At 38.5% G+C, this 110,154-nt stretch carries 81 protein-coding genes; 41 read left to right on the top strand and 40 right to left on the bottom strand.

Annotated elements, in window-relative coordinates; translation table 11 throughout:
* The first annotated feature begins 238 nt into the window (after positions 1-238).
* From QNI15_RS30565 to QNI15_RS30550, 4 genes are all read left to right on the top strand, one after another.
* Positions 239-1,480 (top strand): PQQ-dependent sugar dehydrogenase, encoded by a 1,242-nt coding sequence (locus tag QNI15_RS30565; RefSeq protein WP_314035503.1) that lies wholly within the window; start codon positions 239-241, stop codon positions 1,478-1,480.
* A gap of 332 nt (positions 1,481-1,812) precedes the next feature.
* The gene (locus tag QNI15_RS30560) at positions 1,813-4,293 is read left to right on the top strand and encodes a T9SS type A sorting domain-containing protein (protein ID WP_314035501.1); all 2,481 of its coding nucleotides are present in this window, start codon (positions 1,813-1,815) and stop codon (positions 4,291-4,293) included.
* 308 nt (positions 4,294-4,601) lie between these two features.
* Positions 4,602-5,171 carry a DUF4878 domain-containing protein gene (locus QNI15_RS30555; RefSeq protein ID WP_314002252.1) on the top strand — a complete coding sequence of 190 codons (570 nt, stop codon included), beginning with the start codon at positions 4,602-4,604 and terminating at the stop codon, positions 5,169-5,171.
* Between the two features lie 78 nt (positions 5,172-5,249).
* Positions 5,250-5,537, top strand: a complete 288-nt coding sequence (locus QNI15_RS30550; RefSeq protein WP_313988844.1) for a hypothetical protein — start codon at positions 5,250-5,252, stop codon at positions 5,535-5,537.
* 49 nt (positions 5,538-5,586) lie between these two features.
* On the opposite strand, the gene QNI15_RS30545 is transcribed toward QNI15_RS30550, so the two are convergent.
* Together QNI15_RS30545 and QNI15_RS30540 are read right to left on the bottom strand one after the other, a co-directional pair.
* Positions 5,587-6,837 (bottom strand): bifunctional 3,4-dihydroxy-2-butanone-4-phosphate synthase/GTP cyclohydrolase II, encoded by a 1,251-nt coding sequence (locus tag QNI15_RS30545; RefSeq protein WP_314035499.1) that lies wholly within the window; start codon positions 6,835-6,837, stop codon positions 5,587-5,589.
* A 370-nt stretch (positions 6,838-7,207) separates the two neighbouring features.
* Positions 7,208-8,524 carry an anthranilate synthase component I family protein gene (locus tag QNI15_RS30540; protein WP_314035497.1) on the bottom strand — a complete coding sequence of 439 codons (1,317 nt, stop codon included), beginning with the start codon at positions 8,522-8,524 and terminating at the stop codon, positions 7,208-7,210.
* A gap of 276 nt (positions 8,525-8,800) precedes the next feature.
* Here QNI15_RS30540 and hisB point away from each other — a divergent pair, with 276 nt between their 5' ends.
* The 3 genes from hisB to QNI15_RS30525 all read left to right on the top strand — a co-directional run bounded on the left by hisB (position 8,801) and on the right by QNI15_RS30525 (position 11,551).
* Positions 8,801-9,910: a bifunctional histidinol-phosphatase/imidazoleglycerol-phosphate dehydratase HisB gene (gene hisB, locus QNI15_RS30535; protein ID WP_314035495.1), complete on the top strand. Its 1,110-nt coding sequence runs from the start codon at positions 8,801-8,803 to the stop codon at positions 9,908-9,910.
* A 114-nt stretch (positions 9,911-10,024) separates the two neighbouring features.
* On the top strand, positions 10,025-10,618 hold the full coding sequence (locus QNI15_RS30530; protein WP_314035493.1) for a riboflavin synthase: 594 nt from the start codon (positions 10,025-10,027) through the stop codon (positions 10,616-10,618).
* A gap of 246 nt (positions 10,619-10,864) precedes the next feature.
* Positions 10,865-11,551, top strand: a complete 687-nt coding sequence (locus tag QNI15_RS30525; RefSeq protein WP_314002239.1) for a LytR/AlgR family response regulator transcription factor — start codon at positions 10,865-10,867, stop codon at positions 11,549-11,551.
* 34 nt (positions 11,552-11,585) lie between these two features.
* On the opposite strand, the gene QNI15_RS30520 is transcribed toward QNI15_RS30525, so the two are convergent.
* Both QNI15_RS30520 and hemF read right to left on the bottom strand, forming a co-directional pair.
* The gene (locus QNI15_RS30520; RefSeq protein ID WP_314035491.1) at positions 11,586-12,197 is read right to left on the bottom strand and encodes a phosphatase PAP2 family protein; all 612 of its coding nucleotides are present in this window, start codon (positions 12,195-12,197) and stop codon (positions 11,586-11,588) included.
* Positions 12,198-12,237: 40 nt separating this feature from the next.
* A complete protein-coding gene (gene hemF / locus QNI15_RS30515; protein ID WP_314035489.1) occupies positions 12,238-13,134 on the bottom strand; it encodes an oxygen-dependent coproporphyrinogen oxidase in 897 nt (298 codons plus the stop codon).
* Between the two features lie 231 nt (positions 13,135-13,365).
* Between hemF and QNI15_RS30510 the strand changes: the two genes are divergently transcribed.
* Positions 13,366-13,605, top strand: coding sequence for a hypothetical protein (locus QNI15_RS30510; protein ID WP_314002233.1), 240 nt, complete (start codon positions 13,366-13,368; stop codon positions 13,603-13,605).
* Between the two features lie 14 nt (positions 13,606-13,619).
* On the opposite strand, the gene QNI15_RS30505 is transcribed toward QNI15_RS30510, so the two are convergent.
* The 15 genes from QNI15_RS30505 to QNI15_RS30435 all read right to left on the bottom strand — a co-directional run bounded on the left by QNI15_RS30505 (position 13,620) and on the right by QNI15_RS30435 (position 36,052).
* On the bottom strand, positions 13,620-14,453 hold the full coding sequence (locus QNI15_RS30505) for a hypothetical protein (protein WP_314035488.1): 834 nt from the start codon (positions 14,451-14,453) through the stop codon (positions 13,620-13,622).
* 52 nt (positions 14,454-14,505) lie between these two features.
* The gene (locus QNI15_RS30500) at positions 14,506-16,626 is read right to left on the bottom strand and encodes a 7TM diverse intracellular signaling domain-containing protein (RefSeq protein WP_314035486.1); all 2,121 of its coding nucleotides are present in this window, start codon (positions 16,624-16,626) and stop codon (positions 14,506-14,508) included.
* Between the two features lie 148 nt (positions 16,627-16,774).
* Positions 16,775-17,764, bottom strand: a complete 990-nt coding sequence (locus QNI15_RS30495) for a hypothetical protein (protein ID WP_314035484.1) — start codon at positions 17,762-17,764, stop codon at positions 16,775-16,777.
* 172 nt (positions 17,765-17,936) lie between these two features.
* A complete protein-coding gene (locus QNI15_RS30490) occupies positions 17,937-19,100 on the bottom strand; it encodes an HU domain-containing protein (protein WP_314035482.1) in 1,164 nt (387 codons plus the stop codon).
* Between the two features lie 7 nt (positions 19,101-19,107).
* Positions 19,108-20,775 carry a hypothetical protein gene (locus QNI15_RS30485; RefSeq protein ID WP_314035480.1) on the bottom strand — a complete coding sequence of 556 codons (1,668 nt, stop codon included), beginning with the start codon at positions 20,773-20,775 and terminating at the stop codon, positions 19,108-19,110.
* A 97-nt stretch (positions 20,776-20,872) separates the two neighbouring features.
* On the bottom strand, positions 20,873-23,872 hold the full coding sequence (locus QNI15_RS30480; protein WP_314035478.1) for a tetratricopeptide repeat protein: 3,000 nt from the start codon (positions 23,870-23,872) through the stop codon (positions 20,873-20,875).
* A 255-nt stretch (positions 23,873-24,127) separates the two neighbouring features.
* Positions 24,128-25,249: a tetratricopeptide repeat protein gene (locus tag QNI15_RS30475; RefSeq protein WP_314002219.1), complete on the bottom strand. Its 1,122-nt coding sequence runs from the start codon at positions 25,247-25,249 to the stop codon at positions 24,128-24,130.
* A gap of 270 nt (positions 25,250-25,519) precedes the next feature.
* Entirely contained in the window at positions 25,520-28,111 is a 2,592-nt protein-coding gene (gene gyrA / locus QNI15_RS30470) for a DNA gyrase subunit A (RefSeq protein WP_314002217.1), read from the bottom strand.
* Positions 28,112-28,350: 239 nt separating this feature from the next.
* Positions 28,351-28,995, bottom strand: coding sequence for a hypothetical protein (locus QNI15_RS30465; protein ID WP_314002215.1), 645 nt, complete (start codon positions 28,993-28,995; stop codon positions 28,351-28,353).
* A gap of 622 nt (positions 28,996-29,617) precedes the next feature.
* On the bottom strand, positions 29,618-30,379 hold the full coding sequence (locus tag QNI15_RS30460; protein ID WP_314002212.1) for a hypothetical protein: 762 nt from the start codon (positions 30,377-30,379) through the stop codon (positions 29,618-29,620).
* Positions 30,376-31,476, bottom strand: a complete 1,101-nt coding sequence (locus QNI15_RS30455; RefSeq protein WP_314002210.1) for a serine hydrolase domain-containing protein — start codon at positions 31,474-31,476, stop codon at positions 30,376-30,378. The genes QNI15_RS30460 and QNI15_RS30455 overlap by 4 nt, the downstream gene beginning before the upstream one ends.
* Before the next feature lie 10 nt (positions 31,477-31,486).
* A complete protein-coding gene (locus QNI15_RS30450; RefSeq protein WP_314035476.1) occupies positions 31,487-32,467 on the bottom strand; it encodes a hypothetical protein in 981 nt (326 codons plus the stop codon).
* A complete protein-coding gene (locus QNI15_RS30445; RefSeq protein ID WP_314002206.1) occupies positions 32,439-33,002 on the bottom strand; it encodes an RNA polymerase sigma factor in 564 nt (187 codons plus the stop codon). The genes QNI15_RS30450 and QNI15_RS30445 overlap by 29 nt, the downstream gene beginning before the upstream one ends.
* 425 nt (positions 33,003-33,427) lie before the next feature.
* On the bottom strand, positions 33,428-34,933 hold the full coding sequence (gene malQ, locus QNI15_RS30440) for a 4-alpha-glucanotransferase (protein WP_313988805.1): 1,506 nt from the start codon (positions 34,931-34,933) through the stop codon (positions 33,428-33,430).
* Between the two features lie 267 nt (positions 34,934-35,200).
* Positions 35,201-36,052, bottom strand: coding sequence for a YitT family protein (locus QNI15_RS30435; RefSeq protein ID WP_314002203.1), 852 nt, complete (start codon positions 36,050-36,052; stop codon positions 35,201-35,203).
* A gap of 353 nt (positions 36,053-36,405) precedes the next feature.
* Here QNI15_RS30435 and QNI15_RS30430 point away from each other — a divergent pair, with 353 nt between their 5' ends.
* Entirely contained in the window at positions 36,406-37,029 is a 624-nt protein-coding gene (locus tag QNI15_RS30430; protein WP_314002201.1) for a murein L,D-transpeptidase catalytic domain family protein, read from the top strand.
* A 126-nt stretch (positions 37,030-37,155) separates the two neighbouring features.
* Here QNI15_RS30430 and QNI15_RS30425 read toward each other — a convergent pair whose 3' ends face one another.
* Both QNI15_RS30425 and QNI15_RS30420 read right to left on the bottom strand, forming a co-directional pair.
* On the bottom strand, positions 37,156-39,135 hold the full coding sequence (locus tag QNI15_RS30425) for a tetratricopeptide repeat-containing sensor histidine kinase (RefSeq protein WP_314035474.1): 1,980 nt from the start codon (positions 39,133-39,135) through the stop codon (positions 37,156-37,158).
* A 1,163-nt stretch (positions 39,136-40,298) separates the two neighbouring features.
* Positions 40,299-40,829 carry a DUF3124 domain-containing protein gene (locus tag QNI15_RS30420; RefSeq protein WP_314002197.1) on the bottom strand — a complete coding sequence of 177 codons (531 nt, stop codon included), beginning with the start codon at positions 40,827-40,829 and terminating at the stop codon, positions 40,299-40,301.
* A gap of 150 nt (positions 40,830-40,979) precedes the next feature.
* Between QNI15_RS30420 and QNI15_RS30415 the strand changes: the two genes are divergently transcribed.
* The 24 genes from QNI15_RS30415 (at position 40,980) to QNI15_RS30300 (ending at position 66,505) form a co-directional block, all read left to right on the top strand.
* The gene (locus QNI15_RS30415) at positions 40,980-42,746 is read left to right on the top strand and encodes a glycoside hydrolase family 9 protein (protein ID WP_314035472.1); all 1,767 of its coding nucleotides are present in this window, start codon (positions 40,980-40,982) and stop codon (positions 42,744-42,746) included.
* 89 nt (positions 42,747-42,835) lie between these two features.
* Positions 42,836-44,557, top strand: coding sequence for a C45 family peptidase (locus QNI15_RS30410; RefSeq protein WP_314035470.1), 1,722 nt, complete (start codon positions 42,836-42,838; stop codon positions 44,555-44,557).
* Entirely contained in the window at positions 44,554-44,937 is a 384-nt protein-coding gene (gene acpS, locus QNI15_RS30405; RefSeq protein ID WP_314035468.1) for a holo-ACP synthase, read from the top strand. The genes QNI15_RS30410 and acpS overlap by 4 nt, the downstream gene beginning before the upstream one ends.
* Positions 44,938-45,011: 74 nt before the next feature.
* On the top strand, positions 45,012-46,226 hold the full coding sequence (locus tag QNI15_RS30400) for a phenylacetate--CoA ligase family protein (RefSeq protein WP_314035467.1): 1,215 nt from the start codon (positions 45,012-45,014) through the stop codon (positions 46,224-46,226).
* Positions 46,227-46,318: 92 nt separating this feature from the next.
* A complete protein-coding gene (locus QNI15_RS30395; protein WP_314035465.1) occupies positions 46,319-47,848 on the top strand; it encodes an HAL/PAL/TAL family ammonia-lyase in 1,530 nt (509 codons plus the stop codon).
* A gap of 120 nt (positions 47,849-47,968) precedes the next feature.
* Positions 47,969-48,697 (top strand): 3-oxoacyl-ACP reductase FabG, encoded by a 729-nt coding sequence (fabG, locus tag QNI15_RS30390; protein WP_314002185.1) that lies wholly within the window; start codon positions 47,969-47,971, stop codon positions 48,695-48,697.
* 12 nt (positions 48,698-48,709) lie between these two features.
* Positions 48,710-49,933: a beta-ketoacyl-[acyl-carrier-protein] synthase family protein gene (locus QNI15_RS30385; RefSeq protein WP_314035463.1), complete on the top strand. Its 1,224-nt coding sequence runs from the start codon at positions 48,710-48,712 to the stop codon at positions 49,931-49,933.
* Between the two features lie 22 nt (positions 49,934-49,955).
* A complete protein-coding gene (locus QNI15_RS30380; protein ID WP_313988774.1) occupies positions 49,956-50,216 on the top strand; it encodes an acyl carrier protein in 261 nt (86 codons plus the stop codon).
* Complete coding sequence (locus QNI15_RS30375) at positions 50,216-51,112, top strand: LpxL/LpxP family acyltransferase (protein ID WP_314035462.1); 897 nt, start codon at positions 50,216-50,218, stop codon at positions 51,110-51,112. The genes QNI15_RS30380 and QNI15_RS30375 overlap by 1 nt, the downstream gene beginning before the upstream one ends.
* Entirely contained in the window at positions 51,109-52,209 is a 1,101-nt protein-coding gene (locus QNI15_RS30370; RefSeq protein ID WP_314035460.1) for a class I SAM-dependent methyltransferase, read from the top strand. Before QNI15_RS30375 ends, QNI15_RS30370 begins: the two co-directional genes overlap by 4 nt.
* Positions 52,194-52,625, top strand: a complete 432-nt coding sequence (locus tag QNI15_RS30365) for a 3-hydroxyacyl-ACP dehydratase (protein WP_314035458.1) — start codon at positions 52,194-52,196, stop codon at positions 52,623-52,625. The genes QNI15_RS30370 and QNI15_RS30365 overlap by 16 nt, the downstream gene beginning before the upstream one ends.
* 6 nt (positions 52,626-52,631) lie before the next feature.
* Positions 52,632-53,045: an acyl-CoA thioesterase gene (locus tag QNI15_RS30360; RefSeq protein WP_314035456.1), complete on the top strand. Its 414-nt coding sequence runs from the start codon at positions 52,632-52,634 to the stop codon at positions 53,043-53,045.
* Between the two features lie 43 nt (positions 53,046-53,088).
* Positions 53,089-54,207, top strand: coding sequence for a beta-ketoacyl synthase N-terminal-like domain-containing protein (locus QNI15_RS30355; protein ID WP_314035454.1), 1,119 nt, complete (start codon positions 53,089-53,091; stop codon positions 54,205-54,207).
* A gap of 31 nt (positions 54,208-54,238) precedes the next feature.
* A complete protein-coding gene (locus QNI15_RS30350) occupies positions 54,239-54,847 on the top strand; it encodes a hypothetical protein (RefSeq protein ID WP_314035452.1) in 609 nt (202 codons plus the stop codon).
* Positions 54,844-55,107: a phosphopantetheine-binding protein gene (locus QNI15_RS30345; RefSeq protein ID WP_314035450.1), complete on the top strand. Its 264-nt coding sequence runs from the start codon at positions 54,844-54,846 to the stop codon at positions 55,105-55,107. The genes QNI15_RS30350 and QNI15_RS30345 overlap by 4 nt, the downstream gene beginning before the upstream one ends.
* 3 nt (positions 55,108-55,110) lie before the next feature.
* Positions 55,111-56,319, top strand: a complete 1,209-nt coding sequence (locus tag QNI15_RS30340; RefSeq protein WP_314035448.1) for a beta-ketoacyl-[acyl-carrier-protein] synthase family protein — start codon at positions 55,111-55,113, stop codon at positions 56,317-56,319.
* A gap of 52 nt (positions 56,320-56,371) precedes the next feature.
* Positions 56,372-57,382 (top strand): beta-ketoacyl synthase chain length factor, encoded by a 1,011-nt coding sequence (locus QNI15_RS30335; protein WP_314035446.1) that lies wholly within the window; start codon positions 56,372-56,374, stop codon positions 57,380-57,382.
* Between the two features lie 145 nt (positions 57,383-57,527).
* Positions 57,528-58,286: a polysaccharide deacetylase family protein gene (locus tag QNI15_RS30330; protein ID WP_314035445.1), complete on the top strand. Its 759-nt coding sequence runs from the start codon at positions 57,528-57,530 to the stop codon at positions 58,284-58,286.
* Positions 58,283-58,921 (top strand): LolA family protein, encoded by a 639-nt coding sequence (locus tag QNI15_RS30325; protein ID WP_314035443.1) that lies wholly within the window; start codon positions 58,283-58,285, stop codon positions 58,919-58,921. Before QNI15_RS30330 ends, QNI15_RS30325 begins: the two co-directional genes overlap by 4 nt.
* Complete coding sequence (locus QNI15_RS30320; protein WP_314035441.1) at positions 58,899-59,534, top strand: hypothetical protein; 636 nt, start codon at positions 58,899-58,901, stop codon at positions 59,532-59,534. The genes QNI15_RS30325 and QNI15_RS30320 overlap by 23 nt, the downstream gene beginning before the upstream one ends.
* A gap of 6 nt (positions 59,535-59,540) precedes the next feature.
* Complete coding sequence (locus QNI15_RS30315; protein ID WP_314035439.1) at positions 59,541-59,906, top strand: hydroxymyristoyl-ACP dehydratase; 366 nt, start codon at positions 59,541-59,543, stop codon at positions 59,904-59,906.
* Positions 59,906-61,093 carry a DUF2062 domain-containing protein gene (locus QNI15_RS30310; RefSeq protein ID WP_314002152.1) on the top strand — a complete coding sequence of 396 codons (1,188 nt, stop codon included), beginning with the start codon at positions 59,906-59,908 and terminating at the stop codon, positions 61,091-61,093. The genes QNI15_RS30315 and QNI15_RS30310 overlap by 1 nt, the downstream gene beginning before the upstream one ends.
* Before the next feature lie 13 nt (positions 61,094-61,106).
* On the top strand, positions 61,107-64,967 hold the full coding sequence (locus QNI15_RS30305) for an MMPL family transporter (protein WP_314002150.1): 3,861 nt from the start codon (positions 61,107-61,109) through the stop codon (positions 64,965-64,967).
* On the top strand, positions 64,964-66,505 hold the full coding sequence (locus tag QNI15_RS30300; RefSeq protein WP_314002148.1) for a phytoene desaturase family protein: 1,542 nt from the start codon (positions 64,964-64,966) through the stop codon (positions 66,503-66,505). The genes QNI15_RS30305 and QNI15_RS30300 overlap by 4 nt, the downstream gene beginning before the upstream one ends.
* 23 nt (positions 66,506-66,528) lie before the next feature.
* Here the strand turns inward: QNI15_RS30300 and QNI15_RS30295 are convergent, their stop codons facing one another.
* From QNI15_RS30295 to QNI15_RS30285, 3 genes are read right to left on the bottom strand one after another with little or no spacing between them, the layout of a single operon-like run.
* The gene (locus QNI15_RS30295; protein WP_314002146.1) at positions 66,529-67,371 is read right to left on the bottom strand and encodes a hypothetical protein; all 843 of its coding nucleotides are present in this window, start codon (positions 67,369-67,371) and stop codon (positions 66,529-66,531) included.
* Positions 67,372-67,373: 2 nt separating this feature from the next.
* Complete coding sequence (locus QNI15_RS30290) at positions 67,374-70,346, bottom strand: tetratricopeptide repeat protein (RefSeq protein ID WP_314002144.1); 2,973 nt, start codon at positions 70,344-70,346, stop codon at positions 67,374-67,376.
* 46 nt (positions 70,347-70,392) lie between these two features.
* Positions 70,393-71,598 (bottom strand): hypothetical protein, encoded by a 1,206-nt coding sequence (locus tag QNI15_RS30285; protein ID WP_314002142.1) that lies wholly within the window; start codon positions 71,596-71,598, stop codon positions 70,393-70,395.
* A 537-nt stretch (positions 71,599-72,135) separates the two neighbouring features.
* On the opposite strand from QNI15_RS30285, the gene QNI15_RS30280 reads away from it, so the two are divergent.
* Complete coding sequence (locus QNI15_RS30280) at positions 72,136-73,269, top strand: hypothetical protein (RefSeq protein WP_314002140.1); 1,134 nt, start codon at positions 72,136-72,138, stop codon at positions 73,267-73,269.
* 801 nt (positions 73,270-74,070) lie between these two features.
* Complete coding sequence (locus QNI15_RS30275) at positions 74,071-76,230, top strand: PAS domain-containing protein (protein WP_314035437.1); 2,160 nt, start codon at positions 74,071-74,073, stop codon at positions 76,228-76,230.
* 45 nt (positions 76,231-76,275) lie between these two features.
* Here the strand turns inward: QNI15_RS30275 and QNI15_RS30270 are convergent, their stop codons facing one another.
* The 3 genes from QNI15_RS30270 to QNI15_RS30260 all read right to left on the bottom strand — a co-directional run bounded on the left by QNI15_RS30270 (position 76,276) and on the right by QNI15_RS30260 (position 77,674).
* The gene (locus tag QNI15_RS30270; RefSeq protein ID WP_313988727.1) at positions 76,276-76,506 is read right to left on the bottom strand and encodes a hypothetical protein; all 231 of its coding nucleotides are present in this window, start codon (positions 76,504-76,506) and stop codon (positions 76,276-76,278) included.
* A gap of 169 nt (positions 76,507-76,675) precedes the next feature.
* Positions 76,676-77,254: a type 1 glutamine amidotransferase family protein gene (locus QNI15_RS30265; RefSeq protein ID WP_314002136.1), complete on the bottom strand. Its 579-nt coding sequence runs from the start codon at positions 77,252-77,254 to the stop codon at positions 76,676-76,678.
* Positions 77,255-77,422: 168 nt separating this feature from the next.
* The gene (locus QNI15_RS30260; RefSeq protein ID WP_313988723.1) at positions 77,423-77,674 is read right to left on the bottom strand and encodes a hypothetical protein; all 252 of its coding nucleotides are present in this window, start codon (positions 77,672-77,674) and stop codon (positions 77,423-77,425) included.
* A 521-nt stretch (positions 77,675-78,195) separates the two neighbouring features.
* Here QNI15_RS30260 and QNI15_RS30255 point away from each other — a divergent pair.
* Entirely contained in the window at positions 78,196-79,440 is a 1,245-nt protein-coding gene (locus tag QNI15_RS30255; protein WP_314002132.1) for a hypothetical protein, read from the top strand.
* Between the two features lie 68 nt (positions 79,441-79,508).
* On the opposite strand, the gene QNI15_RS30250 is transcribed toward QNI15_RS30255, so the two are convergent.
* From QNI15_RS30250 to QNI15_RS30195, 12 genes are all read right to left on the bottom strand, one after another.
* Entirely contained in the window at positions 79,509-80,186 is a 678-nt protein-coding gene (locus QNI15_RS30250; RefSeq protein ID WP_314002129.1) for a hypothetical protein, read from the bottom strand.
* Between the two features lie 364 nt (positions 80,187-80,550).
* Entirely contained in the window at positions 80,551-82,257 is a 1,707-nt protein-coding gene (locus QNI15_RS30245; protein WP_314035435.1) for a PrsW family intramembrane metalloprotease, read from the bottom strand.
* A gap of 135 nt (positions 82,258-82,392) precedes the next feature.
* On the bottom strand, positions 82,393-82,983 hold the full coding sequence (locus QNI15_RS30240) for a hypothetical protein (RefSeq protein ID WP_314002123.1): 591 nt from the start codon (positions 82,981-82,983) through the stop codon (positions 82,393-82,395).
* Between the two features lie 190 nt (positions 82,984-83,173).
* Positions 83,174-83,545 carry an iron chaperone gene (locus tag QNI15_RS30235; RefSeq protein WP_314002121.1) on the bottom strand — a complete coding sequence of 124 codons (372 nt, stop codon included), beginning with the start codon at positions 83,543-83,545 and terminating at the stop codon, positions 83,174-83,176.
* A 139-nt stretch (positions 83,546-83,684) separates the two neighbouring features.
* Positions 83,685-84,941, bottom strand: coding sequence for an NAD(P)/FAD-dependent oxidoreductase (locus tag QNI15_RS30230; RefSeq protein WP_314035434.1), 1,257 nt, complete (start codon positions 84,939-84,941; stop codon positions 83,685-83,687).
* 42 nt (positions 84,942-84,983) lie between these two features.
* Positions 84,984-85,988 carry a 4-hydroxyproline epimerase gene (locus QNI15_RS30225; RefSeq protein WP_314002117.1) on the bottom strand — a complete coding sequence of 335 codons (1,005 nt, stop codon included), beginning with the start codon at positions 85,986-85,988 and terminating at the stop codon, positions 84,984-84,986.
* A gap of 52 nt (positions 85,989-86,040) precedes the next feature.
* Entirely contained in the window at positions 86,041-87,675 is a 1,635-nt protein-coding gene (locus QNI15_RS30220; protein WP_314035432.1) for a M1 family metallopeptidase, read from the bottom strand.
* Positions 87,676-88,194: 519 nt separating this feature from the next.
* Positions 88,195-89,124 carry a dihydrodipicolinate synthase family protein gene (locus tag QNI15_RS30215; RefSeq protein ID WP_314002113.1) on the bottom strand — a complete coding sequence of 310 codons (930 nt, stop codon included), beginning with the start codon at positions 89,122-89,124 and terminating at the stop codon, positions 88,195-88,197.
* A 79-nt stretch (positions 89,125-89,203) separates the two neighbouring features.
* Positions 89,204-90,922, bottom strand: coding sequence for a DUF885 family protein (locus QNI15_RS30210; RefSeq protein ID WP_314002111.1), 1,719 nt, complete (start codon positions 90,920-90,922; stop codon positions 89,204-89,206).
* Positions 90,923-91,236: 314 nt separating this feature from the next.
* A complete protein-coding gene (locus tag QNI15_RS30205) occupies positions 91,237-92,547 on the bottom strand; it encodes a sensor histidine kinase (RefSeq protein ID WP_314002109.1) in 1,311 nt (436 codons plus the stop codon).
* Between the two features lie 6 nt (positions 92,548-92,553).
* Positions 92,554-98,673 (bottom strand): HAMP domain-containing protein, encoded by a 6,120-nt coding sequence (locus QNI15_RS30200; protein WP_314035430.1) that lies wholly within the window; start codon positions 98,671-98,673, stop codon positions 92,554-92,556.
* A gap of 1,032 nt (positions 98,674-99,705) precedes the next feature.
* A complete protein-coding gene (locus tag QNI15_RS30195; protein WP_314035429.1) occupies positions 99,706-103,473 on the bottom strand; it encodes a DUF7619 domain-containing protein in 3,768 nt (1,255 codons plus the stop codon).
* Positions 103,474-103,938: 465 nt separating this feature from the next.
* On the opposite strand from QNI15_RS30195, the gene QNI15_RS30190 reads away from it, so the two are divergent.
* On the top strand, positions 103,939-104,115 hold the full coding sequence (locus QNI15_RS30190; protein ID WP_314035427.1) for a hypothetical protein: 177 nt from the start codon (positions 103,939-103,941) through the stop codon (positions 104,113-104,115).
* 5 nt (positions 104,116-104,120) lie between these two features.
* Positions 104,121-104,570 (top strand): hypothetical protein, encoded by a 450-nt coding sequence (locus QNI15_RS30185; protein WP_314035425.1) that lies wholly within the window; start codon positions 104,121-104,123, stop codon positions 104,568-104,570.
* 497 nt (positions 104,571-105,067) lie between these two features.
* Here QNI15_RS30185 and QNI15_RS30180 read toward each other — a convergent pair whose 3' ends face one another.
* Entirely contained in the window at positions 105,068-106,111 is a 1,044-nt protein-coding gene (locus tag QNI15_RS30180; protein WP_314035423.1) for an acyltransferase family protein, read from the bottom strand.
* A gap of 38 nt (positions 106,112-106,149) precedes the next feature.
* On the opposite strand from QNI15_RS30180, the gene QNI15_RS30175 reads away from it, so the two are divergent.
* The 3 genes from QNI15_RS30175 (at position 106,150) to QNI15_RS39095 (ending at position 109,882) form a co-directional block, all read left to right on the top strand.
* Positions 106,150-107,271, top strand: a complete 1,122-nt coding sequence (locus tag QNI15_RS30175; RefSeq protein WP_314035422.1) for a family 43 glycosylhydrolase — start codon at positions 106,150-106,152, stop codon at positions 107,269-107,271.
* Between the two features lie 162 nt (positions 107,272-107,433).
* Positions 107,434-108,459: a hypothetical protein gene (locus tag QNI15_RS30170; RefSeq protein WP_314035420.1), complete on the top strand. Its 1,026-nt coding sequence runs from the start codon at positions 107,434-107,436 to the stop codon at positions 108,457-108,459.
* Positions 108,460-109,552: 1,093 nt separating this feature from the next.
* A complete protein-coding gene (locus QNI15_RS39095; protein WP_449359700.1) occupies positions 109,553-109,882 on the top strand; it encodes a hypothetical protein in 330 nt (109 codons plus the stop codon).
* Positions 109,883-110,154 lie beyond the last annotated feature (272 nt).

Below are 110,154 nucleotides of genomic sequence, written 5' to 3'. Positions count from 1 at the left end.
GCAACTGTGGTAAAATCCATTTTTCGATCATATCTTTGCTGAGAATCCCCATTGTTTTGTGTTTTTTAAGTTCGCACCTCAAAATTCACCCTACTTTGGGGATTTTCCTATTTGTTTAAACAGCTTCGATATATCATAAATCAATAAAAACGTTATCAACAAAAAAACGTATGCATTAGTCATACTATAGATAAAGATCTATTTTTGAAAAACAATCTTTCAACCTAAAACAAGTACAATGCTTAAACCCATTATACTGGCAAGCACATTACTTGCCCTAGCCTCGTGTGGACACAACACAGCAGAAAGCGTGAAAACACCACAAGAAGATAACACGAAAACAGATAGTGTAGTTGCTCCGGTGGAAACCAAAGCTCCCAACACAGACTATAAACCAGCCTTTACAGGTCAAACCCGTATAGCGGGTCGAGTAACCAAAACTCCTTATGAAGGAAATGTTTTGAGTAGTGACCTTAAGAACCCTTGGGGAATAACTAGTCTTCCGGATGGAAGATTACTGATCACAGAAAAAGCTGGAACGATGCGTATCGCAACCAATGCAGGAGTAGTGAGTCAGCCTATTATCGGACTTCCCAAGGTTAATCCTGATGGACAAGGCGGATTGCTTGGAGTTAGAGTCGATCCGGACTTTGCGCAGAACCGAATGGTTTATTGGGTTTTTTCAGAACCTCTTCCGGAAGGCAACCTGACCGCTGTAGCTAAAGGCAAGCTATCTACGGATGAAACAAAAATAGAAGGTGCGACGGTTATTTATCGTGCTACACCTGCCTATAATGGAACCTTGCACTATGGTGGCAGAATCCTGTTTGACAAAGACAATAACATAGTAATCAGTACAGGTGAACGTTCAGATCTGCAAACCCGGCCTCAGGCACAACAACTTAATTCAGGATTGGGTAAGATTATCCGGATCACTAAAGAAGGAAAACCTGTAGCTGGTAATCCATTTGCGAATACAGCAGGAGCCCGTCCGGAACTTTATTCCTACGGACACCGCAATGTACAGGGCTTGGCCTTTCATCCGGAAACTGGTGACCTTTGGGAAACAGAATTTGGTCCTAGAGGCGGGGACGAAGTTAATCGGGTTGAAGCAGGCAAAAACTATGGTTGGCCTACTATTACCTATGGGATCGAATACAGTGGATCTAAAATAGGCGATGCTATTCAACAAAAAGAAGGTCTGGAACAACCTGTTTATTACTGGGACCCTGTAGTTTCGCCAAGTGGTATCACTTTCTATAGTGGCACAGCTATTCCTGAATGGAAAAATAACCTTTTCATTGGTGCGCTTAGTGGCATGCACATCGTCAGACTGGTAATTGAAAACAATAAGGTAGTAGGTGAAGAAAGACTACTGGCAGATCAGAATCAGCGTTTCCGCGATATCACGGAAGGAAAAGATGGCGCACTCTATGCGGTTACAGATCAGGGAAGACTGTATCAGATTGCAAAGAAATAACAGGTAAAAAACCAACAGTATCCTCTGGATACTTAAAGCATGATAGAGAAGTAACAAAATCCTTGTTGCTTTCTTTATCATGCTTTTGTTTTTTAACACATGTACAAATCATTATAAATAATAGCTTAACATGTAATTTTTCGTTGAAAAAATCACATATTAGTAAACACTTATATTTCTACATTTGTACTCTTATTTCTCATAGAAGTTATTTAGAATATTAGTAAAAGCGATAAAGCCACCTCTTATGTCCTCTTCACCTAGTTAAAAGTATACGTAACAACTTTTATATCAGAATTTTCTATCAACACTCTATTTAATTACAATTATTGATGAAACATCTTTTACATCCTTTTCTATTCTTAATTATATGTTCTCTTCTTAACGTTTCTGGTTTTGCTCAGACTTATAGTTCTGATAGTACATTTCAAAATCCACTTGTAAAGAACTATTCTTCTGGAATTTATTCTATCGTAGTTCAGGAAGATCAGAAGATTCTGATATGTGGATACATAGATTATATAAACAACCACCCATCTAAAAAGATTGTACGTTTACTTCCCAATGGTAGTATAGACAACACATTTCAGTTATCTATAGATGTTGTAGACAGCTATGTACTTGGAGTTAGAACAGATGGTAAGATTCTGGTTGGCGAAAAATACTATAATCCGGAAAGCCAGGAAATATTTAAGATATCCTTGTTAAATCCTGATGGAAGTTTAAATGCTATCTATGATACCAATATACGATGCGATAACTTTAACCCAAATAATTTCATTGTTCGGAAAGATCAAAGTATGATTCTGGGAGCCAACACCTACAATAAGACAGAGGGTGATGGGAGAGTTTATCGATTACGTGCAGATGGGAGTATTGATCCCTCATTCACTATGACAGGTGTAAAAATCTACTCTATCTCGGCACTTGCTGAACAACCTGATGGAAAAATAGTTATTGTCGGATATATCAAAGATCCTACAGAGTCAAATGATTCAAAAACCAGAATTATTCGTCTTAATACAGATGGTAGCTGGGACAGTAGTTTTGTACCAGATCTTTTTGTAAGAAATCAGCAATTATTTGCTGTGGTAGTTCAGAATGATGGGAAAATTGTTTTAGGAGGTAATGGATATCAATCTCCAGATCTTACTGGTGTTTCTCGCCTTAATTCAGATGGATCTCTCGATCGTACATTTAAGGCCGGAAATACAGACACTACCTATTATGATGGTTTTGCTGTTGCAATACAACATGATGGAAAAATTGTAGCAAAAACATGGCATCAGTCTTCTACTGGTAATGGACAAATACTCAGATTTATGCCTGACGGCAGTCTGGACCCTACTTTTCATGTAGGAATAGGCGCAGAATATCTTACAACTGTACTAGCCCTACAAAAAGATGGCAAAGTACTCTCTGATGCATTTTTCAATACGTATGGAGAAGCTGCATATAACTCTCTTATTCGTCTCAATGAAAATGGAACTCTGGATAATAGTTTTAATCTAAAACTAGAGGAACTTGGTAATATAACCGCATTAACCAAACAATCTGATGGAAAGCTTTTGTTAGGTGGATATTTTCATGTAGTCAACACAGATAATCAATCTTATTTAACTCGTCTTAATCCAAATGGTCACGTAGATCTCAGCTTTAAAGCCGGAATAGGCCTGGATGAGAAGGGCAATCCAGCCAGCGGATTTATCAGTAAAATTACTGTCCAGAATGATAACAAGATATGGGTTGGCGGACGTTTTTCTACGTTTAATGGACAAAAGACAGGATCTCTTATCAGATTAAATCCAAATGGCACAACTGATCTTACATTTGAAAGTCCTACACAATTCACGTATGATGTGTATGATATTGTCATTCAACCAGATAAAAAGATTCTGGTAGGGGCAGTTCTATTTTATCCGAAAGACTCATCTTCCTATCTGATCCGTTTAAATAGTGATGGATCACGAGATTCCAGTTTTGATACAGGCACTGATTTACCAGAAGGAGTCTATAAAATTAAACTACAGAATGATGGAAAGATTATTGTATTACAGAACATAACTCAGTTTCTAGACATTGGGTCTGGTTCAGCGGCCAGACGAGTCATACGTCTTAATCCCAATGGATCTTTGGATACTACCTTTACACCCTATGAAACACAGGATTATATTGGCACAATGGAGTTACTACCAAATGAACAACTTCTGATTAACGGTTCTCTCACAGTCCCAGGAAAAACAGAAAAATTTAAATTATTACGGTTGAACAAAAATGGAAGTATTGATACAACCTTTAATTTGCCTTTAAAAGATAAAGACTATGTAGGTTATATGGCCGTTCAGCCGGATGGTAAAACAATATTAGCAGGTTCATTTTCAGCATTCAACCAATCTCTTATTCGTTTACAGATTGATGGATCGATAGACAGTAGCTTTGTTGCAAATACCATAGGGCATTTTGAATCAACAGGTTTGGTATTATCCTCTGGTGACGATTTATTTCTTGTCTATGATTATGCCCGAGTGATGAAACTCATCCCTCAAAAACCATTAGGCACCGAAATACTGGACAATAGTCTGGTCAAACTTTATCCAAATCCGGCTCTCGGTCATTTTGCAGTAGAAGTTCCTACAGGATGGAATATTGATAAAGTATTTTTGTACAACTCTACAGGAAAAATTGTGCCAGTTACAACAGAAAATGTAGTAGGTGGCTACCAAATCCATACAGGAAACCTACCCTCAGGATTATATATCCTAAAGGCATTTACAGCCAAAGGTACATTCTCAAAACGGGTAATTCTACATTAATAATTTGTAGTGGTCTGGTTGAATAACAACTATCAAACCAGACCACTGATATGTTTTAGTAGATAGTGTACCAATTGTAATTTGATGTATTCTACTCATAACTACATAAAATATAACTCGTAAAAATACTTCCTTTCAAGGCTCTCTTTTTATTCGCTAAACTGTTTGTCAGCTATATACACTAGAAGTATTTGACTTCACACAGTAAACTCCTGATCAATCCTACATCTGTAATTACAGCAATAGACTTCAATAAAAACACGACAGGTAAGACTCTATCTTCGCATCATATAAATTTTTGTAAACCTATGCTTCAAAAACAGATTTTTACCTTGGCAGTGTTGTGCCTGGCGGTATGGGGAATGACCTCCTGCCGAACCAGTAAAGAAGAACAAGCAGTGAAAACCATTGATGACTTTTTCGGATCTATTGAGGATAATGATTTTGAAAAAGCGAAAGAAATTTCTACAGAAGATAGTAAACCCATACTGGTTCAGGTAGAAAAAGAGGCGAAAGATTATCGCAAAGATGTGAAGCCTGAAAAGGTAGAAGTAGAAGTACTGGATAAGAAAATAGTAGATGATAAGGAAGCATTAGTGACTGTAAATATCAAAGTAGGTCCCAAAGTCAAAAAAGAAAAAATAAAGCTGGTACTGGTTAACGAAAAATGGCTTATTGTCGTAAAGAAGCCTCAGGTACAGGTAGTACGGTATGTTGTGTTTTACGATCAGTATGATGTGATTGTACTGCCTAAAATTCGCATCATCAAACCAACTCTTGTTATTGAGGAAGAAGATGATGATCATCATCATCACCACCACAAGCATAAACATCACCCACGTGGTCATGCATATGGACATGACAAACATCATCATTAAATCAACCTAACTAATGGGTAGATAGTAGAAAAAAAGTATATTCGTCTGATCAAACAAGATCTACTTATACAAGATGCTATGATATATCAGGAATTTATATCTTCTCTTTCTACTTCAGAACCGCCATCAGAATTAAATGATGCCCTGAAAGCACTTTGGTATGATGGAAAAGAAGATTGGGAAACAGCCCATAACATGGCTCAGGTCAACAATAGTCCTACTAACTGTTGGATACATGCCTACCTGCATCGGAAAGAAGGTGATTCCTGGAATGCCCAGTATTGGTATACGCGTGCCGGAAAAAAAATGCCTCAGGTATCGTTGAAAGAAGAATGGGAACAGATTGTAAAAGCTCTACTTTCATAAAATCAAAAGCCGAATGAAATTTCATTCGGCTTTTGATTTTATTGATGACTTATAATGAAAGTCCATTTTGCAGGATCTCGTGTCCCATTTTATCCCGTTTCGTTTCCAGGTATCTTTCATTGTGTGGGTTTGGTTCAATCTCAATAGGGACTCTTTCTACGATTTCCAACCCATATCCAATCAGAGCAGCCCGTTTTTTAGGGTTGTTGGAGATCAGACGGATTTTTGTGATCCCCAGATCACGCAAAATCTGAGCACCCACACCATAATCGCGTTCATCCATCTTGAAGCCTAGTTCCAGATTGGCTTGTACTGTATCCCGACCTGACTCCTGAAGTTTATAAGCCTTTAGCTTATTCAGTAATCCAATTCCTCTCCCCTCCTGATTCATATACAATACCACTCCTTTTCCTTCTTTTTCCACCATAGCCATAGCTCTGTGTAACTGACCACCACAATCACATCGGCATGACCCAAAAATATCTCCTGTCACACAAGATGAATGCACACGCACCAGTACTGGTTCATCTTTTTCCCAATGTCCTTTTACCAATGCCATATGCAGATCACCCGTATTTTCCTGACGATAGGCAATCAGATCGAAATGACCATAATCAGTAGGCATATCTACTCCAATCTCCCGCTTAATCAGGCTTTCCTTTGCCAGTCGGTATTCAATCAGATCTTTAATGGAAACCAGCTTCAATTTAAACTTATCAGCCATTATACGAAGCTGAGGCAAACGGGCCATGGTACCATCTTCATTCAGGATCTCAATCAACACACCGGCAGGCTGCAACCCTGCCAGGCGAGCAAAATCTACTGCAGCTTCTGTATGTCCAGATCTACGCAGTACTCCACCAGGCATAGCTCTCAACGGAAAGATATGCCCCGGACGTCCCAGTTCTTCAGGTTTAATGGTTGGATCAACCAAAGCCTGAATAGTTTTGGCACGGTCACTGGCAGATATCCCTGTAGTACAACCATGTCCCAGTAAATCAACCGAAACTGTAAACGGAGTGCTATGCACAGCGGTATTCCGTCCAACCATCATTTCCAGCCCCAGTTCCGTACAGCGTTCCTGGGTCAGAGGAGCACACATCAAACCACGAGCCTCCTTAATCATAAAGTTTACAATCTCTGGTGTTATCTTTTCAGCAGCACAAATCAGATCTCCTTCATTTTCCCGATCTTCATCATCCACAACGATAATGACCTCTCCTCTTCTAATGGCTTCAATAGCTTCTTCGATGGTATCTAGTTGTATATCACCGTTTACTGATGTGGGTATAGTATTCATTAGACTAAAAATTATGTAAATAACTTAGGTATATTCAAAAGTTTTCCACGTTTTCTCTCACACTGAAACCGGACTAATGCAACAAAGGTACAAGAAACCTTCTACATCTGATCTTTGGAACTCAGAACTATTCAGGTACACTTTAAGTGTACAGATGACAGGTTCGTGTAAGATTGACGTTTTCTATATCATTCAACATCTGGATAAATTAGTAAAGTTCACTACAGATCCGATTTTCTAACTAACAACCAGGTAAGTGGCACTGATTCACTAAAAGTGTTGGCTTTATATGCCTATGCTAAACAAGGATTATATCCTGTTAATGACTGGAGAGCTTTTTGAATCAATGCCCGTGTTTTTCAGATACTTCTTATCTGGCAGTAAGTACTGTATACATAGCTTGTGCCTTTAACAAACACTCTGCATACTCCTGTTCGGGTATCGCATCATAGGTAATTGCACTCCCTACAGAGAAAGACAAATAGTGTTGTGTTACATCATACTGAATGCTTCGGATCACCACATTGAAATCAAAATCACCCTCAGGTGTAAAATATCCTACTGCTCCGGAATACAAACCTCGTTTCAAATCTTCATACTGATCAATCAGTTCCATTGCTTTTATTTTGGGAGCTCCTGTCATACTACCCATAGGAAAGGCATTCCGAATGGCCTCTATAGTATCAACTTCCGGACGGATTTCTGCCACCACAGTTGAAATCATATGATGTAAGGCTGCAAATGTATAGACGCCAAACATCTCCTCTACGACTACTGATCCAGAACGTGCACTTCGGGCCAGGTCATTACGCACCAGATCAACAATCATCATATTTTCAGCACGTTCCTTAACACTGGTATGTAGTAGATCCTTTAATATCACATCTTCGTCAGGTGACACTCCTCTCCGTATGGTCCCCTTAATTGGCATAGAAATAAGTTTATTTCTCTCTTTCTTCAAAAACCGCTCCGGAGAAGCACATAACAGATAGTGTGTATCTACTTTGCCGTAAACAGAAAAAGGCATCGGGGAAAGTGCGTTGAGAGCCTGATAGGCTTGCAGAGGTTGTAATACTGCATTTTCAGAGAAGAACTCCATACAATAATTAATCTCATATATATCCCCATCCAGGATATGTTCTCTCAGTTGCTCTACCGTGGCCAGGTACTTTTCCTTTGGGGTTCGCTGCTGAATATCTCCTTTGAAACTCAATCCAGAATTTTGAGCTATCGGAGTAGACAAAATAGTTTGTAGAATCTGGTTAGGGTTATCAAATGAAGCTATTGTAATAGTGTCATCTTCAAAGAAAATTAGTATCTCAGGAATATAAAAAAATGCATCAGGCAGCATAAAAGGATTTGAATTATGACTTTGCAACTCTTCTATCTCATTCTTAAGATCATAGCCCCAGTAACCAATTATCCAATCATTCTTTTCAGTTAGTAAATATTTCTGCATATCACTAAAAACCTGATCCTTCTGCAATAATATTCTCTCCCTTGCACCCAAAGTAAGCAGATTCCGAAATCCTCCATGTGGGTACTGGCTACCAAGTTGGTTATCTGTAAAAAAGTGAAAAAAATCCTGTGCCTCTGCCCATGTCAATGCCTGCGTACAAAATTGTTGCAATGAATAAAATCCTGTAATATCCTTAACAGAATATGTCTGGTACACTCTGGTTTCCATCTGACAAAGATAGAAGGAAAAGCAACATCAATATCCATTCTTGTCAGAGAGATTACTTTTCGGTTTGCCTTAAATAGAACTCAACCAAGAAAGGGTAACCCTGCTAAAAGTTCAGACACTATCTTTCTCTTTTATGGGAAATACTGAGATTCAACTCTACTATCCTACACAAAATACTATCTGAAATACCCTGACAGAGATACTGGATTTTACTTTTTTTTGGATACTATTTTGTTGTAAACTTGCAGCAAATTCTGACCCGACCTTTGCAATTACATGAAAAAAGTACTTTTCCTTGACCGTGATGGCACTATTATCGTAGAGCCACTTCCCGACCGCCAGATTGATTCTCTCGAAAAACTTGAGTTTATCCCAAAAGCAATCAGCAATCTGCGCAAGATTGCTGAAGAAACAGACTATATACTCGTTATGGTGACCAATCAGGATGGCTTAGGAACGGCTTCTTTTCCAGAAGATACATTCTGGCCTGCTCATAACAAAATGTTGCAAACATTGGCTGGTGAAAATATCCATTTTGCAGCCATTCATGTAGATCGTAGTTTTGATCATGAAAACCTGCCTACCCGTAAGCCTGGTATTGGTATGCTCACAGAATACCTCACAGGTGAGTACGACCTGGCTAATTCCTATGTTATCGGAGATAGACCAACAGATGTAAAACTTGCCCACAACCTGGGTACTAAAGCTATCTTTTTTGGTACAGACACCCAGTTTCAGACAGACCCTGTTGTAGAACTAAGCACTGACAACTGGGATGAAATCTATAAATTATTGCGATTACCAGCCCGTAAGGCAGAAATCACCCGCAATACCAAAGAAACTCAAATCACCATCAGCCTGAATCTGGATGGTACAGGTAAAAGTGATATGCATACAGGAATCGGGTTCTTTGATCATATGCTGGATCAACTGGCTAAACATTCGGGAGCAGATTTATCTATCCATGTAGCAGGTGATTTGCATATTGATGAACATCATACCATTGAAGATACGGCACTGGCACTTGGCGAAGCATATCAGAAAGCATTGGGAGATAAACGTGGCACGAATCGTTATGGATTCTTGTTACCCATGGATGAAGCCCTGGCTCAGGTAGGAATAGACTTTTCAGGACGTCCCTGGCTGGTTTGGGACGCAGAATTTAAAAGGGAAAAGATCGGGGAAATGCCAACAGAGATGTTCTTTCACTTTTTTAAGTCTTTTTCAGATACAGCAAAATGCAATCTGAATATTAAAGTAGAAGGAGACAATGAACATCATAAGATTGAAGCTATTTTCAAAGCATTCGCCAAATCCATTAAAATGGCAGTAGCCAGAGATATAAAAAATCTGGAAAGTCTACCCAGTACAAAAGGTGTATTATAAATTCTACAGTACTAGGGCACTGTGTATATAAAGAATATACACTTCTCATTATTTTAAGTAAATTAAAACAATAATTATACGCCTTGCTATTTATATATAATCAACAGTTTTCTTATGTTTACAGGAATTATTGAAGCAATGGCAGAAGTAACCGAAAGCAGGCAAGAAGGAAGTAACATTACTTTTGTCATGCATTCGCATCTGGCTTCAGAACTAAAAATAGATCAGAGTCTGTCACACAATGGCGTTTGTCTTACAGTAACTCAGGTTTGGGATGAGCACTATACAGTAACAGCTATTCAGGAAACACTGGACAAAACTAATCTAGGTCAGTGGAAGCCTGGAACCAAAGTAAATATTGAACGCTGTATGCCAATGAATGGTCGCTTTGACGGGCACATTGTGCAGGGACATGTAGATCAAACAGCTACATGTACCAATGTACAGTCAATGGATGGAAGCTGGCTGTTTGACTTCCAATATGATGCACAAACGGGTAACATCACTGTAGAAAAAGGCTCAATTTGTGTCAATGGAGTAAGTCTTACTGTAGTTAATTCACAAGATGATAGCTTTCAGGTAGCCATTATTCCCTATACTTATGAACACACCAACTTTCACAATTTAAAAAAAGGTGATTTGGTAAATCTTGAATTTGATGTCATTGGTAAGTATTTAACGAAAATTATACAAAGGTCTTATCGATAAAACTGTTAAATTTATAAAAAAATCATCTTATTCGCTGCCGAGTAAGAATCGGATTATCAAGCAGATACAGTATCTAATTTGTGTAACTCAAAGTTTTGATGTAAACTTGAGACATAGCATTCTACTGGCAGGTTAATTATCCTATTTTATCTGTGTTATCAGCATGGCGTTTTCTCCTATGTTTATGGAAAAACATAAAACTGATAAAAAGAAATTTACCCAACTGTGGAAGAAAAACATAATTCTATGAATTGTATTATCGTGGATGACGATGAAATGTCCAGAGCTATAGTCAAGCATTTCGTTGAACAAACTCAATTTCTTAACCTGGTGGGCATCTGTACAGATGCTATTCAGGCCGCCAACACCCTTCAGACAACGGCTGTAGATCTTATTTTCCTGGATGTGGAGATGCCGGAAATGACAGGAATGGAACTCGTAAAATCATTGACATCTAAACCTCAGGTAGTTATCATTTCTTCCCGCGCTGATTACGCCGTTGAAGCATTTGAGTATAGCATTGCTGATTATCTTGTAAAACCTATCAGTTATGCGCGTTTTCTTAAGGCAGTTGAAAAGGTACGTGATTCATTTGACGCTCAATCTGGTGGGAATGGACAATCCCAGGATCTGTACATTAAGACAGATGCAAAGATTGTAAAAATAACCCTTAAAGAATTATTGTATGTAGAGGCGTTAGCAGATTATGTAATATTACATACTGCTACAGCACGATATATTGTTCACTCTACCATGAAAGGGATTGAGAAAAAGCTTTCAGATGGTTCATTTGCACGTATTCACCGTTCCTATATCATCAACACAGAAAAAATTGAATCTATTGAAGATTTGTCAGTTGTAATTAACAAAAAATATATTCCTATCGGAGCATCTTATAAAGATACATTCCTGAAGCGTTTAAACATTCTCTAAAACAAAAAGCCTTCATCTGAAGGCTTTTTTATTTCTATTGAGCTGTACCAGGTAATACATATCGCTTTGAAATCTGGCCATGGATAAGCCATAAAAACACACCACACAAAACACCAATACATGCGCCTACCAGAATATCCAGAGGGTAATGAACCCCTACATAAATACGACTATAGGCAACCAGTCCAGCCCACGGAAATAGCCAGATAAAATAAGACATTCGAGAACGTACAAACAGGAAAAGGCTGGTAGCGAGCGCAAAGGTGGTAGAGGCATGAGAAGAAGCAAATCCAAACCGCCCCCCACATCCACGTAACACATATACATTCTTTTGAATCTCTACTACATGACAGGGACGTAGGCGCCCTACATAAGGCTTGATCATTCCGGAAGTCACATAATCAGCCAGCCCAACGGCAAGAATTGCAGCAACAAGTATCCATACACCATTTACCTTATAGGTACGAATAATCAGAAATACAAGCAGCAGATAAAGAGGAATCCAAAAATAGGAGTCGGTAATCCAATACATAATGGGGTCCAACCAGGCAGCGTGATACTGATTCAGCTCCAGAAACAGTTTGGTATCCCATGCTTTTAGTTCTTCAATCAAAGAAATACGATAATTTAGTAATATGTATAGCAAAAGCTTCAGAAGCTTAGCGAACAAAAATTGTAACCACTTTTTAACTAGTCCACTCTATGCCTTTTTTGAGTAAGGCTAATGTCTGCTCTTCTCTGCTTCCGGGTTGCACCTGATAATTGTAATGCCACTCAGCTACGGGCGGCAAACTCATCAGAATGGATTCTGTCCGCCCATCTGTATCCAACCCAAACTTGGTACCTTTGTCATATACCAGATTAAACTCTACATACCGGCCTCTACGTACCATTTGCCATTGCTTTTCAGCCTCATCATAAGGAAGTCCCGCGTTTTTAAACATAAAGTAAGTATAAACAGGTGCAAAGGTCTCTCCTACTTCCTGGACAAATGCAAACAACTGATCTTTAGATAATCCTTCATTTTCAGAAAGTCGATCAAAGAAGATCCCCCCTATGCCACGAGTTTCCTGACGATGTTTAATATAAAAATAATCATCTGCCCATTGTTTGAATCGCTTATAAAAATCGGGGTGGTGATGATCACAGGCTGTTTTTAAGGCTGTATGAAAATAGTGCGCATCTGATTCGTCTACATAATGAGGAGTTAGGTCTATTCCTCCCCCAAACCACCATACACCATTTGTCATCTCAAAGTATCGCACATTCATATGAATGATTGGTATCATCGGACTAGATGGATGGAGTACGATAGATACACCTGTTGCGTAAAAATCCGACTCTGATAACTTTAATGCTTGTAATATCTGTGCCGGTGTCTGTCCGTGAACAGCAGAGAAGGCTACTCCACCTTTAGCCAGTACGTTGCCATTTTGAATTACACGTGTCCGTCCACCACCGCCACCAGGCCTTTCCCATTGATCTTCTATGAATTTTGCTTCTCCATCTGCCTCTTCCAAAGCGTGGCAAATTCTATCCTGCAGACCTTTAAACCACTCTGTAATTTCTTCTTTTGTTACCATATACTTCATTTTAAACGGCACAAAAATAACAGGAATCTCCAAACAACAACCTCTTCTTTTTCAGGAAATATTATTCCCGATAAAAAATAGTATATTAAACCCGGTACTTGTTTATCCACCAGAACAGATGAATCGTCTATGGATTTATGCAGACTACCGAATAAATTCTACCATTTGCTGACCAGAGAGAATATATACATAAAAACCCCGGAATCTAATCTATTTACTTTTATGAAAGCACACTTAAAAACAGAGTTCTATTATAGATTCGACGGTCATCCAAAGAGTATGTCTCATATTCAGAATGCACTTCATGAAATGGGCTATCCAATCTATCATATTGAAAAACAAGAATCTGATTTACAGGAAGAAACCAGATTTCATCTTTTCTTTGACAAACCTGTACCTGAAATTATTATGGCCTCTGTATTTGTTGATTTATCTTTTTTCTTTTCTATATATCAGAACTAAACAGGCCAGCACCCTTATGGTAATTGGATGTGTATATGATCATCATGACGTACAGCCTGACAACCATGAAAGCGAATTTTATCATACTTCATCAGATTCATCCGCTTTTTGAGATAAGGTTCGATAAAGAGCTTTCCAATTCGTCTATTTTGAACCAATAACAGTATGATAGCCTTAGTCCTTCGACTATCAAAGAGATAGTTCTTCTTATTCCCCTGTGGCATTACTCTTTGCAGCAATGAATACTGTCTATATCCTTTTGATGTGCAATAAGCAGCAGTATTCTCCTCATTAGAAGTCGGCTCTTCACAGATCCCATATCCAATAGGTGATGGAGAATCATTTACAGGTTGTTGTGTAAGTACATCTGTATAGAAAAAAGCCAGATCCAATTTTTTACCATCATTATGGCTTAAGTGAGGCAATAAAGGAAAGCCATGTATAAACGGAAAACCTGCATCGAGGTAATGAACAACAGTTCCCGGAAACTTTGCTGTCATTTGCTCAGAAGTCTCTAACACAACATTTCGCAACTCTTTCCGGACATAATGTCTGTTCAGTAAAACAGTCATCAGTGTAAGTGGCCTTAAGGAACCATGGTTAATAGGCAAAGGTACACGTCCCCAAAGGCTGGCAAGCAAAGGTATAAGACTAAATGTAACAATGAGGTAGATCAGCAAAGGTCCAAGCAGATATGCAATCCAGCGTTGAATTTTATGTAAAACATACTTTTTGATGTAGTTAAGAAGTGGTATACATATCAACCAGACAATACCTCCTATCTGAGTTAAGATAGTAAACAATACAAACAAAAAACTATGAAAAAGTACAATACGAATTTTTCTCACAATGAAAAAAGTAGTTGCAACCAAATTATTTATACATTAATCTCTTACTATATTAAAAATACACTTTGAAGGTCGATCCCTGATCTGGCATGCTTTCTACCTCTACCTTTCCCTGCAGAGTTTCTACCTGTGTCTTTACCAAATAGAGACCTAATCCTTTTCCATCTACATGTGAGTGTACACGTTTATAAAACCCAAAAATCTGCTGCTCAGTCACAATATTCAAATCTATTCCTAATCCATTGTCCTTCACTATAAGACAGGTATACGTATTATCTGTAAGTGTTTTGACATGTATAGAAGGGATTCGATTGGGTGATCGGTATTTGATAGCATTTGAAATGAGATTATATAAAATGCTATGGAGATAACTTTTCACAGAATACACTACCTCTTTACCAGAAAAATCAGCAATAATTTTTGCATTAGCCTGCTCAATCTCGGTTGTGAGTCCTTTTGTCACTGTATCAAACAAATCATAAAGGTTTATTTCTTCCTTGATGGTATTGAGATTTTTGCGAATAGTAATGATATGAGATAGATCATGAATTATTAGATCCAGATTGTCAGCACATTGCTCTAAATACCCCAGCAACTCCAGATTAAAGGGATCATTCATATCCTCTTTATTGAAGATAGTAGTCAACCCTTTGATACGGGCAATCGGAGACCGAAGATTATGAGAAAGTATATAAGAAAACTGATGTAGATCCTGGTTTTGCTGTATCAGGCTCTCAATGGTATTTTTTAATTCGAAAGTTCGTTCCTGAACGGTATTCTCCAGTTCTCGGTTAAGTTCAATTAATGTATGGGTTTGGGTTTCAATAAGTTGCTTTTGCTCCACAAGAGTTTCATTTACAGCTCTTAATTCCTCTTTCTGTTGGTGCAATACATGATACTGAGCCTCCATAGTTGTATTGGCAGAAACGAGTCTTTGTGTTCGTTCTATCACCTTTTCTTCCAGTAGCGTATTTTGCTGCGTGATATAATGTAGCTTTTCGGCCTGACTATTTTCTTTCTCTTTCTGCAACTGATTTATCTTATCTGATAAGGCAAGCGAAATAAACATACATTCTATTGCTCCACCCCAAAGTGTTGCATTTTCGGTATAGATACTACCAGGTATCCACCCTAACAAAGATAGATTCAGAAGAAGGAGACTAAGTAGAAAAACTCCCCATCCCAGACAATAAAACACTGATCCATTCATGTTTTTTGCCAATGCGACTCCTGCAATTAGTAGTAAGTAAACTGAGGTTATCAGACTAATTACAATACCAATATAGCTATCCCATAAATAGATTGGCAGAAGATTAACAAGAATGCCACAAAAGATTAAAATAGAAAGAATATAAAGACCCTTATGAAGTTCAGGAAGCCTTTTAGGGGTATCCAGAAATGACTTTGTAAACAGTATCATAAAGAAATAAGAACACATAGCAATACCAGGTAAATACACATTGATCCTATATGCATATTCTGGAAAAAACTCAAAAACAAATCCTTTCAGTAACAGGTTAATCAAAATCTGAAAGGTAATGTGAAAGATATACCAGATATAGGAGCTTTCCCGAAATATAAAATACAGAAAACAATTGTACATCACCATAATAAGCATCAGCCCAAAGTAAATACCATATACAAAATCAAATCTATGATTGCGATTTACTAAAGTGCGATAGGTAGTAATGTAGGCAGGTAATGTAACCACTCGATTACTCTGAAAACGAATAAAGCAGGTAATAGGCCCTCCAAGTGCAGGCAATTCAAATAACCACTTGTTAATCTGGAAATCCTTGCCAGCCAAACCTTCTTTTACTTTATATTCTCCGTTTGTATCAGGATAATAAAGTATTACATTTTGTAGCTGTGTATTATTAATCTCCAGCAAATAGGGCACATGCATAGTATGTGCCACAGTAAATGCCATCCAAACAGCCGATTTTGTATTCCCAAAGTTAGGTATCTGGCTTTTTGACTCAGTAAATAAATGAGAAGTATATAGTGTTTTTACTGTATCAAAAGACAATGAGTTTGTGGAATCGATATAAAAATAAGAGGAGGATCCAATAGGTACTCTATCGTTATCGCCAATTGTTATTATCTTCTGTGCAAAAGCTACACAACAGATATGCAGAGAAATCAGATAAAACAATATGCTTTGCTTCGCCACAACTCGTATACAATGAATAGTTTTCTTAGCCTAAATTACTACGAAATATAACAGTTTCAGAGAAAAGAAATGCAAGATCATCCTAAACAAAAGCCTTTAATCTTGTAAGATTAAAGGCTTTTGTTCTGTAATTACGAAGAAAATAGTATTAACGGGACTTAATCACAAATTTGACAGTACCAACACCCCCTCCATCGTTTCCATCTTTAGGAGTATATGTACCAGAATTTACATATTTTTTGCAGACAGCAATATCAGCAGGTGACAGAGTAGCTTCTTTGACAGTTACACTTTGTATCTTGCCATCTTCATCTATCGAAATATTAAAAACGACAAATCCATCACTAGCCAGTTCATCCGGATTAGGCTGTCGGATCTTTGCACTCCATCCCCGAATATTTGAGTTCACTCCAGATCCTACTCCTCCTGCGTCTCCACCTCCGGAACCAGGAGTACCACTATAGTTTTTAGATCCCATGATCCCTCTGGGATCACCTTTGTCACCTACTTTTCCTTCGTCATCCCCGTTATTGTTTCCAGCTACTTTATTACTGGTTCCATTATTAACCCCTCCTGCTCCTGTTTTATCTGTTTTTGTAAATAAAGACCGTTGATCTACCTTTGGCTTTTCTTCAACCTTAGGTGCAGGTGTTGCCGGTGTAGCTGGCTTAGGAGTCTCAACAGGTTTCTTTACAGGTGTTTCTTCTGCAACCTTCTTCTTTGTTTCTTCCTTTTTAGGTTCTGGTTTTGTCTTTACTTCAAGCGGACTGTCCTCATCATCTGAGGTAACAATCGCATCATCATTGCTTGCCTTTGGAGAGGATTGAGATGGAGGTGGCGTTACAGGAGCTGCCTCCGGTTTTGGCTGCGGATCAACAGGAGGATTTCCAGATTTTGCATCCGGATTCGGAGGATTCGTATTGGGAGGAGCCAGTGACTCGACGTCTCCACTGCCCTGCTGATCAAATCCATAACTTACTTCTACTCCACCTTCAGCAATCTCAGAAGGTAAAGGGTCAGGAATAATCATCACAATCCACAAAAAGCAGATCATGAACAATCCAATATACAAAGCAGACGTAATAATCAGCGCAATCCGCCTGTTTTCTTTTTCCTGTGAAGAAATTTCTATTGCCATAGTATCTTAATATTCTGATAAGAAACACACTTGCAAAGATATAGGATTCATCATGTATCTTTTAGTATTTGCTGCTAAATAAAACATGATCCTATTTCCCTAAAGTCCTTATAAAGCAAAAACCCCGCCGTTAGTAGTAACGACAGGGCTTTGATTTTATTTCTTTTTATACTTATTCTTCATATACCCACGCAGCCGGATATTCCTTTCTCATTTCCTGTGCTTTCGATTCTGCATCTATACTATTACTAAAATCAGCAACGGATACTTTTAGTAACCCATTAGCACCTCTGGCAAGTACCTTTGCATGTTTGTAACCTGTTCTCATTAACGCATCTCTAAAACGATCAGCATTTCCACTAACAGAAAATCCGTTTACAATAACATAATAGCGAACTGCTGCCACTGTTTTCGGTGCAGGTTTTGTTGTATTCTCAGTGAGATTGTTAGTAGACTTTGTACTAATTGTTTTCTTCTCTTCTGTAGTTATAGGCTCAGTAACAGAATCTTCTTCCTGAAAACTTTTAATAGCATTTTCTGATGTCGAAATTTCCCTGGTATCATCCCAATCTGTCATAGGACGGGTAGCAGTATCTGTATTGACAGGAAATTGAGTAGTTCCACTATCAGATTGGCTTTGAGACTGCACATTGTTGCCTGCCTGCGCAACACTATCTTTGGCATGCTTATTAAACGTACTGAAAGGGCTTAGAGTGCTTAAGTTATGTTTACCAGTCTGAACCAGAATAAAATATCCTGTAAATGCAGACAAAGCAACCAAAGTACAGAAGCCCAGCACATACCAAAGTGCCTTATTTCTGCGTAGTATAGATATTTTTGAATTTCCTTCTGTAGTTTCTTCCGTATAAGAAACAGGTTGGCGATCTTTTGTACGTGTTTTAGGCTGATAGGTACGACGTTCAATAGGTTTGAAGTCCATTTCTGGTAATCCATACCCTGCATTCAGATAGTTGATCCGATTTATCGGTTCAAACTCCATTTTTTGTTCCGGATTCAGAGACAGCGTTCCGATTTCATCGAATACATATTTCTGATTTTGCCATATTTGTTGCCGAACATAGTCGGAAAAGTCTTTCACTAATTTTGTAGCCTGTTCGCGTGAAACGTTTTCTCCAACTGCAACATGGCTAATCAACAAGCCGTCATTTAAGCGCAACATTTCATTAAATGCAATTTCCTTGGAAGGTGGCATAAACTTATGACGCACAGGGTGAACAGTTGCCGGTGCATATTTAGAAATAAAACCACCAAAATCAGGAATTACAACACAATCATTGGCAAAAAGAAGTTGTCGAATGTACTTTTCAATCATCATATAAAGGTTAAAACGAATAGGTTGCTCCCAAAACCAGCGTAAAACCTCGGTTAGAATAGTTCAGAAATCGCTGATAATGAGTTGACAGCAGGTTATTTAGCGACAAATATGCAGAAAATTTTTCTAAAAAAATATATTCTCCTTTTAAATTAATATCTGCAATAGGATCTAACTGTACTGCACGGGCAGTCACAGGGTTCTTTGCCTGTATGCCACCCAGGTAATAAATCTCTGTATTCAAGAATACATTTTCAGTTGCAGCAAATCGTCCGATGACTGTTGCGGTAAAGGTAGGACGGTGCCAAGCCTGTTCTACATTTTTGACATTATATTTGAAAAAATCCGCTTTTCCTGCAATTCTGAAGCGTTTTCCTGCATCATACGCTACCTCCGCAGACAGGTTTAAAACGGTAGTTCCATCCTGGTTATAGACTAAATCAAACCGTGAAGTATCCGTGCTGTTATTCATATAGAAGTACATATTCTTATAGCGAGCATACGAAGTACGAACATCAAAGCTCAATGCTCCTCCCAGTTGTCTCTTGATGCCACCATAAATTTCAGACGACTTGGATGTATTAAAAATTTTCACCCGGCTGTTCAGATAAGGGTTTTCATTAGCCAGTTGTCTGAAATAGTTGCGCTGCATATCTCCGGAAATCCCTCCAAATACAGTAAAAGCGTCCCCTATTGTGACCTGCGCTTCAGCTACCGGATACAAGTTCACTTTACTTAATGCATCTGTAGTATCATTCTGTGTTACAACATTTAATCCAGCAGTGATTGAAAATGTCTCTCCTTTGTATTGTATCTGAGGTTTGATGCGAAACAGATTCCGGCTTACAGACGCACTATCCTTTAATCGGGTGAAATACATATCCGTTGGCGCCAGAAAAGACAATTCCTCTGTGATCTTATATTTGGCAGCCAGATTAATAGCAGCTTCAAACTCACCAGCATCATACGAATCACTGATATTGGAAACATTAAAATTGAGTTTGTAATCCAGAGGTGATTCTACATTATTGTTTGTAAAAGATGTCTTGAGGGCTATGGTACTAAAAACCTGTTTTATATCTTTTCTATCTCTTTCATCCTGTGTTCCATAAAAAAAATATCGGTCTCGATTATACTCCAGTGCAGCAGAAGCGGTTAAAGCACTGGTAAATAACTTAATGTTTCCACCCAGAAAATTTTCCTGTGTACCAGAGTTTCCTTTGTACACAGGTCCTGTTCCAAATGTCTGGTTTTTAGCCCGGAGATTCCAGGAAAAGGTCTGATTCTGTTTTGCCCCCAGGAAAGCCTCAGCATATAAATTACTATAGTTCCCTATTCCAAATTTCAGATAGTTGCCTGTAATATCACGAGCAGGCTCCTGAGGCATTTGTAGAATACGAAACTTGGTATTCAGATCAGCCAGTCGAAGGTTACGGTCTGTGAACTGAAAAGGTTGTGTAGATGCGTCCGGCTTTTTAGCTGTAATCGTGACCTTCTCAAAGTTACGTTCAGCCTCCGACAATGTAATAGCACGGCTCTTTTCAATAACAATCTCTTCTGATTCTATCTGTCCTTTTTTAACAGGCTTTCCTCCCTGCGCAAAAACAACTACAGGCAATAGAAACACGCCAGTCAGAAGGATCTTTAAACGTTTAGGTAATGTGGGTTGGTGTATCATTTTAGGTATATGCATCCTACGAAAGGTCTTAATATCTTAGATAAATAAAACTGTATTTTGTTCAGTATGTATCTGCAGGACAAGTTTGCAGCAGCATTTATTTACTTTCCAGTGCTTTAAGTTTAGTCTTGGCTTCAGCTACTACCTCTTTATCTCCAGAATTTTCAATAATAGATTGAAGCGTTGCTTTAGCCTGGAATGCTTCATCCAAAGCCACATAGTTGTCAGCAACTAATAAAAATGCTTTTCCTCTCCATTTTTCGAATGATCCAAATTTATCATTCACAGCAAAACACATTTCCAGAGACTCTTTGTACTTCTTCTGCTTATACAAGGCATCAGCTACCAGATACTGAGCTTCGGCACCATACTCGTCCTGAGCTGCATTTGCAGCAGATAATAGCTCATCTACAGCCTTCTCATAGTTATTCTGGAGGTAATAAGACTTTCCTTTATACAACAACGCTTTATTAACAGCACTTGGGCTTGAACCTCCTGTAGCTACTACCTGTGAGACATAATAACGTGCAGAATCATAATTTGGTAACTGATAATATGATTCCATTAATCCGGACAACGCAGCAGTCTGATCTTTCTTGCTTTGAGATGCAGTTAATAACCTACGATAATAACCAGCTGCAGAAGAATAATTCTTGGCATTTAATTCCAGATCTCCCATACGGCTTACCGAACGAACCAGATATTGACTACGACCTTCACTGATTACCAGCTGAAAGTTTTTAACAGCATTAGCTCTGTCCCCAAACTTGTAATAGGAATCTGCGATATAATAACGTGCATCATACTTCTGTTCTGAATCCGGATGATTGCGTATATACGCTTCCATAGCTGAGATGGCCTGCGGATATTTTTCATTCAGATACAAAGATTTAGCAGCGTCAAACTCTATACTTTCTGTTGAGTTATCCTGAGGGTTAGCACGTCGATATTTTTCCAGGTAAGACCCGAACTCATCACTTCGTTTGGCAGATGCCAATGTTTCCTGTAATCCCAATAACGCACTATTAGATACCTTGCTGGTTGGATATTTATCCAATATACGTTGATAATCAGCAATGGCTTTGTCATACTGTTGCAGATTGCTATACGCCAATGCTCTTTTCTGTAATGCATAAGGTACCACTCCACTACTGGCACTGGATTCAATCACACGGGTAAAACCTGTAATGGCAGCATTGTAGTTTCCTTTTTCGAAATCTACATCAGCCCGTTGGTACATAGCATTATCAGCATATCTTGAACTGCTATATTTATTTGACAATTCATCAAATGTACGACGGGCTTCTTCATCTCTTCCTGCAAAATTCAACGCATTGGCTTTCTGAAAAAGGATATAGTCTTTTTCAGCACCTGGTAAGGCAAGAGCCTGATCATATAATTGAATAGCTGCATCAAAATTCTTAGCCACATACTGACAGTCGGCTAATCGAACCAGTGCATCCGCATAATTCTTGCCATTCGGCCCTACTGCAGTTGTATACTCTCTGAAGTGGGTAGCAGCCTTATCATATTCTTTATTATTATAGTAAGCATATCCAATACCATAACGGCTTCTGTTATAGTATTCAGTATTTTTAGATTCAGGTTCCCGGAATACTGCTGCATATTCATTAATAGCAGATGGATAATTTTGTACGGCTGACTGAGTTTCTCCTGACCAGAAATGGGCTGCAATAGCCACTTCTGTCACTTTGGGACGTGAAAGAGATTTCTGAAACTGAGTTAATGCCTCATTATATTGGTCCTTGTTAAAAAACTCAGCTCCTTTATTAAAAGTTACCCGTTGATAGGCTTCATCTATTTTAGGCGTTCTATTTGGAATCGCTTCAATATGAGCAATGGCCTCATTGTAATTATTGGAAGCCAGATACGATTCACTCAATAGTTCATTGATCTCGTTCTTATAACTACTAGTAGGATAATTTTTCAGAAAATCTTTTAACAGGGCAGTAGTTTCAGGTCCGGCATTCGTTTCAAAGCTCACCTTTGCATGATAATAAGCAGCATCTTCAGCCACTTGTTTGCTCGCCTTTCCTCTTCTGGCCTGATCAAACGCAGTTAGTGCAAAAGGCTTATTGCCACTCTGCAGATAAGATAATCCCATATGATAGGACGCATATTGAGCCAGTGTATCTTTTGCAGTAGTAGCTGTAATTTTAAAATTCTCAGCAGCCGATTTGAAATCACCTGTTTTATACTGAGCATATCCTAACCGATAGGCAATCTCAGGCGCAGGTCTGGATTTAGTCTTTCCTACAGATTCTTTCAGATAACGGGCAGCATTGGCATAGTCTCCTTTACGATAGTAAGACTCACCCACTAGTAAAAAGACTTCATCTGCATTCCGAATATCTTTACTTGTACCTAGCGTTTGAGCATATTCGATCAACTCATCGTATTTGCCTTGTTTGTAATAAACATTGACAATCATGTAAGGCACCATCGGAGCATATTCAGGACTTTGAGCAGCTCGCTTCAAATCAGTTAGTGCTTCTGTGTAACTTCCTTTTCTATAATTACAATATCCAGCATAATAACTGGCAGCATAGGTGTATTTATTATTACTCCGCTTTAGCTCATCAAACAGATTTCCAGCCTTTAAAAAATCCTGTTTGCTAAAGTACAGATACGCAAGCTTAAACTTGGCTTCTACCTGTTGTTCTTTGCTTAAGCTGGAGATATCGACTTTCTCAAAATAAGCGATAGCTTTGTCTGTATTCTTTTGATTAAAATAGTAATTCCCCATCTCGTAGTATGCCAGTGCAGCTTTGGGGTGATTGGGATATTCTGCAATGAATCGTTCAATAGTAGGCTCTGCATCGTCATTTTCCAGATACAAGGCACAAATAGCTACGTAATACTTAGCTTCAACAGTAAGTAAGTCTCCTTTATTAAGATCTATATAATCCTGAAATGCCTTTTGCGCAGTTGCATATTTTTCCCGATCAAATAATTCCAACGCAGTCCGATACGTATAATCATCAGCGGAAAAAGTCTGGGTTGTCTGAGCAAAAGAAGTGAAGGAAATTAATAGGAAAGCAAGGACCGAATAAATCAATATTGCCAGTTTCTGCATGAATGTAACAAAATAAGTGGTCTGTTATAGAACCTCAAAAATAGTATAATATTGTAAACACCCATAAAAAAATGCTATCATACATAGAATTTATCCCGAAACGAACTATACATTATACACTATCCGGGTACTTTCAGTGTATAATGTATCTATTAACACCGAAATATATAAATTTTCAATAGGCACATAAAACAAAAGAGCAATCAGAAGTCTGACTGCTCTTTTACCTTTAGTAAAACTATTAAAACCTACTTTTTATTTAATAGTTTGTATAACCTTATCTATTTTATCAGCATCTGCTTTTCTTTCCAAAATAGTGTAGATACTTTTTAGTGGCTCCAACACTTGCATATCATCTTTACGCAGACTGAAATTCTTTTCAAAATAAGGTAATGCTTTCTGGAAATGACCTTTCATCTCTGTCTCTACCTTTTTACCTTCTTTCTGGTAAGTTTTCAGATCCATATCTCTTACTTTTTTATTCAGATCTGCACCTTTGTTGTAATGCAACACAGCAAGGTTAAAGTTAGCGTCATAGTTATTAGGATCAACAGCCAATGCTTTCTCATAGTATTCCTGGGCTTTTACTTTATCACCAGTCTGGTCATATAAGATCCCTAGGTTTTTCAAATACTCAAGATTATTCGGATCTGATTTAAGAGATTGTTCTAGGTTAGCCTTTGCCTCTTCTGATTTACCCATCTCAATATATAAATTGAATTCATTTTGCTTCAATTCTTTATTGGTTGGGAATTTAGCCAGACCTTTTTTTACGATTTCCAATGCTTTTTCATTGTTTTTCTCTGTACGATAGATAGAATGAACAACATTGTAGATACTTGGATCATTGCTTCCCAGATTAATCAAAGCTTCAAAAGCATCACGAGCCTTTGCATAATCTTCTGCCCGTTGATAAGCAACACCTGCATACAAAGCCGCTACAGTGTCTTTTGCATTCAGCGTACGTGCCATATCAAAATATTTGGCAGCAGAAGCAAATTTATCTTCCTGATATTTTTTGCTACCCATATTTAATGCGATAGGATGCAGATCGGCAATTTTCTTATTCGCTTCTTCTGCTTTTTTAGCATCCAGTTCTGCGGCTTTTTTATAAGAATCGTATGCAATCTGTAATGCATTGGTATCTAATCCAGCATAATTAGGTAGAGGGCTGTTGGCAATACCTGCATAAATATCTCCCCGATAAAGCCAGGTATTTGCTTTAGCAGCTTGCTTTTCGTTGGTTATGGCTTTATCTATTTGTGTTTTTGCTTCATCTAGTTTGCCTGATTGTAAAGAGGCATATGCAGCTCCTGCCTGTGCAAAAACACCCACAGCTGTCAGTTGAAACAAGCAGGCTAAAAAAACTTTTTTCATGATTATAAGGGTTTATAATAGAGTTATAAAGATTTGTACTAGGTTCTACGTAGGCTGGTATGGAATAGTTGCGATTTACAGTTTACAGCCCTAATAACGTATTCCTTCTACAAACATGCAAATTCAAATCCAAAAAATCCCATTCCATAAGGATAAATCTTTATAGAAAATAGATCTACTAGAAATTAATCCTGTTTGCCTAAAAGGCAGTATACCATTCACCCTTTGCCTAACTCACAAAGAATGAATGGTATAAAGAAGAACAATATCTTATTCTGTTATATTATCTATTTCTGTCTGTGGTTGTTCTCCTTCACTGGAATTTCCTGCCTCCTCCATCTTTTCAATCTTAGCAATAGAAGAGATTTCGTCGTCTTCGTTCAGACGGATCAAGCGCACACCTTGTGTATTACGTCCCATAACACGAAGTTCAGCAACCTCCATCCGGATAATAATACCTGATTTGTTAATAATCATCAGATCATCAGAATCTGTCACCTCTTTCACAGCAACCAGATGGCCAGTCTTTTCTGTAATATTCAGCGTTTTTACACCTTTGCCACCTCGGTTGGTAATGCGGTAATCGTTTACATCAGAACGTTTTCCGTATCCTTTTTCTGATACAACCAATAATTGAGCATCCTCTCTGTTAAGGCAAACCATTCCGATCACTTTATCATTGTCAGCGAGACTGATACCTCTCACACCAGCAGCAGTACGTCCCATAGGTCGTACGCGGTCTTCATTGAAACGAATAGCCATACCAGATTGTGCAGCAATAATGATTTCGTTAGAACCATTCGTCAGGGCAACATCCAACAAGCGATCTCCTTCATTTACAGTAATGGCATTGATACCAGCCTGACGCGGACGGGAATATGCCTCCAGTGTAGTTTTTTTAATGGTACCATTTTGCGTACACATTATCAGATAATTATTATTAATATAGTCTGGATCACTCAATGTTTTCACATTGATAACCGCCCGTACTTTATCGCCTGACTCTATCTGAATTAAATTTTGTAAAGGACGTCCTTTAGAGTTTTTACTTCCTTCCGGAATCTCATATACTTTTAACCAGAATACTTTTCCACTCTCTGTAAAGATCAGCACATAGTTGTGTGTAGTTGCCACAAATAAATGCTCTGTAAAATCAGCCTCTTTGGTAGCAACACCACGAGAGCCAACACCACCTCTTCCCTGAGTTCTGTATTCATCAAGTGAGGTTCGTTTTACATATCCTTCATGAGTAATTGTGATGACCATTTCTTCGTCTGCAATCATATCTTCCATTGTAAATTCATCGGAAGAATATTCGATCTTGGTACGACGGGCATCGCCATAACGCTCTTTGATCTCAATTAACTCGTTGGTAATAATCTCCATACGAAGATCTTCATTGGCGAGTATGGATTGCAGATAAGTAATCAGTTCGGCAACTTCTTCAAATTCTTTTATAATCTTATCACGCTCTAGACCAGTCAAACGCTGTAGTCTCAATTCCAGAATAGCACGAGCCTGAATTTCAGTCAATCGCTGGCCAGGTTGCAGAGGTTCTACATTAGTCAGTTCGATGCGGCTCATCAATTTTACAAAAGCAGAATCAGCCTCAGTTTTGAAACCAACCCCTTGCATCAGATTAGCTTTTGCCTCATCTGGGTCTTTGGAATTACGAATCAAAGAGATAACTGCATCCAGATTGTCAAGCGCAATCAGTAAACCTTGTAAAATATGAGCTCGTTTCTCAGCCTCTCTCAACTCAAACCGAGTACGGCGAACAACTACTTCATGCCTATGCTCAACATACACTTTGATCAAATCTTTCAGATTCAGTGTCAATGGACGACCTTTTACAAGGGCAACATTATTAACACCAAAGGAAGATTGCAGTGCAGTATACTTATACAAGTTATTAAGGACTACATTGGGAACAGCATCCCGTTTCAGTTCATATACGATTCGCATTCCATCACGATCCGATTCATCACGAATATCAGAAATGCCCTCTATCCTTTTTTCATTGATAAGGTCAGCCGTTTTCTTAATCATATCGGCTTTATTAACCATATAAGGGATCTCTGTAACTACAATCATCTCGCGACCCGTTTTATTGGTCTCAAAAGTTGCATTACCACGCATCACAACCCGCCCTCTGCCTGTTTCCAAGGCAGCTTTTACACCCTGATATCCATAGATAGTACCTCCTGTAGGAAAATCAGGAGCTTTCACAAATTCAATCAGTTCGGCAATAGTGATATCAGGATTCTTTATGTAGGCAATGATACCATCACATACTTCAGATAAGTTATGGGGGGCCATATTTGTAGCCATCCCAACCGCAATACCAGATGAACCATTTACCAGGAGATTTGGAATCTTGGCAGGCATTACAGTCGGCTCTTCTAATGAGTCGTCAAAATTAGGTCTGAAGTCTACAGTATCTTTATAGATATCTGTCAACATTTCTTCAGCAATACGTTTCAGACGAGCTTCTGTATAACGCATGGCAGCAGGAGAATCCCCATCAATAGAGCCAAAGTTTCCCTGACCATCTACTAACGGATAACGTAATGACCACTCTTGGGCCATACGTACCATAGTGTCATATACAGAGGCATCTCCATGTGGGTGGTACTTACCAAGAATTTCCCCAACAATACGGGCAGATTTTTTATATGGCTTATTGTAGTTTACCCCTAATTCAACCATTCCAAATAATACCCGACGATGCACAGGTTTTAAGCCGTCACGAGCATCAGGCAAGGCTCGTGAGATAATCACTGACATAGAATAGTCAATGTAGGCCCCTCGCATCTCATCTTCGATGTTAATAGGGATAATGTTTTCGCCGGTTGTAGTCATATTTTGTCTTGGCTTTTAATTTTTTTGTCTACAGGGTCTTAAAATTGTGTCGCAATTTATGAAAAAATGACCGGATTACCAACCTATGTCAGGTATTCTAACAAAATATGACAGATTAAACTTTATAGTTTAAAACATGACTCATTATACATGTAGTTTCGTTTTTCTAACAGCCTGATAGAAACAACAAACCCTGTCTGATAACCAGACAGGGTTTGTTAAAACAGATTGTATATTGTTTAGAAACCTTCCTCTTCTTCTTCTGTTTCCTCGGGAGCTTCTTCTTTTTTCTTTTTCGATTTCTTTTCCTTTTTGGCTTTTGCCTTCCGCTCTTTTTTGGATTCTTTTGGGGTAGTTACATTAGAGGCATCACCTTCTTTATCTCCTTCAAAAATTTTTATATCCTCTGATTGCGGGTTCTCATCGGCAGGTTGTTCATCAGATAATGACTCTCCTTTTTTAGTTCCCTTACGTTCCTCTTTTTCTGCATCTTCTATCTTCTTCTTCTTGTATTTTTCAATACGCTTACTCCATGGTTTATTATCCTTATGTTTATATTTATATCCAGGTTTATATCCCTGACCTATTTTAGGATCTTTGGTTTTGATTAGCTTATGTTTCTTAGCTCCGGGAGTCACCTTTACTTCTTTGTATCTTTGCCACCACGGAATACCACGATAAACAGGCCCAAGGTTTGACTCTGGGCCGGCATTAGCATCATATACCAGTGCAGCTTCTCCACCACCACCCATCATCGAAGGATGCCGATGACGCATTCGGATATGACAGTTATCGAATGGACATCGCTTGACACGACAGGCATCGAAAACAATCATCAGAAGGATAAAGGATATTATAGTAGCAACTTTCTGGATTCTAAACATATTTACTATCTCAAATAGTGAATATTAATTCACGTAACGTTTCTTAATACTAGTTTATTTCAATGATTCTCAGCAAAATACGGCTTTTTCCGATAAAAGATTATATTACTATACGTTCTACAGGTAAGAAAGTTCTCAATTTAGTAAGCTAAGGCTTCTTAATGTAACACAATCACAATATTTTAGAACATCCTGTAAAATCCTCTGATTTTCAAAACGATATACAAGATGTATTAATACCATTCAAATTTCACTCATACTACTACACCTTTTTGCAGTTGATAAATATACTAACTAATAAATCAGATTCTCTGTACTCAAATACTATACCATTCCTGCTCAACCATTACAGGTGAGGCTCGCCATCTGAGAGGTTTATAGCATCTGCCTTATATAACAAAAGTCCAAACATCATCAGAATACTTGTGGTTAAGATTACAAAGAATCGAATTTCATTAGTAAAGCTTCCCTATTGCAAGCATTGCGGTAGATTGCAGAATTAGCAATCTGATGATCAGATCGATGAACAACAGAGATAATTCTGGCAAACCATAGGCACGTAAGAAATATTGAAGATATAAATATACTAACAACAGGGGCTCTATGAACTAGCCGCTTATACCTAAAACAGCTTCTTTACACCAGCAAAAATCCCCTGTCTCAATAAGAATAAAGCCTGAGGATTCATGTATTCAGAATAGTTATATTGATACATAGCTGTTAACTGCCAGTTTTTTTTCCAGTTATAGTTATAAGTCAGTGCAATATGCATGGTTATGTTTGTGCCAGGCCAAACCATTTCGGTATAATAGTTTCCATTAAAAGCATAATCAGGACGATATAGCCAGGCAACAAACGGACTCTGAGCAACAAATACCAATTGATGTGCAGATTTTAGCTGATAGGAAACTCTTACAGATAAAGCCATAGCCAAACTCAGTGTAGCCTGAGTTCCTGAATATTCCAGATCCGGATTGTAATTAGCTAAAAAACCATAGTTACTCAACGTTGCTCCCACATATAATCTGAATCTTTCTCTATTTCTGAGTGATTTTACAACCTGGTGCAAATACGAAAAATCACAGCCAATTTGTTGAATATGTGCTTTTACTGATATAGAAGATTGTATACTTCCTCTCATATAACTACTTTCAACAAACCAGATATGATTCTGAGAGGTATTTTCATATCTCAACAATAAGCCGCTTTGTATTCCCTTATAAGTAAATGGTGCATGGAAATAATCTTTCAGATAGATAGATTCGCTACCAACCTGCAGTTGTAAAGACCTAAATGTACCTGTTTGCTGCCCAAATGCCGGATAATAAATCAGGCATAAAAGCCAGATCAAACTCTCCCAAAACAAGCTCAGACAAATTTTCATTGAATGGCAGGTAGAAGCTTGGATTGTAACATTTGAAAAAATTGATTACTGAGGACAGAATTAGGGTTTCCTCCAGTGCAAATCAATACAGTATTATAGTCAGGCAATACACACAAATAATTTCCTCCATTTCCCCAGGCAAAATACATCTGATAAGTGTGCTCTTGTATAACAAATGTCCTTCTCCACCAGAGATATCCATACTCAAAGTTTTGAAGTATTGCTTGTTTGGTAGTAGATTCAGTAACCCATTGGCTTGAAACCAGTTGTTGTCCTTTCCACTTTCCTTTATCCAGCATTAATTGACCAATTTTAGCCATGTCTATGGGCCGAATAAAAAGCCTTCCACCTACACTTATTTCACCATCAGGCATACGATCCCAGCGATAAGATTGTATATTCAGTGGAGAAAATAAATATTTCCATGCAAAACTCTCTGTCGACATAGTAGATGCCCGGTTGATGACTCCCCCCAGCGTAACTACACCAGCAGTACAATATTGCGGTATTGTACCTACCTCATATAAAACGGGAAGATCTAATGTAAAATAAATCCAGTCACTGCTCTTATACATATTTTCTTCAAATCCGGGTGATGCACGACCAGCAGCATCATTACAAGCCAGTCCAGAACTCATAGTCAAAAGATGTTTCAGTGTAATCTTCTTCTTTTGTTCTTTATTATTAAGTCCATTTAAATACTCAGGAAAATAAAGAAGTACTTCAGAATTAACATCTGCAATCATATGTTGATCAATTGCAATGCCTGTCAGGATAGAAGTAATACTTTTAGTGGCAGAGTAGATATTTTCAGGAACAGCTGAAGTATACCCATTAAAATATTGTTCATAGACCAGTTTTCCATTCCGTACAATGAGTAAGCTATGTATATTTCGATACTTCTCTGTCTGAATCAAATTGGTCAATTCTTCAATTGGTTTGATTGCAATATTTTCAGCATTCAATGAGGATACTGACCACTCACTAGTCTTTTGATCAGGAGGATAATAACTATACACCATAGCAGGGTCGTTCAGGAATGGGGTACAACCAGTAAGAGTTAGCATACATAACCCTACCCAGAATCTTTGAAACATATTAATAGAGTTAATGGAGTGGTTGTTGATAAGGATTGCTTTTAGGGAATAGTTGTCTTTGATACATAGGAAAATCAGCAAATAAAAATGCAGCACTTCTGGAATTTTGCCACAATCTATAGTGCGCCTTTGCTCCTGTGATCAAAGTTAGTTGTGAAGTATTGGCAGTAAATGATCCATTTAACAGAGTATATATGAAAGCAGTAAACCGCTTTTCTCTTGGTATCAAGTAATATCTCAATTCTACAGGTATTTCAAGCGTTGGCATTGACAATGCTGTATTTGTTTCTGACACATAAAATGATTTAGCTGCTCCTAGCCCATATCCCAACGATAATCGTTGGGAAAGAGGCTTGAACCAACGGTTTCCGATTATAATTCTATCAGATGATAGCCATAGATAGTTTTCATGACTCGTCTCAGGCTGCATTTTATCAATCAATTCGCTTGTATGGCCTGGTATTAGCACAGGCAGTGGATGTGCCTGTGATTGTGAATCGTTTTGCAGAGTATAAGCATAGGTACTGTCGTGGATATAATCATCGTATACTTGATCTACAAGCCTTTTTCTCTTATTTATAGTAGTTCTTGGTTGCGCTGAAACTATTTCTTTATCAGGCTCAATTATCGTAGACATAACAGGTACAGCTGTTTGCATTACAGATTGCCTGATTCCATGGTCATTTTCTATAGTTTTAGCGGATAAATCTTTTAAAGTTGTTATGGATGCCTTCTGCATAGTAGATTGCGTTTTCGAATTATAGCTATTCCTTACAATATTATTTTGCAGTTGAGTAGCCACAAGTCCAACAATGATCATTAAAAAGATTCCAATCCATAAAAACGGAAAACCAAACGACCTCATTTTTATTTTGGAATATACCTTTTGCCAGATTACATCTTCTGTATAATCTAAATCCGGCATAGATGTTAATTCTTCTATCTTATTTTTAACTATTCTATCAAACTCTTCCGGTGTCATAACGCTCATTGATTTTAACCATTAACTCCTGTAACATTTTTCTTGCTCTGGCCAATTGGGAACGAGAGGTACTTTCTGTTATTTCCAGTATGGCAGCAATTTCCTGATGGGTATACCCTTCTATTGCATACATATTAAATACAGTCCGGTATTTTACAGGTAGAGAGAGAATAAGCTGATAAATATCTTCTGCAGCCAGAGATTCGTCAACAGACAGTTGCTCAGGAATTAGCTCTTGCTCTTTCTCATCCACATACATCAGCTTCTTTCTTTTCCTCAAAAAGCCTAATGCCTCATTAATCATAATTCTGCGTATCCATCCTTCAAAACTTGGTTTGTCGCGGTAGTCAACATCTGTTATATGCTGAAAAACTTTGACGAAACCATCACTTACAACTTCTTCTGTGTCAGATTTGTCTTTCAGATACCGATAGCAATGCAAAAACATAGGTCGTGAAAAATAAGCAACCAAAGCTCTCTGAGCTTTTCTGTCGGCTGACCGACATTTTTCGATAAGCTGTTTGTCAAAGATTAAAGGCGTCATTACCTATGGAAAAAATAACTTTACACTTATTCTCCTTTAGAAAAGGAATACCCATGTATCTTTTTCACCTCTGTTGAAATAACATATGAATTTTGATTGGTAAACCTCTTTAAATAGGAGAATGTAAAAAGTAAGGTAAACGCTGCAACAATAGAAAATAAAATTTTCTATTCTGTAAGCAGGAAAGTTATTTCTGTGAATACGACAAGATAGATCGGATAAAAATAAAAAAAGTCTGTCCCAAAGGGAACAGACTTTTAAGTTACTTAGCCTCGGTATAAAATGGAAGTCACCAGTCATTAACTAGTGACGCTTACAAAAATACCGAGTGGGGATTAAAACAATCTAAATAAGAGATTAAAATCTGATTAAAATTACAAAAGCTCTACAAACAGCAAATTTTTATTACCCTTCAGTTTCTGTTCTTATCTTTCACCTTCAATAACAAACGCATTTAACTTTTGTATTATACTTTCAGATTCCCATCCATCTGTTAATTGCCATTCCCAATTTCCATGACTTGTTCCCGGGACATTAATACGTGCTGTCTCATTCATATTGAGAATATCCTGTATAGGAACAATAACAATGTTTGCACGTGATTGCATAGCCATGTGTACTACGGCATCTGCTACATTATCAGTTGACAAATCCTGTCTGGCATATGTAGCCAGGCGATATTTCTCATGTTCTGTAGCCTCTGTTTGCCACCATCCGTGTGTAGTGTTGGTATCATGAAGGCTTGTATAGACTACACTATGATTGTTGTGGTTATGAGGAAGATGTGGATTCATCTCTTGATCCCCGGTAAAGGCAAACTGCAGTACCTTCATGCCAGGTAACCGATGACGTTGTACAAACGAAATTACATCAGGAGAAATAGTCCCCAGATCTTCTACTACAATAGCAGGATCAGGAAAACGGGCATTCAATGCCGTAAAAAATTCTTCTGCAGGAGCTTTCTGCCAATATCCATTGATAGCAGTGGGTTCATTAACCGGAATTTCATAATAATTAACAAATCCCAGAAAATGATCCAGCCTAACAAGATCAAACAACAGGAAGTTATGTCCAATACGGCGTAACCACCACTCAAAATTCTCATTCTGCATCGCATCCCAGTTATACACAGGGTTTCCCCATAATTGACCTGTAGTGCTAAACCGATCAGGAGGTGTACCAGCTACTACATAAGGTAATTTGTTTTCATTCAGTTTAAAAAGATGGGGATTTACCCAGACATCTACACTATCATAATTAACATAGATAGGCAGATCACCAAAAATCATCACTCCTTTTTTATTGCTATAGGCCTTTAATTCTGACCATTGCTGATAAAAGAGATATTGAAAAAACTTCTCCCGCAGGATCTCATTGGCTAATTCATCTCTGGCTGCTGCTAATGCTTCCGGTACACGATTGGCTAATTCATGCCCCCAGTCAATCCAGGCATACTCATTATTTTTAATTCTCAGACACTTGAATAGCGCATAGTCATCCAACCAGTAAGCTTCTTCCTCACAAAATTGCTGAAACGCTTCTTTTGCATTTTCGTCAACAATCTTGTTAAAATTTTCGAACGCTTTATGAAGTAAAGGTTCTTTAAAGGCTCTGACTGCCGGATAATCAATATGTCCATCAGGAAACTCAGGAGGGCTCTCTATATCTATGGAATTCAACAATCCCTGATAGCACAATTTGTTGAGGCTAATAAACAATGTATTTCCAGCGAAAGCTGAAATACTACTATAAGGCGAATTACCTAATCCCTGATCAACAGGAGTTAAAGGCAATATTTGCCAATATTTCTGATGTGTTTGTTCCAGGAAGTCGATAAACTGGTAAGCTTTTTCACCTAGATCGCCAATTCCATGTGAGGAAGGCAAAGAAAAAATGGGAAGTAAAATTCCACTGGCTCGTTGATTCAACATAAAGGTATAGAATATCGGATTAATCTGATTCGACAAATACCATCATATCACCTTATTTATTCCTCTTCACCTATACTTTGCAACTATTCTCTCTACAAAATAAGTGTGTATACTTAAAGTAGTATAATAAGACTCATTAAGGTAAATAATCTGATCTGTTTCTATCAAAAATTAGTTCCTATATTCTACACCTCTGAATTGCTATATAATTGTAGAACTATTTACTCTTTCCACATCAGATAAGACTTAAATTCAGCAGATTCACATTTAATGCAACTTTGACTTCTTCACCAATCCACCTTCAGCATCTGATAAAGCGTCTATAACAATAAAAGCATCTTTGTCTATCTCTTGTGCACAACGTTTAACTCTCCCCATTTCCAGACGTGTGACCACACAAAACAAGATATCCTGATCAACTCCTGACAATCCCTTTTTACCTTTGATCACTGTAATGCCTCGTCGAAGTTCATTGATAATTTTCAATCGAATTTCTTCACTTTTATCTGATATGATAATCAGCGCAGTATATTCCTCAATACCATGCAAGATAAAATCCAACGTTTTGGAGGCTGCAAAGTAAGTCAGAATGGAGTAAAGGGCGACTTGTACATCCTTTAAAAAAGCAGCAGCTGAAAAAATGAAAATATTCATTACCAGAATAATATCCCCTACCCTAAACATAGCTGTTTGCCTACTGATAAGCAACGCCGCAATCTCCGTTCCATCCAGCACTGCTCCACCTCTCATCGCAAGCCCAATACCAGCTCCAATAAAAAATCCTCCAAAAACAGCTGTCAACAACAAATCTGGTGTGATATCCGGGTAACGAATAAAAGCCAAACACAAAGACAATCCAGCAATAGCTAAAATACTTTTAAGAGCAAACCATTTTCCAATCTGTTTGTAACCTACTATAATGAATGGAATATTAAAAAGCAGAATCAGAATGGCAAGGGGAATGCCCATTACATCAGCTAACAACATGGATATCCCAGTAACACCTCCATCAATAAACCCACTGGAAGAAAGAAATCCTTTCAACCCCATGCCAGCTGACAAAATCCCAAAGCTAATTAAAATAACATCTTTAAAAATCCGTATAGTGTGTTCCTTCATTCCATAAAATTTAATGAGTTGTACATATTTTACATTTATTGTATACGGTGTTGTTTCCCATTATACGAAAAATCCCGGATAAAATTGCCCTCCCGATTTTTAGAAAACACACCAAAACACCATAATAAAGCTGTAATCCAACAGGTTAGTAACAATAAAAAAACAAAAAAATCGATTCTGATAAAATAGATATGTTATGATGGCGTTTTATTTAACAAAGTACCCTTCAACAATCAAAAATGTAAAATTCATCAGGAACTCTTCAACATTTTCTCCTATGAATGAACTATTTACATCTCTTTCTTATTATAAAATTACTAATTACCTTCATTAATAACACCTTACTTTGCTACATGAAGAAACTCTTTGTTCTGATAGCTGCCGTTATGGGGATGAATGCCTATGGCCAGCTGCTATTACCTGCGTATGTTCAACAACACGCATTACAGTTATCCTCTGAATACAAAGAACTTTCCAACAGAACGATTGCCTGTGTTGTCGATTTTTCGAAACCCTCTTACGAAAAACGGTTGTGGATTATAAATTTAAAGACAGGAGAATGCCTTTTGCACACATGGGTTGCCCATGGGAAAGGCACAGGAAGAACAGCAGAAGCCTCTATTTTTTCAAACGACTCAGGCAGTAATTGCTCCAGTCTTGGAGTTTTCATTCCTAAAAACCAATTTAATGGTAAACATGGCTTAAGCCTTCGGCTGGTAGGATTAGATTGGGGAATAAACGATCAGGCAGAAGCAAGAGGTATTATTTTCCATGCTGCACCCTATGTTACCTCTCAAAACGCACAGATAAATAAAAGACAAGGAAATAGTCAGGGATGTTTTGCAGTTCCTACAGAGGATATAAAAACGGTTGTTAAACTACTGGAAAACACCAATGCATTTATCTGGGCATTCAAACAACTGCCCTCAATTCCGGCATTAGCTCTACCACAGTTAACATCACAAGCGACAGAGTAATAGAGTAGATTGGTCTTTTATAGTAAGGTATGCAAGATCAGCCATTCAAAAAGAAGAGTCATATTTTGCTCATTCAATGAAATGGCAAAGTACGACTCTTCTTTTTTATTTTATTGTTTTACTGATTTATGAAGCCAGTGTAAATGAAGAAATTTCTCTCAATTGAACATATAGAGGAACACTGAAATAGAAACGGCTACCTTGATTTATAGAGCTTTTCACCCAGATATCGCCACCATTCTTCTCTACAAAATCTTTACACAATAATAATCCCAGTCCTGTACCTTTCTCATTAGATGTACCATAGGTCGTAAAAAGAGACTGAACTTTAAATAATTTATCGATTCGGTCTGGGTCAATTCCTACTCCTGTGTCCTGAACACAAACTACCACTTTCTCAGATTGGATCTCTGCTGAGATACGTACACATCCCTGAGCAGTGGTAAATTTGATAGCATTATTAAGCAAATTACGAATAACCAGCAGCAACATATTCTTGTCTGCATTTACATAAACAGGCATTAACACATTATTTTCCATCACAATCTTTTTCTCTAATGCCTGAGGCAAAAACAAATCGACGTTTGACTGAATTAGCTCCTGGAGATTAACATTTTCCTGATGTATCCGAATTCCTTCCATCTGACTTTTAGCCCAGTTAAGCAGATTATCCAGCAAATCGGATGTATGTCTTACTTTTTTATACAATAATCCTGTGATCTCTACCGTCTCTTCTTCAGATAAGATACCATCCCGTACAATTTCCAACATAGACTGAAGTGTATTTAATGGACTTCTCAAATCATGAGAGATAATAGAAAACAGTTTATCTTTTGTTACATTTAAAGCTTCTAGTTTTTGATTCTGATCTGCGATTTCCTGTGTCTGATTAAAAATCTCTTCTTTCTGCAATCTAACCAGTTCATTTTCCTGTTCAAGAAGCATATTTATCTTCTTACGGCTTTGCATGTTGATCCAGAACAACAATGCAACAACTGCAATCAGTGTAAGACCAAAAATCAAGATATTCTGTTGTATCGACTGACTATGCAATTGTGCATCCTGCATAGTTTTATCTTTATACAGAAGATCTATTTCTTTTTGTTTTTTATTCAGATCATAATCTGTCTGTACTTCTTTCAATGCTCTCTCTCTTTCCAGACTAAAGATACTATCCTTGATTGCAGTAGCCAGCTTGTGATAGCTTAATGCATTGACATAGTCTTTCTGCTTTTCATACAATTGAAATAGCAAATCATATCCCCGATAGATCAAATTTTTACTCTTCAGCTTTTTTGCCTGATCCAGCCCTTTGTGGATATACGTAATGGCTGCCTTATAGTCCTTTTGATGCAGATATACTTCTCCCATATCAAATGAACAGAATGCCAACCCTTCTTTATCTTCCAGACGTTCAGATAAATTGTATGATTCTTTATAAAATGTCAAAGCATAATCATGTCTGTTTTGCTGGAGATAAATCAGACCAATATTATATAGCTCTGTAGCAACTCCTATCAAATCATTGTTCTCACGTGAAATAGTCAAAGATTTCTGCTTGTAGTGCAGGCTTTCCATGATCTTTTTCTGTGCCCAGTAAATATTGCCAATGTTCCCTAATATCTTAGCAAGCAAGAACTTATCCTTCTGTATCTCAGCAAGTTGCTTAGCTTTCTCATAATAATACATGGCCTGATCCAGTTTTTCAGATTTCATATATACAGTCCCTACACTATTCAGAATCATTGGCTGAACAGAATCATTCGCATGTTCTTCTGCTATCCGCAACGCTCTCAACAAATAAGATAATGTACGATGATAATCGCCCTGGGAAAGGTACCCATTTCCAACATTATATAATCCTATAATTTCGCCTTTTGCATAGTCATTTCGCTTGGCCAACAAAAGTGCCTGTGTACCAATAGAAATAGTACTGTCTGTATTCTTGAACCGATAAGCGTCTGCCAGATTATTTAATGCATCTGCCTTCTGCACAGGGTTGGTTGCCCCCAATACAGCTATATGCAGACTATCTGTTTTTACAGATTGTCCTACTAGCAGACTGGGCACTCCCAACACTAATAACCACACAATTATTTTATGCATTAAACGCTTTATTTTCTATCCTTTTCGATTTTACTAATCCAATATTACTCTAAAGCAGACATAGGTAAATAAGATGTATTCAGATTGGGTGTAAGATCATATTCAAATCGTGGATATAATCGATATTTCAATGGATGTATCAGTACATATTTTCACGAAAGGGATGATAAATTTAGTTACCGGATCAATCCAGGAAAGGAACTACAACAAGGATTAAATCACACATATACACGACAGAAAACTTTATTTGTGCGACCAACTTTGATATTACCTTAACATTGAAGATTACAAAATGGATTTTAAGGGTATAATTTACATATGTAAGAAATATCTCACAAAAGGTGTAACATTACCAGACAAATGTACTCCACCCTCTATATTTAGATAACAATTTTTTACTTATCAACACAAAATGTTTCTATTCGTTAAAACTCTGTATCTATATTAAGGAAATTATAAAACTTTCTTTGTTTTAGAGCAAAACATCTATTTTCCAACCTATTCACTTCTCATTTCATCAAGTCAGCTCCTACGATTATCTATACATTTCGCCCCTACTTCTAGTCCATCTTTTCTAGCTCTATACAGAGCCATACCTTTGAATAAATAGTATCGAGCAGCGATGAAAACGAAATCGTAGTATTATTTCTGATTGCATTCTTAATCATATTTTCAGATAGAGGTCTACAATTAAAAACTGGCTTTTAGAGAAGATGTTCCAATAGGCAGCAACACAAAACATTTAGGAAAAACTAGCCAGTTACACAGAATTTCTAAAGGCAGCCAACAAAGACAAAGAATGGTTTGAGATGCTGCAAAATCAGTCCACAACAAATACACCCGTAAAAGACATCCTTATGGTCTATTCAGAATAAAAGCAAATCAAGGTTGAACTCAAAGATGTTTGCTATTTTGAGGGTTTGAAAGATTATAGTAAGATGTTTCTACAAACCAGTGACAAACCTATTCTTACACTCCTGAGTTTAAAGTGACATGAAGAACACCTTCCTGCAGATCAGTTTTTACGCATACAAAAGTCCTATATAGCCAAATAGCCTTTATTGAGAGAAGTTCTATCCAAATTGGCAAAGCCTCTACTGTATTGGCACCAAAATACGAAGATCAATTTCAAGCATATCTGTCCAAAAGTTTTCTTTTATTGTCTATAGACCTTTTTTCTCAATAACCACACCTTCTGTCACAAATGAAATTCCTTGCTGATAAGCTGATCCTATCATTACAGCCTGAATAACAGGAATCATATTGGCTGCACATCCCCATGTCACTATAAAATTGGCTCCAGCCCCTCCTTTATCATTATGTGTGACCGGAAATTCTACAGATTGTAAAGGCCTAAGTACAATCGATTTTTCCAGGTATTTTTTTAGTTGCTTTCCTTCTGTATCATAATAATCAACAGCATTCACATACATATTCTCTGTTAAACTGGTATTTCGTATACTTAAGGAAGTAAGCAAAGGAAAATACTGATCTTCCGCATTGTGATATATTTCTGAATAAGTAGGCACGTATACTTTTTCCTGATATGTTAGTGTATCAAATTTGATCTGAGCAGTAGTATATTCCCGAACAGTTTTATGTCCCGTGAACTTTTTCTCCTGCTTACATTGTACAAAAAGCACTAAACATATACCTAATGTCCAGATATGATCTGCTAATACTCTATTCTTCATATATGATCCTTCATTAAATAGTTCTATAAAGAAAATAACTCTAATCCTGAAAAGTATTTGTAAGTATTCATTTAATCGGGTAGTTTTCCTATCGAATCCTGAGAAATAGTCTGTCGAGTCATCTTTATAGTATTTTATAGCCCCTAGTATATGAAAAATTGGTTTACCTGTCCTTTGTTTTTTTTGCTTTTCATTTTTACCATTTGTTTTTCACATTCAGCACTGAGTCAGACAACATCTGATAAAATACGGCTTAACCAGATAGGCTTCTATCCCAATGGACCTAAAACAGCAGCCATTATAACAGCAGAAGAGTCTTCTTTCTATATTCTCAACACAACACATACTGATACCCTCTTTTCCGGAAAACTTCAGAAACCTGTTACTAATGCAATTTCAGGCAAGATAGTTCGTCTGGCAGATTTTTCTTCTTTTCACAAACAGGGAACATTTATTCTTTCTATTCCAGCAGTAGGTTATTCGTACCCTTTTACTATTAAAAACAATGTACATCATCTATTGGCTGTCAGCACTTTGAAAAGTTATTATTACCAACGGGCTTCTATTCCTCTTATCAGCAAATTTGCCGGACAATGGGCTCGTGCAGAAGGTCATCCTGATACACAAATACTCATTCATCCATCAGCAGCATCGGCCAACCACCCAGCAGGGACTATCATATCTTCATCCAGAGGCTGGTACGATGCTGGAGATTACAATAAATACATCGTTAATTCAGGCATCACTATGGGAACCTTATTGTCACTATATGAAGATTTCCCCAAATATACGGAGACTATCCATACCAACATTCCAGAAAGTCAGAATGCTATCCCTGATCTGTTGGATGAGATACTCTGGAATTTACGTTGGATGCTTACCATGCAGGATGCCGAAGATGGAGGTGTCTATCACAAGTTAACCAACGCTTCCTTTGATGGTATGATCATGCCAGACAGAGCTATCAAACCCCGATATGTAGTCAAAAAAAATACAATTGCTACGTTGGATTTTGCAGCTGTAATGGCTCAGGCCAGCCGGGTATTCAGAAAATATCCTAAGCAACTGCCAGGATTGGCAGACTCCTGCCTGCAATCTGCTCAAAAAGCATGGATATGGGCACAAAACAATCCGGAAGTCCTGTATCAACAAAATCTTATTAACCAGCAGAATGACCCTGATATTACCACAGGCAGTTATGAAGATAAAAGTAACAAAGACGAATGGGTATGGGCTGCGACTGAATTATATGTAACCACAAAGGATAATAAGTACTACCCTTATATCAAACAGGATCTGGATAATGCATTATCTATACCTTCTTGGAATCAGGTAAGGACCCTTGCTTATTATACCTTATCTCGTTATGGAAGTACTCTCACTCAAACAGGAAAAAAAGACTTGCCTTCTATCCAAAAACACATTACCTCATTAGCAGATAATTTATTGAAAGATGTGGAAATGCAGCCTTACGGAACCGTCATGGGAAAAACAGCCAAGGATTATATCTGGGGAAGCAATTCTCTGGCAGCTAATCAGGGGATTGCACTCGTTTATGCTTATCAGATTACACACAATTCCCGTTATCTTCATTATGCACTTAGTAATCTGGATTTTATTTTGGGCAGAAATGGAACAGGCTATTGTTATGTAACTGGTTCAGGAAGTAAATCTCCACATCATCCGCACCATAGACCATCTATTGCAGATGGTATTGATGCACCTATTCCTGGACTGTTGGCAGGTGGAGCCAATCCTGGACAGCAGGACAAGTGTGAGTACCCTACTACTATAGCAGATGAGTGTTATGCAGACATTGACTGTTCTTATGCGACTAATGAAATAGCTATTAACTGGAATGCTCCTATGGTTTATCTGGTTACAGCATTGGAAGCATTGCAGAGATCTATCAAATAAGATAGAAACTCTGAACAAAGTCTGTATTTTTGACGTTGCGAAACCATCTCGGCCGTTTAATAGCATTTCATGGCGGCTACTATGTAACTATGAACAAACTAGATATTCCCTCAGAAAAAGTTAAAAGATCTAAAGCAAAAAGGATTGGTATACTCGCTCTAAAAATCCTCGCAGGTTTCGTTATATGTCTGATTCTTCTTTTAGTTAGCTTGCATTTTATATCACGCATTGATGATCCAATCTTAACAGCACAGGAAAAACAACTTTCCTATACTCGTACTCCTATTTCGGGTGGATGGGCCAGTGGCAATAACTGGATACGAAAAAATGATGCAGGATTATATGAGATGTATATTGAGGGCAACGCATACGAACGGGGATATGTCAATGGGCTGTTATCACAGGAATTAATCAATAAACAGGAAGATTTTTTTGTTGAAACACTGAATAAATTATTACCAGCCACTATTTATCAATACTTTATAAAGTATGTAGTAGGCTATTTTAATAAAGATCTGGATAAGTATGTCTCTGAAGAGTATAAGAAAGAAATCTATGGTGTTTCCCGGTTTGCTTCAGACAAACACAATTATATTGCACCACCCTATCAGCGAATCTTAAATTATCATGGAGCTCATGACATTGGCCATGCCATGCAGAACATGAACTTTGTAGGTTGTACTTCTTTTGGTGTATGGGGAGATAAAACAGAAGACGGTTCGATTATTATAGGCCGCAACTTTGATTTTTATGTAGGAGACAAATTTGCTCAGGATAAAATTGTTCTCTTTGTTCGTCCTGATTCTGGCTATAAGATGATGCTTGTTACCTGGGGCGGTATGATTGGAGTGGTTTCAGGTATGAATGAACATGGACTTACAGTGACACTAAATGCAGCTCCATCCGAAATCCCTACTGGTACAGCAACGCCTATTTCACTGGTAGCCAGGCAAGTGCTTCAGTATGCCAGAACAACACAGGAAGCATACAATATTATAGAAAAAAGTCATGTATTTGTTTCAGAGATGTTATTAGTCGGTTCTGCACAGGATCACAAAGTAGTGAGTATTGAAAAAACACCTACTAAAACCAGCATGTACCAAACAGATGCATCATCATCTCGTATTCTGTGTACCAATCACTTTCAAAGCAATACATTTAAATCTGACTCCCTGAATATTAACCATCAGAAAAATAACCCTACACAAAAACGGTTTGAGAGACTGAATGAATTGCTGGATAACACGTCCAAATTCACTTATGAATCTGTAGCAGATGTCTTACGAGATCAGAAGGGATTGCACAACACAAACATAGGGCTAACCAACGAAGCAGCGATAAATCAACTGATAGCCCATCATGCAATTATCTTTATGCCAGAACAACGTATGGTTTGGGTATCTTCCAATCCATATAATCTGGGTAAATTCAAAGCGTATAATCTTACAGATGTCTTTCAGGGAAACCCTCTGGATCAACAAAAACAGTTAATCAATATAGAATCCAAAACTATTGCAGCTGATTCGTTTTTAACAACCTCGTCTTATACAAATGTAGTGTTTTACAAAAAAATTGCAGAACAGATTACACAGAAAGACTTTGTATTAAATAGTGCAATAGAAAAACAATTCATTGAATCAAATAAAGAATATTTTAATACCTATCTTTTGCTGGCAACCTATTATCAGCAAAAAAGAGACTACACCAAATCCCTGCAATATGCTCAAATGGCACAAAGCAAATACTTGGCTTCTGATAAGGAGAGAAAGGCAATAGAGGAAGTAATTCAAAAGTGTAAAGAAAATTTATGATTCTGGGAATAGGCATAGACAATGTGGATGTGGAACGCATCCAGAAAAAGATCTCTAAAAATCCGGATTTTCTATCCTATGTTTTTTCTTCTGTTGAAATTGAAATATGCAATCGAAAAACCAAGAAATATGAATCCTTTGCAGCCCGGTTTGCCGCAAAGGAAGCCTTTTTGAAGGCAATAGGAACAGGTATAGATTTATCCATTCCCCTCAATCAGATCGTTATACATAACCAGTCAGATGGAAAACCTTACATCGAAATAAATGATACTATTAGAATGCTTTTCACAAACCTGTTTACCTTTACACCTAAAGTACATATAAGTATGTCACACTCATCTACAGAAGCTTTTGCTTTTGTGATCATTGAATCAGACTAATGACATTCGTTTCCTATACTCTTTTAGAACAACAACAGTCTCAGTTAGAAGTCCTACAGAAACAAATACATTACATGCGTTTGAATTCGGCTTATTACGAACGAATTCTAACAGAATACCAACTCACTGAAGAAAGTCTCGTATCAATTGAAGATATTCGTAAATTCCCATTTACAACCAAAGCTGATATACAGACATACAATAAAGAATTTCTTTGTCAGCCTCTATCTAGAATTACGGACATTGTTAGTACTTCCGGAACCTCAGGTGCTCCTGTTTCTTTTTATCTTACAGATAATGATCTGGAACGATTAGCAATCAATGAATCTAAATCCCTTTCCATAGCAGGCATACATCGAGAGGATATTGTACAGCTTACTACTACCTCAGACAGGCTGTTTATGGCAGGTATAGCCTATGTACTGGGGTTACGTAAAATAGGAGCATCACTGTTACGGGTAGGTCCTGGACTTCCGGATCTTCAGTGGAAACTTATCAAAGAACATCAGACAACTGTTTTAATTGCAGTTCCTTCATTTATACTCAAGATGCTGGAGTATGCAGAAAAAAATCAGATTGATCCTTCTGCAACTTCAGTTACCAAAATCATATGTATAGGAGAGCCTATTCGGAACCAGGATTTTTCGCTTAATGTATTAGGTCAAAAAATCACAGATAAATGGCCGATACACCTTTACTCTACCTATGCCTCAACAGAAATGGCAACAGCTTTTACAGAATGTCATGCAGGAAAGGGAGGACACCACTTACCAGAACTGGTGTTTGCTGAAGTAGTAGATCAACAGGATGAACCTGTACCTCCAGGGACATCAGGAGAGTTAGTTATTACCACATTAGGTATAGAAGGTATGCCTTTGTTACGTTTCAAAACCGGAGATATTTGCCAATACCATCTGTCACTTTGTGAATGTGGACGTACGACTCTTCGACTTGGGCCTTTACAGGGGCGCAAAAATCAGATGATCAAATATAAAGGCACAACATTATACCCCCCTGCTCTCACAGAACTCCTGCATGAACTGGATTATATTTCAGCCTATTATTCAGAAGTGGTTACAGATGAAATGGGGCTTGACTGCATTAAAATATATGTAGCAGGCAATGAAAAAGATGCCGATCTTATTTCTCGTATTAAGGAGCATTTTCAGGCAAGGATACGGGTTACTCCAGATATTTTAGTGACAACCACTCAGGAAATCAATGCAATAAAGATGAGCTTCAATTTCCGCAAACCAGTAGATTTTATTGATCGTCGCACAACCTTATAAAGTATTTTTTGCATTTTCAATAATGCAATTAAAGTCAGCCATTATTCATTTTGCAAAAGAAAACGTAGTTTTGCAACATACTATGATTTAAAATGTTATCTATCGGAGAAAAACTACTGGAATTAAACAATTTCATTACCCATTTATCAGCAAAAGAGTCTATTTCAATAGATGAAGCCAAACTTCAGAATATCCGTTCAAATTTTTCTTTTTTAGAGAAATTCGCGAAGGATAAAGTAATATATGGCATCAATACAGGTTTTGGACCAATGGCCCAATACAAGATAAGTGATGAAGATCGGGTACAATTACAATACAATCTGATTCGCAGTCATTGTTCAGGTACAGGTGCCATGCTTCCTCCTCTTTTTGTGAGAGCGGCCATGATTGCTCGTCTCAATAGCCTTATTCAAGCCAGATCCGGCATCCATGAAGAACTGGTTCTTTTATTAAAAGATCTACTCAATCACCAGGTTACACCTGTAGTATATGAACATGGAGGGGTTGGAGCCAGTGGGGATCTGGTTCAGTTAGCACATCTATCATTGTGCCTTATTGGAGAAGGGAAAGTACATTATAAAGGAGAGATACTTCCGGCATCCCAGGTTTTTCAGCAACTACAGCTGAAACCACTAGCTATACATATTCGGGAGGGGCTAGCCATCATGAATGGGACCTCTTTTATGACAGGTATTGCACTGGTCAACCTTATTCAGGCAAAAAAAGTGCTTCATTGGGCTGTTGTTGCCACATCTTTGATTACAGAAATAACAGAATCATATGACGACTTCTTCTCTATAGAATTAAATGAAGTAAAATGGCACAAGGGACAAAACAATATCGCAAAAAAGATACGGGAACAGGTCTCTGGTAGTCAGCTGGTAAAATCCCGCACCAAACACCTTTACAAAAAGGTTGATGACCCTGTATTTGAAGAAAAAGTGCAGGAATATTATTCTATCCGTTGTGTCCCTCAGATTCTGGGCCCAGTGGAAGATACACTTGAGTTGGCAGAAAAGCTTGTCGTAGAAGAATTGAACTCGGTGAATGATAACCCTATTGTTAATCACGAGGTGGAGAATGTATTTCATGGAGGCAACTTTCATGGAGATTATGTATCGCTGGAGATGGATAAAGTAAAAATTGCCATAGCAAAACTGGCCATGTTATCTGAACGTCAGCTAAACTATCTAATGAATCACAGGATCAATGAAAAGCTTCCACCCTTTTTGAACAAAGGCGTTTTGGGGTTGAATTTTGGTTTTCAGGGAGTACAATTTACAGCTACTTCTACAACCGCAGAAATTCAGACCCTGTCCTATCCTATGTACCTGCATAGTATTCCCAATAACAATGATAATCAGGACATTGTCAGTATGGGAACTAATGCAGCTCTGATTTGTAATAAAGTAATTGATAATGCATCTCAAGTTCTGGCAATTGAACTCATGGCACTGGTTCAAGCGATTGATATACTGAATATAAAAGAAAAACTTTCTAAGGCCAATCAGCAAGTTATTAATCAACTACAACAGACATTTCAGGCTTTTACAGATGATCAGCCACAATATGAGAAGATACAACAGGTAAAAGATTTGTGCTTTCTTAGTACAGGATTTTAACAATCTATACATTAGCAGGTATCAGAAGAGTACAATTTATGTACATTTATACTAATTTTGTCTTTGTACTATATATACCTATATTGATTTTCAGCAATTAATAAATTTAGTCTATTTTAAATGAAATATGCATTAGTAACAGGAGGGGCAAGAGGAATTGGCAGGGCAATTGCTGTAAAACTGGCAAAAGATGGTTTTTTTGTTATTCTAAATTATTTATCGAATGATCTGGAAGCGGAAAAAACATTGGCACAAATTCACGAAGCAGGAGGACAGGGACAATTATTAAAATTTGATGTATCAGATCGTCATCAGGTAGAAACTATACTGGGGGGGTGGATTGAAGCGAATAAAGATAAAACCATTGAAGTTCTTATTAACAATGCGGGAGTCCGGAAAGATACACTGATGTTATGGATGGAACCAAAGGATTGGGATTCCGTTTTAAATATTAGCCTGGGAGGGTTCTATAATATTACTAAACAGGTACTTAACCCTATGCTTGTAAAAAAGTTTGGTCGAATTATAAACATTGTATCATTATCCGGGTTAAAAGGAGTACCAGGTCAAACCAACTATTCTGCAGCAAAAGCGGGTGTAATTGGAGCGACCAAAGCGCTGGCCCAGGAAGTAGGAAGACGCGGTATTACTGTTAATGCAGTAGCTCCAGGATTCATCACTACTGAAATGACAGCTGATATGAATGAAAAGGAGATAAAAGCCCTGATTCCAGTAAATCGATTTGGAAAACCCGAAGAAGTTGCTGAATTAGTTTCGTTCCTTGCATCAGAAAACTCATCGTACATCACAGGTGAGGTTATCTCAATCAATGGCGGACTATATTCATAATTTGTTTTGACTATGCTCAATAGAGTTGTAATAACAGGTATAGGTATTTATTCATGTTTGGGAACAAACCTGGATGAAGTAAGAGATTCTTTGTATCAGGGAAAATCTGGTATTATCTATGATGAACCCCGCAAAGCACTCGGCTTCAGGTCTGCTCTAACCGGAATAGTAAAGCAACCGAATCTGAAAGGCATTCTGGATAGACGTACCCGGGTAAGTATGGCAGAACAGGTGGAGTATGCCTATCTGGCTACTCAGGAGGCTTTGCAGCTTGCGCATATAGACGAACAATACCTGGAAGATCATGAAATTGGAATATTATATGGCAATGATAGTTCAGCAAAAGCAGTCATTGAAGCAACAGATATTGCACGACAGAAAAAGGACAACACCTTAGTAGGCTCTGGCAGTATATTCCAGTCCATGAACAGTACGGTCACCATGAACCTTTCAACTATTTACAAATTGAAAGGGATCAATATGACAGTCAGTGCAGCCTGTGCGAGTGGTTCTCATTCTATCGGGATGGCCTATTTTCTAATCAGGCACGGCTATCAGGATTGTATTATTAGTGGAGGTGCACAAGAAATCAATGAATATGTGATGGGTAGCTTTGATGGATTGAGTGCATTCTCAATTCGGGAATCTGAACCCACCAAAGCCTCTCGTCCGTTTGATAAAGACAGAGATGGATTGATTCCCAGTGGTGGTGCAGCCACTGTCATTGTAGAGAGTTATGAGTCTGCCAAACGACGGAATGCCCCCATTCTTGCTGAAATTATAGGATATGGATTTTCATCCAGTGGCAATCATATCATTCAGCCTAATATAGAAGGGCCAGCCCGTTCATTGCGTAATGCACTGAAAGACGCAGGGATACAATCTCATGAGATAGACTATATCAATGCACATGCAACATCTACTCCTGTAGGAGATGCCTGTGAAGCACAAGCAATTCATGAAGTTTTTGGACAATCCCGACCACTAGTAAGTTCTACCAAGTCCATGACGGGGCATGAATGCTGGATGGCAGGAGCCAGTGAGATTATTTACTCTCTATTGATGATGCAGAATTCGTTTGTTGCCCCTAATATTAACTTTGAAAATCCAGATGAGCATTCAGCTCCTTTAAATATTGCAGCCACCACTGTTGATACAAATATCAATACTTTCTTGTCCAACTCATTTGGATTTGGAGGAACCAATTCGTCTATAATCGTAAGAAAAATTAGCTAACATCACTAAAAGTTTAAACAGTATGTATACCGAAGAAATAGTACAGAAGGTTAATGAATTTCTGGTTGAAGAATTTGAAGTGGATGCAGATAAAATAAAACCGGAAGCAGTATTGAAAGAAACGCTAGAATTAGATAGTCTGGATTATGTTGATCTGGTGGTTGTAATAGAAAGCAACTTTGGATTTAAAGTAAAAAGTGAAGATTTTGCAGGTATCAATACTTTTGCAGACTTCTACAATTATATTACGCAGCGAGTAGAGCATCAACTGCAGGAGAAATAATGAGTGCATGGAGTGGCAAATCCAAGGGAACAGTCCTAGGGTATAAGATATTTGTGTTTATTCTTTCATACCTGGGACTTTTACCTGCTTACTTCATTCTTTACTTTGTAGCACTCTATTATCTTCTATTTTCCAGTCACAGCACCAAGGTTATTTACTCATACTTACATAATAGATTAAAGCTTTCAAAAACAGCTTCAATAGTAGGTATTTACAGAAATTACTTTGTATTTGGACAATCACTTATTGACCGGGTAGCAGTTCTGGCAGGGTATAGTCGCTTTCACTATCAATTTGATGGAGAACAATACCTGGAACAAATGTGTCTATCCGGAAGTGGTGGTATACTGGTCAGTGCTCACCTTGGTAACTGGGAAATTGCCGGACATCTGCTACAAAAGTTTTCCTGTACTATCAATATTGTTATGTATGATGGAGAACATCAGAAGATCAAATCTTATCTGGAAAGTGTTAAAGGGAGTAGTAGGATCAGAATTATAGCTATCAAAGAAGATCTTTCCCATATATACCAGATCAATGAAGCCCTGGAAAAAAAAGAGTTATTGTGTATACATGGTGATAGATTTACTACCGGAGCCAGAACTATTTCTGTTCAATTTCTTGGTAAAGAAGCACTATTTCCAATAGGCCCCTATCAGCTAGCAGCAAGATATAATGTTCCTGTCTCCTTTGTTTTTTCAACAAAGCAAAGCTGGAACAAATATCATCTGAAAGCCTCTGAACCGATATATCTCCCATCACCCAGAAGCAGTAACTACACCGAACTACTCACTCATTCAGTGCATGAGTACATCAGACAGATAGAAGATACTATTCGTTTGTATCCCTATCAATGGTTTAATTATTATGATTTTTGGAAAGTAGACCGCCCATGAATATTCAGAATCCAGATACCTTTTCATCGCTTTCATTCTATCAGAAAGAAAAATTATCCGCAATTGAAGCCAAACATGAGGCACAAAAAATAGCATTTGGTCCAATGGTCTTTCAGGCAACAAAAGCATTGAGAGATCTGAAGATATTGGAAGCAATTGACAATAGTACAGATGGGCTAACACTACCAGAAATCGTATCTGTTACTCAGATCTCAGCATATGGTGTACGAGTACTGGTTGAAGCTGGCCTGGGTATAGGTTTGCTATTGTGGCAGAACGAAAAATATGTCCTGACCAAAACAGGATTCTTTATTCTGCATGATCCTATGACAAGAGCCAATATGGATTTTGTCAATGATATAAACTATCAGGGATTCTTTCACCTTACAGAGTCTATTCAGGAAGGAAAACCCATAGGCCTAAAACACTTTGGAGAGCAATGGTCTACCATCTATCAGGCATTGTCTTCCCTACCATTACAGGCCAAGGAAAGCTGGTTTGCCTTTGACCATTTCTATTCAGACGACTCTTTTTCCAAAGTTCTTCCCATTGTGTTTAGTCATACACCCTCTACATTACTGGATGTTGGAGGTAACACAGGTAAGTGGGCCAGACAATGTATAGATTTCAGTAAAGAAGTACAGGTTACCATTGCAGATCTGCCACAACAGATAGTAATGGCGAAAGAGGAAACTTCTCAGCATCCTGATAAAAACCGGATCTCTTTTTATCCTGTCAATATTCTCCAGCCAGAAGCCACTCTTCCCACTGGATTTGATGCCATCTGGATGAGTCAGTTTCTGGATTGCTTTTCTGATGAAGAAATTACAGAGATAGCTACTAAGGCCCACAAGGCATTAAAAGAAAATGGCACACTGTTTATTATGGAGACATTCTGGGATCGGCAAAAGTATCCAACATCAGCATTCTGTCTGCAACAAACCTCCTTGTATTTTACCTGTATGGCCAATGGCAATAGTCAGATGTATCGTTCGGATATATTTATCGCCTGCATAGAAAAAGCTGGATTTACAGTTGTAGAACAAACCGATAATATTGGCATCAGTCACACATTATTACAATGCAAGAAGAAATAACATTACCTGTTCTTGATATTACCCGATTCATTCCTCAGCAACCTCCAATTGTCATGGTGGATGAGTTGCATAAATCGGATGGAGTCACTACAGTTACCAAGTTTCTGGTTAAAGCAGATGGATTATTTGTGGAGGAGAATCAGTTAAAAGAACCAGGGTTGATTGAAAATATTGCCCAGACAGCAGCTGCCGGAACGGGATATCAGTTTGTAAAACAAGAACAGCCAATACCTGTAGGTTTTATTGGAGCTATCAAACATTTACAAATTTTCCAACTTCCTGAAGCAGGTGATATAATCACTACTCAGGTCACTGTTCTGGATACTGTATTGGATATTACGTTAATCAAAGGAGAAATTCAGCTGCACAATACAATCATTGCCAGCTGTGAAATGAAAATTGTTCTGAAAAAATAAGTTTGTATGCTTTCTTTTGAAACAGAAGTAGAGGTTAAATTCAGCGAAGTAGACTCACTTCATATTGTATGGCATGGACATTACGTCCGTTACTTTGAAGATGCACGTGAGGGGTTTGGAAAACAATATGGTTTGCATTATCTGGAAGTGTATCAAAAGGGATTTGTTATGCCTATTGTAAAACTAAACTGTGATTACAAAAGACCCCTGGTGTATGGAGATATCGCCCTTGTAAAGATTACCTATGTAGAGACAGAAGCAGCAAAAGTTATTTTTCAATACGAAATCAAAAAGAAGGATACTCAGGAATTAATTGCAACAGGAGAAACCATACAGGTATTTCTGGATACAAACCGAAATCTGTGCATTACCGTTCCAGACTTCCTGTCTGATTGGAAAACTCACTATCAACTTAAATAAAATTTATTTTCCGCATATATTTTTTGCTATTTCCTCATTCTTTATGCCTACACCTGCTTACATTATTGGTGATCATATTATTACTCCTCTGGGACAAACAACAGAAGAGAATTTTGAGGCGATAAGCAATGGTGTTAGTGGCATTCAGCTGCATACAAACACCCGTGTTGGAGATTTCTATGCATCAGTGCTCAATAAAGAAACGTTTTCCAATATCGGGTCACATACTTATCTGGAAAGTCTGTTTATCCAATCTATTCAGCAAGCTTGCCATGCAGCAAGTATTGAGGCCGAAGATCCGGATAATTTATATGTATTTTCCTCTACAAAAGGAAATATTGAGCTACTCCAAAAACAGACAACTATATCATCATCTTTGCATCTGGATCAGATGGCAAGGTCAGTCACAACCTATCTACACTATCCAGGTATACCTCTTGTAGTTTCCAATGCCTGTATTTCAGGGGTACAGGCAATAGGCTTGGCATATACTCTGCTACACCAGGGAAAATACAAACGAGCCATCGTTACAGGAGGAGATCTGTTTTCGTTCTTTGTCTTGGCTGGTTTCTATTCTTTGCAGGCAATCAGTCCCTTTCCTTGTACACCATTTGATAAAAAGAGAGCAGGTATTTCTTTGGGAGAAGGATGTGGAACAATAATTCTTACACTAGAACCTAATCCCACATCTATCCAGATTAAAGCAGTAGCGTCATCCAATGATGCCAACCATATTTCAGGCCCCTCACGTACTGGTGACGGACTGGCATTAGCCATTCAGTCTGTATTACAGACCACAGGCAAAGATCCGGAGGACATTCAGTTTATCAATGCACATGGTACTGGAACCATCTATAATGATGAAATGGAGTCACTGGCGTTTCAACGCTGCGGACTAGCACAAGTACCTGTAAATAGTCTCAAAGGCTATATCGGACATACATTGGGAGCAGCGGGCATTATAGAAACCATTCTGACAGCACGCAGCCTGCAACATAACCAATTACTCACTTCAGCTGGATTCCACGAAACAGGTACCAGTGTTCCGTTGCCAGTAATTACAGAAAATCACACAGGAAACTATACCTGTGCACTAAAAACAGCATCAGGGTTTGGAGGAGGTAATGCAGTCTTACTTCTGGAAAAACAGGTATCATCTTAATCAAATAATATATTTGCATCTATCTTGTAAAATGGATCTCTTTGTAACCAAATACTGTCGCATATCCTCCAAAGGTATTAACACCCATAACGGGTTGGTTAACTTACCTTCGGCAGATGCAGTATATGATCCACAAGCCTTATATGCACATTTGCATCTCAGTTATCCTAAGTTTTTTAAGATGGGTACACTATGCAAGTATGGTATTCTGGCAGGTGAATGGTTATTTGAGGAGAATCCGCTTTCATATGCTTCAGCAGAGATTGGAATCATCCTTTCCGGACAACATGGATCTCTGGATACAGATGAACAGTTTCAGCAGACCTTACAACCAGATAATTTTTTCCCAAGTCCTGCGCTGTTTGTATATACACTGCCTAATATTGTAATGGGTGAATTATGTATCCGATACAAAATCAAAGGAGAGAATCTATTTACTTTATCATCTGTACCAGATTATGATTTACTTTGCCAATATACAACAGAATTGTTTCTTCAGAAGAGGATCAATGCCAGCTTGGTAGGTTGGCTAGATTATTACCAAAAACAACCCGATATTTTGCTGGTGTGGGTGGAAACTACATCAGACACAAATGCTTTGCCGTTTAATTACAATACATTAACTAGTCTATATATATGAATACCCTGATTGAAGAGTTAAAGAATGATATCATTGAACAGTTGAATCTACAGGATATGACTCCTGCCGACATTGATGAAAATGCTCCTTTGTTTGGAGAAGGTCTGGGACTGGATTCAATTGATGCGCTGGAATTAATAGTGCTACTACAGAAAAAATACAAAACAAAGGTTAATAATGCAGATGAAGGCAAAGAAGTTTTCAAATCTGTACGCAGTATAGCAGATTTTATTCAAGCCAAACAGACCGCAAATTCATAATTGATGGAGGGAGAAGTCTTTGTATCAGGTATTGGGATGGTGTCTGCCATAGGAATGAATATTCCTGAAACACTACAATCACTTTATCAATCGAAAAGTGGAATTGGTGCTATTTCTATACTGGATACACATCTGGCTGATACACTTCCTGTTGGGGAAATCAAATATACAGACCCGCAGTTAAAGAATCACCTACACAATGCTTCCTCAAAAAGAACCTATTCCCGAACAACATTGCTTGCTATACAGGCCATGCAGGAAGCAACACAGATGGCAGAGCTAGGTTCTATCGAACGTAGTCAGGCAGCACTGATTTCAGCTACAAGCATTGGAGGTATGGATAAAGGCGAAATTTTCTATGCAGATTTTCTCAAGAATCCTGAAAAAGCAAATTACCGCTATGCTCGCGTACATGATTGTGGAAGTATTACGGAAGAACTAGCTGAACAGGCAGGCATTCAGTCATATATAGCAACCAGTAGTACAGCCTGTTCATCAGCTACCAATGCCATTATCCATGCTATACGTCTAATTCACCATGGCATGTATGATATAGTGATTGCAGGAGGAGCCGATGCTCTCTGTAATTTCACCCTTAATGGATTTCACTCTCTGATGATATTATCAGACGAACCATGCAGACCTTTTGATAAAAATCGTAAGGGACTTAACCTGGGCGAAGGAGCAGCATTTCTGGTGCTGGAATCCAAGCGTTCATTGACAAAATCCGGACGCAAGCCACTATGTCAGATCACAGGTTATGCTAATACCTGTGAGGCTTATCACCAGACAGCTTCTGCTCCTGATGGGTCAGGAGCTTATTCAGCGATGGTACAGGCCATGCAACGGAGTAAGCTTACACCAGCAGATATCAGTTATATCAACACACATGGTACAGCCACTCCTACCAACGATCTTTCAGAAGGCAGAGCAATTGAAAAGTTATTTGGTAAAAATGTACCACCATTCAGTTCAACCAAAGCCCTGACAGGTCATACACTGGCTGCTGCTGGCGGTCTTGAAGCGGTTTTATCCATTTTATCGATCAACCATAGCCTCATCTATCCTAATCTGAACTTTTCAGATCCCATGGATGAGCTAACAATCAAACCTGAAGTTGCCTTAGGTTCTTCTCAGACTATAAAGCATGTGCTTTCCAACTCGTTTGGGTTTGGAGGCAATAATTCTTCTCTTATATTTTCCAGATGTTAATTATTCTCTGATCTATTCTCACAAGACGTCTATCTGGGTAAATCTGATATTCATGAGCAAAATCTATATTAATGGTCTTTCCTGTATCTCGCCACAATCTACCTTAGATACCAGCTTTATGACGGGGAATGTAACCAATTCTACAACGCCCTATCTTCAATGTCAGGAACCTGTATATAAGACACTTCTCTCTCCTACAGCTATCCGCCGTATGGGACGTTTACAGAAAATGTCACTGGTTACAGCGATCCATTGCCTTAAGGATGCAGGTGTTGATATGCCTGATGCCATCATAACAGGAACGGGACTAGGCTGTCTGGAAGATTCCGAGCAGTTTCTCACTTCCATCATAGAAAATACAGAGCACGCTCCACTCTCTCCTACCTCTTTTATCCAGTCTACTCATAATACAGTAAGTAGTCAGATTGCCATTCATTTAAAATGTACGGGTCCTAACTATACATATTCTCAACGTCACTTTTCGTTTGAGTCGGCCTTGTTGGATAGCATACTGATGCTAAAAGATCAGAGTTGCACCACTATTCTTCTCCACTCAGCAGATGAAATGACACCCAATATTTATGAAATTATACATAGAATGAATATCTGGCCTGCTCCTATTGGAGAAGGTGCAAGCAGTTTATTACTTTCATCACAACAGTCTTCTCAATCCTATGCAGCTATTGAGTTCATCAAACTACACTATGGCAAGATGGATGAGACATCAACACTTCACTGGATACAAGATTGTTTGACACTTCACAGAATAACTCCAGATTCCATAGATGTTGTTATTCAGGGTAATTACAGCATTTCATTATCATCCCTGATACCTGATGCTACCTATGTTCAATACAAAAATTACACAGGTGAATACTTTACAGCTTCAGCGTTTGCCTATTGGCTAGGTGCACATAGCATAAAAAATCAACAGATTCCAGAACATTGCATCAAAACACAAGGAAAAAAAACTTCTGTCAGAACAGTATTGATTTATAATCAGATTGACCAGAAATACCATTCGCTAGTCTTATTGGTACAACCAGAGTCCACACAAGAATAAACTGAGGATGTAATAGATACCTGTTTATTTTATTTTTCAGACAGCCCAATACACCTATATTTGCTATAGGAATTATCCTTCTTATTCTAATCTACTTGTCTGATAGCTATTTTCTTAGCTCTTTTGCCTTCTGATTATTTCATTTATGCTATTTCGGAAAGTTCAACTTGGGTATCTGATAGTGCTTGGCGGCATTCTTGGGTTATCCCTGTTCTATGACCTAAGAATACTGTGGGCAGGAGTTTTAGTAAGTATATTTTATGTGGCAGTTATTATCTATGGATCTTTCAGAATGGATGCCGGTTTGTATGCAAAGGCAATATGTAAAGCTAATCGTCCTTCTACTATATTTACATTAAGCTTTGACGATGGACCTGATCCTATTTATACCTTACAAATTTTAGATATACTGGAAAAATACAAAGCTCGGGCTATCTTCTTTTGTATTGGACATAAAATAGAAAAGCATCCAGATATACTAAACGAGATCAGAAACAAAGGCCATCTCATTGGAAATCACAGTTACAGCCATACTACAAAACATGGCTTTTTAAGTGCAGAAGCCATAGAAGCCGAAATTCGACAGACAGAAAGTCTTATTAAAATAACCACAGGTCATTCCAGCAAGTTATATCGTCCTCCCTTTGGAGTCACAAATCCACGAATAGCAGGTGCTATAAAAAGGTATGGCCTAAAACTTGTGGGATGGAATATCCGGTCTTTTGATACTGTGGCTAAAGACCCACTATCCATTATGCACCGAATACAAAATGTGCAGGCAGGAGATATAGTGCTATTGCATGACACCATTGTGCATACAGCTACTGTTCTGGACGATTTTCTAAAACTAACCACAGCCAAAGGTTTACAAGCAGATATTATACCTGAACTTATTCACGAATGAACATATTCTCAAGCCTCCTCCTTTTTGTTATTCTTGCCTGTTTCTCTTTTGTATCACAAGATGATCCTTATCAGCCAATGAAGGAGATACAGACGTTTAAGACTAAACTCAATCAGACTAATCAGTCTATATCTTCCATGAAGTGCAACTTTGTTCAGGAAAAACAACTCTCTTTTCTGGCACAGAAAGTTATATCCAAAGGAAATCTGAGTTATAAAAAGCCTGATAAGATGAAAATTGAATATACTACCCCATTTGTATATAGCATGTCATTATACAACGGAAAAGCCTATGTAAAAGACAATGATAAGGTGAGCAAGTTTGATACACGCAGCAACAAACTATTTAAATATATCAATGATCTGATGATTCAGTCTGTACAGGGCAATATCCTGGACAATCCGGACTTTGTTATCAATTATCAGGAAAATAAATCTCTTTTTCTGGTTGATATGACCCCAAAAGATAAATCCATTCAGGAATATCTTGACAAAGTGAAGATATTTGTTCAGAAGTCCAGTTATCAGGTAGTAGCTGTTGAAATAAGCGAAAAAGGGGGTGATTATACCCACATTAACTTTATTAACCGGGTTTATAACAACAACTTGCCAGATGAAGGGTTTATTATTAAATAGTATTATAGTCCTTTGTCTGATTCTATGTGGTTGTGGAAGGCATCCCTATAAAAATAGTATTCAGTCATCAGAACAAAGCTCTTTTACCCTTCCGAATGGCATTGTTCAGGATACAGCTGTTTTTTACAAAACGAGTGTACGTACCTATGGCAAATCACTGAGTGGAATCTTAGGGCTACGAAAAAAGAATAATACATTGCTGGTAACCTTCTTTTCAGAAATGGGGTTACGCTTTTTTGACATCAGCATCTCCAAAGATACCTTTGAAGTAAAAGATTGTCTGCCACAACTACGTTCCAGAGCGGTCATTCAGACTATTGTATCAGACCTTAGAACTGCTTTTTTGTGGGATACGGATTTATATACTCATAAAACCCTATTTTATCAAAACAAAAGACCGATTATTCGGTTTACATACAAAAACGACTGGATCTTTGCAGAACCGGGATCAGACAATACTTTGACAAGTATTGCCTATACCTATGGAAGAAAATACAAATTAAAATATACAATCCACTATACAGAGTATGCAGGCATATATGCCCGTCAGATTCTGATTAAACATGCTAACTTCAATCTCGAGATTCGCTTATCTCTATTCAAATTTACGTAACGCTTCATGTTGATTAACAATTTATACACCATTCTCCAGTTTGATCATCAGGAGAAAATAGAAGTATCTGCCCAAATCAACGTATCTCATCCTATTTTCAAAGGGCATTTCCCCTCTATGCCCATACTACCCGGTGTATGTATGGTTCAGCTGGTAAAAGAACTGATTGAAAAAGTACATCCACATCAGACTCTTCTCACTCATGCTGGCAACATCAAATTTCTGTCTGTTATTAATCCGGAAATAAATGATAAAGTAAAAGTTACAATTGAAATCAGGAATTCAGACACAAATAACATTACTTTTACATCGTATATTAGTCAGGATCAAACAATTGTTTTTAAGTTTACAGGCCAATTGCAAAACATCTGATGCATTCTACCAGTGAAAACATATCAGTAAAGTTTGATCAGCACCAATGTTGTGTGATTATTCCTACCTATAATAATGAGAAAACACTTGCCGAAGTGGTTAGTGGTGTACTGGACTATACCTCACATGTCATAGTTGTAGATGATGGGTCTACTGATAGTACCTCCTCTATACTCTCATCTTTTTCTCAGATTCAGGTAGTCAGGCATGCTACCAATCAAGGTAAGGGAAAAGCGTTACGCACAGGATTTGCTGCAGCAGTTACCTCTGGATATACGTATGCAATCACTATTGATTCGGATGGGCAACATATGCCGTCCGATTTAGGTATATTTCTGGAAAAACTCGAAACACATCCACACAGCATTATTATAGGTGCCCGCAATATGGACCAGCCGGGTATACCTGGTAAAAGCAGCTTTGGCAATAAGTTTTCCAATTTCTGGTTTTATGTAGAAACAGGGCTCCAGCTTCCGGATACACAATCCGGTTACCGACTTTACCCAATTCAGGATTTGCAGAATATTCGCTTCGTTACCCGTAAATTTGAATTTGAAATAGAAGTGATGGTAAGGGCAGTATGGAATGGTATCAGTGTTATTCCTGCTCCTGTCAGTGTCTATTATCCACCTGCGGGTGAACGAGTTTCTCATTTTCGCCCTTTTAAGGACTTCAGCAGAATCAGTGTATTGAACACTGTGCTGGTTACGATTGCCCTACTTTGGTACCATCCGTACTCATTCATTAAAAACTTCTCGCTAAGCGGTCTAAAAAAAAAAATAATTGAGGCAACATTGGCTTCTCATGAGTCGGCACATACCAAAGCACTATCTGTTGGGTTTGGCTTGTTTATGGGTATTATTCCTGCCTGGGGTTACCAGATGTTGCTGGCAGTTATTCTGGCAAAGTTGTTTCGCCTTAATAAAATACTGGTACTTCTGGCTTCCAACATCAGTATTCCGCCCATGATCCCTGTTATTCTTTATTTAAGTAATCTGGCAGGTGCTCTGGTTTTGGGTAATTCAACTAAAATTATCTTCTCAACAACTATTACCCTGGCAGAAGCAAGTCGGTATCTCTACCAATATCTTTTAGGAAGTGTACTACTCGCCGTTCTGGCAGGCGGGCTAGGATATATTTTGTCAGTGGGTATCTTCAAACGAATAAACAAGCAAACATTTGCCTGAAAGGATCTAATACATGGATAGAATTTTTGTATGGATATATGAGTTCTTCAGAAAGCGAAAATACATTTATTTCACTATACTTATCTCTGCATTTATACTACTTGCTTTCTTTGCATCCAGAATCCGTCTGGAGGAAGATATTTCCAAGATGATACCCAATGATGGCAAGATCAGTAATTATCATAGTACCTTATCCAAATCCAGATTTTTGGATAAGATAGTTGTTAGTATTTCCATGCAGAAAAACACATCTCAGGATACGCTGATTCAATGTGTTGACCTATTTATCGCAGAACTTCAGGCTTTTAATCAGAAAGATTCTCTGATTGCAGAAATAAAAGCATCTATTGATGATACCAGACTTACAAAGGTATATGATTTGTTGTATCGGAACCTACCTATGTATCTGTCAGATCAGGATTATCTTTCACTAGATAGCCTGACAACTGAGCAGGGAATTCAGAAAGCAATAGAAGCCGATTATCATAGATTAATTTCTCCCTCCAGTTTTGCTCTCAAGAATACAATCCTGAAAGATCCTTTAGGAATAACCTATTCGGCACTATCCAAGCTTCGGGTTTTACAGGCGGATGAAAACTTTGTATTACATAAAGGCTATATCTTTAAGAAAGACCTAAAAACTGCTCTGGTTTTTATTTCTCCACGAAACTCAACTTCAGAGACTCACCTTAACAACCAAATGGTTGAGCAGATCAAACAAAGCCTCAACAAGATATCTGATCAACACCAAGATGTATCTGTACAATATTTTGGTGCTACGGCTGTAGCTGTAGCCAATGCAACCCAGATACAAAAAGACATAAAGGTTACAGTATCTATTGCTGTTGTAGTTATAATGGTTACGCTCTTTTTATTCTATCGTAACTACCTTACCCCTATTCTGGTATTGGCACCCGTTGTTTTTGGTGTATTATTCTCACTGACAATGGTTTATTTCATCCAGGGGTCGCTGTCAGCAGTAGCCTTGGGAGCAGGTGCAGTTATATTGGGTATTGCGATTGACTATGCATTCCATGTTATTGCTCATTATCAGCATACTTATTCGGTAAAAGACGTGATCAAAGACATCACTTTTCCTATGCTGATAGGTAGTTTGTCTACTGTGGGAGCCTTCTTCAGTCTGTACTTTGTAAAATCAGAAGTTCTGAAGGACTTCGGCCTTTTTTCAGGTTTCAGTCTGATCGGAGCTGCTTTATATTCTCTTATCTTTTTGCCATTCCTCATTGAGAAAACATCCGGATGGCAGTATAACATAAAAAGTCTCTCGTTTCTGAATAAGATCCCTTTACTTGATTGGATATTGTATAAACCTGAGCGGAATAAATACATTGCAGGAGGTATTATACTACTCACCTGTATTCTTTTTTACTATTCCGACAAGGTAGGCTTTGAAAGTAATCTGGCAGCTTTGAATTATATGCCAGAAGAATTGCGAAAGGCAGAACAGGATCTTTATCATACCGCGAACAAAACAGAAAAAAATATCTATCTGATTGTTCAGGGAGAAGACCTGAATGAAGCAATTGCCTTTCAGGAACAGACCTATACCAAAGTAGATAGCCTTCAGAAAGCAGGTCTTATCTCACATTATTCAGGCATTACCGGATTAATTCCTTCTCAGACACTCCAAAAACAACGTATCCAAAAATGGAAGGCTTTCTGGACACCCGAAAAGATCGCATTTGTTAAGAAGCGCATTCTGAGCAGCTCTGCACAGATAGGCTTTAAACCTGAAACCTTTCAGGAATTTTATAAAGTACTGGATACACAGTATACAAACATTTCGGAAGGAGATCTAAACTTTTTGACCAGAAATTTACTATCTGATTATATGTATCAGGATTCTACAGGAGTATACACACTGGCTTCCATACAAATAAAAAATCAGAATCTAAATAAAATTTCTCAAGTACTGGATAATAAAAAGTATCTCACAGTTATTGATCGTCAACTGCTTTACAACAAGTTTGTAGAAATTATCAAGCAGGATTTTGATCAGATTCTTCTCTCCTGCTCACTACTGGTATTCGTAATCCTTCTGGTCTCATATGGTCGCATTGAACTTACAATGGTTACATTTATACCTATGCTTATCAGTTGGGTATGGATACTAGGCTTTATGGGTATTTTTGATATACGCTTTAATATTGTCAATATCATCATTTCAACCTTTGTATTTGGTTTGGGAGACGACTATGCCATATTTTTTACGGATGGATTGAAATCGCACTATGCAGAAAACAAAGAAAACCTACCTTCTTATAAGATCTCGGTCTTTCTTTCAGCCTTTACCACAATTGTGGGTATGGGTGTACTTATTTTTGCCAAACACCCAGCTCTCCAATCCATCGCCCTCATTTCAATCATTGGTATTCTGTGTGTGCTGGTTATTTCATATACAATGATCCCTTTGTTATTTAAATGGATCATTACAGATCGCACCAGTAAAGGTTTACGTCCGCTTACCTTGCTGGCACTGATACGCACACTGATGGTATATATCTATTTTCTGGCTGGATGTCTGTTGCTTGTAGCAATAGGGCACTTATTATTTACATTATTCAGGCTGCAAAAGAACAAATCTGTTATGACAGGCTATCATAGCCTGCTTATGTACTTTGTCAGATCCTTGATATATGGGGCCTTCTTTATTCCCAAAAAGACCAGCAATCCAGATCAGGAAATATTCAAAAAGCCCGCCATTATTATTGCCAATCATCAGTCTTTTCTGGATATCTTGTTACTACTTACCCTGTACCCTAAGATTATTTTATTTACCAATGACTGGGTATGGAACTCTCCGTTTTTTGGAAGCATTGTAAAGATGGCTGGTTTTTACAATGCCAGTCATGGGATTGAGTCTAGTATAGACCATGTCAGAGAGCTGGTGGATGATGGGTATTCGATTGCTATATTTCCGGAAGGCACCCGTTCTGAAGACTATACTATGCATCGATTCCATAAAGGAGCATTTTACCTGGCCGAAAAACTGGAACTTGACATAGTGCCTGTTGTACTACATGGCACAGGAGAAGCCATCCATAAAAAAGATTTCATTCTTGAGGTATATCCATTAACGATTTCCATACTCCCTCGTATTACCCCCGCCAACATGACTTATGGCGACACATATCAGGAAAAAGCAAAACAAGTACGACGGTATATGTCTCAGCATTATAGTATGTTGGACAAGACTCAACCAATGTCTGTATTGTCTGGTAAAATACTTTCTTCTTATCTATACAAAAGTCCTGTACTGGAATGGTATTGTCGCATAAAAACTTCACTGGAACATCATTACTCTCAATTTGATAAACTGATACCAGATCAGGCAACTATCCTGGATCTGGGATGTGGATATGGATTTCTGGATTATTACTTATCCCTCCGTTCTGAAGAAAGAAAAATTATAGGCGTGGATTATGATGAAGATAAAATTAGCATAGCTACCCACTCTTATCTGAAAAATGACAGACTATCCTTTATTGCTCAGGATGTACTGACCTATAACTTACCAGATACAGATATTATTTTGCTGCTGGATGTACTCCACTATCTTCCTCCAACAGATCAGCAAACATTGATTTTACGCTGTATACAAAAATTATCTCCGGGAGGTATGCTTGTGATACGGGATGGCAATAAAGAAGATGTGGCCAAACACAAGAATACTCAGCTAACAGAAATATTCTCAATCAAGATATTCCGATTTAACAAAAGTGTACATAAGGAGGTACATTTTTTGTCGGCAACAGATATTCAAACAATGTTAGCTACAGAAAATGTAGACATACAAATAGTAAAGGATTCTGATCATACCTCCAATGTGATTTATAAGATTATCAAAAGATGAGTGATACCACAAAAAAATACGATCTGGTTGTTATTGGGAGCGGGCTTGGAGGCTTGTTATGTGCATACATATTTGGAAAAGAAGGATACAAAGTATGCGTGCTGGAGAAAAATAATCAGATTGGAGGAAGTTTACAGACCTTTGTACGAGATAAACAAATATTTGATACGGGTGTTCATTATGTAGGTGGGCTGGATAAAGGCCAGCCTCTGCATACATTCTTCTCTTATTTTGAGTTAATGGATAAGCTCAAAATTGTCCGAATGGATGAGAATGGATTTGAGAAAATCACCTTTGGAAAAGAAAAAAAGGCATTCTTTTATGGGATGGGATATGAAAATTTTAGTCAAACCATGAAAGGGTATTTCCCAAACGAAGCAGATGCGATAGACAAGTACTGTCTTGATTTACAATCAACCTGTGCAGTATTCCCAATGTATAATGCAGATGATGCAGATGACTCTGTCACTACTGAACTTCTCCAACTCAGTGCAATTGATTATTTCAAAAACCTCACCTCCAATACTGAACTTCAGAATGTACTCGCAGCTACCAACTTATTATATGCGGGTGTATCTGATAAAACACCTTTTTATGTACATGCTCTGGTAGTCAACTCCTATATGGAAAGTGCCTATCGGTTTATTAATGGTGGTGGGCAGATTGCCAATTTATTGGCACGATCAATCAGAGCCCAAGGAGGTGTAATTGTCAAATATGCAGAGGCAGAAAAAATCATCACCAACGAGGAGGAAGCACTGTATGTTCAGACAAAAGATGGCAGACAGTTTTACGGAAACTATTTCATTTCAGGCATTCATCCTGCCTCCTTAATGGATATGCTGGATACACCTAAAATCCGAAATGTATACAAAAACCGGATTAAAACACTTGAAAATACCACTTCTATCTTCATTCTTAACCTGATTCTGAAAAAGCATACCATTCCCTATCAAAACTATAATATTTATCATTACGACCATTGGAATGTATGGGATACCTTCCAGTATGATGAGCATGAATGGCCTTTGTCCTATGCTGCCTTTTATCCTGTCCACAAACAAGAAAGCCCCTTCGTAGACTCTCTTACTGTAATGGCATACATGCGCTACGACGAAGTAAAGCCGTGGGAAAACACATTTAATACCATTTATCAGAAAGGCTCCAGAGGCGAAAGCTATGAGCAGTTCAAAGAAAAAAAATCAAAACAACTGATCCGGAAACTTAGTGAGAATATCTCAGGTCTGCAAGAGGCCATTATAGGTTATTACGCCTCTACACCTCTTACTTACCGGGATTACATTGGGACCAAAGAAGGCTCTATTTATGGTATTCTTAAAGATTACCATGATCCGATCCGAACGTTTATTGCACCACGTACCCGCGTCCGTAATGTACTGATTACCGGACAAAATATGCACATGCATGGTATTTATGGGGTTACAGTATCTGCTGTTAAAACTTGTGCAGAAATTTTTGGAAGATCTTATCTGATGAGTAAGATAAAAGCCTGCAAAGCAACTCCATCAACAATCTGATTTATTTCTTCTGAAGCTAAAAGCTATTTTACCTTCAGAAGAAATAAATCCCTATTATTAGCCGTCTGGATATAAAATCCACGAACCTCCTGCCCTTTCCAGTTAAATTTAACGAAGTATCCCATCAATTTTCCATTTGATCGCAGTTCGTTATCCTTTAGTTTTATATCTTTTTCACTATTTGCTCGCCTCTGCCATCCATACCCCATCCACTCTTTGGGGATCAACGTAACATTGTCCCACTCTATTCGCCATACAGTTCCTTTCTGATCATGTGCAGAAGATTTCCATTGGTATTCCCCATCGTACTCACTAGGATGGCGCAAATCCTTCTCCAACATTGCAAATGGGACTCTGTCAATATCCAATCCTGAAACTTCTCTGGGAGGCAATTCCAAGCCTAGTTCTTTCCCTGTAAGCTTGTAACCCCCTTTGGACGTTTTTGCAACTACATCTGTTTTTTTATCTTTCTCTGTACTGGTATTTGTAGAAACAGATGCTACAGGCGTTGGCGTTTCCTTTTTGGGAGTAGAGGTTTCAGTCGAAACTGTAGTTGGAGCAGGCTTTTTTTCATCAGTTACTCTCTCCTGAGTTGTGCTTTTTGCAAGGACAGGAGGTGGCTCATCCAATATTTCAATATATCCATCACTATATAAGATAGTAGAAACTTCTTTAGTAGGAACGGAGAACGTAGCCCCATTGGGAGATTGATATTTCTTATATTTTATCTCCTTGGATGAAATTTCTACTACAATTGCATTAATGACAGACTTATCTTTTTTCTGAATCTTATCAGGTCCTTTTTGCTGAGCATTTGCAAAGCAGAATGAGAGTAGAAATAAACAAGTTATAAGTAGTTTCTTCATTTTTAGTTAGGAGATGATAACAGATTTTTTTTCTTAAGAGCAGAATACCTCTTAGCTAATACCTTATTGTTGCGTAAGTTTTTTAAAAAGAACTCTTCATTATAAACCACAAAACTTTTATTCAGTTGCTTTGAAAGAAGTGCTTTCTCTACATAGAGCATCGCATCATTGGTATTATTCCTTGTATCGTATACACACGCCAATCCGTATAAAGCTTCAGGAAATTCTGATGTATGCAGAAGTGCTTTATTAAACTGCATAGTAGCAAGAGAATCCTGTTTCATTTGCAAATATAGAAAGCCATAATCTGTATAGAATACAGTTTCTTTCCCATTTTCAACAGAAGCATTATATTCAGAAAAGTCTTTTAATGCCTTTTCATAATTCTGAGCCATAACAAAACTCAGTCCTCTGCGATGTTTCGTATCTTTCAAGGTGTTGATACTATCAATTCGTAATACAGTTGTATAGTTTTTAATTGCCTCCCCATATTCCTTTTTAAGATAATAAGCATTTGCTATTGCATAACGATAGGATGGGTTCTCCGGAAAATATTCTAATGCTTTGGATATATTTTTTACGGCATCTTTCAAGTTATTCTGAGCAAGAAATGTAATGCCACGATAATAATATGCATCACTAAAGTCTGGTACATATTCTATTGCCTTATCAAAAGCTTTTATTGCGTCTGGATAAGCCTTAGTATTATAATGACATTGGCCTACACCATGATATACCTCTGCCAATTGTGATTTCAACTTTGTTACCAGATTCTTATTATCAGCTTTCTGAGCTTTTTTCAGGTCGGGTTGCAAAATAGTAATTGCATTCTGATAAAAAGAAAAAGCTATTTTAAAATTGGTTAATTTTTGATAGGAATCACCTGCACCTTTATAAGCCTCTATATAGTTTTTGTTTTGTTTAATAGCCTGATCAAAACATTGAATTGCCTCATTATAACGGCTTAACCGATATAAGGCAAGTCCTTTTTTATAATACACTTCAGGAAATACTGACGTAAAACCTATAGCCGTATTATAATGATCGATAGCAGTTTCAAATTCCTGTCTGGAAAATAAAACTTCTCCCTTTTTGAACCAAGCCAGGCTATTTTTAGGGCGAATAACAATTGCATTTCGAAAGAACTTTTCTGCTTTATCCAATTGTCCCTCCTCCAAAGCTTTCACTCCCCCATCATACAATGTTTTGCTTTTCCATTCAATAGACTTTCTGGATACAGAATCAAGACCTAGCTTTTCAGATTCAAAGAAATCTTTAGCTGCCTCTCTATACTTTTCCAGATCAAACCGGACAAGTCCTCGCTGAAAGTAAGCCAGTAGTAATGTACTATTTAAAGAAATAGCCTTACTGAAACTCTTATCTGCATTCTGATATTCAGTAGTTGATTGTTCTGTTGCGGCTTTCTTAAACTCCAACAAACCTTTTTCATAAAAAACTTCAGCGTTTTGCGTTAATCCTAACTGATCTGTTTCTCTGATTAGCTTTTCATACTCCTCAATAGCTCCTTTCAGATTACTAGTGTTCTTCTTTAGCAGAACCTTTTTGGTTATAATTGCAACCCTTTCACTATGCGTCTCTCTTCCCAAAGGAATATTTGCCAAAGCTACATCATAATCGGTAATAGCCCCTATGGCATTTCCATTCTTCTCCAGATAATCCGCACGTATCAGCCTTGCTTCCTGATAATACGCATCTATTTCTATTGCTTTGTTAAAATCTTCCAGTGCTCGTTCCTTGGCTTTACGATCAGAAGAAAGCAAATAGGCTTTTCCTCTTAACAAGAAGAACTCAGGATAATCAGCTATTACTTTACGTTTTTCCTTGATCTTTCTATCACACTCTTCTATTGCATCCGCAATTTTTCCTGCTTCGATCCTGTTCCGAACAGAAGATATATCATTTACACGCTGAGAAAGAGGTTGCAGCTCGCGTGTTATAATATCAGTAGCCTGTGGTTTCTTCTGTACAGCCTTCTGATAAAAATCCATAGCAACTTCATACCTTCGCTCTTTTTTTGCCCTTTCAGCCTGAGCCATATACGATTCATATGTACGGATACTTAGTTCCTTTTTCACACGAATTAACTGAACCAGAGGAACAGTATTAAATGGATTTAATTCCCTTGCTTTTTTATAAGCTGTTTCAGCTTCTTCAAACTCCTGATTGGCATATAATTGATTAGCATGGGTAATGGCTTGTTTAAATTCTTCTTCCAGTTTCTTTTTAGACTCTTCCTGAAGAGCCTCATATTCCTTGATAGCCAGTTCCAATCGATCGGAAGAGGCAACAGCTTCGGTATTTCCAGATGCACTCAATTGTGTAGTATCTGCGGCTATAGCAATATCAGAGAGAATAAGAATGTCATTATCTGTAGATTCAATAGGGAGAGAAGGGTCAAAAAAACGAATCCCACTGATAAAGGTATACCATCGGTTGCCTCGCTTTTCAGCTCTTAGTAGTGCAATCCGTTGCCGCACCGGATAGGACAGTTGCTTTTTTCTATCCTTCCTGGAAAACTGGCATTCAAAAAACACCTTAATGTATAAATAATCCTTCTTTTTCAGGTGAGAAACCTGAAAATTGGATAATGTAATAGTAGGATCAATATCCTTCTCATACAGAATATCCAGTGTATTCAGGTATTTATCCGCAGGTAGATCTTTTGTATGACCCAATTGGTTTTCAGGATCTATATCATCTTCAATTACAGCATCTTTGCTATAAAAAATCTGATTTCTTGATGGAGAATAACTATTCTCAATGGCCTCCTTTAGTTCATTGGGAGCATTTTCGGCAAAAGCAACAAAATTTAACAGGGACTGATACGCTTTAACTGTTTCCTTTGCCTGATAAGTAATTTCGGCTGCCTCTTTTACTGTAATTTGCTCCTGCGCCTGCACAAACACAACCTGGCTTATAAACAAAAGTATAGCCAGAACATAATGTAATTTCATTCTACAATGACAATTCATTCTTCTAATCCCAGTAAAGCCCTTATTCTTATTGTTTACGAGTTTCCACTACACCTACATCTGCTAAAAATACATCCCAAACTTTTTTGGTTACACCTTCCTCATCTTTGTCGTATAATTTCAGAATAACAGTTGCATTACGTTCTGTAACGTCTCCATAAACCATTACATCATCTTTAAAGCCTTTAAAAGTCTGAACAAAGGAAATTACAGCATAATAATTTCCATCCTGTCCTTTTCTAAACTCAGAAGCGTAGCTTATATCAGCAAATTCTAGTTCTACTTTTGAATATTGTGAACTTCTTGTCAATAATCGATCGAGATATCCTCTGATTTTATATTTATTCTTTACTCCTGTATTAATATTGGAAACCTCAACACGTGCATCTTCATTCACAAATAAGCCTGTAGTCAGATCTATGGTCTTATTTGCCTTTTCCCTGGAAGTATTTACATCTGTAATAATTTGAAGATTTACGGTAAACTCGTCTGTTTTAACCAATGCTTTATTTTTAAATTCTTCAAACTGCTCTGGAGATAATCCATAGGTATCTTTAGCAGGAGTATTACCAGATTGAGCTGTATTGCCTGAGGCAACTGTAGGTCCACCTCCAGTAGCTTTTTCATTTGTATTATTCTTGGTCGATACAACTGTCTGATTGACAGATGATGTATTTGTAGCTACCCTTTCTTTCTCAACAGGAACTGATTTCTCTGTAAATAATCCGTCTACCTGCTTTTTAACTGATTTTAATACAGGAGCAGCATCATTTGGAGTAATCAATAACTCATGTTTGCCATCTTTGTAAAGAATTACTACCAGTTTGGACTTCTCAAGTGTTTGTGTCTGACCAGTCAAAAGGTTTTTAAACTGAAGGCTTTCAGAGTTATTATCTCCTATTGAAGATTTGATGACCTGTTGATCTTTCGTGATTATGATATCAAAATTACGTGGCGTTGCAGTTGCAACAGAAGGCATTGCACCAGCAGCATAAGAAGCATCTACAGGAAAAACTATATAATTGCCACTTTCACTAAAAACCATCAATATTTCATCTGGTTCTAGTACCCGGTCAGGACCTTTCAAATTCTGCAACGATTTATATTTTACCCTCTTATCACTTACTTCTATTAGTTTGCACTTTAATGCACTTTCATCACTCTGATAGATTACATCCTGTGCATAAGCAGGTAAAAGGAATAAGAAGCTGACAATAGTTACTAGTGGTTTCATATGGGGTGGGTTACGAGATAAGCAATCGGAAAGCTTTAATAAACTACAAATAGTACTCGTTTTGAATCAAACAAGAGTAAGTTTTATTAGAGATTCCCCTATATTCTTTACATTACAAATAGTTTACAACAACGACACATCCATTTTTCCTTTATAAGATTACAGAAAAATGTAAAATACTTAAAAACAAATATATAAAGGCAATATTTAAATATATAGACATCTTTTGAATATTCAATCATCTATTACAAAAATTCAAATCAAAATCATTTTCGGTTACAAAACTGAGATATTTAGTAGCAGGACTTCCCTATTTATACTTGTAAGCCTTGTAAGGTTACTCAACTTTTTAAACTTTTTTTTACTGTCTGCAAAATTCATATCCCAACCATACACATCCATCTGAATTCTGATCTATCTGGATCAGGTTTAGATTGTTGATTTCAATAGCATTCTATCTGCTTGCAACCATTCAAGTATTTGAAGTGTCACCTATAGGCAAAGTCTTTGTACATACATCATACTCATTACAACCTCATGTATTCAAAAATTGCCATTCTTTCAAGCCTAGTGCTAGCTATGTTCTTACTTTCCTGTAAGAAAGAAAACGACTCCCATATACCTCAACCAGGAAAAGGAGTATTCATTGATCATGGATTTATTCCGGTAGCGATTGAAATCAATCCAAGTGCGGATATTCAGGAGGCTATCCATTCTACCAATAAAGTATTTGTTGCAACATCTGATGGAATATGGAAAAACGATCTCACAACAAAAGCATGGAGTCGTTCGGGATTGGAAGGTAAACGCATCACATTTATTTACAAACATCCAACCATTGATAAAAAATTCTTTGCTGGGATATCTCCTGACTCTAACGAGAAAACTCTTTATGTCTCAACAGATGAAGGTCAAACATGGACAGCTGTAGAGAGCCCAGTATATAGTTCACTGGAGTCTATGTATGAGGTCTATGTTTGTATGGCCATTCATCCGGCTAAACCCAACATTGTGTTTGCCAATCTAATGGGTGGTACTACCATTGCCGTATCCAAAGATGGAGGTAATACATGGCATAGAAATAATTATGCAGAGGACTCGAATTTTTCATACCCTTGCCCTATTGCAGTTATTCCTGGTAACACTGGAAAAATATATCAGGGAGCAGAGGCTCCTTTGGATGATGCATGGCTAGCGACCTATGATATTAACACTACAGATCCAGTTATGCTTTCAAATTTTCAGAAAGTAATAGATATGGATATCTGGGAAAATCGCCGTCCCAATGAACTGGCAACATTTCCCTATACGCCTAATACTTTATATGTAGGACAGGAAGGCGCATTGTCTAAGGTAACCGGGAACCAATCTGTGTTTATTTATAAATCAGATGAAAAATCCACATTCCCTTATTCGTATATTGAGGGTATATGGGTAGATCCAGCCAATACCAAACATATTCTGTTTGGAGGAGCAGTCAATGGGGAACAAACTACACTTTCACTTTATGAGACACAAGATGAAGGCAAAACAGTTGCTCACATTTCTGATAAGTTAGGTATGACAGAACCGCAGGTGAGAGAGATTATTGCAACGGATTCTTATCCTGCTATTCTTATTAAGGATGATATACTAAAGAAAGCCAGATTAGTACTTTATAAGAATCAGTAACCTCACTTATTCGATTAACTCCTCCCTCTAAAAGCTAAACGATCTGGTACAAAGACTTTGCCTATTGGAAAAACAGTCATACAAAAAAACCCCAATCCAATTTTTTATTGTATGGCTGTTTTTCTTTTTTATAATGTACCATTACACAACACTCTGAAAAAAATATAAATCTATCTATTTGTTTATGACTTTTCACTCATCCTAAATTCTATTACAGAACTACTACTCTTTCTGTACCTAATTCAAAAATCCACATTTTACCATATACGCGATTACATTACCAAAGTCAAGATTTACAATCAGTTAGAACGATATAAAAGATCTAACTATCATCTGTGACTTTTTCTTCTCCAGAGTCTGTTTGGTCGTTTAAAAAATAAAACCGTCTATTTTTAGCCGTCAATTATTTGCTTTTTCTCAAAAACTTACATCTGTTTTATATAAACTATCTATACTCTAAATCCGCTAATCTGTTAATCCCGTATTTACATAAAGAATATACAGAAGGCTTCAAAAGGGCTTCAAACATTCATCATGTTGAAACCTTTAATCAGATTACCCCATAAAAAAGACAACAGAATGTAGAAGTAAACACTGTTTTTATCAAATATGGGGCTAAATAATGAAGCAATTTACGCTCAATAAGACATATCTATGTTTTGTATTACTTTAAGTAATAGATAGTCTATATTATTAATTTAATTTACTTCTAAATAAATCAATAACTAGCCATAGTTGTTAGAAATAACTTTTACTGGCATCTGAAAAGAACAAAACTACCCATCAACAACTACTGAAAATATGCTTAAGGTTATTACTTCCCGGAAATGGAAATATTTATATCAACAAGAACAATCACTTAAAACGCTGGAATCAGATATCACCCATGCACAGCAATTTATCCAATTGATACAGGCAGGTGATCTCGCTTCTTCTTATCCGGGAACTGATACGACAGACACAGTTCTAAACAATCCTCTGGCAACCTCGCTGATTACTATGCGTGATCAGATGAAGATTATCGCTAAAAAAGAATCCGAACGCACCTGGACGACTGAAGGACTTGCCAACTTTGCAGAAATCCTCCGTTCTTATCAAACAGATATAGATAAACTATATGACAATATTCTTACAACTCTAGTTAAGTATGTAAAGGCTAACCAGGGGGGACTATTCATTGTTAACACTTCAGACATTAGTCAGACAATACATATAGAACAGGAAGCTGTAAGCCACCTTCACAGCAACAAGTCTCATAAAACCAAAAATAACGCCAATACAACTCTTACGACAACAGAGTCAGTTGAACTGGAAATGGTAGCCTGTTATGCTTATGATAGAAAGAAATATATTCATAAAAAAATAGGTATTGGCGAAGGATTAACTGGTCAGTGTTACCTGGAGGCTGAGACTATCTATCTTACGGATATTCCAGCTGACTACCTGAATATTACTTCCGGGCTAGGTACGGCAAGTCCCAGTTCAGTACTGATTGTTCCCTTAAAACTGGATGAGAAAGTACAAGGAGTTCTGGAACTGGCCTCATTCAATAAATTTGAAACCTATCAGATTGAGTTTATTGAAAAGCTGGGCGAAAGCATTGCTTCTACTATCTCCAATACACGGGCAAGCCTTCAGACTCGCCAGCTGCTGGAAATGTCTCAAAAGCAAGCAATGGAATTAAAGTCTCAGGAGGAAGTAATGCGTCAGAATCTGGAGGAGATGGCCGCTACACAGGAAGAGATCAAACGCAGAGAAACAGATGGACAAAACCTGTTAATAGCCTTCCAGACTATCATGAATACTTTTGCAAGTATTGAGTTTGATATGGAGGGAAATATTCTCGATGCCAATCAGAACTTTCTCAATACTATGGGGTATACATCTGATGAGCTAAAAGGCAAGCATCATAGGATTTTTGTTGACCCTATATACGTTCAAACACCTGACTATATTGAGTTCTGGCGAAATCTACAGGCAGGTAATGTGTTTACAGGAGAAGTACTACGTTATTCAAAGAACAGACAAAAAGTCTGGATGCAGGTTTCTTATGCACCTGTTAAAAACAGAGAAGGTCGATATGCTAAGGTAATCAAGTTAGCCACAGATATCACGGCCCAAAAAGAACTTGAATTTGCGACTCAACAACAATACGAAGAACTGCGGGCACAGGAAGAGGAACTTCGGCAGAGCATGGAAGAGATGGAGGCTACTCAGGAAGAAATAGAAAGACAGAATATAGAGTTGGAAGGTTTACGAACCGCAATCAATAGTACACTGGCAACCATTGAGTTTGATCCTGACGGCCATATACTTACAGCAAACGATAACTTTCTTAAAACTATGGGTTATCCATTAGCTGATATTTTTGGAAAACATCACCGGATTTTTGTAGATCCGATTTATGGGAATAGTGATTCATATAAAGAATTCTGGACCTCGCTACGCCAGGGAAATTCACAGATTGGAGAAGTCAAACGATTCAATAGTAAGGGACAGGAAATATGGTTAAGTGCCAGTTACACACCAGTATTTGATCAGGAGAAACGAGTTATTAAGATTATTAAATTTGCCCAGGATATTACTGCTCAAAAACGTCTTACACTGGATTTTGAAAATCAACTGACTGCAATTAATAGATCCTTTGCCGTTATTGAATTCAACACAAAAGGAGAAATTCTGACCGCTAATGAAAACTTCCTGGAGCTGATGGAATACTCTCTATCAGAAATCCAAGGTATTCATCATCGAGTCTTTGTACTGGAAGGACAAGAGAATACAGAAGAATACCTTCAATTCTGGGAAAAGTTACGCCAGGGAGAATTTGTCAGTGGCGAATTTGTTCGCCAGACTAAAACAGGTAGACAAGTTCGAATCAAAGGAAGCTACAATCCTATATTTGATACAAATGGCCATGTATACAAAATTGTAAAATATGCACAACAATTGAGTATGCTATAAACAAAAATGCCTCTCACTCTAGTGAGAGGCATTTTTGTTTATGTCTTATGGCATATTCTGTGCGTTTGAGCCTGTCGGTTCTGAATGAACAGTATTGGAAAGAGGTTTTTCTCCAATAGGACCTTCCTGATCAGGTCGGTAACCTGGCTCTGTATGTAGCGTTACTGGTTCTTTTGTAACACTTCCTTTTCTGCCTTTAGTAAATCTTCCGGATAACAATGCCCAGAGAATAAATCCGACAAATATGGCAGGGATAATCAGCAATTCAACTCCCATGATCGTATCTAGTTAGATATAACATTAGTTTATACACTCTGCTGAAGCTACTTTTCGATCTTTACACTTACACTCAGCAGATTAGTATAATGGAAAGATAAAAATCCATGCCCTTTGTCAAGCAGTAACTCCAACATTTTGGAATTTGTGCAATAACTCATTCAGATATTCATTCTGTCCAGACTCCGTACTTAAATACCTGATACCATTGTTCCAGTTTCTGTTCATCATAGATACCCAATATGCGCATGATTTCTCTGGCAAATTCAATAGGAGAAATTCCATTGGCTGTAATTATTCGTTGGTCTGTCACTGCCGATTCTTCTGCATAATAGTTTTGTCCCTTATAATTAGGACTTATTGATTCCAGATAAAATTTGGCATTGCTAGTATGTGAGATGGCATTAAGTAAGCCTATATCACCCAAAAACGTGGTTGCGGCACAAATAGCCGCTATAGGTAGATTACTTTTATGAAACTGTAATACCAGTGTTTGTATATCAGTCAGCTTCTTTTGTTCCCAAGCTTCGCCTCCTGGTAAGATAAGCATAGCAGCATTACCGGTTTCTACCTCTTCTACTGTATAATCTGGCAGGATAGTAAGTCCTCCCATAGATCGGATAGGGTCACTTGTCAAGCCAACGGTACGAATCTGATAACGGGAAGACTTTTGAATTTCTGCTGTTGCATAAGAAGGTTCCCAATCAGCAAATCCCTCAAATACAAAAAGATATATTATTCGTTTCATATGATTAGGTTAGTAACAATAGGTAATCAGATATACTAAAAAGTTCACATTCATCTCTGTTATTGTATAAAAAAAGCATCATGTAATACTAACATGATGCTTCAACACTTACAATAAATTATACCTGAAATATTCTGTTGTCCAGAATATTCACACTCGTGCCTGTTACTATGTATTCTTCTGAACTGTTGAACCCGAGGGTTCTGTTTGTGTAGTGTTACTAACAGCCTTATCTCCTAAGGTGCCATCCATAGTTGACGGGAAACCATCTGTATGAAGTGTAATCGGTCCTCTAGTTACACTTCCATTTTTACCTTTGGCATATCCACCAAAAAGTAACGCCCAAATAACAAATCCGACAAAGAATATTACAGGAACTATCCATTCTACTCCCATGATCGTTATAGTTATGTTTGACATTAAGTATCAATACCTGCCAAAGATCAACTTGATACAGCACTATGAATTGACGTTCAGCAAGAATTCATATAAATATACATATAAATAAAGATAAAGATCTATAGTATACATCAAAAATTTATGTCCGAGGTTTAAATCTGTCTATCAAACTCATAAATTTCAAACAACGCTATACCTTATCTATGTTTGATCTGACCAATTACATATTATCCTACAAACATTTTACAGAAATTAATACATACAGATTCTTACAGGATAAAAACTACGATCAAATTACAAAGTTTGAGCGTAAAAATCCAGAAAGATAGTTTACTTTTGTTAAACAGGAATAACAACCAGAATAAGCTCCTTTGTACTAAAAATCCATGTAAATTGTGTGATACTTGCCAAAAGCAATACCCTGCAAAGATAATTATTATCCTATATCCCTATTAAAATACCTAAACCTTAGGTAAATAGTACATTGTATCTCCACCAGTAAAATCACCACATATCAATTAACTAATCTTTCTACTCTTTCAATGAAAATTATTTTAAGTTTCCTGTTATTCATCTCAGTATTTCCTGCATTTTGTCAGGTTAGCTTTGACAAAGGATACATACTAGACGATTCGGGGAAGAAAACCGAATGTCTGATTGAAAATAAAGACTGGGTCAAGAATCCTGAGACATTCCGGTATAAACTCACCGAAAATGGTAGCCCTCAAAGTGCCCATATCTCAAACATTAAAGAATTTGCCATAGAAAATTATGCAAAGTTTGTCAGAGCCTCTGTGCAGCTGGATACCTCAAAAAGTCGTGTATTGAGTAAGTTTAGTAAAAACCATGCACCTGAATGGACCTCAGCTACTCTCTTTCTGAAAGTACTTGCTGAAGGTAAAGCAACGCTTTATTATTATGAAGCCACCGATTTGGTAAAGTTCTTTTTTAGTACTCCTACAGACACTTCTATACGACAATTAGTCTACAAAGAATATACAGTATCCAATTCAACTGTAGGCGAAAATGCATACTTCAGACAACAACTTAATAACGAGGTAAACTGTGGAAATGTATCCAGAACCTATCTGGAACGAATTCGTTATAGCAAATCTGAACTTACAAAGTACTTTATGCGCTATAATGCTTGTATGGGGCAGGAAGTGGTAAAACCCAAAAGCTTTGCCACACGAGATCTTCTTAATTTCAGAGTAACACCAGGAATTAATTACTCATCGCTTTCTGTAGATTCAGATGTAGATAGACTTAAAAATGTCACATTTGACAATCATCTGTTTTTCAGAGCGGGGTTGGAAATTGAGTATATTCTTCCTTTTAACAAAAATAAGTGGAGTGTATTTGCTGAACCTACGTATCAATATTACAAAGCAGATCAGGAATACAATACCAAGTACAAAGCAGCCATAGATTATCAGAGCCTAGAGTTCCCGTTTGGAGTACGATATGCTATATTTCTCAAGACAACTTCTAAAATCTTTGTTAACGCAATGTATGTGCCTGGCTCTGTTATACATTTGTCAAACTCAACAATCATGTATGGATCAACTAGAAACGGATTGTCATTTCCATATAAACTAAAAACAGGAGGGACTGCTGCTTTTGGTGCTGGCTATGCATTGGGTAATCTGAGCATTGAGGCCAGATATTATATGAGGCAGGATTTACTGAATAGCTATATTTATTTTGGCACTTCTTATCAAAGATTGACCATTGTGCTAGGCTATCGTTTTGTAAAACTCAAGAGTACAGTTAAGACAACTCAATAGAAGGCCTCACAAACAGGTGTATTCATACGAGTGCACCTGTTTGTAAATTATTTTATTGTACAAATAATTCAATTGATAGGGTTCTTTAGTACCGTTTTAAACTTGGGCATCTCAAACTTCTTATTATCTACAGGTACTTGTTTAAAATCAGTAACTTCCTGAACTGCCGATGCCATAAATCCCATTTGCTCTATTTTGAGAGGCATACAACCTATTTTGTTCAATATCTGATCCCAATGTCCATAGAGATGTCCTTTATAAAATCTGGCATCCATCTTTAAATACTCTTTGTTGTACCAGACTTTCATCTCTCCCATTTCTGACTTTACAATCATACTTTTACAGACAATTCCCATAACTGTAGCTGTCTCTTTCTGGTCAATACATTCTACAAATGTATCTATGGTTTTTCGACTATCTACGGTCACTGCTGAATCAGACCCAACACGCCAGGAATATAATAAGCCATCTTTGGGATTATATAACTGATACCCACGTTCCTTTCCGGCTTCTATTTCAGAAATGTAGTTTCCTTCTTTGTAATAATACTTCTGCACAATATACCCTTTCTCGCCAAGCTTTTCTCTTAGGCTCTTCTGCCATAAACTATCCGGAATCATTTTAGGATTTGGATTGGGCATCTCTACTTTATAAGTAATCCATCCTTCAAAACTTTGTGCATAGGAGGTAATGTAAGCAACACTAAATAGAAACAATAAAAGGTGTTTTGTAAATGGTTTTGGCATGTGTTTTAGAGTTAGCTTATCGAGAATTGTGTTCTATATCTTCTCGTATTTTATACAGATCAGGCTTTTTATAGCTTAAGTTTTTGCTGTTCTTTCTTGCGTTTATAATGAAAGCGAATAGATAAATATCCAAACAACAAAGTAAACCCAATACACATTGGTAGTAAATCCATCCTCATAGTAGTATACTCAGGAGCCATTAAAATTCTATATGTTTCAGAAAGTGTCCCAAACGTTAATAAGCCAAAGAAATATTTTAGAAATGTATACATAATTGGTAATTGTGTTTATCTCCATGCAATAACTGAAGACATTTCTAAATAAACAATGATATATAGCAGCCTGGACACGTTAAAATTCTCTTTTAACTTGCCTTTACTGTATATCCTGGCACAAAAACACTGTTAACCAAACCATACCCTATTGGAGGAAATGCATCTTTTCGGATAGGTTGTTTGCTTCTTACCATCTGCATATCAGGTATGAGCCGCATAAACACACGAATGTCCTCATCATGAATCAGGGAGTCACTTTTTGTCTCCAGCTTTATCAGCAGAAAAGAATGTACATGCTGATCGTCAAGACAATCCTCCAAATTCAGGTCATCACGTAACTTTACCACAAACCAATCTGGGTCTATACTCTCTTTCCCGTTATCAGATACAGACAAAAGACAAATGCGGTCAACAATCTTTCCTTTGTTCAGACTCATGTAGCCATATACCAACTGATTATAATGTGGAGGTTGAATGGTTACAATGTAGTTAACAATATTGACAGGCTGAATAAAGTTGTACTTGAACACACTCAGTAAACTAGCCAGGCCTCTATTTACAGGCACATGATCATAATCAGGTGGTGATATTCGAAATTCAATAGGACGCCAGTAACCTTTTACCAGATCATAATTGCTCAGATGAGTAACGTAGAAAATAATCAGTAGCCCGCTGTACAAACAGGATTGAAGGTAGTTGGTATTAGCGCCCTGTTTGCCATACTGAAATGCATCAACAAAATAATTGAGCACCAGAATTCCAGAAAGCATTACAGCTAAGAAGAAACGAAGTTTCTCATCCCTATGGGCAGTTTTAAAATGAAAGAACTGGCTGTTATTAATGGTATTATTGACCATAATAGTCCATGCCTGAATCTCGAAAATAAAAATTCCGATTACAAGAAGGAGCATATGCTCAAATAAAAGATAGTCATACAACCCATGCAAAAATGACGCAATCAGAAATGACACACCAAAGTAGACTATCTTGGAGGAGCTATGCTGATATCGGGAGATAACCAATCCATATACAGCAAACGAAGACTCCAGCATATGACCCACTACAGACAGCATGGCCCTCCCCTGAATGATCGTTCCGGTAATATTCTTGAAATAAATCAGGTTTTCAATAAAGGCAAAACCCAATGCAGACAAACAAGCATACAGAATATAGTCGTAAGGTTCATCTATCTCTTTTGTAAACTTCAGAATGATGAAGAAGGGTATCAACTTTACAAATTCTTCGATTACACCAATATCCAGAAAGGAAAATACGAACAGATCATACCAGAAATGGCCTGTGTAGGTAATAGGGTAGTAAAGGTCTATTCCATCTGTAATCACAGCTACCAGTAAAGAACAGATCATACCCAACAACAATGTCCCAATCTGATAACGTAGTTTTTCTTTATGAAAAACATCCATCCTGTGAATGTAAATGAACCAGGTTACCATTATCAGCAGTGCTGACACAAAACCAACCCAGTTCATGTTATGCCAGATTACAGAAGCAATGTTCTTGTAGTATTCTCCTATTTCACCATCACGCAACAAATTCCGTTGCTGAACTTCATCAAGGTGTATAATGGTATCTGCTTTCAGATCTACTGTCATATCTGGAAACCAATAGTTAACAGCAACAGGTGAAAGCACCAGGATAAAGAAGACCCAAAGTAAGGAACGGGTAGAACCGGTTTTAAAGAACAAATGCTTGTTTCGGCTTTTCCAGTAATTATATCCCAGAATGGAAGCACAGGAAAAAACAATCCAGAACAGATAGGTATATATGCGAAGCATAGTAACATTTTAGGTATGGCTATTGATGAGAATAAACCATCAACAGTAACCTAAAATGTTGCTATACGTAATGTTTTGGATGATTTTATAAGGGGATTTTATAATCAACCTACTTGTGACAGTAGATAAAGTTATTCATTCTATGTAACTTCCTATCTCCAGTTCACCCAAAGTAGACTTGATTTGGTTATAAAACAGTGCATACTTTTCAGGTTCTTCACCAAGTTCAAGCAATGACTCCATATCATTTCCACTACTGGTAATTATGCAATTGATATTTTGGACTTTAGTGCTCAAAAGGTTTTCGTCTTCATCCTCTTCATCTTGTCTATATAGAGTAAAAGAAATAGGATCACTTACATAAATAATAAATAGCGGAAAATCTTTACGGTCTGTACTACTAAACACCTCCAGCCCGGCAAACACTCCATTTGTTTTGGAAAGATGTACTTTAAAGGCATAATTTTGTCCCGGATTTAAGCTGGCAATCGATGTTGTATCAAGAATAGAAAGACTACTACCGGATACTAATTTACTCTGTGGAGTCTCATCCTGAAAATCCCAGAAACTGATATCTCGTATATTCTTCTGTTGGCCTGTAATTAAAGTGATCTGACTCTCAATCAACTTATTTTCCTGGAGACGGGATACTAAGGTATCGATGTCTGTCAAAGTAATAATGGTATTACTCTTGGGGGCAATCTGAAGATAATGAAATGCACTCATAGGGATATAGAGAAAACAATAATATGTTGTTTTATAAACAATACTTTATGAGACAATATATCGTTTCTACCTCTGATGAGCTAGTAGGTTTACCATTATTCAACAATCAACTGGATAAATACATGTACTATATCTGGATATTTGCTGTATTATTTTGTTGAATAGGGCAACCTTAAAGTTATCTGCTATGCTATTTCTTTTTCTTCGCTTGAGCCAATGCATCCTTTACTCTGAACTTCACAATATCTGTAATCAACTTCAGAGGCATAGGCTTATCCAACGGGAATTGGACTGATCCCTTAGCGCCTTTGTAGCCGGAAAGTTGTTCTTTGAATGCTTCAATACCTACAGGAGCAGGATAAAAACCAATATGATTTTTGAAGGCAGCAAAATGAACCAGATTTCCATTCAGAACAAAGGTAGGCATGGCATATTTGATAGCCTCCTGCGCTTCCGGGGCTGCTGCTTTGATAGTTGCCCGAATCTGGTTCAGAATCTGTTGAATATTGTCAGGGAATCCGGCAATATATTCATCGATAGTGGTAGCATTAGTTGTAACCATAGGATTTGTTATTAGAGGAAAAAATATAATCAACAAATCAAAATACACAAATCCGGAATGGTGAACAAGTAGTTACACCTAAAAGTATCTCTTATATGATAAAGAAAAAGAGCCAGATATATTCTGGCTCTCTTACTACTTACTTATAACGTTCTGGTGATAATAATGTTGTATCAACACTTGTTTTTTCACCTGCTACGATTTCTTTTACCAGCTGTCCTGTTACAGGAGCCAGACTTAATCCCATCATAGCATGTCCACTAGCGACAACGGCATTGGCAAACTTCTGAATACGGCCAATGTATGGTAGTCCATCAGGTGAGCAAGGTCGTAAACCAGACCATATCTGTTTCTTGTCTGGAATATCAAACTGGTAGTCAGGCAAATATTTTGGCAATGACTTGATAATCCCCCCAAATCGGCGCAAGTCAATATCCTGGTTGATGCCTCCAATCTCCATTGTTCCCCCTACACGCAACTGATTATCCATAGGAGTAATAGCAACCCGTGCTTCTGTAAGAATGGAAGGAGTATGCAACTTTTTAGCAGGCAACGGGATAGTGATGCTATAGCCTTTCCCTGCCTGAATCGGCATTCGGAAGCCAAGCTGCTGTACAATCTCCTGTGACCAGGAACCGCCGGCAATAATCACTTCATCTGCCTTTATATTGCCTTTATTGGTAACTACTTCCGTAATACGATCTTTCTGTGAAACAAACCCTGACACAATCGTATTGGCCTGCAAACGTACTCCTTTCTTTGTCAGATATGCTTTCAGGCCTTTCATTAACTGATTCGGATGGAGATGCGCATCACCCGGATAAAATATTCCTCCCAGGACATCAGGTTTTACTTCAGGCTCCAGTTCATCTACTTCTTTCTTCGTAAGTACCTTAGCTTCCATACCTAATCCATGTGCGGTTTCAGCCACATGTGCTTCCTCTTCCAGCATATGGTCTGTTTTACACAACATCAGCAACCCTTTGGATTCAAAAGCAAAAGCAAACTCATTTTGTTTCGCCATTTCAGCATACAGGTTCCGGCTTATAGTATTCAAGTCCCGTAATACAGGCATCGAACGTTTTACATGAGAATCGTTTGCCATCTTATAAAACTTTAGTCCCCATTGGATCAGATCCAGATTCAGACGTGGTTTTACATAAAACGGACTTTCGGAATTAAACATCCACTTGATGCCTTGTGCTACCATACCAGGTGCCGCCAATGGAATAAAGTGGCTAGGCACAATCATACCTGCATTGCCAAAGGAACATCCATCCCCCAGATCTCCTTTGTCCAGTACAGTTACCTGATGACCTGCCTGACTCAGATAGTAGGCAGAACATAAACCTATTACTCCACCCCCTACGATTACTATTTCTTTTTGAGTTGCCATTGCAAACTATTATCTTTTATACTCAGAAAATTGCAGTTGTGATTATTTTACCAGGAATCCGTATGCATACGGATCGTCTTCGGGATCAATAGTAATGGTATTGTGACCATAGATTTTAGCCCAGCCTTCAATACCAGGGATCATTGCCTTGTGTCCTCCCAGTGTTACTTCATCTTCTACAGTTCCAATAAACTGGCTTCCAATGATGCTTTCATGCACAAAACGATCACCTTTTTTAAGCTTACCTTTCGCATGCCATTGTGCCATACGTGCAGAAGTCCCTGTACCACAAGGTGACCGATCAATAGCCTTGTCACCATAAAATACGGCATTGCGGGCAGTAGCCTCCGGACTAATCGTAGCTCCTGTCCACAGCAGGTGGCTCAGGCCTTTGATGGTTGGGTTTTCCGGATGCACAAAAGTATGAGCAGCATTGATGCGCTCACGAACTACAGGGCTCCAGCGAATCAGGTCTGCTGCTGTATACTGTTCCAGACCTTTGAAGTTGGGTTGTACATCTACAATTGCATAGAAATTGCCACCATACGCTACATCTACAGTAATCAATCCTAAATCCGGACATTCTACCTGTATGTTTTCAGCAGCCAGATAGGATGGTACATTAACTAGTTTTACAGATTTTACTTTTTTACCTTCCTGGGTATAAGTCACTTTTACCAGTCCGGCAGGTGTCTCCAGTCTTAACTGTCCAGGTACTTTCGGAATCACCAGGCCTTCTTCTATCATAATAGTTACTGTACCAATGGTGCCATGTCCACACATAGGCAGACATCCGCTGGTTTCGATAAATAGTACACCAATATCATTTTCCGGATCATGAGGTGGATACAATATGCTACCTGACATCATATCATGACCTCTTGGTTCGAACATCAACCCTTTGCGTATCCAGTCAAATTCCTGTAGAAAATGCTGGCGCTTTTCACTCATATTATTGCCTTTCAGTAAAGGACCACCGCCAGCTACCAACCGAACGGGATTGCCACAGGTATGGGCATCTATGCAGAAGAATGTTTTACTTGCCAATGGGATAGAATTTATTGTTACTATACAAACAAAATACTAGTTCAGCTAAAGCTTATAACCACCCTACATTTACAAAAAACAGATCAGTAGCGACCTTGATGTTTTCCTGTGTAAGTGATTCTGTAAGTTTCATCTCTTTCCAGGTTTTAGTTGGATAGATAAAGGCAGGAGCTTTGTCTTTCAGGGCAATCTTTACAGGCATATTGAATGCCTTGACATCAGCCTTCCAGCGATACATCAGCTTCCCTCCTTTTACCTGTAGTTCCAGCACAGGAATGTCTTTATAGTTCAGGTATTGTTCAAACAAGGGTGTCAGGTCTTTGCCAGACTTTTTAGTAAAGAAGGCGACGGTTTGTTTATTGTCAATAATCTGATGCTTAAACGTATTGTAATAATCCTTAATCAATGCCCACCATTTGGTATCGTCATTTATGATATTACGCAGCGTGTGCAGAAATAAAGCACCTTTGAAATACATGTCCTTGGAACCAGGAGTATTGACACCATAAGGCCCCAGAATGGGTTTATCATTGGCTACTTTACCACGATACCCATTGATATATTTCAGTGCATTGTCATATCCAAACAAACACTCTACATATACGGCTTCTGCATAGGTTGTAAAACCTTCGTGCAGCCACATGTCGGCAATATCTTTGGAGGTAATGCTGTTGCCGAACCACTCATGGCCGCTTTCGTGAATAATGATAAAGTCAAACCACATGCTTACACCTACACCTGTCCAATCACGGCGACGGTAGCCGTTTTCGTAGTAGTTTCCATATCCAACAGCACTTTGATGCTCCATACCCGAGTGGGTAGTTTCTATTATTTTATATCCATCCCGCTTAAAAGGATATTCACCAAAATATTTTTCAAAGCAACCCAGCATAGGTTTTACCTGTGCAAACTGTTTCTTTGCTTTTTCCAGATTGTAAGGCAGCACATAATAATCCAGTGGCATTGTGCCATACTTATCATCAAAATGAACATAGTTCCCAATGTTCAGTGCTACACAATAATTATTGATAGGATAGCTGACAAACCAGTCATACCGTGTGTAGCCATCACCCAACTCTTTTTTGCCCCGATACTGTCCGTTGGAAACATCCATCAGGTTACTGGGAACGGCAATACTAATCAGCATACTATCGGGCTTTTCAGTCTGATGGTCTTTGTTAGGCCACCATACACTGGCTCCCATTTCCTGACAGGTAGTATTGATCCAGGGTTTTCCCTGTTCATCGTGCGCCCAGGTAAATCCTCCCGACCAAGGCGGACGTGCCGCAACAACAGGAACTCCCGAATAGAAGAAATCGATTGATTGTACGGACTTAGCAGGCAGTTTTTGAGGAAAGTCGATAAATACTGCGTTGCCATCACGATTGTATTTCAGTTCTTTGCCTCCGTAAACAATCTTGTCTACGTTCAGGTTGGAAAACAGATCTACCTGCATTCTATTGAAAGCAGTGACTACTTTGAACTGAATCGTGTTTTTCCCGGCAATGGATTTAGCAGCTGTATCAACTTTTATATCCAGATGATAATAGGTTACATCATAACAACTGCGTTCGGGTGTCAGGGTGCCCCGAAGTGTGTCTGCATGTGTAAACGGTTTGTTAGTTTCCTGAGCGAATAGAGAATAACTAATAAGTAGTGTGCTGATGAAGAAAATGAATTTTGTCACAGGTGATTGGGATTTGTATACGATTAAAAGACTCTGACAAATTTATAAAATATGGGAAACCCAAGCCCTAAACTATTATCTTGTTCCGTATCTTTTTTGTTTTAGAATTATTATCACAATTGTAAGCTCAAGGTATTGATTTGAAAATCCGTTCAACTTAGTCAACTTAAGCAATTTCATCTCTTTCCTTATCTTCTTTTACTCTCCGGAAAAGAACACACTATCTTCCCTGTCCTCGTCTCCCCTTTTTTGTCCTCCTGTAAGGATCTCGTGACAAGACCGGCGGCCTTTCCGACTGGAGAATATTCTTTCACTCAAACAACAAACACAGCTCTATTTGTCACGAGATTCTTTCAGAAGGACAGATAAGGAAATCTTTCAGGAGAACAAAAGAGGAAATAATCCTTTCGGAAGGCCTGAAAAAAGATCGAAAGAAGAGCTTGATCCTTTTGGGAGACAAAAAGAGAACTACCTGTTTCTGGAAAACTGAGTCAGCAGAAACAGGTAGTTTCAAATTATTTATTCAGCTACCAGGCTAGTCTTTTGGAATGCTGGTAATACAGGGCGGGTAGCCAGAGCGTCTTCAATGATTTTGACAACCTTTGCTCTTTCTGCACCTGCCAGCGGTAAACGAGGTTCGCGTACGTATTCTGTTCCGATGCCTGTATATACTTCAGCCAGTTTGATATTCTGGATGAATTTGGTAGAAACGTCCAGGTGCAACAATGGGAAGAACCAGCGGTAGATAGCACGGGCTTCTTCTACACGTCCTGTTTTTGCCAGTTCATAGATAGCTACGGTTTCAGCTGGGAATGCATCTACCAGACCTGCTACCCAACCATGTGCTCCCATCAGCAAGCTTTCCAGAGCAAGGTCATCCACACCACTCATAATCTTGTAGCGATCACCAAACTTATTGATGATATCTGTCATGTAACGAACATCTCCTGTTGACTCCTTCATGGCTTCAAACTTAGGTTCAGAAGCCAGCTCTTCAAACATTTCCAGCGAGATAAAGGTCTTATACGCAAGCGGGTTGTTGTACAACATGATTGGCAGGCTTGTATGAGCAGCTACTTTTTTCAGGAAATGCACAGTTTCGCGATCATCCGAAGGGTAACGCATGGGAGGTAGTAACATAAATCCGTCAGCGCCATTTTTCTCTGACTCCTGCACAAACCGGATAGCTTCACGGGTAATGCTTTCTGCTACACAGATTACGACAGGCACTCTTCCTGCTACTACCTTTACTGTATTTTTTAGCAATGTTTGTTTTTCATCAAATGAAAGAGTACTGTTTTCACCCAATGAACCACAAATAATAATTCCATGTACACCGGCACTCAATTGTGCTTCGATGTTTTTATTGAAAGTGTCAAGATCCAGTGATTCATCTGCATGAAAGTTTGTGGTAACAGCTGGGTAAACACCAATCCAATCAGGTCTCATAAATAATAAAGATTAAGGTTTAAAGATTCAGCAGATCTATCTGCCAGGAAATGTAGTATGAGTTGGAATATAATTTTGATTAATCAAACCGCCAGGATGTCTGGAAGTTTTTAGTTAAAGGTTGCTTTGTTAATATGGCTCGTACCAGCTCAACCGGTAAAGTATTTTCTTTCAGAATGGCATCGTGAAACTCCTTATCAGTCATCTTGCCAGAGTCCACCAGTTCTTTGTGCAATGCCCGGAATTGTAATCCACCAATCATATAGGCAAGCTGATAAAGTGGTCCATAGCCTCCTGTAAACGAACGACGCACTTCTCCTTCCGCATTAGCTCTCTCATGCCCTACACGATCAACCAGAAAATCAATGCATTGCTGAGGAGTCATTTTTTCCAGATGATAGCTAAGTGAGAAAATGATACGGGCACAACGGTGCATTCTCCAGAACAGCATCCCTACCCTATCTTCTGCATTGCGGGGAAACTTCTTATCCCACAGTAACATTTCCCAATACAATGACCAACCTTCTATCCAAAATGGAGTGTAGAACATAGAACGATACGGACGATACCGGTCATTCATAAAGCCTTGCAAATGGTGTCCCGGAATCAGTTCGTGTTGCACTGTAGCTCTGGAGAAATGCGGATTATTGCCCCGCATACTCATCAGTTTGGCCTCGTGGGTCATGGTATTGGTGGGATAAGAGATCAGAATGTCTTCTCCTCCCAAAAAGAACGGACTTACCAACTGACGTTGTGGAGACATCATACGCATATGCCAGGTTTCCTTAGCCAGTTCAGGAACCGTAACTAATTGGTTTTTCTCTACAAAGTCGATTGCCTCTACTGCCAGTGCATAAATCAATTCAGGTTGTTTTCCTGGCTCTACATAGGTATTCTTTACTTTCTCCAGTGCTTTTTTCCAGTCATCACCAAATCCCATCTCGCGGGATGCTTTCTTCATTTCGGTTTCACACCAGGCAAACTCCCGATTGGCTATCGTTACCAGCTCGTCAGGTGTATAAGGAATCATTTCAAAACGTAGCTGTTCTATCAGCTTCTCTCTGCCTATAGGATTGCCGATAATTCCACTTCCATCATCCTTAGCCTGATTATCTGCTGATAACCGCTTGGATAAAAAGCCGACATAGTTGCTGAGTACTGAATCTGCATCAGTGAATGGTTTACTTACCCACCAGGTAAACAAAGGGTCATATCCTTCATAAAAATGATAGGACTCCTGAAAACGTCTCTGCAGATTTTCGGCCAGCGAAGAGGCCATTCGATTCAGACGAGAGGTCAGCTTGGCAGACTTCTCAATTTCTTTCTGGGTATTCTGAATATCTGTTTTCAGGCTGTTGATCAAACTAGCCGTTTCTTTGGGATTCAAAACTTCTCCTTTATGACGAGATTTTTCGAAGGTCAGTATTTTATCCCTGAAAGCAAATACAGGCTGCAGTGTCACCAGGTCTTTTTCCAGTGTTTTCAGGTCATCAAGTTCCTGCTTCAGGTCACGTTTAAAGATAATATAATCTACTTTTCCACTCTGACTAAGTTTATCAAAGTCCAGTGCTTCTAATTTTTGTAAAGTTTGTTGATGGAATTGTTGTAAGCGGGATACCCGTTCCGGTGAACAGGTAATGGTATAGGTTCGGTTCAGACTACCCAGATCTTCTCTATAAACAGTGATTAAAGCCTCTACTTCTGCCGAAGAGTTTGTTCCCTGTGCCCTTACCTGTGGACTAATCAGGAAGCATAGTAAAATAAGAAAACTACTAATTCTGAGTAAAAACAGTTGCATCTGGATAGGTTGTGTGTTAAACAGTTGATAATGAAAAGAACAGAGACAATAGTATTATAGAAATATGCGGCTCCTATATTCCATAGCAATCATAAACAAAACTAGACAAAAAAAGTAAGGTATACTTTTTCAATTTTAGCATATCCTTCACCTATATTAACATAAAACAAGAGATTATCTTCTTATTCATGTTAAAATGAAAAGCATCTAAATATTTTTCACTTTTCTGCTTACATAATAGTATGTCTGATGGAGGATTATAATGAAAAAAGCCCTCTCCGAAAAGAAGGCCTGAATGTTAGAGAGTTACCTCATTAATTTTCTTTAGGCAAATGAATAGGGATTGTATTTACCGGATTTGCAGGCAAAGAAACTGTTACATCAGGAAGATCAATGATAAAAGTAGACCCATGCCCAATTATGCTTTCTGCCCGGATCGTACCTTTATGATACTCTACGATTTTCTTACAGATAGCCAGTCCTACCCCTGTTCCTTCTACTTCGTGATAGCTATGCAATCGTTTAAATACAACAAATATTTCTTCTGCATAGGAAGCATCAAATCCAATTCCATTGTCTTTCACATAAATTCTGTGCAGTTTTCCAGACCCATTTTTTGTTGCAGACTCGGCATAAATCTGAATCTGAGGCACAGCGTCATGTTTACTATATTTCAGGGCATTACTTATCAGATTTTGAAAAAGCTGATAGATCTGGCTTGAGATAACTGATGCAACAGGCAAATCTCCGACAGAGATAATTGCCTTCTTGGCTTCTATCTCCGATTCCATATCCAAGAGTACTTCTGCCAGTATCTTATTGAGATCTATTGTAGTAAACTCCTCTTCCTTACCTATCTGTCTTGAGAATTCCAGTAAGTCACGTATCAGTGTCTGCATACGATCAGAGGCATTCACAATCTTTTGCAGATATACTTCCATATCCTGATCAATACGTTCTCTAAACTTGATAGCCAGTGTATTGCTAAAAAGTTTGATTTTACGCAACGGTTCCTGTAAGTCGTGTGAAGCGACATACGCAAACCGATTCAGTTCTTCATTGGCTAGCCGAAGATTGGTGTTATTTTCAACCAGTTGCTGATTCAGCAAATGAATTTTCTCTTCGTTTAACCGGCGTTCTTCAACTTCTTTCTCCAGATTTTTATTGATAGACATCAGCTTCTTTTCCTGAGCAAGAAGCTGATGTGTTTTCTGATACAACTCCGTAAATACACTTACCTTCACCCGTAATAAATCCGGATTGATTGGTTTGGATATATAGTCTACTCCACCTAGCTGATATCCTTTAAAGATATATTCAGACTCGTAGTTATGGGCTGTAATAAAAATGATCGGAATATTTCTCAGCCGTTCACGTTCATAGATCATGTTGGCAGTTTCAAACCCATTCATATCCGGCATCTGCACATCCATCAGGATTAGTGTAAAATCCTGTTGCTGTAACAACATTTTCAGAGCAGCCCTACCCGAATTGGCTTTGACAATTGTATAGCCTTCATGTTCCAGTATCGTTTCAATCGAGAATAAATTATCTTCCCGGTCATCAACAACCAGTATCTTAATATCACGTTTACCCGGTAAATCTTCTTTTTGACTAAGTTGCATTCTCGTTTATTTATAGAGCCACACTCTCATCAATGATAAAAGCTGATCAATTTTAACAGGTTTGGTGATATAATCAGAGGCTCCCGCTTCAATACATTTTTCACGGTCACCCTTCATCGCCTTAGCTGTTACAGCAATGATAGGCAGATTGGTATTTTTGTGTTCACGTCTGATTTTCTGTGTTGTTTCATACCCATCCATCTCAGGCATCATAATATCCATCAGTACAATATCAATCTTATTATTCTCCATCAGAATATTGATAGCTTCCTGACCACTTTCGGCAGTAATAGTATTGATATTAAAACGTTCAAACGCTGTAGTTAGTGCAAACAGATTACGTACATCATCATCTACTACCAATACATTTTTAGCAGCCAGAATATCTTCTTTCGAACGAAGGTTCTCAATAATCTTTTGTTTTTCAGGCAACAAGTCCTTATGATCCAGATGCAAATGCAGCACAGCCTCTTCCAGTAACCGATCCAGTGACTTCACATCTTTTAATAATACCCGATTGGCGTATTGCTTCAGCTGTATCTTCTCTTTTGGAGAAAAGTCTTTGGCTGAATAAATCAGTACAGGGGTGATGTGATTCTTTTTAATGGAGTTTACTTCTGTAATAAAATCCATTCCACTGATATCAGGCAGCATAAAATCTACACTGATGCAATCATACATATTATTCCGGATCTTTTCCAGTCCTTCTTCACCAGTGGTAGCAATTTCAATATCTATCAGATCTCCATTATCCAGCATCTTTACCATTTGAGAAGAATCCAGTTCGTTATCTTCTACGATCAGAAGCTTCTTAGGGTTCCGGTTATGAAAATCCAGGATGTCCTTGAACAATATTGTCAGGGCTTCATTTTTCAGTGGCTTTTGCTGAAAACTGCGAGCCCCTCTTTGCATAGCCAGTAACCGATTTTCTTCTCCAGAGATCAGATGGACAGGTATATGCCGGAAGTTGATGTCATTTTTAAACAGATCCAACACTCTCCAGCCACTGGCATCCGGTAGTTTTACATCCAGTGTCACTGCAATAGGATTGTATTTATTAGCCAGATCAAATACATCCCCAAATCCTGTAGCCACTACTACTTTCAGATCCATATCGTGTGCCTTCTCAATCATGATCTTGGCAAAACGCAGATCGTCCTCTACCACCAGTACTACTTTGTCGTTCAGAACAATATTGTTTCGATCATCTCCGGTTTCGTTGATGATCTCATTCAATCCTTCCAGATCTTTTGTTTCGGTTACTTTTACCGTTGGAACAGACTTGATAGCGAGTTCATCGCTTTCTGACAACTTGTATTCACTGACGGTCAAGCTGCTTTGTTTTTCTTTTTTGATCAGGTTTGGATTGTAGTCAATAGGCAGGAACAAGGTAAACGTACTTCCTCTACCTGGTTCGCTTTCCAATTCGATGGACCCACCCAGCAATTCAGCCAATCCCCGGCTAATGGACAATCCCAGACCTGTTCCACCATATTTACGGCTGGTAGATCCTTCTGCCTGCTGGAATGCTTCGAAGATAATATTCTGCTTGTCTTTGGAAATACCAATACCTGTATCTCTGATTTCAAAGGCAACGGTAAATGGTGCCTTATCCAGACTGACATTACCAGGTTTCCAGTTGCGTTGTGCATGGTAGATCCGGAATCTGACCTCTCCTTTTTCTGTAAACTTAAATGCGTTGGACAAGAGATTCTTCAGGATCTGATTCAAACGCTGAATATCTGTCTCCAGTGTATCCGGCAGTTTTTCATCAATTTCAATGCTAAAGCGCAGGTTCTTGTTCTCAGAAATGTGTTTAAACGTTGTTTCAACGAATGACGTAATTTCATTGAAGCGAACCTTGATAAAGTCAGTTGAGATATATCCAGATTCAATTTTAGAAAGATCCAGAATATCATTAATCAATTGAATCAGGTCATCTCCGCAACTGTGAATGGTTTTGGCATATCGTACCTGCTTTTCAGTAAGATTACCTTCTCTGTTTTCAAAGAGCTGCTGAGCCAAGATAAGCAGAGAGTTCAATGGTGTACGCAACTCATGCGACATGTTGGCAAGGAACTCAGACTTATACTTGGAAGTAAGCTGCAACTGTTCTGCTTTTTCTTCCAGTGATTTGCGGGCTTCTTCTACCTCCTTGTTTTTGCCCTCCACTTCTTCTTTCTGTTTTACCAGCAGGTGTGCTTTGTCCTGTAGCTCCTCGTTGGTACGACGCAACTCATCGGTCAGTGATTGAGACTGTGCCAGCAGCTCTTCTGTACGGGTATTGGTTTCAATGGTGTTCAATACGATACCAATACTTTCTGTCAGCTGACTCAGGAAGTCCAGGTGAATTTCACTGAAGGTTTCAAATGATGCCAGCTCAATTACCGCCTTGATTTCTTTTTCAAACAATACAGGCAATACAATCAGGTTCACAGGTGACGAGTCTCCTAAACCGGAAGCAATCTTGATATAATCTTTTGGTACATTGGTCAATAGAATACGTTCTTTGTCCAGGGCACATTGTCCGACCAACCCTTCTCCCAATGCAAACTCCCTGCTGATATGCAGATCATTCTTAAACGCATAGGAAGAGAATAGCTTCAGTTTTTTATTCTGCAGGTTTTCATCCTGTTCCAGAATATAGAACATACCCTGTTGTGCATTTACCACCTGAGCCAGCTCAGAAAGAATCCGTCGTGTTACTGTATTCAGATCCTTCTGACCCTGTAACATTTGCGTAAACTTAGCCAGGTTGGATTTCAGCCAGTCCTGCTCCTGATTTCGTAAGGTAGTTTCTTTCAAGTTGGCAATCATCTGGTTGATGGTATCCTTCAACTCTTCCACTTCCCCTTTCGCCTCTACCCGAATCATCTGAGTCAGATCCCCTTTCGTTACCGCAGAAGCAACTTCCGAAATCGCCCGTACCTGAGTAGTCAGGTTTTCTGCCAGCTGGTTTACGTTTTCCGTCAGGTTTTTCCAGATACCTGATGCACCCGGCACACTGGCCTGTCCACCCAATCGTCCTTCAACCCCTACCTCACGAGCCACCGTTGTTACCTGATCGGCAAACAACGCCAATGTGTCAATCATTTCGTTGATGGTATCTGTCAACTGTGCTACCTCACCGCGTGATACAATGGACAGCTTTTGTTTCAGGTTACCTGTTGCTACAGCAGTCACAACCTTTGCAATACCCCGTACCTGGTTTGTCAGGTTGGACGCCATCATGTTTACCGAGTCAGTCAAATCTTTCCACGTTCCAGCACCCCCCTGTACTTCTGCTTGTCCACCGAGCTTTCCTTCTGTACCTACTTCCCTTGCCACACGTGTTACCTCATACGCAAACGAGTTCAACTGATCCACCATCGTATTGATGGTATTTTTCAAATCAAAGATTTCCCCTTTTACGTCGATAGTTACCTTTTTAGACAAGTCACCCGATGCCACCGCTTTTGTCACCTCGGCAATATTTCGTACCTGTGAAGTCAGGTTACCCGTCATCTGGTTTACTGAGTCGGTCAAATCTTTCCAGGTACCGGCAACCCCTGGTACGAATGCCTGTCCACCGAGTTTACCGTCTGTACCTACCTCCCGTGCCACACGTGTTACTTCGGATGCAAACGCCCGAAGCTGATCCACCATCGTATTCAGCGTTTCTTTCAGCTGAAGGATTTCTCCCCGCACGTCCACTGTAATCTTACGTGACATATCCCCGTTCGCCACGGCAATCGCCACATCGGCAATATTCCGTACCTGAGCGGTCAGGTTACCTGCCATCTGGTTTACCGAGTCGGTTAAGTCTTTCCAGGTACCACCCACACCTGGTACGTTCGCTTGTCCACCTAATTTACCTTCCGTACCTACTTCCCGTGCCACACGAGTCACCTCAGACGCAAAGGCCCGAAGCTGCTCCACCATGGTGTTAATCGTATTTTTCAATTCGAGGATCTCTCCCTGAACATCCACCTCAATCTTACGCGACAAGTCACCATTTGCCACGGCGGTTGTTACCTCAGCAATGTTACGCACCTGAGCGGTCAGGTTTGACGCCATTTTATTTACCGAATCGGTCAAATCTTTCCAGGTACCACCCACGCCTGGCACGTTTGCCTGACCACCTAATTTACCTTCTGAACCTACTTCTCTCGCTACACGAGTTACTTCCGAACCAAAGGAATTGAGCTGATCCACCATGGTGTTAATCGTATTCTTCAACTCAAGGATTTCCCCTTTCACGTCCACTGTAATCTTACGCGACAAGTCACCTCGTGCCACCGCTGTGGTTACCTCGGCAATGTTCCGTACCTGGGCTGTCAGGTTTGAACCCATCTGGTTTACAGACTCAGTTAAGTCTTTCCAGGTACCACCCACACCTTGTACTTTCGCTTGCCCACCGAGTTTACCTTCCGTACCTACTTCCAGCGCCACACGTGTTACCTCTGAGGCAAACGAGTTGAGCTGATCCACCATCGTATTGATGGTTTTCTTTAATTCCAAAATCTCCCCTGCAACATCCACCGTAATCTTCTTGGACAAGTCTCCATTCGCCACGGCGGTTGTTACCTCAGCAATGTTCCGAACCTGAGCTGTCAGGTTTGAACCCATCTGGTTTACTGAGTCCGTTAAATCTTTCCAGGTTCCCCCAACCCCTTGTACCTTCGCCTGACCACCTAGTTTACCTTCCGTACCTACTTCCAGCGCCACACGCGTTACCTCAGATGCAAACGAGTTCAACTGATCCACCATGGTGTTAATCGTATTCTTTAATTCAAGGATCTCTCCCTGAACGTCTACCGTAATCTTTTTCGATAAGTCACCATTTGCAACGGCGGTTGTTACCTCAGCAATGTTACGCACCTGAGCTGTCAGGTTTGATGCCATCTGGTTTACAGACTCGGTCAAATCTTTCCAAACCCCACCTACTCCTTTTACCGTTGCCTGTCCACCTAATTTTCCTTCTGAACCTACTTCTCTCGCCACACGCGTTACCTCAGCAGAGAAGGAGTTCAACTGATCCACCATGGTGTTGATCGTATTTTTCAATTCGAGGATCTCCCCTTTCACGTCCACAGTAATCTTACGCGACAAGTCCCCTCGGGCCACTGCTGTGGTTACTTCTGCAATGTTACGTACCTGACCAGTCAGGTTAGATGCCATCTGGTTTACCGAGTCTGTTAAGTCTTTCCAGGTTCCAGCCACACCTTGTACTTCTGCTTGTCCACCAAGTTTACCATCTGTACCTACTTCCCTTGCTACCCGAGTTACCTCTGAGGAGAAGGAGTTAAGCTGATCCACCATGGTGTTAATCGTATTTTTCAGCTCAAGGATCTCTCCCTGAACGTCCACCGTAATCTTTTTCGACAAGTCACCTTTCGCCACGGCGGTTGTTACCTCGGCAATATTTCGTACCTGGGCTGTCAGATTACCTGCCATCTGGTTTACCGAGTCCGTCAAATCTTTCCAAACCCCACCTACTCCTTTTACTGTTGCCTGACCACCGAGTTTACCTTCTGAACCTACTTCTCTTGCTACACGCGTTACCTCCATGGAGAATAGATTCAGCTGTTTCACCATATCATTTACCTCAGTAGCAATACGGGCAAACTCTCCCTGCAATACGTGATCGCCAATCTGGAGAGGCATTTCCTGAGACAAGTTTCCTTTTGCTACCGAACCAATCACGTGTGCTATCTCAATGGTAGGATGCACCAAATCGGAAATCAGGCTATTGATTGAATCCACACTGGAACTCCATGAGCCTCTGGCATAACGTGGCAGTTCTACACGGTGATTGAGCTTTCCCTGCTTACCAATAATGCTTCTGGCAGTAGTAAGCTCAAGGACTAAGCTCTCATTGAGAGCTATAATATCATTTAATGTATCACAGATTTTTCCGGAAAGTCCGAGCTGATCAACAGGCATACGGACTGAGAAATTACCATTCTTCACTTCAGCGAGTACCCTAAGCAATGCTTTGGCATCCAGTTCATCATCAGATGAACCAAATGGTTTTGCATGCCCGTTCGTTCCGTCTGGTGTATGAAGCGACATATCTACTTCAGCCGTCTCTGCTACAGGTGATGCCTGCGAAGTTCCATTCGTGGATTTTTTTCTAGAGTTCATACATTGGGTACGTGGTATATAGATTAAGTAGCTATACTATTGTATATATATTTAGTAAGTGGTAATTCGCTTTTTTGGAAAACTTCCCGATTATTTAAAAACAATTTTTCTTCTCTTGCTTTACCTGTATTACTATCCTTGATGTACCATAGAAATTGTTTTGCTACAGGCTTCCAATAATACTAGATACCTGCGTAAATAGTTCTATCTACATAGCAAAATAATCATTACTCAATATAGTGTAATGATTATTTCAAAAACAATGACAATACTAAAAAGGTCTGTAATGTATGTTATCAAGAGGCAAATACCAGCACCTTACCAAAATACATGCCAATACTAAATTATGTATTCAGTGGAGAATTAACCTTAAAGAACAGTGATTTTGATGAAATATGTACATGCGGATGTAGAAACTTTCTACAAATTGTAGAAGTATATCCACATATTTTACAAATGAAGATGATCTCTGTGTGTATAGATAGCACAACACTAGCAGGTAATCTTATCAATTACGCTACAAAGAGTTGTAGTTACTATACTTTTAACGCAAAACTCAGATAAATAGTGTAATAGAGGAAAAAAATTTAAGCTGAGAAACATAAAAATCCATCTACATGATTAATTCTATAACATAAAAAACATGAGTCATCCCGAATTTTGGATTTGATAAAACTCAAGCCTATATTTTTGAAAATAGTGTAGGCTTGGGGTAACTTTTGAGGAATCTCTCTTTCTACATTAGTTTATAATCCTTTACATCACTCTTCTTGCGGCTCCTTACTTTTTTGCTTGCCCAAAAAAGTAAGCAAAAAAAGGCACTTTTTCCCGATCCTTCCGCCCGCAAGGCCAAAGGCCAACCTCGCGGGAAAAAGATTGCCAACGCACCTACACCACCACACATGATTGAAGTTATCACAACTCTCTTTGTAGCTTATTTATTTTACTATGTATTCCGCTTCAAAGTCAAATCCTTTTACTCAATATTCGGGTTGAATCATGTCTATACTATATAGGATAGCAGATAGTTGTTTACTTCACTATAACTTTCCGAGTGGCATTGCCTTTATCGGTTTTGAAAACAACCAAATAAATCCCTGCACCATTACCTGACAGATCCAGTTCCTTCTTATAACTACTTTGCGAAACAGCTTGTGTATATATTTTCTGTCCCAGGTTATTATACACGTCAATGGTTTCTATACGAGTGGAGGCTTGAGAAAAGTCAATCGTAAACCTGCCATCTGATGGATTTGGTGAAATAACAATCGACCGGCTCCATTCTGGCTGTTCGGTAGCTGTAGGCTTCATGACAAATTCTGTTTCACTGGTGGCAGTTCCACCCAGAGTAGTCACACTTACCTTGCCAGCTGTTACTCCTGTAGGTATAGTTACAACCAGTTGTGTTTCTGTAGCAGAAACCACAGTAGCCTTTTTCCCATTGATCATAACCGTATTGTCAGTCAGTATGGTCTGATAATTGGTTCCGGTAATCGTGATCTGCTCACCAATCTGTGCAGTTTCGGGAGTAAAGCTGCTGATGGTTGGAGGCAGGAATATGACTCCATTCTCAGACAACTGATTTTGTTGAGTAATCACTGGTGGTACATCATATAGGACATTGGCTGTGGTATTGGTACGAACAGGATCATTGTAATCGAAGAAGATATCAGCAAAGTTTTCAATTTGTGCTTTTTCTGCCAGGTTGGCTTTGGGTTTAATGGTAAACTGAACAAACCCATTACTACCAGCCTGATCACGGGTGCTATCAGGTAGATTGATAGTATTGAATGTCCAGGTCAATACCGGACGGCCCTTACCTGTAACCTTCAAGGAATACATATGTGAAGAAGATCCCATCTGTAGAGTGGAAATATCCAAACTCTCCGAAAGAGTATCAACGACAGTTACTGTGTAGGCATAGTCGGTTCCTGTATTCTGAAAGCGAATGGTGTATTTCAGTTCCGTATTTGTCGGTGTATAATGGTCATTAGGTGTTCCTACAGGGCTTACCAATTTGTCATTGGGATCAAATGAGTCAATAATTGGTAAACATTCAACTGCTACTTCGGGTTCTGCATCATCTTGTGGTAAGGCATCAACAAATCCCTTGCTGACCACATCACTGATAGAAGATTTACATCCTTCTATAGTCAGGTTGGTTTGGGATTTGCGTGGATGGTCAGGGCGTTGATTCGCTTCCAGACGGACAGTTTTGCCATTGGCAGGAATCCGTAGTACCAGGCTATCTCCTGCCTCTAGTTTATAGTTTTTACGCAACGCCAGTTGGGCATTGAGCAATATACGAAACTCCGCACTATCGGCCATTGCCTGCCCTATGTTCTTAATTACCATTTGCACGCGTCCGTTCTCTACGCATTTACCTGTCAGCATAATATCTGACTTATCCCAGGTAGAATTCTCAGATAATGTATAGTCATTGGCTGGTGTGATCCATACTTTCGTACAAGCTGTCAGACCTGTAATATCAGCTATACAAGCTACTGAATCAGTGATTTGAATAGTACTTGTTTGATTAGCACCAAGTGTTCCTATAGAAAACACATAACTAGAGTCCGGAGTTATTGTAAATGGCTTGTCAGCAGTTTGCAGAATCACATTTTCAGGCATTTTTACATACACTTTCACATCCTGAGCATCCGCATAGCCTGTATTAGAGAAAGTGACAACAGTCTGGCTGGAAAAGCATCTACGCCTGCGATCAGAGCTTACTGCAATAGTAAGGTGAGGAATCGCCGTGACTGTATTTCCAAAATTGATGTTCGATACACGCTCTCCTTTGCTGGAAAGTGTCACAGAAGTAGAGATATTGTTAGCCGGACAAACAGGCTGTAATAACATATTGTCAGTATTCAGTATCTGACTAACAGTATAGGTTCCAAGCGGAACAGCAATACGATAATTACCTTCACTATCTGTAACGCCAAAGTAATCACCTGGTTCTGTTTTTACTATTATTTCCGAAAGAGGCTTATCTGAGGCATCGAACTTACAATTCAGATTGGCATCTGAGTAAATAGTACCATTGATAAAGGCTACCTGATCCGTGCTATAAACCATCACCCCCAGAGTGCTATTAGTCCAGTAAACATCTCCTTCTTTGTCAATGGCAATAGCATACGGTTGCATGGATATTGAGAGTAGATCTATTTTTGACAAGAATTTACCTGTAGGATCAAACTTCTGAATGCGGCGATTTTGTACATCTGTAATCCAGATGTTATCCTCATTGTCAACAGCTACATCAGACGGATAATTCAGTTGGCCATCACCTGCGCCATTGGAATTAAGCTTTAGTAAAAATTTACCATCTGACGAAAACTTCTGGAGTCGATTATTATTGTTATCTACAACCCAAATATTTCCTTTACTATCCACATTTATTCCCTGAGGCTGATCAAACTGGCCGTCTGCTGACCCCTGAGAACTCCCAATCTTGAGCAGAAAATTTCCATTTTTATCAAACTTCTGGACACAATGATTGTTTCTATCAGATATCCAGATATTATCCTGGCGATCTATACAAATGCCTTGAGGAGAAATAAATTGACCATTACCCGTTCCTTTTTCTCCAAAAGCAAATAGAAAGTTACCAGTAGCATCAAACTTCTTTATTTTTTGATTGCCGGAGTTTGTAATCCAAACATTTCCCTGACGATCCAGAGTTAAATCCTGAGGATAGTTTAATTGAGTATCAGCCATACCTAACGATCCAAACGTAGAAAGAAAGTCGCCATCCGGATCAAATTTCTGAATACGATGATTACCCTCATCTACTACCCAAGTATTGCCAGAATTATCAACAGTTACCCCCGCCGGATATTTGTAAGAGCCATTATCTGAAGCAGGAGAAGCAAACTTTGAAAGAAACTTGCCATCTGTGCCAAATCGTTGAACACGATTATTACTACAATCCGCTACCCATATATTATCTTGCTTATCTATAATCATCCCTTTGGGATTAGCTAATTGCCCATCATTTGAACCTACTTCTCCTGAAGTTAGCAAAAATTTACCATTGCCGTCAAATTTCTGAATACGTCCATTTCCATTGTCCAGCACCCAAACATTTCCTTTACTATCAACAGCAACACTCCAGGGATGATTGAATTGTCCATTTCCAGATCCCTCTGATCCTACTTTTAGCAAAAATTTACCACTAGAATTAAACTTTTGAATACGGTGAGCATAGGAATCTGCTACCCATACATTTCCTTGAGTGTCTACTGTAATACCACTGGCAGACATAAACTGTCCATCTGCAGAGCCTCCAGATCCTGTTTTTAATAAGAATTTGCCAGTAGCATCAAACTTTTGTAAGCGGTTGGATTCATCTGTAACCCATATATTTCCTTGTATGTCAGCGAATATTGCGGTTGGATTGGAAAGCTGTCCATTTCCAGTTCCTTTAGAACCAAACTGAAATAATAAACTTCCTTTGGAATCAAACTTTTGAATTACACTTTTGTAACTATCAGCTACCCAAAGATTACCTTGGGCATCGGTTGCAATATGGTTAGTACCTCCAAACACATCAACCCGAGATCCAAATGAGCCTACCATAAACAAGAACCGACTGTCAGCACCTAATTTCATAATGGAACGATCTTCACTAGCTACATATATTGCCCCATTTATATCCATGGCAATATCAGAAGGTCTACTTGCACCTGTTTTTCCAACTGTTCGTTTAAATGTATATTGTTGTGCCCATACTTCTGAAGTAAGTCCTATAGAAAGTAATAGAAATAAAATAACACGGGGTAAAGTTTTTATCATAGAATGAATTACAAAGATAAAGTTATTCAAAGCCTGTTTCAGAGTGTTAAACCTTCACCCTGATTATTTTGTCTGAACATATATACTACTCTCTACGAAGTAGTAATCAACTTTCTTAGAAAAAAACATAACCTTTTCAATGCTACCCTGCTAGTCAATAAATAGAGTGCTGCAACCTATTTCTTTTACGCATATATAGACTACCTATCGCCAGTCCTATTTGACAGTACCGAAAGTCTTGCGTATTTTTCAGGGAATTGTGTATGATTAACACAACTACTCCTGAAAGTACTTGGCCTACTCCTGTTGTGACGAATTTAGGATAGACTGGCTCTTCTTCGGCATTGACTAACAGCATGGGTAATTTGATTGCAGATGGAAATATCTTATATGCATTCTGGCAGGATCGTGTGGACGGATGGTTAAAAGTATCTTCTAGAAACATTAACTATATAGCTAGTCCGCTTGCCTGGCAAACAACTTATTTCCATCACAACAGGACAAAACAACCTGCTTGCTCAATTTGCATTAGGGTATCCTGGCATTTATGCTATTCCTAATAAACCATGTTCTTTTGTTCGCATCTGGACAGAAGAAGTAGCTACGGGCGTTGTTAATTGTATGGTAATTTTAGTACGTTAGAAGATTTGCAGGCGGGATTTCAGAAAGTTGATACAATTATAGGCTATGCAGTATTAGCGGGAGGTAATAACTTCACAGGCCTGCAAACCTTAGATGATTCTAATGCAGTTGGAACACCTAGCTGGGATTTTCGTAAGTCTAATCTCACTATGCCATCATTAGCCGATATTGGATTTCAGCCTTCATTTCTATCTGGTACTGTTGGACGAATTGGAGGTAGCAGTAGTACAACAGAAGGGCTAGTGGTAAACGGATTTACAACCAGTTCTACCAGTGCTATCCCTTTGGATTTCGTTGCTTATCATGGATCTAATGCACCTACAAGTGCAGGAATTTTGTTTCGAGTGAGGAAGCACAGCGCCACATCCGGCCTGTGGCGCTGGCAGACACAGAACTATTGGCAGATGTGCAGAATAACACAACTTCTCGTGTTAAAATATATGCATTTGGGTTAATAGAGATTACATCTTCCAGCATTAATAGAGGCTATCGTATCCGTCGAGACGACTTGACTATTCCCAATTTTACCAATTCAAATACCGGATGGATGGCAAATGCAGTGGCGATATTTAAGGATGGCTCAACAAGTTCAGGGGGTGCAAGTATGGTAGGATACACAAACGTAGCAGGCACGAGCCCGCCGCAGGGGTGACAGGCAATCTGGGTAATAGTTCACCTGGTACAATACCCGCAGTGTTGTTAAGAGGCGCAAAGCACGTAGGAGGCGCCAGTCAGGACGCACAGGCATTAGCTGCAACAGAGATAGTTGTTTCTGTGCACAACCTTACGACTGATTTAATACGGGTTCACGGGGGGAGCTTATATGTTTATCGCTAACGGCACGGCTCCTACCTCAAATCCTTCAGGGGTGGTTTCTTATATGTAGAAAGAAGGTGGAGCGCTAAAATATAGAGGCTCAGCGGGAACTATTACAACCTTAGCGCCTGCCTGATTAAGCAGGTAAAGGAGTAGTCAGTTTTCTACACACTTCTTTACCCCAATTCATTGCAGGTTTTTCTATCATGTTGTAAACTAAATACGAAAGCAACAAAGTACAGCCTATACTTAAACCATATTTTAAAGAAGTTGCCAAGTAGCTGATTTTAAAGAAGTGAAATACGATAGGATGAAGCAGGTAAATAGAATAACTCTTTTCACCTAAAAAATGTAAGGTTTTGTGAATCGGATTAGGTAGTTCCCAATGTGATACAGCAAAACACCAGCATAGCGCAAAGGATAAGACAACAAAGAACAGCCTGTTATATCCCCAAATTTGTTCACTTTGATTGGGTTCAGTGGGGTAAATAGCAAAGGCAACAAGGCAAAGCGCAATGCTGATATTGAGTAGTGTTTGTTTCGGATAAAAGAAATACTTTTTAAAGTACCCTAATGCTATGCCACCAGCAAATAAGTAAAGATGGTTTAGCGGTTTGATGTAAAACTTATTCCATTGAACATGTATATCAGCATCCGGACTTATTAGAACGAAAGCATAGTAGTAACCAACAGCAAAGGTAAGAGCGGTAAGCAGGGTAAATAACAAGTATTGCTTATAGTAAAGCAGAAGGAAGAAAACAGGGAATGTGAAATAAAATACCATTTCCATTCCGATACTCCATGAGGCAATAGCAATACCACCTGAGTATTGAGTGAAACCGAATAAACCTGTCAAGTTTAGTAGTATGATTTTCCAATGTGGCCAACCTGAATAAAGTATTGTCAGTGCAATACAAAGCCACAAAAGGGGAAATATTCTTACTACTCGCTTGATAGCAAAAGCAGTGAATGATTCCAGGTCGAGCTTAAATGTCCGGGCATTGACTAGGTACAGAGTCAAACCAGATAAGATGTAAAAAATACAAACGGAATATGTAACCAGACGTTGTAAGAAGTTTTCGGAATCCATTTCGTGATAGTACCAAGCATAGTAATGTCCAAACATAACAGTACAAGCGGCTAAGCCCCGCAAATAATCAAGAGAGTAAATACGACCCATAGAGTAACAATTTTAAAAACCCAAACTTAGTAAAATTTATGAAACTGACCCTATCTCAAATCACCGATCTTAATCTGGCAATTCGAAACCTATCCGAACACAAGTTCCCGAATCCTTCTTCCTCTTACAGAGTTAGTATCTGGCAAAGAAGAATTCTCACTCAGTACCTATTCTTTATGATCGTAAGCCGCACTGTATTTCGTGTTCTATTTGCATTTGTTTTTCTAACAGGCAATGCCTGGAGCCAGGTTAAAAAAGACTTTATTTCCAATCCGGTTATCAAGGGATATTTTGCAGATCCCAGCATGATCAAACATCAGGGCAACTATTATATCTATGCAACCATAGATCCCTGGGGAGGGGACGAACTGGCGGTATGGGAGTCTGCAGACTTTGTGAACTGGACGCAGAAACACATCAACTGGCCTACCAAACAAGCATGTACCAGTCCTACCTCCAATGGAAGTAAGGTATGGGCTCCCTCTGTAGTGAAAGCACCCAATGGCAAATTTTATATGTATGTATCGGTAGGGAGTGAAATATGGGCAGGTGTGAGTAACAGTCCGTTAGGGCCATGGAAAAATGCAAAAGCCGATAATACCCCGCTGCTGGCAGGCAACTCTACTCCTGGCGTTCATATTATCGACTCGGATTGTTTTATTGATGAAGATGGAAAGGCCTATCTGTACTGGGGATCTGGTTTAAACTGGGTCAATGGGCATTGTCTGGCAGTTAAGCTAAAGCCCGACATGATATCGTTTGACGGAACACCCAAAGATATTACTCCTCCCCACTACTTTGAAGGGCCACATATGATCAAACGCAAGGGTCTGTATTATCTGATGTACTCGGATGGCAAAGCCATTGATGCTACTTATAAGGTTCGCTATTCAACAAGCAAAACGCCGTTTGGTCCCTGGACAGAAGGCCCTAAAAGCCCCATCCTGGCTACCTCTGCTGATAGCACTACCTATGGTCCGGGACATCATACAGTTTTTAGGGAAAAGGGACAGGACTATATTCTCTATCACCGCATTTTTCCTCAAAAGAAAGAATATGTACTACGGGAGCTATGTATCGACAGTCTGAACTTTGATGCCAAAGGCAATATCCGCAAGATCACTCCAACTGGTGTTAAATCATTTGCAAAAAAGAAGTAAATCAAAAAACCAGAACCCCAGTCAGCTATCTGATTGGGGATTTTTATTTGTAAATTCAGACCACATACCAAATCCTGCAGGTCATCTGCCTATTCTACTTATACATACTTCTACACATTTACTGTTCTTTGGAATAAATAGCATACACTACCTCATTCCTTTATGCTAAAAAGACTTTTATGCTTTGTTTCTATACTATGCGTTTATTTTACTACAAAAGCATGCCCTAATGAATATCGTGTTCTACGTCACGTTTTGTTAAATGGCAAAAAAATTAAACGCACTGAATCAATTGATTATAAAATTTTAAGTCCTAAGCAAATTGAAGAGCTTGCTAAGGCAGAGGCAGTAGAACTAGAGAGGCTTTGGAGAGATACCCATGATATAAGAGCCTATTCAGACTATGGCGTTAAACTACTATATCTGGGCCAATACAAAGAAGCGAAAAATGTCTTTTCTACCATAGAAAACATACAACCTAATCTGTATGCTACTGCCGCTAATCTAGGTACAGCCTATGAATTGCTGGGAAAAAATGATTCGGCTTATTACTGGATACAGAAAGGCATTACACTTAATCCGGAATCACATTTCGGTTCGGAGTGGTTACATCTGAAAGTACTGGAGATAAAGTTGAAAGGATTATCCAATCTTAACAGCCAGTTTATGTTGGGAACAGACTTAGGCAATGATACTATTCCTAAATCTTCCTTACCCTTGAAAAAACTTGAGGAGCTTCGTAATCATATCACGTATCAGTTGCATGAACGTAGAATATTCGTAAAAGCTCCCGAACCCATTGTCGCCTTTCTGTCATTTCAGTTAGGCAATATTGAAGCCATTACAGATGATATTACAGAATCACTACTTAGCTATAATTCTGCTTATGAATACGGATTCAGAAGTGAACTATTTGCCAAAAGGTATCTCAAATTCAAGCAGATTCATGTAAAGTCACATACGCCATTACCCCACAATACTCTTTCGGATAAGGAGCTACAGGCCATCATTGATAACCCTGTTCCAGTTTTACCTCAACCCGTAGCAGATACTCTCACAAAGGAAGAAGCTTCACTAAACTCTGATACTATACCTAATCAATCCTCACCTTATCGCAGTTATATGATTGCAGGAGCATTAATAGTAAGCCTTGCAGCAGGCTATTTTATTTTCAGAAACCGAGTATAGGTATTCTCAACTGATATATAGCCAATACTTCCTATCTGCGCATAGTTCACGGCAAACTAATTTTTGCTGAAGGCAAGGTTGTCGGCTTGATCAATAAAGAGCTTGCCTATGACTCTAATCACTTTTTGTTTTGACCGGAGTTCCGATCATTTTTTTATTTGCGCATAACTCACCGCAAAAACAAAATTGGATCGGAACTCCGATCACTTCCTCTGCTGCGCATAGTTCACGGCAAAAACTTTTTTGACTGGAACTCATCGCAACAATAAAATTGATCGGAATTCACCGCAAGCAAAATTCCTTATTGTATGCGATATCTTTTCTGGAAATAAAGAATGTTTCTTGTGTGGGTTTCCGTTCAATGCTTTCACTTAAAAAAGTTATTTCTTTTCCTCATATTTCTTTTTTGTCCTCTTATTTCTTTTTTGTCCTTCTGAAAGGCAAATTTTACTCTCTTCCTGTCCTTCTGAAAGAATCTTGTGACAAATAGAGTTGCGTATGAACTCTGAGAAAAGAAATATTTCCAAAGGTAAAAGCCGCCGGTCTTGCCACGAGTTTCTTTCAGAAGGACAGGTGGGGTAGTTTGAGTGGTACAAGATCAAGATTGACGATCTACCTTTAATTACAACTGAAATATTTCAATTCTTCTATGGTACAATTAAGATTCCCAAAGAGAAGCCAACCAAGCATTCAGTTTAACAATTTCAATTCCTCTATGGTACAATTAAGATATCCAGCATTTTACGGATATTAAGCCCATTGGTGAATTTCAATTCCTCTATGGTACAATTAAGATAAAGTCCTGCTTATTTCCGATTGCCATTGTCCAGGCTATTTCAATTCCTCTATGGTACAATTAAGATTAGCTCCATGTGTGTAATAAAGATTATCTCCAGATAAATTTCAATTCCTCTATGGTACAATTAAGATGAAGGTTTATAACGATCTTAAAAAACAAGTCTTATCCATTTCAATTCCTCTATGGTACAATTAAGATCATCTTACAGCCTGTAGCCAGAGGTAATATCTATCATTTCAATTCCTCTATGGTACAATTAAGATACTCTTTGAAAGACCGAAAGCCCGAAGCCGTTTGAAATTTCAATTCCTCTATGGTACAATTAAAGGCAGTGGGCAAAGTAAACTCAAAACTGATAGAATTATATTTCAATTCCTATATGGTACAATTAAAGGTATAGCGCTCATGGTTGGTGCTTCATTCCCTCAGAATTTTCAATTCCTATATGGTACAATTAAAGGTTCCCCGCCTTCAGATCCACCTTCGGCTTTTTTCTGTTTCAATTCCTATATGGTACAATTAAAGGGAGACTTGACAGATCCGGCGACTCAGTGCTTTGATGGTTTCAATTCCTATATGGTACAATTAAAGGCATGGACCTATCTGGAAAGTATTGGTTCGTAATCATGTTTCAATTCCTATATGGTACAATTAAAGGCAAAACCAGTAACAGTAACCTCAATAAATAATAAGACGTTTCAATTCCTATATGGTACAATTAAAGGCATACCCTCCACAATAGGTAAAAATGCTCGTGACCTCCTCCCGCAAAAATGGACCGTAGGGAAGTAGAAAAAATCGGTGATTTTACTTAGTTTACACATAAAGAAAATCGCCATGAAAAACGGATCATCTCTGATCCAATAGTTTACTGAAGCGCAAATCGCGTTTGCATT

Source organism: Xanthocytophaga flava, from assembly GCF_030068545.1.
GTDB lineage: Bacteria > Bacteroidota > Bacteroidia > Cytophagales > 172606-1 > Xanthocytophaga > Xanthocytophaga flava.
This window is presented reverse-complemented; position numbering and strand designations above follow the sequence as displayed.

What these genes read in the sequence shown, in the direction of transcription:
- QNI15_RS30565 (WP_314035503.1), top strand. Translation starts at nt 239, where the DNA reads ATGCTTAAACCCATTATACTGGCAAGCACATTACTTGCCCTAGCCTCG.
- QNI15_RS30560 (WP_314035501.1), top strand. Translation starts at nt 1,813, where the DNA reads ATGAAACATCTTTTACATCCTTTTCTATTCTTAATTATATGTTCTCTT.
- QNI15_RS30555 (WP_314002252.1), top strand. Translation starts at nt 4,602, where the DNA reads ATGCTTCAAAAACAGATTTTTACCTTGGCAGTGTTGTGCCTGGCGGTA.
- QNI15_RS30550 (WP_313988844.1), top strand. Translation starts at nt 5,250, where the DNA reads ATGATATATCAGGAATTTATATCTTCTCTTTCTACTTCAGAACCGCCA.
- QNI15_RS30545 (WP_314035499.1), bottom strand. Translation starts at nt 6,837, where the DNA reads ATGAATACTATACCCACATCAGTAAACGGTGATATACAACTAGATACC.
- QNI15_RS30540 (WP_314035497.1), bottom strand. Translation starts at nt 8,524, where the DNA reads ATGGAAACCAGAGTGTACCAGACATATTCTGTTAAGGATATTACAGGA.
- hisB (WP_314035495.1), top strand. Translation starts at nt 8,801, where the DNA reads ATGAAAAAAGTACTTTTCCTTGACCGTGATGGCACTATTATCGTAGAG.
- QNI15_RS30530 (WP_314035493.1), top strand. Translation starts at nt 10,025, where the DNA reads ATGTTTACAGGAATTATTGAAGCAATGGCAGAAGTAACCGAAAGCAGG.
- QNI15_RS30525 (WP_314002239.1), top strand. Translation starts at nt 10,865, where the DNA reads ATGAATTGTATTATCGTGGATGACGATGAAATGTCCAGAGCTATAGTC.
- hemF (WP_314035489.1), bottom strand. Translation starts at nt 13,134, where the DNA reads ATGGTAACAAAAGAAGAAATTACAGAGTGGTTTAAAGGTCTGCAGGAT.
- QNI15_RS30510 (WP_314002233.1), top strand. Translation starts at nt 13,366, where the DNA reads ATGAAAGCACACTTAAAAACAGAGTTCTATTATAGATTCGACGGTCAT.
- QNI15_RS30495 (WP_314035484.1), bottom strand. Translation starts at nt 17,764, where the DNA reads ATGGCAATAGAAATTTCTTCACAGGAAAAAGAAAACAGGCGGATTGCG.
- QNI15_RS30490 (WP_314035482.1), bottom strand. Translation starts at nt 19,100, where the DNA reads ATGATGATTGAAAAGTACATTCGACAACTTCTTTTTGCCAATGATTGT.
- QNI15_RS30485 (WP_314035480.1), bottom strand. Translation starts at nt 20,775, where the DNA reads ATGATACACCAACCCACATTACCTAAACGTTTAAAGATCCTTCTGACT.
- QNI15_RS30480 (WP_314035478.1), bottom strand. Translation starts at nt 23,872, where the DNA reads ATGCAGAAACTGGCAATATTGATTTATTCGGTCCTTGCTTTCCTATTA.
- QNI15_RS30475 (WP_314002219.1), bottom strand. Translation starts at nt 25,249, where the DNA reads ATGAAAAAAGTTTTTTTAGCCTGCTTGTTTCAACTGACAGCTGTGGGT.
- gyrA (WP_314002217.1), bottom strand. Translation starts at nt 28,111, where the DNA reads ATGACTACAACCGGCGAAAACATTATCCCTATTAACATCGAAGATGAG.
- QNI15_RS30465 (WP_314002215.1), bottom strand. Translation starts at nt 28,995, where the DNA reads ATGTTTAGAATCCAGAAAGTTGCTACTATAATATCCTTTATCCTTCTG.
- QNI15_RS30460 (WP_314002212.1), bottom strand. Translation starts at nt 30,379, where the DNA reads ATGAAAATTTGTCTGAGCTTGTTTTGGGAGAGTTTGATCTGGCTTTTA.
- QNI15_RS30455 (WP_314002210.1), bottom strand. Translation starts at nt 31,476, where the DNA reads ATGTTTCAAAGATTCTGGGTAGGGTTATGTATGCTAACTCTTACTGGT.
- QNI15_RS30450 (WP_314035476.1), bottom strand. Translation starts at nt 32,467, where the DNA reads ATGAGCGTTATGACACCGGAAGAGTTTGATAGAATAGTTAAAAATAAG.
- QNI15_RS30445 (WP_314002206.1), bottom strand. Translation starts at nt 33,002, where the DNA reads ATGACGCCTTTAATCTTTGACAAACAGCTTATCGAAAAATGTCGGTCA.
- malQ (WP_313988805.1), bottom strand. Translation starts at nt 34,933, where the DNA reads ATGTTGAATCAACGAGCCAGTGGAATTTTACTTCCCATTTTTTCTTTG.
- QNI15_RS30435 (WP_314002203.1), bottom strand. Translation starts at nt 36,052, where the DNA reads ATGAAGGAACACACTATACGGATTTTTAAAGATGTTATTTTAATTAGC.
- QNI15_RS30430 (WP_314002201.1), top strand. Translation starts at nt 36,406, where the DNA reads ATGAAGAAACTCTTTGTTCTGATAGCTGCCGTTATGGGGATGAATGCC.
- QNI15_RS30425 (WP_314035474.1), bottom strand. Translation starts at nt 39,135, where the DNA reads ATGCATAAAATAATTGTGTGGTTATTAGTGTTGGGAGTGCCCAGTCTG.
- QNI15_RS30420 (WP_314002197.1), bottom strand. Translation starts at nt 40,829, where the DNA reads ATGAAGAATAGAGTATTAGCAGATCATATCTGGACATTAGGTATATGT.
- QNI15_RS30415 (WP_314035472.1), top strand. Translation starts at nt 40,980, where the DNA reads ATGAAAAATTGGTTTACCTGTCCTTTGTTTTTTTTGCTTTTCATTTTT.
- QNI15_RS30410 (WP_314035470.1), top strand. Translation starts at nt 42,836, where the DNA reads ATGAACAAACTAGATATTCCCTCAGAAAAAGTTAAAAGATCTAAAGCA.
- acpS (WP_314035468.1), top strand. Translation starts at nt 44,554, where the DNA reads ATGATTCTGGGAATAGGCATAGACAATGTGGATGTGGAACGCATCCAG.
- QNI15_RS30400 (WP_314035467.1), top strand. Translation starts at nt 45,012, where the DNA reads ATGCGTTTGAATTCGGCTTATTACGAACGAATTCTAACAGAATACCAA.
- QNI15_RS30395 (WP_314035465.1), top strand. Translation starts at nt 46,319, where the DNA reads ATGTTATCTATCGGAGAAAAACTACTGGAATTAAACAATTTCATTACC.
- fabG (WP_314002185.1), top strand. Translation starts at nt 47,969, where the DNA reads ATGAAATATGCATTAGTAACAGGAGGGGCAAGAGGAATTGGCAGGGCA.
- QNI15_RS30385 (WP_314035463.1), top strand. Translation starts at nt 48,710, where the DNA reads ATGCTCAATAGAGTTGTAATAACAGGTATAGGTATTTATTCATGTTTG.
- QNI15_RS30380 (WP_313988774.1), top strand. Translation starts at nt 49,956, where the DNA reads ATGTATACCGAAGAAATAGTACAGAAGGTTAATGAATTTCTGGTTGAA.
- QNI15_RS30375 (WP_314035462.1), top strand. Translation starts at nt 50,216, where the DNA reads ATGAGTGCATGGAGTGGCAAATCCAAGGGAACAGTCCTAGGGTATAAG.
- QNI15_RS30370 (WP_314035460.1), top strand. Translation starts at nt 51,109, where the DNA reads ATGAATATTCAGAATCCAGATACCTTTTCATCGCTTTCATTCTATCAG.
- QNI15_RS30365 (WP_314035458.1), top strand. Translation starts at nt 52,194, where the DNA reads ATGCAAGAAGAAATAACATTACCTGTTCTTGATATTACCCGATTCATT.
- QNI15_RS30360 (WP_314035456.1), top strand. Translation starts at nt 52,632, where the DNA reads ATGCTTTCTTTTGAAACAGAAGTAGAGGTTAAATTCAGCGAAGTAGAC.
- QNI15_RS30355 (WP_314035454.1), top strand. Translation starts at nt 53,089, where the DNA reads ATGCCTACACCTGCTTACATTATTGGTGATCATATTATTACTCCTCTG.
- QNI15_RS30350 (WP_314035452.1), top strand. Translation starts at nt 54,239, where the DNA reads ATGGATCTCTTTGTAACCAAATACTGTCGCATATCCTCCAAAGGTATT.
- QNI15_RS30345 (WP_314035450.1), top strand. Translation starts at nt 54,844, where the DNA reads ATGAATACCCTGATTGAAGAGTTAAAGAATGATATCATTGAACAGTTG.
- QNI15_RS30340 (WP_314035448.1), top strand. Translation starts at nt 55,111, where the DNA reads ATGGAGGGAGAAGTCTTTGTATCAGGTATTGGGATGGTGTCTGCCATA.
- QNI15_RS30335 (WP_314035446.1), top strand. Translation starts at nt 56,372, where the DNA reads ATGAGCAAAATCTATATTAATGGTCTTTCCTGTATCTCGCCACAATCT.
- QNI15_RS30330 (WP_314035445.1), top strand. Translation starts at nt 57,528, where the DNA reads ATGCTATTTCGGAAAGTTCAACTTGGGTATCTGATAGTGCTTGGCGGC.
- QNI15_RS30325 (WP_314035443.1), top strand. Translation starts at nt 58,283, where the DNA reads ATGAACATATTCTCAAGCCTCCTCCTTTTTGTTATTCTTGCCTGTTTC.
- QNI15_RS30320 (WP_314035441.1), top strand. Translation starts at nt 58,899, where the DNA reads ATGAAGGGTTTATTATTAAATAGTATTATAGTCCTTTGTCTGATTCTA.
- QNI15_RS30315 (WP_314035439.1), top strand. Translation starts at nt 59,541, where the DNA reads ATGTTGATTAACAATTTATACACCATTCTCCAGTTTGATCATCAGGAG.
- QNI15_RS30310 (WP_314002152.1), top strand. Translation starts at nt 59,906, where the DNA reads ATGCATTCTACCAGTGAAAACATATCAGTAAAGTTTGATCAGCACCAA.
- QNI15_RS30305 (WP_314002150.1), top strand. Translation starts at nt 61,107, where the DNA reads ATGGATAGAATTTTTGTATGGATATATGAGTTCTTCAGAAAGCGAAAA.
- QNI15_RS30300 (WP_314002148.1), top strand. Translation starts at nt 64,964, where the DNA reads ATGAGTGATACCACAAAAAAATACGATCTGGTTGTTATTGGGAGCGGG.
- QNI15_RS30295 (WP_314002146.1), bottom strand. Translation starts at nt 67,371, where the DNA reads ATGAAGAAACTACTTATAACTTGTTTATTTCTACTCTCATTCTGCTTT.
- QNI15_RS30290 (WP_314002144.1), bottom strand. Translation starts at nt 70,346, where the DNA reads ATGAAATTACATTATGTTCTGGCTATACTTTTGTTTATAAGCCAGGTT.
- QNI15_RS30285 (WP_314002142.1), bottom strand. Translation starts at nt 71,598, where the DNA reads ATGAAACCACTAGTAACTATTGTCAGCTTCTTATTCCTTTTACCTGCT.
- QNI15_RS30280 (WP_314002140.1), top strand. Translation starts at nt 72,136, where the DNA reads ATGTATTCAAAAATTGCCATTCTTTCAAGCCTAGTGCTAGCTATGTTC.
- QNI15_RS30275 (WP_314035437.1), top strand. Translation starts at nt 74,071, where the DNA reads ATGCTTAAGGTTATTACTTCCCGGAAATGGAAATATTTATATCAACAA.
- QNI15_RS30270 (WP_313988727.1), bottom strand. Translation starts at nt 76,506, where the DNA reads ATGGGAGTTGAATTGCTGATTATCCCTGCCATATTTGTCGGATTTATT.
- QNI15_RS30265 (WP_314002136.1), bottom strand. Translation starts at nt 77,254, where the DNA reads ATGAAACGAATAATATATCTTTTTGTATTTGAGGGATTTGCTGATTGG.
- QNI15_RS30260 (WP_313988723.1), bottom strand. Translation starts at nt 77,674, where the DNA reads ATGTCAAACATAACTATAACGATCATGGGAGTAGAATGGATAGTTCCT.
- QNI15_RS30255 (WP_314002132.1), top strand. Translation starts at nt 78,196, where the DNA reads ATGAAAATTATTTTAAGTTTCCTGTTATTCATCTCAGTATTTCCTGCA.
- QNI15_RS30250 (WP_314002129.1), bottom strand. Translation starts at nt 80,186, where the DNA reads ATGCCAAAACCATTTACAAAACACCTTTTATTGTTTCTATTTAGTGTT.
- QNI15_RS30245 (WP_314035435.1), bottom strand. Translation starts at nt 82,257, where the DNA reads ATGCTTCGCATATATACCTATCTGTTCTGGATTGTTTTTTCCTGTGCT.
- QNI15_RS30240 (WP_314002123.1), bottom strand. Translation starts at nt 82,983, where the DNA reads ATGAGTGCATTTCATTATCTTCAGATTGCCCCCAAGAGTAATACCATT.
- QNI15_RS30235 (WP_314002121.1), bottom strand. Translation starts at nt 83,545, where the DNA reads ATGGTTACAACTAATGCTACCACTATCGATGAATATATTGCCGGATTC.
- QNI15_RS30230 (WP_314035434.1), bottom strand. Translation starts at nt 84,941, where the DNA reads ATGGCAACTCAAAAAGAAATAGTAATCGTAGGGGGTGGAGTAATAGGT.
- QNI15_RS30215 (WP_314002113.1), bottom strand. Translation starts at nt 89,124, where the DNA reads ATGAGACCTGATTGGATTGGTGTTTACCCAGCTGTTACCACAAACTTT.
- QNI15_RS30210 (WP_314002111.1), bottom strand. Translation starts at nt 90,922, where the DNA reads ATGCAACTGTTTTTACTCAGAATTAGTAGTTTTCTTATTTTACTATGC.
- QNI15_RS30205 (WP_314002109.1), bottom strand. Translation starts at nt 92,547, where the DNA reads ATGCAACTTAGTCAAAAAGAAGATTTACCGGGTAAACGTGATATTAAG.
- QNI15_RS30200 (WP_314035430.1), bottom strand. Translation starts at nt 98,673, where the DNA reads ATGAACTCTAGAAAAAAATCCACGAATGGAACTTCGCAGGCATCACCT.
- QNI15_RS30195 (WP_314035429.1), bottom strand. Translation starts at nt 103,473, where the DNA reads ATGATAAAAACTTTACCCCGTGTTATTTTATTTCTATTACTTTCTATA.
- QNI15_RS30180 (WP_314035423.1), bottom strand. Translation starts at nt 106,111, where the DNA reads ATGGGTCGTATTTACTCTCTTGATTATTTGCGGGGCTTAGCCGCTTGT.
- QNI15_RS30175 (WP_314035422.1), top strand. Translation starts at nt 106,150, where the DNA reads ATGAAACTGACCCTATCTCAAATCACCGATCTTAATCTGGCAATTCGA.
- QNI15_RS30170 (WP_314035420.1), top strand. Translation starts at nt 107,434, where the DNA reads ATGCTAAAAAGACTTTTATGCTTTGTTTCTATACTATGCGTTTATTTT.